Here is a 115,343-nt window from a genome sequence, read left to right on the forward strand (position 1 = left end):
AGCCGAGCAGTCGCGCATTATTTCCTCGCCGCTGTCACCCCGGCTCGTTATTGCCGGCGCTGGTTCGGGCAAAACCGCCACCATGGCCGATCGCGTGGTGTGGCTCGTCGCCAACGGTTGGGTCCGGCCGGAGGAAGTGCTCGGCGTGACCTTCACCCGGAAGGCGGCCGGGGAGCTGGCCACCCGCATCCGCGCGAAGCTGGCCGCGCTCCAGCGCATCGCCGCGGAGGACACGCAGAACCGGGTGTTCCCTCCCGGGCTGCTGAGCACCGACTCGCTGGAACCCAAGGTTTCCACCTACCACTCGTACGCCAGCGGGATCGTGTCCGACTACGGGCTCCGGCTCGGTGTTGAGCGTGACGTCGTGCTGCTCGGCGGCGCCCAGTCCTTCCAGCTCGCCAGCGAGGTCGTGGAAGCCTTCGACGGCGAGTACGAGCACTTCCGTTCCGCCAAATCCACCCTGGTCAAGGCAGTCATCCAGCTCGCCGGCGAGTGCGCTGAGCATCTTCAGGACCCGGCCGGGGTCCGGGGCTGGCTGCTGGACCGGGTGTCCGAGTTCGAGGCGCTGCCCTACCTCGCCACCGCAAAAAAGAACCCCAGCCAGGCCGTGGGCGAGCTCAGCGGGCTGCTGCGCACGCGGGCCAGCGTCGCGGAGATGGTGGGACGCTACACGGACGCCAAGCGGGCCCGCGGCGCCCTCGACTTCGGCGACCTCGTGGCCCTCGCCGCCCGCGTCGCCAACGAGATCCCGGTCGCCGCGGAAACCGAACGCCAGCGCTACAAGGTGGTGCTGCTGGACGAGTTCCAGGACACGTCACACGCCCAGCTGGTGCTCTTTTCCCGGCTGTTCGGCGACGGCCACGCAGTCACCGCGGTGGGGGACCCCAACCAGTCCATCTACGGCTTCCGCGGCGCCTCCGCAGGCCAGCTCTTCCACTTTGTCCGGGAATTCCCGGTGCGGCTGGGGGCCCGCGACGGCGCCGCGGGCGCTGACAACGCTGCCGCCCCTACCGAAACTGCCGGTCCTGCCGGCCCTGATGACACTGCGCGCTTTGCCGTCGCCCCGACGTCGTACCTCACCACGGCGTGGCGCAACGGCCGGAACATCCTCTCCGCCGCCAACGTCATTTCGGCGCCGCTCAGCAAGGCCGCAGCCCAGACCGGCCCGGCCGGCGAGCGGGACACCGCCGGGGGTGTCGAGGTTCCGCCGCTGCAGCCCAGCCCGGCTGCGGTCCAGGGCCGTGTGGTGATGGGCCGTTTTGGCACCGACGAGGACGAGGCCGCGGCCATCGCGGGCGACGTTCTGAAGTTCCGGGTGACCGACTTTGACGGGTCGGCAACGGAGCCTGAGCCTCCCGCCATGGCGGTGCTGTGCCGCCGGCGCGCCCAGATGGAATGCGTCCGCCGGGAATTCGAGGTGCGCGGGATCCCGTACGAGATCGTCGGCCTCGGCGGTCTGCTGGATACCCCCGAGATCGTCGACCTGGTCGCGACCCTCCGGGTGCTGGCGGATCCGGGCCGCTCCGATTCGCTGATGCGGCTGCTCGCCGGTGCCCGCTGGCGGATCGGACCCGCGGACCTGATGGCACTGCGGGACTGGTCCAGCTTCCTCGCCCGGCGCCGCGGACGCTCCGGGACCCCGGACGACGACACCGACGACGGCGCGGAGGCGGCGGTGATCGAGGGCGACCTCACCGACGCCGCCAGCCTGGTCGAAGCCCTCGACTGGCTCCCGCGCGAAGGCTGGACCTCTGCGCACGGCCGCCAGCTCAGCGCCGAGGCGCTGGAGCGGCTCCACCGGCTCTCGACGGAACTCCGGCAGCTGCGTGGCTACATGGGCGATGATCTCACCACCCTGCTCGGCGAGGTGGAGCGGGCCATGCTGCTGGACATCGAGGTCTCGGCACGGCCCGGGATCAGCATTCATCAGGCCCGCCGCAACCTGGATGCCTTCCAGGACGCCGCCGCCGGGTTCCTGCACACCTCGCACCGGGTCGACGTTCTCGCCTTCCTGGCCTGGCTGGAGGCCGCGGCCGCCGAGGAGAACGGCCTGGACGCCGCCGCACCGGAAGTGAACCACGAAGCGGTGCAACTGCTGACCGTGCACGCCTCCAAGGGCCTGGAGTGGGATGTCGTCTTCGTGCCCGGGCTCAACGCCGGGGCCTTCCCCAGCAGCCGGGACTCACGCTGGAGCAGCGGCAGCGCCGCACTGCCCTGGCCGCTGCGCGGGGACCGCGCGGACCTGCCGCAATGGGACCTTGAACATCCCGACCAAAAAGGCTGGCTCGACGCCGAGAAGGAGTTTAAGTCCGCCGTGCAGGTTCACGGCGAGGCCGAAGAGCGGCGGCTGGCCTACGTGGCGTACACCCGCGCGAAACACGTGCTCTGGGTTTCCAGTGCAGCCTGGGTGGGCTCGCGCGCCGGGATGGCGGACATGTCGCCCTTCCTGGCCGGACTCGAGGTGCTGGTGGCGGACGGCGCCGCCACGATCCACCCGCAGTCCGTCAGCGAGGAATCACTGCCGGAGGAGAGCCCGCTGACCTCGGAACTGGAGGTCGCCGGCTGGCCGTATGACCCTCTTGAGGGGCCTCTCGATCCGCGCACCGGGTCCCGGCTGCGGCTGGTTCCCGGCCGGCGCGCGGCCATGCAGTCCGCGGCGGCACGGGTGCTGGCGTCCCTGGACTCCGACGTGCTGCAGGATGCCGCCGCCGGGCCCGGCGGCCCCGGATCGGACAAACGCCGGCCGTTGCGCGGGCCCGCCGGCGGCTGGGCTTACGAGGCCGCGACCCTGCTGGAACGCCGTTCCCGCCGGACCGCGGTCCACGACGTGCACCTGCCGGGCCACATCTCCGCGTCCACCCTGGTGGATCTGGAAGACGACGCAGGCTCCGTCGTCGCCCGGCTCCGCCGCCCGGTCCCGCGGGAACCGGGGATGTCGGCCCGCAAAGGCACCGCCTTCCATGCCTGGGTGGAGGAGTACTTCGGCGCCGCCGGCATGCTGGACCTCGGCGAGGCGGCCGGCTCCGACGACCACATCGACGCAGCGTACGGTCTGGACAGCATGGTGGAGACCTTCCGCCGGTCGGAGTGGGCCAACCGCGCCCCGGCCCACGTTGAGGTACCGGTGGAGACCCGGATTGGTGACGTCGTGGTCCGCGGCCGGATCGACGCCGTCTTCCGCGATGCCGACGGCAGCTGGGACCTGGTGGACTGGAAGACCGGCCGCCGTCCGTCCGCCGCGCAGCTGAAGACCAAGGCGGTCCAGCTGGCCGTGTACCGGCTGGCCTGGGCCCGGCTCAAGGACGTCCCGCTGGACCAGGTCCGGGCGGCGTTCTACTATGTGGCGGACAACCAGGTGGTCCGGCCGCACGATCTGGGCTCAGCGGAACGGCTCGAACAAATCGTGGCCACGGCCCTGGGGACCGGCTAGCGGGACTTCGCCTCGACCACCGTGAGAGCGGTCGTCGAGGTGTCGTCTGCCGGGTTCGCCGGGGCTGCCGCTTCGGCCGGGACCACGGTCTCGGTCCGGGCCTGCGCCCCTTCCTGGGCATCTGCCGGGATGACGGCGATCGACTGGGTTGAGGTGTCTTCCTCGGAGGATTCCTGGCCGGCCGGCGCGTCGTCGGGTATCGCGGTCACGGAGACACCGGAAACCTGTTTGGGCGCCGGCTCAGAGCCTTCGCCGGCTCTGTTGCGGTCAGCCGCGCTGCCATCCCCGGCCGCGCTGTCAGCCCGAGGCGCACTGTCATCTCCGGCCGCGCTGCCACCCCCGGCCACTTCGAGCGGGATGGGGGTCACGTGGACGGCAGGCATCGCGGTGCTGGAGGGAACGGCGGCAAGGCCGGAGACCGGGTCCGGGGCCAGCAGGGTCACCTTGCTCACGGCAGGCACCGGCGCATTGCCCGCAGCTGACGGCTGCGGCGCCTGGCCTGATGCGGCGCCGGGAGCAGGGGTGGACTGGGGGAGCGGTTCAACGCTGATCGGCTGCCCGCCGTGCTCAGCGACGTCCTCGGCTAGTGCGGTGAGCATGGACTCGGCCTCGTCGATCATGTCCTGGTTCCCGGTCGCGATGCCCTTGACGAGGTACTGCGCCAGGGCGAATTCGGCTGAGAGCGCCGCACGCCGCAGCAGATGGGCGTCCGGAACGTCGCGCCGGGACGAGGTGTAGTGCGCCAGGACGGCATCCACGAAGTCCTGGTCGTTGGACGCGACCAGCCAGGCCATGTCGTCGGCCGGGTCGCCGATCCGGAGATCGGTCCAACCCGTCACAGCCGTCACGCGGTCGCCGTCGACCAGCAGGTTGTCCTCATGAAGGTCCCCATGGACCACGCAGGGGTTGAAGCGCCAGAGGGAGACGTCCTCGAGGGCGTGTTCCCAGCGGCGAAGCAACAAGGGCGGAATCTTGCCGGTGGTGGCGGCCTGGTCCAGTTCGTTGAGGCGGCGCTGGCGGAACTCGTTGGGCGTATAGCTGGGCAAATCGGCATTGCTGACCAGCGAGTGGGGCAAGTCATGGATGGCTGCGAGGGCCGCGCCGATTTCGCGGGCCACAGCCGGCGATGCGGCGCCAAGCTCCTCCACCGAGCGGGTCGAGCCTGCCAGATGCGAGTAAACGAAAGTGCTGAGCGCGCCCTGACGCACGGTGCCGGCCACGGTGGGCATCAGGAAGGGCAGCTCTGCGCGGATGCCCGGGAGGAAGGCGCGCAGCACCAGGAATTCCGTTTCCAGCCGTGCGCTGGCCTCGGCGTGGCGCGGCGAGCGGACGCGCCAGCGCTTTCCCTCGGAGTCCAGGAGGAGGGCCGAGTCGAAGTCCGCCGGATCGTCGGGCGCTGAGCTGACGGCGGTCGGGGTCAGTCCGGGGACCGCCGCGGTTGCCACAGCTGCCAGTTCGATTGGTTTTCTTCTCACGCTTCCACGGTAGATTGAGCGGCGCCCAAGACGGCGATGCACCACGGCGAGTCTGAAAGTTCGGGAATAAATTGCCCACGGGGCTCCGTTCCTGCGCCGGACCCTGCCGCCACCGCAGGGCACGTGCGGATGCCCACATACGCGCGGGAGAAATGTCATTTGTCAGCGGGAGTCAGTACGGTGGGTACATGAGTCTTGCGGAGTCACCGGCGCCCAATAGCCAAGCCCAGGCGGGCACGCCAATCTCCCCGCACAACGGACTGGCCGCCAACCATCTCCTGGACACTGTCCTCCCGGTGCGTCCGGCGCTGATAGACCGGGGATCCGCCGCGCGGCTGAAGCCCGGGATGCTTGAGGAACTTATGGACTCCGGCGCTGCACGGGCCATGGTGCTGTCCGGCCGGCAGGCCCTCATCAACGGCAGCAGCCTGGTCCTGCTGGACGCCGTCGAACTCGCCCGGCACCTGCAGGACACGGCCTACGCCCCGGACCAGCTGATCTATCTGGGCTCCGCCCTGCCCGGCTCGGACCTTGTGGCGGGAACCGAACTGGTCCTCTTCATCCTGCCCCAGCAGTTCGAGGTCCAGGCCGAGGAATTCGAAGCCCACATTGCCGGCATCCCCGAGGGCGCGCAGTGGGCGGGGTTCCGTGACGTCGCGGCCTCGCTGAACCCCACGGACACCGCAATTTTCATCGAGGCCAGCGCCATCGCCAACTGGCACGCCACGCACACGCACTGCCCCCGCTGCGGCACCGCCACCGCGCCGGAAGCCGGAGGCTGGGTCCGCCGTTGCCCCGCGGACGGCTCCGAGCACTACCCGCGAACCGATCCGGCCATCATCGTTACGGTGGTGGGAGCGGACGGCCGTTTGCTGCTCGGCGGCGGCGGCCCCCTTGATGCGCGGAACTACTCCACCCTCGCCGGGTTCGTCGAACCGGGGGAGTCGCTGGAACAAGCAGTGGTCCGGGAGATCGGCGAGGAAGTCGGCGTGCGGGTCACCGCCTGCCAGTACCTCGGGTCCCAGCCATGGCCGTTCCCGGCCTCGCTGATGCTCGGTTTCACCGCCACAACCGCCGACACCGAAGCCACGCCCGACGGCGTCGAGGTCACGCGGGCGCGCTGGTTCAGCCGGAGCGACCTGCAGGAGGCAGTCCTTAGCGGTGAGATTGTCATCTCCAGCAGGCTGTCCATCGCCCGGGCCCTGATCGAGCACTGGTATGGCGGGGTCATCCGGGACCGCGCAGACAGCCCTTAACGTGCTCGTGACAACCCGCAGCGGCAACCCCGCGCCGCGGACCGGCCACCGCCGCGCATCCACCGCACACCCTCGAACGACTGAGCAGCAGACGTGAACACAGATATTTTCCAGTCCAGCGCATTTCCGACCGGCCCGTCCGACGAGGTTGCGCCGGACGCCGGCGCCGCGGCGCCGGACAACCGCTCCCTTGAGGAGCGCATCCTCGGTGGCCTCGACGCCGAACAGCGTGAAGTTGCCAGCACCCTGCAGGGCCCCATGTGTGTCCTCGCCGGCGCCGGCACCGGCAAGACCCGCGCCATCACGCACCGGATCGCCTACGGGGTGCACTCCGGCGTGTACAACCCGCAACGGCTCCTGGCCGTCACCTTCACGTCGCGGGCGGCGGCTGAAATGCGCAGCCGGCTCCGCGACCTCGGCGTCGGCAACGTCCAGGCCCGCACCTTCCACGCCGCAGCCCTGCGCCAGCTCCAGTTCTTCTGGCCCCAGGCCGTCGGCGGCGTCCTGCCCAACCTGCTGGACCACAAGGCCCAGATGATTGCCGAGGCGGCCCGGCGGCTGCGCCTCAGCACCGACCGGGCATCGATCCGCGATCTGGCCTCCGAAATCGAGTGGGCCAAAGTGTCCATGCTGACTCCGGCCAACTATCTGGAAAAAGCCCAGGGCCGCGGCGCCCCGGGTGGCTTTGACCTCACCGCCGTCGCCCGCGTTTTCCAGTCCTACGAGGACGTCAAGACGGACCGGAACGTGATCGACTTCGAGGACGTCCTGCTGATCACCGTGGGCATCCTGCAGGAGGACCCGAAGGTCGCCGCCACCGTCCGCGAGCAGTACCGCCACTTCGTCGTCGACGAATACCAGGACGTTTCGCCGCTGCAGCAGCGGCTGCTGGAACTGTGGCTCGGCGGACGCGATGAGCTCTGCGTCGTCGGAGACGCCAGCCAGACCATCTACTCCTTCACGGGAGCCTCGCCGAAGCACCTGCTCGGCTTCAAGGCCCAGTACCCCGAGGCCACAGTCGTCAAGCTGATCCGCGACTACCGCTCCACCCCGCAGGTGGTGAGGCTGGCCAATGAACTGCTGGCCGGACGCCGCAGCGGTGGCCCCGTCGCCGACGCCGCCTGGGCCACGCCGCTGCAGCTCGTGGCACAGCGCCCGCCCGGTCCGGTGCCGCAATTCACCGAATGCTCCGACGACGAGGCCGAGGCCGCCACCGTGGCGGTCAAGGTGCGTGAGCTCCTCGACGCCGGCACGCCGGCCAGCCAGGTCGCCGTGCTGTTCCGCACCAACGGACAATCCGAGGCCTATGAGCAGGCCCTGGCCTCGGCGGGGATCGGCTACCAGCTGCGCGGCGGGGAACGGTTCTTCGCCCGCAAAGAAGTCCGGGACTCCATCCTGCAGTTGCGGGCCGCCACCCGGGCCGTCGCCGAAACCGCCAGCCCCGAACCGCTGGGCCAGCTGGTCCGTGACATCGTCGCCTCGCTGGGCTACACCGACGCCGCCCCGCACAGCGGCGGCGCGCTCCGGGAACGCTGGGAATCCCTCGCCGCGCTCGTCGCACTGGCCGACGAACTCGTGATCAGCCGCGGCGCGCAGTTCACCCTCGCGGACTTCGTCAACGAACTTCAGGAACGCTCCCTGGCCCAGCACGCCCCGACCGTCCAGGGAGTCACCCTGGCCTCGCTGCACGCCGCCAAGGGCCTCGAATGGGACGCCGTGTTCCTCGTCGGGCTCAGCGAGGGCCTGATGCCGATCTCCTTCGCCGACAGCCCCGAGTCCGTGGACGAGGAACGCCGTCTGCTGTACGTGGGGATCACCCGGGCCAGGGAACACCTGTTCCTGTCCTGGTCCACCGCACGGACGCCGGGCGGGCGCGCCAACCGTAAGCCCTCGCGCTTCCTGGATGGGCTGCGCCCGGACTCCGTGGCCAGCTCCTCGGTCCGGGGCAAGGGTGCAGCCCCGCGCCGCAAAGCCGCTGTGCCGGCCACCTGCCGGGTCTGCAGCACCATGCTCACCTCCGGCGCCGAACGCAAGGTGGGCCGCTGCAACCAGTGCCCGCCCAGCTACGAGGAGCAGACCTTCGACGCGCTCCGGCAGTGGCGCAAGGACACTGCTCTGGAAGCCGACGTCCCCGCCTTCGTGGTCTTCACCGATGCCACCCTGACCGCGATTGCCGAAGCCCGGCCCGAATCCCTCGAACAGCTCGCCAAACTTCCCGGGGTGGGGCCGTCCAAACTGGAGAAATACGGCGAAGCAGTGCTGGCAGTGCTGGTCGAAAGCACCACCCTCTGATGGCCGGCCGTCCCACAGCTGCCGCAGCCACGCCGCTGACCACCGCCGACGGCGCCCCGGTGGAAGTGCGGCGCTCCGCCCGGCGCCGCCGGACCGTGGCGGCGTTCTGGGAGAACGGCACCGCCGTCGTCGCCATTCCTGCCTCCTTCAGCCGGGCCCAGGAACGCGAGTGGGTGCACCGGATGCTCGAGAAGCTGCGGCTCCAGGGGGAGCGGGGAACCCGCGGCGCCGGCCGGCACCGTCCGCGCAGCGATGCCGCCCTCGCGGCGCACGCCGCCGAGCTCTCCGCGAAGTACCTCGGTGGCCGGGCAGTCCCGACCTCGGTCCGCTGGGTGGGCAACCAGAACTCCCGCTGGGGTTCCGCTACGCCGTCGGAGGGGACCATCCGGCTGTCGGAGAAGCTGCAGCCCATGCCGCAGTGGGTCATCGACTACGTGCTGCTGCACGAGCTGGCGCACCTGCTGGTGGCTGGCCACAACGCCGCGTTCTGGCGGCTGCTCGAGGCCTACCCGGACACCGCCCGGGCCAAAGCCTTCCTTGAGGGAGTCTCCTTCGCCACGTCCCGAGGCCTCACCCCGGGCGCCGGGGACGATGACGTGGACGGCGTCGATGCGGACCCACTGACCGTCTGACGTTCCCACCTGCGCGTGAGGCCTACGACCGACCTTTCCGGCCGGCGCAGCCGCCCGCGACGCGCCGGCGCGGGTGGCCGTGGCATAGAGAAGCCCCGGCCGGAACCGAAGTTCCAGCCGGGGCCGGTGAGCAATCAGCTAGGACTTGGGATTCTCACCATTGTCCGGGGCGTCGCCAGTTCCGGTCCCGCCGGTGTCTTCGCCGTTTTCTTCCACGGCTTCACCCGTGTCGCCGTCGGCCGCCGGGGCGTCCTCCTGCTCGTCGAATCCGCCGCTGAGCAGCTTCTGCAGGGCGTCGTCAACCTCGGAGTCGCTGGCCTCGGCCAGCTTCCGGCGTTCGCTGAAGCCTTTCGGGTCTTCCAGGTCTTCGGCGGTGGGCAACAGATCGGGGTGCTGCCAGATCGCGTCGCGGCCGTCGACTCCGCGTTCGTCCTTCAGCGCGGCCCAGAGGGCGGCGGCTTCACGGAGCCGGCGCGGCCGCAGTTCCAGTCCCACGAGGGAGGAGAACGCGTGTTCGGCCGGCCCGCCGGTGGCGCGGCGGCGCCGCACCGTCTCACGCAGCGCCGCGGCCGAGGGCAACAGCTTCTCCGTGGCCGCCCAGCTCAGCTCATCGACCCAGCCCTCCACGAGAGCGAGGGCCGTCTCCAGCTTCTCCAGCGCCTGATCCTGCGCGGGCGTGCGCTGCGGCATAAAGACCCCTTGGGACAGGGCGTCCTGGATGCCCTCCGGGTTGCCCGGATCGAGTTCACGGGCGAGTTCCTCGATCTTTGAGGTGTCGATGTGGATGCCGCGGGCGTACGCCTCGATGGCGCCCAGGAGGTGCCCACGCAACCAGGGGACCTGCACGAACAGCCGGGCGTGGGCTGCTTCGCGGACGGCCAGGAACAGCCGGATATCGTTCTCCGGCAGACTGAGGCCCTCGCCGAACTTCGCCACATTGGAGGGCAGCAGCGCCATCTCGAGGTCGGCGAGCGGGACGCCGATGTCCGTGGAGCTGACCACCTCGGCCGACAGGGCGCCGATTGCCTGGCCCAGTTGCATGCCGAAGATCGCCCCGCCCATGTTCTGCAGCATTGAGGACGCGCCGCCCATCATGGACTTCATTTCCTCCGGCATCTGCTCGGTCATCGCGGTGGACAGTGCATTCGCGATGCTGTTGGCGACCGGTTCGGTCAGTCGCTTCCAGGTGCCAAGCGTTTCCTCGACCCACTCGGCCCGTGACCAGGCGCGGCCGATCAGGCCCGTGGCCGGCAGGCCGGTGACCTGGTCCAGCCACAGTTCGGCGAGCCGGAGGGCTTCATCGACTTCGCGGGACTGCTGCGCCGTGACGGACGGGTCGGAGCCGCTGGCGGCCACGCGCCGCGCGTTTTCGTGCGCCAACTGCCAGTTCACGGGGCCTTCCGAGGAGGCACTCATCATGGCCTGGACCTGGGAGAACATCTGGGCGAGGAGGTTCGGGTCATCCGGGAGGCCGGCGGCCTTTGCCAGTTCCGCAGGGTCGATGTTCCCCATACCCTGGCCGCCCATCAGGTTCTTCAGCATCTCTGCCAGCGGATCCTTGGGTTCCTCGTCGCCATTGGACGGATTTAGTGGATTGGAGGTCATGATCCCGCCGATCGTCGGTGTGGCTGCTTCTGAAGTTCACGCTACCCCGCAGCCAGCGGGCTGTCTGCTGAAACCCCGCCACGTTCGCTCTAGGCAAAGAGCCCAGCCAGCAGCTGAGCGCGTAGTGTTAGAAACTGGAATATTGGCAGGCAGCAGCCGCGGCTCAGGACGCGGGCGCGGTGGGCTGACCAGGGGGTCCGCAGGGTCCCCGGGCGCCGGCACGGAGAGGTCCTTCATTGACGATTACGCAGGGTGAGCAGCCCGCCGGCGAGCCGGCGGCCGGCCAGTCCCGGGGCCGCAGGGCCCTCGTCCCCGGATCACGATCCGGTCAGAAGCGGGACAACCGCTCATCAGCCATGCTCGTCTCGGGACTGCTGGCCCTGGCGCTGGGCGTCACGGCCATGAGCCTGCCTGTCCCGTATGTCGTGGAATCACCGGGTCCGACCTTCAACACCCTGGGCAATGACAACGGCAATCCGGTCATCAGCGTCACAGGCCGGGAGACCTTTCCCGCCAAGGGCAACCTGGACCTGACCACGGTCTACGTCGACGGCGGCCCCAACGGGCCGGTGACCGTCTTCGAGGCGTTCTCGGCCTGGCTCAGCGGCGCGAAAGCCGTCTATCCGGAGGAACTCGTCTTCCCCACCGGCGTGACCAAGGAACAGTCCCAGCAGGAAAGCGCCGTCGCGATGACCACGTCGCAGGAGAACGCCGTTGCCTCAGCCCTCCGGGAACTGGGGATCGCGTTCGAGCAGAAAATGCAGATCGCGGGCATCCCGGAGGGGTCCGCCTCCGCGGGCAAGCTCCAGGAAAACGACGTGCTGCTGTCCATCAACGGCAAGACGGCGACCGCGCTGAGCGTCGTCCAGGCTGAGCTGGCCGCCGGCAACGGCGCCCCGGTGGAGGTCGTCGTCGACCGTGATGGCAGCAACGTGAGCACCAGTATCACGCCAGCCAGGACCGAGGCCGGGCGGTTCATCCTCGGCGTCCTGCTGCAGTACCAGTTCAAATTCCCCTTCGACGTCAAGATCTCACTGGAGAAGGTCGGCGGCCCCAGTGCCGGGATGATGTTCGCCCTGGGCATCGTGGACACCGTCACCCCCGGCGACCTGACGGGCGGCAAGCATGTCGCGGGCACCGGAACCATCACCCCCGAGGGCCTTGTTGGGCCGATTGGCGGCATCAGCCAGAAGATGCACGGTGCGCGCTCCGGCGGGGCCACCCTGTTCCTGGCCCCGGCCGCAAACTGTGACGACGTCGTCGGTCATATTCCGGACGGTCTGCAGGTGGTTCGGGTCGAGAATCTGGCCGAGGCACGGAAAGCGGTCGAACTGGCCGGGTCCGGGGCCGACATATCCGGGCTTCCGGTTTGCTCCAGCAACTAGACTGGCGGCGGAACTAAGATCCGCCGCCACTCGTGGCACTTACGACGGCTTCGCCGCCCTGTTGGGGCGGTGCCGGCGGTCGCTGCGATGCAGCACTCCGTGTTCCTGCATCCAAGCACCGCACAGATAACTAAAAACCAGTAACTGACTACCAGCTATGAGGTACCGAGTTTGTCCCGTCCCGCCAGCACAGTCCCGCCCGGACGACCCCAGCAACAACGAAGCGCATTGACGCCGACGTTGATTGTTGTGGCCTTGATCGTCGTGGGCTTCATCTTCTTCGCCAATGTCTGGACGGACGTCCTTTGGTACCAGCAGTTGGGCTTCTTCGAAGTCTTCCTGACCGAGAACCTGGCACGGATCGCCATCTTCCTGGCCGGCTTCGCCCTGATGTTCGCCGCCGTCTTTTTCGCCATCCGGATTGCCTACCACGCCCGCCCCGTGTACGCCCCGGACTCGGACATCCGGGATAACCTGAACCGCTATCAGGTCCAGCTGGAACCGGTCCGCCGCGTCGTTATGATCGGCCTGCCCGTCCTCTTCGGCCTGTTCGCCGGCAGCGCCGCGGCCAGCCAGTGGCAGAAGGTACTCCTGTTCCTGAACCAGGAATCCTTTGGCCAGGACGACCCGCTGTTCGGACTCGACATCAGTTTCTACCTGATGACCCTTCCCTTTCTGGGTTTCGTCACCGGCTTCCTGATCAGCGTGACCATCATCGCCGGCATCGCCGGCATCCTCACGCATTACCTCTACGGCAGCATCCGGATCATGGAACGCGGGATCTTCACCAGCCGTGCGGCGCAGATCCACCTTGCCGTCTCCGGTGCAGCCTTCCTGCTGCTGATGGGCGCCAATTTCTGGCTGGACCGCTACGCCGCCGTGCAGAACAACGGCGGCCGCTGGGCCGGTGCGCTGTACACGGACGTCAACGCGGTCATCCCCACCAAAGCCATCCTGGCCGTGGCCGCGGTCCTCGTCGCCGTTCTGTTCGTCATCGCTGCCGTGATCGGCAAGTGGCGGCTGCCCGTTATCGGTCTGGCGATGCTTGTTATCACCTCCATCCTGGCCGGCGGTGTCTACCCCTGGGTGATCCAGCAGTTCCAGGTCCGGCCCTCGGAGCAGACGCTGGAGAAGCAGTTCATCGAACGCAACATCAACATGACCCGCTCGGCGTACGGCCTGGACAAGATCCAGGAGACCCGGTACAACGCCACCACCAACCCCACCACGGGCGCCCTGGCCCCCGACGCGCAGACCACGGCCAACATCCGGCTGCTGGACCCCAACCTGATCTCGGACGCGTTCTCCCAGCTTGAGCAGTACCGGCCCTACTACCAGTTCCCGCGTGCCCTGAATGTGGACCGCTACGAGATTGACGGGAAGATCCAGGACACCGTCATCGCGGTCCGCGAACTCAACCCGGACGGGCTGAGCGCCAACCAGCAGTCCTGGCTGAACCGCCACGTCGTCTACACCCACGGCTACGGCGTCGTCGCTGCCAAGGGCAACAAGTTCACCGTCGACGGCAAACCGGAGTTCCTGCAGGCCGGAATCCCGTCCACCGGCGTGCTCGGCGATGACTCCACTTACCAGCCGCGGATCTACTTCGGCGAGAACTCGGCAGACTACTCGGTCGTTGGCGCCCCCGAAGGCGCCCCGAACCGCGAGCAGGACCGGCCCGCCGCCAAGGAGGGTGACGGCGAAACGCAGTACACCTTCACCGGCGACGGCGGCCCGAACGTGGGCAGCTTCTTCAACAAGGTCCTCTACGCGATCAAGTTCCAGTCCTCGGACCTACTGCTCTCTGACGGTGTGAACCCCGAGTCCCAGATCCTTTACGACCGCAACCCCCGGGAGCGGGTCGAAAAGGTTGCCCCGTACCTCACTGTGGACGGCAACGCCTACCCGGCCGTCGTCGACGGCAGGGTGAAATGGATCGTGGACGGCTACACCACCAGCCCGTACTACCCGTACTCCCAGCAGGAACAGCTCTCCGCGGCCACCGCCGACTCGCAGACCACTGCGGGGCGGACGGCCTCCCTGCCGAACACCTCCGTCAACTACATCCGCAACTCGGTCAAGGCCACGGTGGACGCCTACGACGGAAAGGTGACGCTCTACGCCTGGGACGACCAGGACCCGGTGCTGAAGTCCTGGCAGAACATTTTCCCGACCTCGCTGAAGCCGTTCTCGGAAATGTCCGGAGCGCTCATGAGCCACGTCCGCTACCCGGAGGACCTGTTCAAGGTCCAGCGGGAACTCCTGGGCCGCTACCACGTCACCCAGCCGGACAACTTCTACACCAACAACGATGCCTGGAGCGTCCCGAACGATCCGACCGTGCAGGACGACGTGAAGCAGCCGCCGTACTACATGTCCCTGAAAATGCCTGACCAGGACAAGCCGGCCTTCCAGCTGACCTCCTCGTTCATCCCGCAGGTCGTCAACGGAAACGCCCGCAACGTGCTCTACGGCTTCCTGGCCGCGGACTCCGACGCCGGCAGTGAGAAGGGCGTGAAGGCCGAGAGCTACGGCCAACTCAGGCTCCTGCAGATTCCGCCGGAGTCCAACATCCCCGGCCCGGGCCAGGCGCAAAACAAGTTCAACTCGGACCCGACCGTCTCGCAGGCACTGAACCTGCTGCGCCAGGGTGCGTCGGCGGTGCTCAACGGCAACCTGCTGACGCTGCCGGTTGGCGGCGGCATGGCCTACGTCCAGCCCGTCTACCTGCGGTCCACTGGCGAGACGTCCTACCCGACGCTGCAGCGTGTCCTCGTGGCGTTTGGCGACAAGATCGGTTTCGCTCCGACCCTGGATGAGGCATTGAACCAGTTGTTCGGCGGTGAGTCGGGAGCCAGTGCCGGCGACTCGGCCAACAACGGGCAGACGCCCGGTACGCCCACGGCACCGGGCGAGACGCCGTCCGCTCCGGGCAGCACGGACGCCAAGGCAGAGCTGAAGGCGGCCCTGGATGCGGCGAATGCTGCCATCAAGGCCGGCCAGGAGGCCCTCGCGAGGGGCGACTTCGCTGCCTATGGCGAGGAGCAGAGGAAGCTCACCGCAGCCCTGCAGCGGGCCATCGACGCCGAGGCCAAGATCGCGGCGGAAACTCCGGTTCCCGCACCGGCGGCCACCCCGGCGCCGGATGCCACCACGCCGGAAGCCACCCCGGCCCCGACGCCGAGCAGCTGACACCGAGCAGCTGACGCCCGGCCCACCGAGGCGCGGCTGAAGGCCGGGTCCCCGCTCCACCGGAGCGGGGACCCGGCCTTTCCGTTTCCCTCCGGGCGTGGAAAGACCCGGGCGCCGGGCCGGGAGACGCACATCACGCCGTCTGGATTTGGCCTCAAGTTCACCGGCAGGTAGAGTTGATCTTGCGACGCGGGGTGGAGCAGTTCGGTAGCTCGCTGGGCTCATAACCCAGAGGTCACAGGTTCAAATCCTGTCCCCGCAACTGAAGGGAAGGTCCGGAACACTGGAAACAGTGTTCCGGACCTTCTGCTTTAAGCCGGCAATGTGGCTCGCGGGCCGCCGGCAGGACGGTGGTCCGGACGGTGGTCCGGGCGGCGCCAAAAGTAGGGTAGTGTTGATCAAGCGACGCGGGGTGGAGCAGTTCGGTAGCTCGCTGGGCTCATAACCCAGAGGTCACAGGTTCAAATCCTGTCCCCGCAACTGGAGAAGAAAAGAAAGGCCCGGATCAGCTGATCCGGGCCTTTCTTGTTGACCCGGGTTTCCGGTCATCCAGGTCCCTGCGGCCCGGGCAGGCCGCGGCCCGCCTAGCCGTCCTTGAGACGCTGGTAGGTCTCCAACGCGCGGGCACGGGACTCCGGCAGCCCGACGATCGGTCCAGGGTAGCCCGCAGCAGCACCTTCGGCCTTCCACGGTTCGTGGATCGCCTTGTCGTCCAGGCCGGACAGCTCCGGGAGATACTCGCGCAGGTAGCGGGCGCCGGCGTCGAATTTCTTGCTCTGGGTGACCGGGTTGAAGATCCGGAAGTACGGGGAGGCGTCGGCGCCGGATCCGGCCACCCACTGCCAGTTCGCCGGGTTGCTCGCGGCGTCGGCGTCCACCAAGGTGTCCCAGAACCAGGCCTCGCCGAGTCTCCAGTCGGCCAGCAGGTTCTTGACCAGGAAACTCGCGGCGGCCATCCGGACGCGGTTGTGCATCCAGCCGGTCTGCCACAGCTGGCGCATCCCGGCGTCGACCAGGGGATAGCCGGTGCGGCCCTGTTGCCAGGCTGCGAGTTCGGCGTCGGACGGTGTCTGCCAGGCGAAGTGGTCAAACTCGGGCCGGTAGTTCCGGGCGGCCAGTTGCGGGTTCTCGTAGAGCAGTTGCCAGCAAAACTCCCGCCAGCCGAGTTCAGAGCGGAAGATCCCGACGTCGGCCGGCGCAGCGTGCCCAAAGTGTTCGCGCAGTGCATGCCAGATGCGGAAGGGGCTGATCTCGCCGAACCGCAGATGCGCGGAGAGCCGGCTGGTGCCCTCGACTCCGGGGATGTCCCGGCCGGTGCCGTAGTCCTCTGCCGGGCCGTCGAGGAAGTCCTCAAGCCGCTGGTGGGCCCCGGCTTCCCCGGGCTGCCAGGTGCTGGCGAGGCCGGCACTCCAGTCCGGACGGCGGGGGAGCAGCCCCCAGCTGTCGAGCGGCTCGCCGGCCGGAAGCTTTCCCTCCGCGTCCACGGCCGGGGCAGGGAGGCGCTCCGGGGCGTCCAGGGGGAGCCGGGGCTCCGGAGCGTCGAGGCAGGCCCGCCAGAACGGCGTGAAGACCTTGTACGGCCCGCCCGCGCCGGTCCGCACCGTCCACGGCTCAAACATCAGGTTCGCCTGGAAGCTGGCAGCGGTGAGGCCCTGCTCCGCGGCCCAGGCCTTGACGCCTGCGTCCACTTGGCGTTCGGGGCCGCCGTAGCGGCGGTTCCAGAGCACTGTGCCGGCGCCGGTTTCCCGGGCGAGGTCCCGGATAACCTCCGCGGCCGGGCCGCGGCGCAGCAGCAGGCGCGATCCCGTGGCTTCAAGCCCGGCGGAGAGATCCGCCAGCGAATGGTGCAGCCACCATTTTGTGGCGCCGCCGAGGGGCCGCACGCCGGGGGAGGACTCGTCGAGGACATAGACCACGGTCAGTGGCTGTCCCAGTGACGCCGCTTCGCTCAGGGCCGGGTTGTCGTCCAGCCGGAGGTCGTCGCGGAGCCAGACAAGGGTCGAAGAAAGGGTTCCCGAAGACATGGGTCAACGGTACACGCGGGGCCCATTGCAGCCGCACCATTCGCCGCGCCACAGCCGCGCCACCGGGCATTGTCCGGGACAACGGAGGCCGGGCCCCGTGACCGTCGGTGAACGGTCCGGGCCCGGCCTCAGCAGATCCGGTGTCAGATTTTTCCGGCGGAAAACGCGCCGGGGGTGTGCCTACAGCTTGTCGAAGTCCGCCTCTTCGACGGTCGAACCGGAGGCACGGGTTTCGCCGGCGCCAATGGCGGCGGGGGAGCCGCCGGACTTCAGCGCGGCGAGCCGGGCCTCGATCTCGGTCTGCTCGCCGAGGTCCTCCAGCGAGTTGAACTGTGCGTCCAGGCTGGAAGCGGCGAGTTCCTGCTGGCCCCGTACCTTGGCTTCTTCGCGGCGGATCTTCTCTTCGAAGCGGCCCACCTCGGACGTGGGGTCCATGAAGTCGATGCTCTTCATGGCATCGTGCACCTGGGTCTGGGCCGCGGCGGTCTTCGAGCGGGCCACCAGCTCGTTGCGCTTGCTGGTGAGCTCGTTGAGCTTGCCCTTCATCTGCCCCAGGCCATGCTTGAGCTTGTCCACGACCTCGGTCTGGGATGCGATGCTCGGCTCGGCGGACTTTGCCTCGTTTTCGGCGGACATCTGGCGCTGCAGGGCCACCTTGGCGAGGTTGTCGAACTTCTCGGCGTCAACGGTGTCGCCCTTGGCCCGGTACTCGTCAGCTTTGCGGGACGCGGCGAGGGCCTTTTTGCCCCAGTCCTGGGCGTTCTTGATGTCCTCGTTGTAATCGTCCTGGAGCATACGCAGGTTGCCGATGGTCTGGGCGACGGCGGACTCCGCCTCGGCGATGTTGTTGGTGTAGTCCCGGACCATCTGGTCCAGCATCTTCTGCGGATCCTCGGCCTGGTCCAGCAGGGAGTTGATGTTGGCCTTCGCCAGCTGCGCCATGCGGCCGAAAATGGACTGCTTCATGGTGTTACCTTTCGTCCTGCTCAGTGGTTCCCACTGAATTTCGGTGAACAGTGAAATGTACCGCTTCTATCCGCCGGCGGGAGCGTGCCCGCCGGCGCCTAGTCTGTGTGTGCCCGGGATGCCGGCCATGATTTGGCCGAGGGCGCCTGCCTAGAAGTCGCCGCCGCCGCCGAAGTCGCCGCCCCAGCCTCCGCCGGAGTCGCCGCCGCCGCCCCAGCCGCCGCCGGAATCGCCGCCGCCGCCCCAGCCGCCGCCGCCACCGCCGCCGTGCAGGATGGAGTTGATCAGGATGCCGCCGAGGATGGCGCCGCCCAGGCCGCCGCCGCCGCCTCCGCCGAACATCCCGCCGCGGCCGTAACCCTGGTAGGCGTATCCGCCGAAGTGGTCAACGTCGGACTGGGCCTGCTGCGCCGCCTGCGCGGCCAGTGCGTGCGCCTGCTGGGCGTACTGAAGGGCGGTAACAGGGTCGGTGCGCGAGATGGACAGTGCGTAGTCGAGGTTCCGCTGGGCTTCGGCCAGGCGGGTCCGGGCCTCGGTGCCGACGCCGCCGCGGCGGGCGGTGATGTAGTCCGAGGTCGCGCTGATCTGCGCCTGCGCGGACATGATGCTTTGCTGCAGCGAGGCCTGCGCGCGGCGGGTTTGCTCCTGCTGGTCGCGGATGCCCGAGAGGGCCCCGTCCAGCGACTGGTGCGCCGTCTCAACCCGCTCCAGGGTGGCGATCGGATCGATCTTGCCGCCCTGGATTTCGGCCTTGACCTGCGCCAGTGCGGCTTCCACCGCGGCAACCGGCCCGGCAAGCTCGGGGTGCGCCCCGGACTGGATCAGGGCCCTGGCCTGGGCCAGGTCCTGGGAGGTGTCCACGACGGCGGACTCCAGGCCGCTGCGGGCGTCGTCAAGGTTCCCGGCGACCTTCGTGATGGCGCCGATCAGCACGTTCGTCTGGTGCAGGCTCTCTTCGGCCGCCCGGACGGCGACGGCGGCCAGGCTGCCTTCGCCGGCATTGAGCTTCTCCTGGGCAGTGACGGAGGCGTTCTGCACAAAGGCGAGCCGCTCCTTGGCCTGGTTGATGTTGTCGCCAACCTGGACCAGGGCACTCTCGGCGTATTTGGCGCGCAGCCCGGCGAGGGACCGCTCGGCGCTCGCGATTTTAGCTTCCGCCTCACTTGCGCCGGCGCTGACCGCGGCCAGGGCCTGCGGGGCATTCTTTTCAAGCTCGCGCAGTGAATCGAAATCGGCCTTCTGCTCCTGCAGCGAGGCCAGTGCGGCCTCGGAACGGCGGATGATCTCACCGAGCCAGGTCCGCTGCTGCTCTTCGGTATCAGGGATGTGGTCATCAAGCTGCTGCTGCAGTTTGAAGGACTCGGACATGTGGCCCTTGGCGTCCTGCAGGGCCTTCGTGAAGTTCCCGACGGCGGCGTCGCCGTACTGTGCCTGTGCGAAACCCAGCTCCTGCTCGCTGGACTTGATGGCGTCGTCGGCCTCGATCAGGAGAGATCCGCTCTTGCGGCGCAGTTCCTCGACGGTGAGTCCGGCCAGTGGATCCAGTTCGGCGCCCTGGGGGCCCATGCCTGCTCCCGCTTGCGCGGCAGCCTTTTTCCGGCGGTTGCGGAGGTACAGGTACGCGCCCGCGCCGCCGGCTGCAACGACGCCCACGCCTACGAGGACGCCACTGCCTGCGCCACCCTCGGACGGGACTGTGCCCTTGCCGCCCCCGGCGGCATCGCCGATGGCTGCGGCGCTGTCGATGGAGGCCTGGGCGTAGTCGCCGTTGCGCAGGTTCGGGTCAACCGCGCTGGACACGATGGTGTCGCGCTGGGCGTCCGTGATCTTGCTGTTGGACGGCTTGCTCAACTGGTACTGGCGGGTGTCCGTGGCAACCGTCAACATCATGGCGTTGGCGCCAAGGCTTGCCTTTTCCGCCACCTCGGTGGCCCAGGCAACACGGTCGGTGGGGTTCTCGAACTTCTTCACGTAGACGACGTGGTACGTCATCGCGTGGTCAGTGCCCAGCTGCTTGATGGCCTGTTCGACTTCGCCCCTCCGGTCGCCCAGGACCCCGGCGGAGTCAACGACCTTCGTGACGGGGTCGAGCGTTACCGGATCTTCGGCGAGGGCCGGAGCGGCGGGGAGCGCCAGCAGTCCGACGACGCCAAGAACGGCGAGGAGACGTTTATAGGTAGACCGCATGTGCAACCCTTCAGCACTTCTGCGACCAGTTCGGGCCGAACCGGTCGTCACAGAATGCAACAGCGCCCCCACGCAGATGCAAAGCCGCAGGTCGCTGTGGCGATTCCATTTGATTCTATGGTGCACCCAAAGGGCCGTCCACCGGCGGGAATATGCCACCAGCGAAAAGCGCTGAACCGGTCACGGCAACCCGGCCGCGGTGCTTCCGGCGTTCAGCAATCTCCCAGCAAACGTGCGCTCTAGTATCAGTGAAATCGTCCATAGTTAATACAGACGAGGATGAAAGGAAGTCTTATGACTGAGAACCCAGCGCAGGGCGCGTCACCAGAGAACCGGGAGCCGGCCACGCCTACTGAGGGCGCTTCCGGGTCCCCGCAGGCTGCCCCCGCGCCGGACTCAGCACACGAGAACCCGACCCTCCGGCTGGACCGGGCCGCGGACAACACCCCGCAGCCGGTCTACCCGCAGCACCAGCCCTCCTACGGCCGTCCGCCGGCACCGCAGACGCAGCAGTTCGGTGCCTCCCAGGAACACGCGCAGCAGAGCCACGCCCCAGGGCAGCCCAACCCTGGCCCCGGGTACGGCCAGCCGTCCGGCAACTCCGCCTTCGGCCAGTCCCGGCAGACGCGCGACGAGCACGGCTACGGTCAGCAAGGCCAGGGACCCTACGGCCAGCCCCAGTACGGCGGCTATGGGGGCAACCAGCCCGGGTCGCCGTATGCGTCCAACCCGGCCCACGCCCCGAAACGCAAGGCAGCCTTCGGTGTCCCCACCCTCGTGGCCAGCATCCTCGCTGCAGGCCTGGTGGGCGGCGGTGTGGTCGCAGGGACCACCCAATTGATGGGTGACCGGGCCATCACGTCCACGGGATCCGGCAGCAGCAGCCAGGCCGGCCCCGTCATCGTGAACAACAGGGAAGACGTCAACGCCATCACCGCCGCCGCTGTGAAGGCCACCCCCAGTGTCGTGACCATCAAGGCCTCGAGCGGCAGCGAAGGCGGCACGGGTTCCGGCATCATCCTCGACGGCGAAGGCCATGTCCTCACCAACACCCACGTCGTTACGCTTGACGGCACGGCGGCGAACGCCGCGATCGAAGTGCGTATGAGCGACGGCAAGGTCTACAGCGCCAAGATCGTCGGAACGGATCCGCTGTCCGACCTCGCCGTGGTGAAGATCCAGAATGGCTCCGGGCTGGTCCCGGCCGTCCTGGGCGACTCCAGCAAGCTGAACGTCGGCGATACCGCCGTCGCGATCGGCTCGCCCCTGGGCCTCACGGGAACCGTGACTGACGGGATCGTGTCGACCCTGAACCGCACCATCAGTGTGGCCTCCTCGGCCGCGCCCAAGGAAGGCGCGGATGACTCACAGGGCGGAGACCAGGGCTTCCAGTTCGCCCCGCCGGACGGTGGGCAGGGCCAGAGCACCGCCAACCAGGGAAGCATCTCGATCAACGTGATCCAGACCGACGCAGCCATCAACCCGGGCAACTCCGGCGGCGCCCTGGTCAACACCAAGGGTGAGATCATCGGCGTGAATGTCGCGATCGCCTCCGCCGGCGGGGACTCCGCAGGCAGCGGAAACATCGGTGTTGGCTTCAGCATCCCGATCAACCACGCCAAGCGCGTCGCCCAGGAGATCATCAGCACGGGCCAGGCCACCCACGGCCAGTTCGGCGTGAGCGTGAAGCAGAAGACCGCGAGTTCCGCGGCTTCCGGTTTCTCCATCGGGGCAGAGGTCGCCACGGTGGAACCCGGCTCCGCCGCAGACAAGGCCGGCGTCAAGGTCGGCGACGTCGTGACGAAGTTCCAGGAGCTCGCGATCAGCGACCCGAACCAGCTGACTGCCGCCGTGCGCGAGCAGCCCGCCGGGGCCTCGGTGAAGGTCACCGTCCTCCGCGGCGGCAAGGAACAACAGCTGGACGTGACCCTCGGCGCGGCCGCCGAGCAATAGGGGCTTTGCCCATCGTTCCAGCTGAGGACGGGCAGCACCACCGGGTGCTGTCCGGCCTTCGCTGTGCCGTCCCCGGCCCGGTCACAGGCCTTAACCCAGCAGTGCCCGCGCTCCCCGATATGGTTAGCTAGGAGCAACCCGGCACCCCGGGCGCTCCGTGGCCACGACCCCACCCGGCTGGCTGTCCACCCGCATGGAAGGCTGCTGTACACACAGTGGAAGAGACATTGAAGATCATCGTGCTGGTCAAGCACGTCCCTGACGCCCAGTTTGACAGACACCTCACCGGCGAGGGCAACACGACGGACCGCGCCGAGAGCATCCTGTCCGAACTGGATGAGTACGCCCTCGAAGCTGCACTCCAGCTGATCGAGGCCCGCGGCGGGGAAGCGGCCGGCAATAAAGTCATTGCCCTGAGCATGGGTCCTGCCGGTGCGGTCAACGCGGTGAAGAAGTCCCTGCAGATTGGCGCCACCGAGGGCGTCCACCTCAGCGACGACGCGCTGGCCGGGTCCGACGCTGCCGCCACCTCGCTGGCACTGGCCGCAGCCATCCGCCACCTCGGCGCTGACACCCCCGCAGACCTCATCATCACCGGGATGGCCTCCACCGACGGCGAAACGTCCCTGGTCCCTGCCCAGCTCGCGGAGCGACTCGACCTTCCGCAGGTCACCTTCGCGTCCTCCCTGGTGCTCGACGGCGGCAAACTCACCGCCCGCCGCGACGGCGACTCGCACGCGGACACTGTCGAGGCCCCGCTGCCCGCGCTCGTCTCGGTCACGGACCAGATCAACGACCCCCGCTACCCGAACTTCAAGGGCATCATGGCGGCGAAGAAGCGGACCATCACCACGTTGAGCCTTGCGGACATCGGCGTCGACCCCGTGCAGGTCGGACGGTCCGGATCCTGGACCGTCGTCGAATCCGCCGAGGCACGCCCGGCGCGCACCGCCGGCACCATCATCACCGACGAGGGCGACGCCGGCATCAAGCTGGTTGAGTTCCTGGCCGCCCAGAAGCTGCTCTAAGGGGATTCCCAGACATGGCAAAAGTGCTTGTATTCATTGACAACCCCGGCCAGGCCCTGAAGAAGGCCAGCCTGGAGCTGCTCACCATTGCCCGGTCCCTGGGCGAGCCGGCCGTCGCCTTCAACGGCGAGCTGCACGACGACGTCGCGTCGACGCTGGCGGCCTACGGCGCCCAGGCGCTCTACCGGCCCTCCGCAGCGGACCTCGACGACTACCTCGTCGGCCCCAAGGCCTCCTACCTGGCCGCCGCAGTGCAGACCGCCGGCGCCACGGTTGTGCTGACCGAGAACTCGGCGGAGGCCAGGGAAATCGCGGCGCGACTGGGCATCAAGCTCGGCGCCGGCGTCATCACCGACGTCGTTGCCGTGGACCCGGACGGAACCGCGCACAAGTCCGTGCTGGCCGGTTCGTACACCACCACGGCGAAGGCTTCAACGCCCGTCGCGGTCCTGACCGTTAAATCCAACAGCATCACCCCCGAACCCGCCGTCACCGGCACGGCGCCGGGAACCGTCACCGTGGAGGTGCCGGAGACCGCCACCGCGGCGTCGGCCAGGATCACGGCCCGCAGCGAGAAGGCCGCCAGTGGCCGTCCGGACCTTGCCGAGGCGCGGATTGTGGTGGCCGGCGGACGCGGGGTTGACGGCAACTTCGGCCCGGTGGAAGACCTGGCCGATGCCCTCGGTGCCGCCATCGGCGCCTCCCGCGCCGCAACGGACGCCGGCTGGATCGGCCACGACGCGCAGATCGGCCAGACCGGCAAGACGGTCTCGCCCCAGCTGTACATCTCGGCGGGTATCTCCGGGGCGATCCAGCAGAAAGCCGGCATGCAGACCGCCAAGGTGATTGTGGCCGTGAACAAGGATGCGGAGTCGCCTGTCTTCGAGATCGCCGACTTCGGCATCGTCGGGGACCTCTTCCAGGTCCTGCCGCAGGCAACCGCAGAAATCCAGAAGCGCAAGGGCTGATTCCTTGGACACCTCCGCCACCCAGGCGCGCAGCCCGTTCGATCCGGCACAGCACCGGGTCGAGCGGGTGCTTTGTTTCACCGCGCACCCCGACGACATCGACTTCGGCGCCGCCGGCACAATCGCGGCCTGGACCGCCGCCGGGGTGCAGGTCAGCTACTGCATCATGACCGACGGGGACGCCGGCGGCTTTGACCCGGGGCAACGGGATGAGATCGTCCGGCTGCGGAACGAGGAACAACGCCGGGCCGCCGCACTCGTCGGAGTGACCGACATCCATTACCTGCACGAGCGCGACGGCTACCTCGAGCCCTCGCACGGTGTGATCCGCGAAGTGGTGCGGCTGATCCGGCGGCTCCGCCCCGACGTCGTACTCTCGATGCATCCGGAACGGAACTGGAACCGCATCCAGAAGAGCCACCCCGACCATCTGGCCGTGGGGGAGGCTGTGACCCGGGCCGTGTATCCGGCGCTGGAGAACCCGTTCGCGTATCCCGAGTTGGCCGAGGCAGGGCTGGAGGCCTACAAACTGCCGTGGCTGTGGCTCTTCGCCGGGCCGGAGGAACGCGAAAACCACGTCGTCGACGTCACCGACCACGTCGAGGCCAAACTCGAGGCGGTCCATATCCACGTCAGCCAGCACCCCGACATCGAGGCCATGGACCGCACCGTCCGCGGGCTGATGCTCCGGACTGCGGACCGGGGCGGTCTTCCGGCCGGACGCAGCGCGGAGGCGTTCCACGTCGTCTCAGTCAACGGGGCAGGGACCATCGCCGGGTTCTAGTGTTGCCCCCGCGCGTACTCTCCCCTAAGCTGGCCTCTGTTTAAATCATATTTATTGAGGAAGGCAGGCTTTAATGGCGAAGACTGCGCAGCACCCTGTGCTCGTGATCATGGGAGTCTCGGGCTCGGGAAAGTCGACGGTGGCCGGCCTGCTGGCCAGCCGGCTGGGCTGGGACTTCGCGGAGGGCGATGATCTGCACCCCGAGGCGAACGTGGCGAAGATGCAGGCCGGGCAGCCCCTGACCGATGCGGACCGCGGGCCCTGGCTGGAAAGCATCGCCGGATGGATCCGGCAACACACAGAATCCGGCATTCCCGGTGTCGTCACCTGCTCGGCGCTCAAAAAGCGCTACCGGGATGTCCTGCGCGGCGACGGCGTAGTGTTCGTGTTCCTCGACGGGAGCAAGGACCGGATTTCGGACCGGCTGGCATCCCGGCACGGGCACTTCATGCCGCCGTCCCTGCTGGAGTCACAGTTCGAGGCGCTCGAAGCCCCCACCGGGGAGGAAAACTTCATCACCCTGAGCGTCAGTTCGGCGCCTGCGGACGAAGCGCAGGAAATCATCGACCGGCTCGACCTCCGTGTCGGCGAGGTCCGCGACTCGGACCGGCTGTAGCCGACCCGGCACAAAGCAGGGCAGGCCGTGAACCTTCAGTAGGTTCACGGCCTGCCCTGCATTATCGTGCGCTTAGTGGTGGAGGTCCCGACGCTAAACTCCCAGCGGGGCGGCGGCCACGGTCGGCATGGTCGGCGACGTCGACCCACCGGTCGGTTCCACCGTGATGCCGAGAGCTGCCGCAGTGCCGATGCCCTTGACCACGGCCGGCTTGGACAACGCCTCCGCGTCCATCAGGCCCTGCGAGACCGGGGCCGAGCCGTCCTTGGGAATCAGCCACATCTGGTAGACCTTGCCCGCCGGCGGAGCCGGGACGTCGTTCATCTTCACGACAACCGCGTCCTTCGACGTCGAGACGGACACGGTCGCCGTGCCGCCGCCGGCGACGTTGACGGTCGCCTGCCGCACATCGCCGGCCTGCAGGACCTGGTTCAGCGGGTCGTTCTGGTTCGCCACGTAAGCGCCGATGCCCACTCCGCCCAGGGCGATGATGGCTGCGGCCGCGACGCCGACGAGCCAGTTGCGCATTCCCTGCGGCCGGCGTCGTTCCTCCCGGCGCTTGCGGGCGGCGCCGAGTTCGTCGGTGGCCGACAGCCCGGAGGGCTCCCGGACGGGGTGGGCGATGACCGGCGGGACCGCTGACGGCGCCTGGGAGGGGTGGGCGTGCGGCGCGGCAATGGCGTCCTGGCCGGGCAGGGATGCCATGATCCGGTCCAGCAGGCCGGCCGGAGGTTCTTCCTCGGCGGCAAAGCTGGTCGCGAGCGTCTCCCGGGCCTGGCGGACGCGCTGGTCGAAGGCGGCGCGTTCGGCCTGCGGAGCCGAGAGGAGGTGACCCTCGATGGCGGCACGCTCGGCGTCGTCCACGGCGTTCAGGGCATACACCTCCGCGAGGTCTGCCGCGCGTCCCGAGGCGAGGTCCGTGGCGATCTCGGCGGCAAAGCCGCCGGAGGCGCGGCCGTCGTTCTGTGAGTTTATGTCGGTCATCTCAACTCACCCCCAGACAGGTCTTCAGTCGGATCAGTCCGTCGCGGATGCGGGACTTGATGGTGGGTACCGCAGCGTTGAGCTTCTCTGCAACTTCCCGGTAGGTAAGGCCGCCGTAGTAGGCAAGCCGCACGGACTCCTGTTGGGTGTCGGTCAACGTCCCGAGGCAGCGGACGACAGCCTCGGCCTCGAGCCGGCTGCCGACCTCGTCGGAGACCGAATCATGGTCGATGTCCTGGCTGCTGGCGCCGTATTTCGCTTCCCGGTCCGTGGAGGACTGGGAGGAACGGACCTTGTCCACGGCCCTGCGGTGCGAGATGGTCATGAGCCAGGCGAGCGGGCTTCCGGCCTCGGGGTTGAACTTGGAGGCGTTCTGCCAGACCTGGAGGAAGACCTCCTGCGTGGTGTCCTCACTGAGTTCCACATCGATCAGTACCCGCCGGGCCATGCCGAAGACGCGCCGGGACGTGAGTTCGTAGAACTCGGCGAAGGCTGCCTGGTCGCCGGCGGCAATCTGCTCCAGCAGTGCGCCGAGCCGGCGGTTCACATCGGCCGGCGTGCCGGGGGGAGCGGAAGCCGCGGGAATCGGGGCGTTGGGAGTGTCCATCACCTTCAAGCATAAGGTGCCCGCCGCCGATCGCGGGTCAGGATGGGCTGCTGCCGGGGCGTGGCCGCCCGCAACACGCCGGGCGGGACGTCTATCCACCTGCATAGTTGTCACCTGCGGCTCCTCGCTCCTTTCCTCGCTCCCTGCGTCCGTTGGTGGCACTGGGCTTCAGAAGTGATTCGGGACGGCCGGGCAATCGGATGGGCGGGCCGCTGGAAAAGTTGCGGTGCCTACAGCCTGGCGCCGGCGAATCCGTTCTGGCGCCACGCCTCATAGACTGCGATCGAGGCTGCGTTCGCAAGGTTCAGTGAGCGCAGCGCGGGGAGCATCGGCAGCCGGACGCGGGACGTGACATGGGGGTCGTGTTTGAGTTCCTCGGACAGGCCTACGGATTCCCGGCCGAACAGCAGCACGTCCCCGGGCCGGTAACTGATGTCCGTGTAGGAGGTCTCGCCGTCCGAGGTGAATGCGAAGACGCGCTCCGGGGCCAGGGCGGCCCAGGCGGCGTCGATGTCCGGGTGGACGGTCACGACGGCGAGGTCATGGTAGTCAAGGCCGGCCCGGCGCAGCTTTGCGTCGGAGAAGTCGAAGCCCAGGGGCTCGACCAGGTGCAGCTCGGCTCCGGTGATGGCGGCCAGCCGGATGGCGTTGCCTGTATTGCCGGGAATTTCTGGGGCGTGGAAGAGGATGCGGAACACGGTCCCATCCTAGCGAGCCTGCTAGTGCATCCCGCGCAGCAGCCGGGCGAGCACCGGAACGATCACGGTGTTGGGGGCCGGGCCGGAACTCAGGAACTGCTTGAGGCCCCGGGCCAGCCCGGCGGCATTGACCACCTGCACGGTCTCATGCGCCCCCGGGCGGCGGTGCCGGTCGATCACCGGTTCGTGCAGGTTGCCGTCAGTGCTGTGGACGACGGTCCAGCCGGTGACGTTGAGTTCCGGGAAGATGTCCTGCATGCGGCGCACCACGTGGGCCAGCTGGGGCGGCGCGATGGACCGGCCGCCGTGGGTCAGGGCGCTGCCGTTCCAGGCATAGGCTCCGGGCGGCAGCAGCATCGAGCCGATGATTGCCATGCGGTAGCCGGAAAGCACCACATGGTCGATGTGGCTGTTGTCCGCCGGGGACTGCAGCCCGTTAATGAGTCGTGCGGCCGGGATGGCAGGGAGGATCTGCCGGCTGATGAGCTGCACCGTCCGCATTTCCCGCTGGATCCGGGCCTCGGCCCCGAAGATCCCGCGTTTGCGGGGGAGACCGTGGACCTGTTGGCGGGCCAGGCTCTCCGGGATCAGCGGCACCTCGCCGGTCCCGGCGTACTGCTCGAAGGGAGGGATGTAGACCGGGGCGTCAGAGGCCGTGTTCCGTGGTGTGTTGGGGCGCCGGACATTGGCCGAGGCGCGGCTCCCGGCGGCCGGGGCGTCAAAGTGTGCCCCTTCGTCAGGGGCCGGTCCGGCGAAAGCGCCGCGGCCGGCGCCGTAGGACCGGTCGTAGTCGGCCCGGCTCTTGGCATCGATCAGCGTCTCGTAGGCGAGCGTGACGCGCCGGAACGCGGCCGGGTCGCCCCCGTGATCGGGGTGCGCGGTGCGGGCGGCCTTGCGGTAGGCCACTTTGATTTCCTTTTCCGTCGCCGTCACGGGGATCCGGAGGACCTGGTAATGCGAGCTGTTGCCCTGCGTCAAGCAAGAATCCTTTGCATCGATGGTGCCAGCCCATCCTGGACGTCCGGCCTGGCCAGTTTAACCGGCAAGTGGAAGAACGAGCGTACCGGCACGGAAGGTTCCCGGCGGCTGGCATAATTCAGCGCATGCTTATCGCCGTCGCCGTCAACCCGCGGGCATCCTTTGGCCGCGGGCGGCACGCCGGCGAGGAGGCCGCCGGGTTCTTCCGGGCCGCCGGGGCCGCGGTCCTGCTCCTTTGCGAGGACTCCTATGACGCGCTGGCACGGGCCGTGGACAGGGCCCTGGCCTCCGGAGCTGACGCCCTCGTGGTGGTGGGCGGCGACGGAATGGTCCACCTCGGCGTCAACGCGCTCGCCGGATCGGGGCTGCCCTACGGCACGGTCCCGCTGGGGATTGTCCCGACCGGCACCGGAAACGACGTGGCGCGGGCGCTCGGCGTCCCGACGCACGATGTCCCCGGTGCGTGCGCGGCGGTGCTCGCGGCCGTGGGCTCCGGGGGGCGGCTGATCGATGCCGGACGCCTCTCGTCGTCCGGGACGTCCCGCTGGTTTGCCGGGGTGCTGTCCGCGGGGTTCGACGCAGCCGTCAACGAACGGGCCAACGCCTGGCGCTGGCCCCGCGGCAAGGCCCGCTACCCCCTGGCCATGCTCCGCGAGCTCGCCTCGTTCCGGGCGATCAACTACACCGTGACGGCCGACGGCGAGCGCTGGCGGCAGGGCGCGATGCTGGTTTCGGTCGCCAACGGCCAGTCGATCGGCGGCGGCATGAAGGTCACCCCTGACGCCGTGCTCGACGACGGTTATCTGGACCTCTTTATTGTCAGCCCGCTGTCCCGGCTGGGCTTGCTGAAGGTCTTTCCGAAGGTCTTTTCCGGCGGCCACCTCGGGCATCCGGCCGTGCACATCCGCCGGGTCCGCAGGGTCGAGCTGTCCGCGGAGTCGGTGGTGGCCTATGCGGACGGGGAGCGGATCGGTCCGTTGCCCCTCACCATCGAGGTGGTTCCCGGGGCCGTGCGGGTCCTGGCCTAGCTTCCACTCCCTCAGTCCGGCCGCCCCGGCGCTCACCCCGGCCGTCTCCGGCGGATGGGCGGGGGCAACCCACGGCGGGGCCCCAACGGGGGGAGTCTAGAATCGTGCGGAGGCCCGGGCGGAAAGTGAACGGGGACAGCGAAATTGGGGCGGAGCATGGGAAGCACACGGAAATACGGGACCACGCCGGCGGCGGGCCTGTGCCCCCGTCCCCGCCGCGCGCCCCGTGGGTCCCTTCGGCCCCGGGGGAGGCGGGGGCGCGTCGCGTTCCTGGCGCTCGCCGTCGCGGCCACGCTGGCCGGCTGCAGCGTCGGCGTTCCGGACCCCTCTGCAGCCAAGGCGGCGCCGGCGGCCCCGACCCTCGCCACCCCCACCATCACCCCCGGCCACGACGCCGCCGCCGTCGCGGCGAAGGACATGCCTTTTGCCGCCGGGGACACCATGGCCGCCGGGGTGCCCGTCCAGCTTTCCGACGGGCTGCGTGACGTGCCGGGCTGGAAGCCCCGCACGGAGAACGTGGCCGGCACCAGTGAGTACCTCAAGGAGGACGGCTGTGTGGTCTCGGCAAGGGTGCGGACCAACCAGTGGGCCCTCGCCGTTTCCGGGGACGACCGGGCGTCCACCGAGTCGCTTTTCCACTACCTGGACGCCAGCATCCTTCCGGACTATCTGAAGTCCGGGACGCTGCGCTGGGGCGGAGAGCCCGGCGGGCCTGCTCCGCGAGTCGAGGTTCTGGTGTTCGCGGGCGGAGAGCGGGCCGGAGCCAGGGCGACCGCCATCTACGCCCGGCTGTTCGGCACGTCGGGCTCCTCCGTGTACCTGTCCGTATCCTGCCCCGATGCCGCAACTCTGGCGGCGGCACGGAGTGAGGCGGAAGCGCGGATCGCCGTCGTTCCTCCGTCCGGCTGACTCCGCAATCCGGGCGGGCAGTTAAGCAGCGGATCTTGTTTTTAGAGTTACCCTGATCCCATGACCCGGGCCCCCTGGAACCGCAGGATTGCGGCCGTCGCGTCCCTGCGGGACGAGAACCGCCGGAAGCTGTTCGATTTCGTCGCCTCGGCGGGGTGCGCCGTCAGCCGCGACGATGCCGCCGGCGCCCTCGGGCTGCCCAGAAGCACGGCGTCCTTCCAGCTGGACCGGCTGGTGCACGACGGGCTCCTGGCCGTGGAGTTCCGGAAACTGGGCGGCAGGGGAGGGCCCGGTTCGGGCCGCCCGGCCAAGCTGTATCTGGCAGCTCTCCGGGAGGTCGCGGCCTCAGTGCCGGACCGGAACTACGATCTGGCCGCCGAGCTGCTCGTCTCGGCCATCGAGGAGTCAACGGCCGGCGGCGGCAGCGCGCGCGACGCGCTGGTGCGCGTGGCCTACGCGCGGGGGGAAGCCGCCGCCCGGGCCGCGGGCGGGGCGGCGGGGCCGGCGGACCCCGGGGCACCAGCCGGGGGAACCGCGTTCGCCGGGTTCCTGGCCGCTGGGGGCTACCGTCCCGAGGACGACGACGCGGGCGGCCTGGTGTTGCTCAACTGTCCCTTCCACCGGATCGCCGAGGGCCACACCGACGTGGTCTGCGCCATGAACGGCGCTTTCCTGGCCGGGGCCGCGGCTGGGTGCGGGATTGACCCGGACCGGGTCCAGGCTCTTGCCATCAAAGACCTCCGCGCGCGGGGAACCGCGCAGCCGGCGCAGTGCTGCGCCCGGATCAGGCCCCAGGAGCCCGGACCCTAGACGGCACGGCTCGAGGTGGCACGGCTCGAGGTGGCGGCCGCCGCGGGCTTTGGCTGACCGTTCCGCCCGGTCAGCAGCACGCCGGCGATTACCAGGAGGCCGCCCACGATCTGGACGGGGGTGAGCGGCGTCCCCAGTGCCAGCGTGATCACCGCCGTAAACACCACAATCAGGTTGAGGTAGTTCCCCGCCGTCCCCGGCGGGGTGGTCTTCAGGGCGATGTTCCAGAACAGGTAGGCGCCCAGGGACGGGAAAACGACGATGTACGCCAGCGACCAGGCCTCGGACGGCGTCTCCGGAAGCCGCGCATCCAGGGCAAGGGCGAAGGGCGCCAAGGTGACGGCCGCCATCGCCACCTGCACGGCGGTGGCCGTGATGGCCGGGACACCCAGCCGGCGGGCGATGATCGTGTAGAGGCCCCAGACAATGATCGCGCCGATCATCATGACTTCACCGAGGTTGACGGAAAAACTCAACGCACGCTGCAGCTCGCCCCGGGTCAGCACCAGCAGCACGCCGAGCAGGCCGAGGCAGATGCCGAGCCAGCCCAGGCGCGTGGTCCTCTCGCCGAGCAGGACGATTGCCATCACAACGATCAGGGCCGGGTTGGCCGCCGTGATCAGGGCGGCGTTCACAGCGGAAGTGTGGCCGAGCGCCCCGTACAGCAGGAGGGTGTAAGCGCTCATGCCGAGCACGCTCAGGAGCAGGAGCACCGGCCAGCGGCGCAGTACCGCGTGCCAGTCTGGTTTCTCCACGAAGTGGGCCAGGAGCAGCAGCGGCACGGCGGCCAGCGTCCAGCGCCAGTACGTCAGGTCCAGTGCGGTCATCGAGGCGACAGCGGCCTGGCCGACGATGAAATTCCCGGACCAGAACAGGGTGGCCAGGACCAGGCAGAGGGACGCTTTCACCGCTCGAATCTACACCAGTGCCGTGCCCGGCCCGCAGGTAGAATTGCCCTGTGCCCGTCTACCTTGATCATGCTGCCACCACCACCCTCGCTCCGGAGGCCCTGGCTGCGCTGACCCGCGAACTGGCCCGGACCGGCAACCCGTCCTCGCTGCACGGATCGGGCCGCCGCGCCCGGCGTGCCGTCGAGGACGCCCGCGAGGTGCTGGCGGCCACGGCCGGGGCGCATCCCTCTGAAGTCATCTTCACCTCGGGCGGGACCGAAGCCGACAACCTTGCCGTCAAGGGACTGTACTGGGCCCGGCACTCCCAGGACCCCGCCCGCACCCGCATCCTGTGCTCCGCCGTCGAGCACCACGCCGTGCTGGACACGGTCGAATGGCTTGAGCGGCACGAGGGTGCCGAGGTCTGCTGGCTGCCGGTGGATGCAGACGGCGTCGTGGACCTGGCCGTGCTGGAGGCAGAGCTCTCCCGGGACCCGGCGTCGATTGCCCTGGCCACGGTGATGTGGGCCAACAACGAAGTCGGCACCATCCAGCCCGTGGCGGAGATCGTCGAACTGGCGCACCGGGCCGGCGTCCCGGTCCACTCCGATGCGGTGCAGGCGTTCGGTTCGGTGCCGGTGGATTTCCGTGCCAGCGGACTCGACGCCATGTCCCTCTCCGGGCACAAGATTGGCGGTCCGGTCGGCGTCGGGGCGCTGATGCTTGGCCGCGCAGTGAAACTGACGCCGGTCCAGCACGGCGGGGGACAGGAACGGGACGTCCGCTCCGGGACCCTCGACACCGCCTCCATCGCCGCGTTCGCCGCGGCGGCCGAAGCCGTCACGGCCAAACGTCCGGAGGAAGCGGCGCGCCTCGCCGCGCTCCGGGACCGGCTGATCGACGGCGTCCTGGCCGCGGTGCCCGACGCCGTGCTGCGCGGCGCTCCCGGCGCGGGACGGCTGCCGGGCAATGCCCACTTCACCTTCCCCGGCTGCGAAGGTGATTCGCTGCTTTTCCTGCTGGATCTGGCCGGGGTGGAATCCTCCACGGGGTCGGCCTGCACCGCGGGGGTTCCCCGGCCGTCCCATGTGCTGCTGGCGATGGGACTGGACGAGGACACCGCCCGGGGCGCCCAGCGCTTCAGCCTGGGGCATTCCTCCACCGAGGCCGACGTCGATGCGCTGCTGGCTGCCCTGCCCGGCGCCTTCGCCCGCGCGCGCCAGGCCGGCATGGCGGGACACGAGTCCAGCATCCAGACCGCCGGAACCGTCGCCCGGCAAACCGCCCGGCAAACCGCCCGGCAAACCGCGGAATCGGGCTAGGCACCATCTAGGCGTCGGGCAGGAGCCGGTCCAATGGGACGCCGGGGTCAGCGAGGACATCGGGGCTGACGGCGGTTTTCGCGGAAATGAGCTGCTTGATGGTTTTTTGGGGCTTGGCGGACCGGGGCCAGTTCACGCTCATTCCCGCGACGACCCGGCCGTCGCGCTGCCAGAAGGCGAGGAACTCCTTGTCCTCGAGCGAACCGCGGATCGTGGGCGGGCCCGCGATGAGTGTCGGGAAGCCGGAGTACTCCATGCTGACGTCGAACTGGTCGGTGTAGAAGTAGGGGACCGTGTCCAGCGCGGCGTCCAGGCCGAGCATTGCCCTTGCCGCGACCTTGCCGCCGTTGAGCGCATTGGACCAGTGCTCGCTGCGGTGGTGCCCGCCGGTGAAGGGGTGCAGGGCGTTGGCGACGTCCCCGGCCGCAAAGACTCCGGGCGCGGAGGTCCGCAGTGAAGGGTCCGTGAGGATGCCGTTCCGCACCGCGATGCCCGCCGCTTCGGCCAGCGATACCTCGGGGACCACGCCCACGGCGATCACCACCAGGTCCGCGGGCAGGGCCTCCCCGGCATCTGTGACCACTCCGGTGACCCGCCCCGACGTTCCCGTGATCCCGGCGGCCGAGGCGGGGAGCCGGAACCGGACGCCGTTCGCCTCGTGCAGCGACCGGAAGAAGCCGCCCAGTTCGGGCCCGATTGCCGCGCCCAGCGGCACGTCCTCCAGCCCCAGCAGGGTAACGGTGTTTCCGTAAGTGCTCGCCGCCGCGGCCAGTTCCATGCCGATCCAGCCCGAGCCGATCATCACCACGTTCCGGCCGCCGCCAGCCAGGCCGGCGCGCAGGTGATGGCTGTCATCGATTGTCCGGAACGTCCCGACTCCCGCCAGGTCGCTCCCGGGCAGCGGAAGGCGCCGGGGACGTGCCCCGGTGGCCAGCAGCAATGAGCCGTAGTCCAGCGTCTGACCGTTCCCGACGCTCACGGTGCGGGCGGCCGGATTGATCCCCGTGACGGGGGCGCCCAGCCGTAGTTCGACCCCGTTCTCCGCGTACCATCCGGCCGGAACCACGGGCAGGGCGTCGCCGTCGGCCTTGCCCAGCAGGTATTCCTTGGATAGGGGCGGGCGCAGGTACGGCCGGTGCCGCTCCTCTGCCAGCAGGATCACGGGCCCGCCATGCCCTTCGGCGCGGAGGGTCTTGGCGGCGGTGGCACCGGCCAGCCCTCCGCCGACGATCACGATGCTCTCGGTGGACATGATGCGCCTGGTTCCTGGAGCCGCCGGCACAACCGGGGCGCCGTGGTCCTCGTACTTAATCTAAAACCATTATTTTTGACTTTAGAAGCGGCGGGCCGGGCCGTCAAGGTCTTTTGGGTGAGAATTCGGCGTGGCGATAGACTGGTGCGGCGGGCACTGTGTTATTTCTGCCTCCAGCAGCAGCCGGTGCCGGCACCTACCCCCTGAACCCCAAAGAAAGTCAGTATGCGAGTTCTTGCAGCCATGAGCGGCGGCGTCGATTCCGCCGTCGCCGCAGCCCGCGCCGTTGAGGCGGGACACGACGTCGTCGGCGTCCACCTCGCGCTGTCCCGGATGCCGGGGACCCTGCGTACCGGCAGCCGCGGCTGCTGCACCATCGAGGACTCCCGCGACGCCTGGCGGGCCTGCGACGTGCTCGGTATTCCCTATTACGTCTGGGACTTCTCGGAGCGCTTCAAGGAGGATGTGGTCCAGGACTTCATCGACGAATACGCCGCGGGACGCACCCCCAACCCCTGCATGCGCTGCAATGAGCGGATCAAGTTCGCCGCGCTGCTGGAGAAGGCGATCGCCCTGGGGTTCGACGCCGTCTGCACCGGCCACTACGCCAAGGTGATCAACGACGCCGCGGGCAATCCCGAACTGCACCGTGCCGCGGACTGGGCCAAGGACCAGAGTTACGTGCTCGGCGTGCTCACGCACGAACAGCTCAAGCACTCCATGTTCCCGCTTGCGGACACGCCGTCCAAGGCCGAGGTGCGGGCCGAAGCGGAACGCCGCGGGCTGTCGGTGGCCAACAAGCCGGACAGCCACGACATCTGCTTCATCCCGGACGGCGACACCGCCGGCTGGCTGGCCGAGAAGATCGAGATGACCACCGGCGACATCGTGGACGAGTCCGGTGCGAAGGTCGGCGAGCACCCTGGCGCCAACGCGTTCACGGTCGGCCAGCGCCGCGGGCTGAAGCTGGGCACCCCGGCAGCTGACGGCAAGCCCCGCTTCGTCCTGGAAATCCGGCCGAAGGAGAACAGGGTCGTCGTGGGCCCGGAGGCACTCCTGGCCATCGATGAGATCCGTGGCATCAAGGTCTCGTGGGCGGGGCTGCCGATCGACGAAGTGGCCACCGGCGAAGAATTCGACTGCTATGCGCAGGTCCGCGCCCACGGCGACCCCGTGCCGGCCACCGCCCGGATGGGACGCCTGCCTGCGGACGTCGGGGTTCCGGCCGAAGGTCCGGACGCCGTGCCCGCCGACGCCGGTGCCGGCGGGCACGGCAGCCTCGTGGTCACACTGAAGGAGCCGCTGCGCGGTGTGGCGCCCGGCCAGACCGTGGTGCTGTACCAGGGCAGTCGTGTGCTGGGCCAGGCCACCATCGACGCCGCCCGATCGCTGCAGCGGGCCGCACTCTAGGCCACCCGGCAGCAGGGACGGCCGGCCGGTACCGGGTCAACCCGGGCCGGCGGCCGTTCCGGCCACCGGAAAGCCGCACACCGCTGGTGTGCGGCTTTTTTTGCCCTCATTTCACGGGGTCCGCCACTCCGGGCCTTCGCTCCGGCCGCCCTCCGATGTCGCGCCGGCCGCCCGCGCCCGCATCCTGCCGAAATTCAGCCGGGATTCCTGAAGATAATGACGAGTTCTGCCCGTTCGTGTAAATTTTGTGTCTCAACTCACAAGATGTAACGATTCACCTGTTGGTCGTCTGATTGAATCAGAGCATCAGGACAGTGTGCTGCCCCGGGGCGTGACCGACGTCCATTCCGGGCAACGCACTAGTACTCATCGAACAGAAAGTTCACAGATGGCAATGAACAAAAAGGCCCTGCAGAGCGCCATCGCGCTCGCCGGGGTATCAGCCTTCGCACTGACCGCCTGCACCGGCCCCTCCGGCGGCGGAACTGCGACCGGCAGCGCGGCCGGCGGAAGCACCATTACGTACGGCACGACCGACAAGGTCGTCACCCTGGACCCGGCCGGCTCCTACGACGCCGGCTCCTTCATGGTGATGAACCAGATTTACCCGTTCCTGCTCAACTCGAAGCCGGGAACCGCTGACTCCACACCCGACATTGCCGAGTCTGCCTCCTTCACCAGCCCCACCGAGTACACCGTCAAGCTCAAGCCCGGCCTGAAGTTCGCCAACGGCCACGCGCTGACGTCCTCCGACGTGAAGTTCTCGATCGACCGCGTCGTCAGCATCGCCGACGACAACGGCCCGGCGTCCCTCCTCGGCAACCTCGATTCGGTCACCGTCCAGGACGACACCACCGTGGTCTTCACGCTCAAGGCCGGCAACGACCAGGTCTTCCCGGGCGTCCTCGCCGCCAACGCGGGCCCGATCATCGACGAAGAGGTCTTCCCGGCGGACAAGCTGATGACCGACGACGAAATCGTCAAGGGCAAGCCGTTCGCCGGTCCCTACACGATCGAGAGCTACAAGAAGAACGAGCTCGTCAGCCTCAAGGCCAACCCGGACTATCAGGGCCTGCTGGGCAAGCCGGCCAACGGCGGCGCCACGATCAAGTACTACGCCGATTCGAACAACCTCAAGCTGGATGTCCAGCAGGGCAACATCGACGTCGCCGGCCGCAGCCTGACGGCGACCGACGCCGCTGACCTGGAAAAGGATTCCAAGGTTAAGGTCCACAAGGGCCCGGGTGGCGAGCTGCGCTACATCGTCTTCAACTTCGACACGATGCCTTTCGGGGCCAAGGCCGCCGATGCCGATCCCGCGAAGGCCCTTGCCGTCCGCCAGGCCATGGCCCACGTCGTCGACCGCGACGCGATCGCCAGCCAGGTCTACAAGGACACCTACCTGCCGGCCTACTCCGTCGTTCCCGACGGCTTCGTCGGCGCCATCCAGCCGCTGAAGGAAATGTACGGCGACGGCAGCGGCAAACCGAGCCTCGACAAGGCCAAGAAGGCTTTCGAGGACGCCGGCGTCACCGCACCGGTCACCATCAAGCTTCAGTACAACCCGGACCACTACGGCAAGTCCTCAGGCGACGAATACGCCATGATCAAGGAACAGCTCGAGAAATCCGGCCTGTTCACGGTTGAGCTGCAGTCCACCGAGTGGGTCACCTACTCCAAGGACCGCACCGCAGATGCCTACCCGGTCTACCAGCTCGGCTGGTTCCCGGACTACTCCGACGCCGACAACTACCTCACGCCGTTCTTCGTCCCCGGCAACTTCCTGAAGAACCACTACGAGAACCCCGCCGTCACGGAGCTGATCAGCAAGCAGCTGACGACTGTTGACAAGGCGGAACGCGAAAAGGTCATCGGTGAGGCCCAGACCGCCGTCGCCGAGGACCTGTCCACGCTGCCGCTGCTGCAGGGCGCCCAGCTTATGGTCGCCGGCAAGGACGTCAAGGGTGTCGACCAGACCCTGGACGCCTCCTTCAAGACCCGCCTTGGTGTTATTTCCAAGTAGGTCACTTTCCCCATCCGGTTCTAACCAGCCAACGAGGCGGGGCGCCCACACGGCGTCCCGCCTCTGGTGCTGATACGGGACAACCGATTCCGCAGCTCACGAGGCTCCCGGAACACACATTTAGGTACCAATGACAACACTTATCGAGGCGCCGCCGACCGACGGCGAAGGCCTTCTGCCGATAAAGAAAAAAACGTCCGGTGGGGGACTGGGCCGATACATCCTGATCAGGTTCTTCCTGATCTTCCCGACGATCCTCATCCTGGTCACCATGGTGTTTTTCCTCATGCGGACCACGGGCGATCCCATCACGGCCGCCCTGGGAGGCCGGCTTCCGCCGGAACAGCTCCAGGAGCGGATCACCGCCGCCGGCTACGACCGGCCCATCTTTGTGCAGTACTTCGAGTACCTGGCCCAGCTCATCACGGGCAACTTCGGCACCACCCTGTCCGACAACCGCCCGGTCGCGGAGATGCTCGCCACCTACGGGGCAGCCACCCTGGAGCTGACCATCAACGCCCTGCTGGTCGCCCTGATCGTGGGCATTCCGCTGGGGCTGATCGCCGCTCACCGGCGCGACAAGGGCCCGGACGCCGGGCTGCGCGTCTTCGCGATCCTCTGCTACGCCACGCCGGTCTTCTTCTCCGGGCTGCTCTTCAAGCTGACCTTCTCCGTCTGGCTGGGCTGGCTCCCGGTCGCAGGACGAGCGACGCCCGGCAATGAGCTTGCCCTGACCGCGCTCGAGGCGCCGACGGGCATTTATTGGCTGGACGCCATCCGCAGCGGCAATATGGCCGCCCTGGCTGACGTGATGGCTCACGCCGTCCTGCCCGCCCTGGCCCTTGGCCTGCTGACCGCCGGCATCTTCCTGCGCCTGGTCCGGACCAACGTGATCGGCACACTGGGCAAGGACTACGTCGAGGCCGGCCGCTCACGCGGTGTCAGCGAATACCGCCTCGTCACCAAGCACGCCTACAAGCCGGCCCTCATTCCCATCATCACCGTGATGGGCCTCCAGATCGCCGTGCTGCTGGGCGGCGCGGTCCTGACCGAAACCACCTTCGAGTGGAAGGGCCTCGGCTTCCAGCTCGCGACCTACCTGACGGCCCGCGACTTCGTGGCTGTCCAGGGCATCGTGGTCCTCCTCGCAGTGATCGTGGCCGTGACCAACTTCTTCGTGGACATTATCGCCGCGCTGATCGACCCCCGCGTGAGGTACTGATATGAGCACCACTGCCGCTATTGAACCCATCAAAGACCCGCGGGGACCGTGGTTCCGGCGCCTGCCGGTCATATCGCACTTCAACAAGTCCGTCGGCCTGCAGCGCGGCATGCTCGTGGCGGGGCTCGTCCTCACCGCGGCTTTCCTGCTGACCGCGATATTCGCGCCCCTGATCGCGCCCTTCGGCTTCTCCCAGATTTCCGACGCCGACGGCGGCTTCCCGGCGCAGCAAGCGCCCGGCGGAAAGCACCTGATGGGAACCACCGTCGGTGGCTACGACGTTTTCTCCCGCGTCGTCTGGGGAGCACAGACCGCCGTCCTGGTGATCATTGTTGCCGTGATCATGTCGATCTTCATCGGCGTGATCCTGGGCCTGCTCAGCGGTTACATCGGCGGCTGGCTGGACCGGACCCTCGTCGTGATTGCCGACGCCATCTACGCCTTCCCGCCGCTGCTCGTGGCCATCGTCATGGCGATCGCCATCAGCGGCGGCCGGTCCAGCCTCTGGGGCGGCATCCTCGCGGCGGCGATTTCCATTACCGTCGTCTTTATCCCGCAGTACTTCCGCGTCATCCGGGCCGAGACCATCCGGCTCAAGGCGGAACCGTTCGTGGAGTCCGCGAAGGTGGTGGGCGCCTCCAACATCCGGATTATGCGCCTGCACGTTTTCAAGAACGCCACGCGCACGCTGCCCCTGATCTTCACCCTCAACGCCTCCGAGGCCATCCTGACCCTCGCCGGCCTGGGCTTCCTGGGCTTCGGCATTGAGCCGACGTCGGCCGCCGAGTGGGGCTTCGACCTCAACAAGGCACTGGCGGACACCACCTCCGGTATCTGGTGGACGGGCGTGTACCCGGGCCTGGCGATCGTGCTCACCGTCCTGGGCCTGACGCTGGTCGGCGAGAGTATCAACGACCTCAACGACCCCCGCCTGCGGGGCCGCAAAAAGGCGGCCTCCGGCAAGGGCGGCCCGGATTCCACCACCGGCGGCCAGGCTGCACCCGAAGCAGAAGTGAGAAGTTCATGACCATCAACATCGACAAGCGCGACACGGCCGCCGGCCCGGTCCTCGACATCGACCACCTCAAGGTCACCTTCGCCACCGACGCCGGCGACGTGTACGCCGTCAAGGACGTCAGCCTTCAGGTCAACCCCGGGGAGGTCGTGGCGATCGTGGGCGAATCGGGCTCCGGCAAGACCGTCACCGCGAAGACCATCCTTGGCCTGCTGCCGGAGACCGCCATCAGCTCCGGGGCGGTGCTGATCAACGGCAACAACGTCATCAGCGTCGGCCCGGCGAAGCTGCGGGAGATCCGGGGCCGCGACGTGGCCATGGTCTTCCAGGAACCGTCCACCGCCCTTAACCCGGTCTTTACGGTCGGCTGGCAGATTGCCGAAGGCATCCGCTCCCATGCCGGCCACGGGGGAGGCGGACGGGTCAGCGCCAAGGAAGCCAAAACCCGCGCCATTGAGGCGCTCCGCAAGGTGGGCATCCCGGACCCGGAAACACGGGTCAACTACTACCCGCACCAGTTCTCCGGCGGACAGAAACAGCGCGTGGTCATCGCCGCCGCGCTGGCCCTGAACCCGGGGCTCATCGTCGCCGACGAGCCCACCACCGCGCTCGACGTCACCGTGCAGGCGGAAATCCTCGAGCTCCTGCGGGACCTCCGGGACCAGTACGGCACCTCGATCGTGCTCATCACCCACAACATGGGGGTGGTGGCGGACCTCGCCGACCGCGTCGTTGTGATGTACCAGGGCGACGTCGTCGAGGAGGCGCCCGCGCGGGTGCTCTTTGCCGAGCCGAAACAGGACTACACCAAGAAGCTCCTCGCCGCGGTACCGCACCTGGGCAGGAACTCCGCCTCCGAAGGCATGACGCAGCGGGCGCACCAGGGCGGCAAGGTGCTCGTCGAGGCCAGGAACCTGACGATCGAGTACCCCGGCCGGCTGGGAAGCCCCGCCTTCAAGGCGGTGGACGGGGTCAATTTCACCCTGTCCGAGGGCGAGGTCTTCGGCCTCGTGGGGGAGTCCGGGTCCGGCAAGACGACGATCGGGCGGGCCATAGCGGGCCTGAACCGCACCACCGGCGGCAGCCTGAAGGTGCTGGGCTACGAAATGCTCAACCTGAAGGAGCGCACCTTCAAGCCGTTGCGCAAGGAGATCGGGTTCGTGTTCCAGGACCCCGCCGCGTCCTTCAATCCACAGCTGACCATCGGGGACTGCATCGCCGAACCCCTGATCATCCACACCAAGCCGACCCCGGCCCAGGCCAGGCAACGGACCCGGGAGCTGCTGGAAGCCGTGCAGCTGCCGGCGGCCTACGCCGACCGGTTCCCGCATGAGCTCTCCGGCGGCCAGCGGCAGCGTGCCTCGCTGGCGAGGGCGCTGATCCTGAACCCGAAGCTGCTCATCGCCGACGAGCCGACGTCGGCCCTGGACGTGTCGGTGCAGGCCGTGGTGCTGGAACTGTTCAAGGACATCCAGGCCGAATTCGGCTTTGCCGCCCTGTTCATCAGCCACGACCTTGCCGTGGTGGACATCCTGTCCCACTGGGTGGGTGTGCTCTACAAGGGCAAAATGGTGGAGCAGGGGCTCGGGAACCAGGTCATGGGCAATCCGCAGCACGCCTACACGAAGAAGCTGATTGCCTCCCTGCCGGTCCCGGATCCGGATGAGCAGGCCCGGCGCCGGGAGGAATTCCGCGCCGTGCTTCACGGCTGAGCCGCACCGGCTCCAGCACCGAAGGGACATGCCCACCGTTCGCAGCGAACGGTGGGCATGTCCCTTCGTGCACCCGCGGACGATGCCTTCGACGGCGCACAGGAGGCCCGGGAGCAGGCCGTGCCGCCGGCGCTTAACAGCAGAAGTGATTAGCGCCGGTGCCCCTAATGGGGGTGTACCCGTAGGTCCTTTCGGGGGCATGCTGGGTATCCGAGCCGCTGGTGGGTGAGCACTTGACGCCCCCTGGTCACCCGGGCATCCGGGACCAAGCGCAGCGTGCTGGCCCGGCATGCCCGAAACCGGCGCCTGGCCGATGCCTTGGACCTGCAGGCCTTCGCCGCGCTCAGCGTCTCGCCCGGCGCACGCGCCTACTACGACGCCCGCCGCTCACGCGGCGCCACTCACCACCAGGCCCTCCGGGCCCTGGCCAACCGGCTCGTCGGGGTCCTCCACGGCTGCCTCCGCCACCACACCACCTACAACGAGGACACCGCGTGGCACACCACTACCCAAAACGTTGAACTCCGCGCCGCTTGACGGCTTAGCACCGTGGGGTATCTAGACTGGGTCAATGACCGAGCAGAACCAGACTCATCCCGACGCCGATTCCTATGACCCCGGGGCCAGCTCGCTGGCCGGTCAGGTGGATCCTGCGGTGATGGCGGAGCTGTTGTCGATCCGCTCCAGCATCGACAACATCGATGCCACCCTCGTCTACCTTCTCGCCGAGCGTTTTAAGGCCACGCAAAAGGTCGGATTCCTGAAGGCAACCCACAAGCTTCCCGCCGGAGACCCCGGCCGGGAGACGGCGCAGATCGCGCGGCTGCGGCGGCTCGCTGCGGAGGCCCACCTGGACCCGGCGTTCGCCGAGAAGTTCCTCAACTTCATCATCGGCGAGGTCATCCGGCACCACGAAGCCATTGCCGAAGACCACGAAGCCTCACTGGCGGCCGATGACCGGGCCGCTGATGCCGCGCGCTCCCGGTCCGCCGGCCAACTCCCCGGCGCCGCCGGCCCGGCCGTCTCCGCCACCGCTTAGCCGTGGCCACACCACTGGCTGCGGAGCCGGAACAGGTCACCGCCACCGCCCTGGGCACCTGGCCTGGCGAGGACCCGGTCGAGGCCGCGCGGATTATCCGCGGCGAGCTCGGCAGCCCGCACCTGCCTTTCCTGGCCGAGCTTCCCGATCGCGGCGTCGGCTCCGATGCGCTGGGCCGGACAGCCTCCTTGCTGGTGGACCTCTCCGTGGACGTCCAGCCCTACGGCTGGCGGATCGTGGACCGGCCCGGCAAAGACTTCAGGCGGGCGCGGTCCGCCCTGTCCACCGACATCAACATCCTCGCCGACGTGATCGGCGCCGAGGACACCCCGGCGCAGGACATCAAGGTTCAGCTGCGCGGCCCGCTCAGCCTCGCCGCGGGCCTGCACCTGCACAACGGGGAACGTGCCCTCATTGACCACGGCGCCCGGCGGGACCTCTCGGCCTCACTGGCGGCCGGTGCCGGCAGCTACCTCAGCCGGGTGGCTGCGGCGGCCCCGGGGGCGCGGATCGTGGTCCAGATCGACGAGCCGGAGATCGCCTCGGTGCTGGCCGGAACCATTCCCACCTCCAGCGGCTACCGGACGCTGCGCTCCGTGCCGGGCCGGGAAGCCACCGACGCCTGGCAGCTGCTTATCGATGCCCTGCGGGCGGCCGGCGCCGTCGAGGTCGTGGTCTGCGTCCCGGAAGTCGAGGCGCCTTTCGACCGGATCCTGGCCGCCGGGGCCGACGGGATTGCCGTGCCGTTGCGGGCCCTGACGTCCCGCCAGTGGGAACAGCTGGCCGGCGCCGTGGAGGCGGACAAACGGCTGTGGGCCGGCGCCCTTGACGTCTCCAACCCTGCCGCAGCGCTGCCCCGCGTCGCCGACGTCGTCGAAACCGTCTGGCGGCCGTGGCGCCAGCTGGGCCTCCCCGCCTCGACCCTCGGCGCCATTCGGGTCACGCCGTCGGAGGGCCTGGCCGGGCATTCGCCGTCGTCCGCGACGGGCGTGTTGACGCGGCTGACCCAAGTGGCCGACGGCCTTAACCAGCTCGCGCTCGGCTAGCGCCGGGACGCAGCACCGTCAGCTGCGGCCCTCCCAGCGGTCCGGCCTGGCATGGTCCGGAAGATAGCCCGGGGCCGCCACCCCGCCGGGGTACGGTTCCAGCCGGTAGTCGAAATGTCCGGCGTAGACCAGGACGAGCCCGAGCTGCGGCTGGATCACCTTCACCTGGATCCGGTGCTTCCCGGCCGGACCCTCCTCCGGAGCCCACCACTGTTGGGCGTATGCCTTGGCATCGAGGGCGGCGGGCAGGGGAATCCGCAGCGGTCCGAGGAACAGCCGTGATGCCTCCGAAACCCCGCGCAGCCGGCCCCCGGCGGTGACGCTGAGGTTGAGGTCCGTGACGAGCCGCCGGTACCGCCCGACGTAATCCACCAGCCCGTGCCGGCCGCCGGAATCATCGAAGCTTGTGGTGTCGTGGAACACGCGGGTGGTGCCGGGGAAAAAGATCTCGCGCCGGGCGGTGAGGCTGGAACGGCCGAACGGGTCCAGGTGGGCGTGGTTCTCGATCCGGAACCGGATGCCCTCCCCGTATTCAGGGAAAAACGATTCCTCTCCGCTGGCGAGGCGCAGCATGGGGCGGAGCCACTTCTGCCGGCAGCCGACCACCTCGAACACGCCGTCGCCGACGCCGTAGTGGCCGGAGCCGGGGGCGAGTGAGAAGTACTCCTGCAGCTCCGGCTGCAGCCGGGCAAAGTCGGTGCCGAGGGCGAGCCGGTAGATCGGGGTGCTCACAGAATCCTCCTGGGGGTTCCTGGCCGGTTGATGTGTTCCTGTCCACAGCATGCGGGACGGACCGGGGTTTGTCACAGTCGACCTGCCGCCGCCGGCCGCCCGGCTGCGGCGTGGATGTGCGGCCCGGGTGGCCGCGGCGCCATGCCGGGGCGCCGCCGAATACGACAAAGCCATTTCAATAGGGGAATATGTACATATGAAGGCACGCATTCTGGTAGTGGACGATGACGAGGCGCTGGCCGAGATGATCGGTATTGTGCTGCGCAATGACGGGTTCGAGCCCGTCTTCTGCGCTGACGGCGGGCAGGCGCTGGAGGTTTTCCGCTCCGCCAAGCCGGACCTCGTGCTGCTGGACCTCATGCTTCCGGGCATTGACGGCATTGAAGTCTGCCGCCAGATCCGGGCCGAGTCCGACGTGCCGATCGTGATGCTCACCGCCAAGGCCGACACCTCGGACGTGGTCCGCGGCCTGGAGTCCGGGGCCGACGACTACGTTCCGAAGCCCTTCAAGCCGGCCGAACTCGTCGCCCGTGTCCGGGCCCGGCTCCGGCCCGGCGACCAGAAGGCGCCCGAGACGCTGCGCATCGCCGATGTCACGATCGACGTGGCGGGACACCTCGTCAGCCGCGGCACCGAGCGCATCTCGCTGACGCCCCTGGAATTCGACCTGCTGGTCGCGCTGGCACGCAAGCCCTGGCAGGTCTTCACCCGGGAACTCCTCCTGGAACAGGTCTGGGGCTACCGGCACGCGGCCGACACGCGGCTGGTCAATGTCCACGTCCAGCGGCTGAGGTCCAAGATCGAACGCGATCCGGAAGCCCCCGAAGTTGTATTGACGGTCCGTGGTGTCGGCTACAAAGCAGGTTCCTGAACCGTCGGACGGCCGCCCAGCAGCCGGTCCGGTCAGCGCCCCGCGGGAACGGGGCGCTCGGGAAAACGTCGCCCGCACCTCAGTTGACCTCCACGAACCAGGTTTGACGGCGCCCGCTTCCGGCGGCCAGGAAGCAGGCACGCCCGCGGCCGGCCCGGCCGAGCCGGGCGACGTCGGACCCGGCACCGCCGCACCCCCTGCGGAGCCGGACGTCCGGCACCCCGCCGGACTGTCCGACGGTTGGCACGCCATACGCTTCCGCACCAGGATCTGGGTGAAGCGCGCCCGGATCGTGGGCGTGCGGGTGGCACGGCTGGTGAGCATCGGCGCTTCGCGCCTGCTTCCGGGCATCCGTTACCTGTTGCGCTCACTGCACCGCAAGTGGCGGCGGTCGCTGCAGTTCCGGACCGTCCTGACGACCCTCATGCTTGCGATCGCGTCCTTTGCCGTCGTCGGCGCGTACCTGTCCAACCAGATCGCCAACAACCTCTTCCAGGAACGGCTCGTCCAGGCCGAGTCCGAGACGCGCTACAACGTCAAGCAGGTACAGGACACGTTCGACGGCGCCCAGGTCACCGACCAGTCCAGCGTCATTACCCTGGTCTATGACACCCTGAACGCGGTCGAGGGCCGCGGCTCCGTGATCCAGCGGCGGTACGTCTTTGAAGCGATGCCCGAACAAACCAAGCCCCGCAACCGCTGGGTCGAATCGCGGGCGTCGGACCAGCTCACCATCAGCGTCATTCCGACCGAACTGCGCACGGCCGTGCAGGATTCCGGCAAGGAGCAGTTCTGGGCCTCCACGGAGTTCCCGGTGGGCACCGAGGACCGCCCCGGAATTGCCGTCGGCAACAAGGTCACCTTCAACGGCACGGTCTACGAGCTGTACCTGATCTATGACCTCAATACGGCGCAAAAGACCCTCGACGAGATCCAGAACGTGCTCCTGGCCGGCGGCGCGGTGCTGGCGCTGCTCATTGGTGCCGTGGCCTGGTACGTGACCCGCAACGTCGTCAGCCCGGTCAGCCACGCAGCGCTGGTCTCCGAGAAGCTCGCCGCGGGACAGCTGCAGGAACGCATGGTGGTCAAGGGCGAGGACGAGGTGGCCCGGCTCGGAGCTTCCTTCAACCACATGGCCGCCAGCCTCCAGGAGCAGATCACCCAGCTCGCCACCCTGTCCCAGATGCAGCAGCGGTTCGTTTCCGACGTCTCGCACGAACTGCGCACCCCGCTCACAACCGTGCGGATGGCCGCCGAGGTGCTGTACGACGCGCGCGGGGACTTCGACCCCATCAACAAACGCTCCGCGGAGCTGCTCTACAACCAGGTGGAGCGCTTCCAGTCCCTGCTGGCCGACCTGCTCGAGATCTCCCGCTTCGACGCCGGTGTGGCCACGCTCGACGCCGAACCGGGAGACATCGTGCAACTTGTTTCGCATGTGATGGAGGGCGTGGCCCCGGTGGCCGCCGAGTACGGTTCCGAGGTCACCCTCAACGCGCCCGCGGGCAGCATCATCGTGGACATGGATGACCGCCGGATCGACCGGATCCTGCGCAACCTCGTCCTGAATGCCCTGGAACACGGCGAGGGCCGCCCGGTGAACATCTCCGTGGCCGCCAACGACAACGCCGTCGCCGTCGCCGTCCGCGACCACGGCATCGGCATGACCCCCACGGAAGCGGCCCGCGTGTTCGACCGCTTCTGGCGTGCCGACCCGGCCAGGGCACGCACCACGGGAGGCAGCGGCCTCGGACTGTCCATCGCGGCCGAGGACGCGAAACTCCACAACGGCTGGCTCCACGCCTGGGGGAGGAAAGGCGGCGGCGCGAACTTCCGCCTCACCCTCGCGCTGCGCCAGGGCGAAACGATCACGAAGTCCCCCCTCCAGCTGGAGCCGGTCGACGTCGGACTCCAGGGTCCGGGCAGCGAACGGACCATGCTGCTGCTGGATCATTCGCCGGCGCCGCGCGACGACAGCGGGAACCAGGCCGCCGACGAATCCGACGGCGGGACGCGTGATGCCCGCACTCCCGATACCCGAGCCACAGTCCCCGGAACAGCGAAAACCGGACCAGCGGAAACCGGAACGAAGGACGGGTCATGAAAGGTTCAGCCCGGAATGCCACCCGCGCGGCAGCGGCGCTGCTGGCGATACTGCTGTTCCTGCTGACGTCGTGCGCCCAGATCCCCCGCTCGGGCCCGGTGGGGAAGAGCACCGACGAGAGCGCCGGGAACCCCAATAATGCGCCGGTTTTCTTTCCGTCCGCGCCCCGCGGGGGGGCCGGACCGGAAGCCGTGATCGAGGACTTCTACTTCGCCGGCAGCGGCTACGAGGACGACTACGCGGTGGCACGCCAATACCTGACCCAGGCGTCGTCGGTCACCTGGAAGCCGGATCAGCGGGTGCTGGTCTTCCGCGCCGCGCGCGTCGTGCCGACCGGCGTCGAAAACGTCTTCAACTACGAACTGGATGTGTCCTACTCCGTCGACGCGGACGGGGTGGCGACCCAGATGCCGGAGGGCACCATAGAGAACATCCCCGCCACCCTGACCCAGGTGGACGGTGAATGGCGGATCGCCGAACTCCCGGACGGCACGGCGATCCCCGAAGAAACATTCAAGGTGATCTACGGCGCCTATCCGATCTATTTCTATGACCCCACGTTCACCTACGCGGTGCCCGACGTCCGGTGGTTCATTAAGAAGAAGACGGTCAAGGCTATGACCAGCGCCCTTCTCGGCGGCCCGGCCCCGTACCTCAAGGGGGCCGTTGTCAGCGCCTTCCCCTCCGGCATCAAGCTGGCCCGCGAGTCGGTCCCGGTCGTGTCCGGCGCCGCGCAGGTGGACCTCACGGCGAAGGACCTCGTGGAGGCGTCCAACGAGGACCGGCTGCGGATGCAGACCCAGCTGGCCCTGACCTTCCGCAGCCAGCCCGATGTCATCAACGTTGAGCTCCGGGCCAACCAGGATCTGGTGCGGGTGGAGGACAACGGTTCGGTTCTCCCGCCGATCCGGGACAAGAACGTCCCGGCCCGTCAGATCGCCGTCAGCGACAACGATCTGGTCCGGTATGAGAACAACCGGATCTCGCCGCTTCCGGACATCCAGCCTGTCTCGGCCCTGGGGCCACGGGTCCCGGCGGAGTCTCCCGTCTCGCAGTCCGCGGCCTTCCTCAACACCGGCCGCGGCACGCTCTACTCCGTGGTGCCGGGGCAGCCCGCCAGGGCGTTGACCACCCGCTCCACCCTGTCCCGCCCGTCCTTCGACCGGTACGACTGGGTCTGGACGGCGGGGCCGGGTGCCAACGGTGCCACGGAAATCATTGCGCACCGGCCCGTCGGCGTGGCGGAAGGCTCAAGTGTCCCGGCGGTGTCGCTGTCCCCGGCCTGGCTCGCCGGACGGGCCGTCAAGGAGTTCCGGGTCTCCCGTGAGGGCACCCGTGCCCTCATCCTCACGGAGCAGAACGGCAAGACCAAGGTACAGATCGCGGGCATTGTCCGAGCCGCGGACGGCACGCCCAAAGACCTCACCGTGCCGATGACGCTGCTGGCGACGAACAATCCGGACCAGGGCGTGTGGGTGGATGACACTACAGTCGCCGTCATGAAGGGCTCACCGAGCGAGTCCGTCACTCCGGAACTGCTGTCCCTCGCATCGTCACAGCCGCTGCAGCTTGCGCCCTGGCCGGGACTGACCGCGCTCAGCGCCGGGAACGGCGGGGAGGAGATCTACGCCCAGTCCGCGGAAGGGATATTCCAGCGGCTTGGCAACGGCTGGTCGCCGCAGCTCAAGGGACCGATTGATCCGTCCTATCCGGGCTAGCGGTCAACGGCCGCCGGGATCCGGTGCGCTCGGATTCAACAACTCCGGCCGGGGAATATCCTGCCGGCGACGTGGCCGGTCCTGACCCGTGGCCGGTCCTGTCCCCGTGGCCGGGGCAGGTCCGGTTTCCGACGGAGACGGCGACTTTTCCACATGGCGTGCCACGGCACTGCTGTTACCTGCCGAGCGGGCGGAACCTAGTTCTGTGGGGACCCCCAGAGAACTCCGTGACCGCGACCGCCGTGCCAGTGCTGCCGCTGCCGGCGCAGACCCAGACGCAGACCCAGACGCCGCAGAAGCAGTCGCCGCCGGGGCTGCAGATACAGACGCCGCCGCCGCAGGCAGAGACGCCGCCGGGGCGAACGTCGACGCGGCCGCCCCCGGAGCAGGAGCAAACGGCGCGCTCGGGCGCAGCCTCGTCTGCATCCGCGCGGCACGGCGAACCCGGCGGCCGTTGGACCCTGACCTGGCTCCGGCGGCGACGGCCACGGCGAGACACCGCGGGGACTACCGCCGGTTACTGGCGCGGCTGGCGGACGGGGCCGCGGATGCAGCGGCCGAAGTGCTGGCCCTCGCCGCCCCAGTGGACTGCGTCTGCTGTGGCGCCGAGGATCTGGCGCTTTGCGCGGGCTGCGAACGGCAGATCCGGCTGCTGATGCGCTGTCCGTTCCGGGCAGAGGCCCAGGCACCCGCGCTGATGGACGTGGACGGCTCCGTGCTGCTTCCGGTTGTGGCCGCAGGGGCGTACCGCGCCGAGTTGGCACAGGCGGTCCTGTCCTTCAAGAGCCACGGCCAGGGACAGCTTGCGGAGGTGCTGTCGCAAGGCCTGGCCCGGGCCATTCGGGCTGCTGCCGGGGAAACCCCTGGGCTCCTGCTCGTCCCCATACCCACCAGCAGCAATGCGTACCGGAAACGGGGATTCAGCCCGGTCCACGTGCTGCTGGGCAGGGCACGGCGGATCCGGACCCCGGGGGGAGGGCCGCATTCCGGGTTCGCAACCGTCCGTGCCCTCCGGAAGACCGGGCCGAGGGCCGCTGTCACGATGACCGGGCAGAGCGCAGGGGAGCCGGTGCCCGGCCCGAATCAGGTGGCGTCCAACCAGGTGGCGTCCAACCAGGTGGCGTCCGGCCGCGGGCTGCCGGGCAGGGTGTCCCGGGCGTGGCCCGGGGCCGCGTACCGCCTCCCGGGAGTCCGGGGAGCACCCGGCGGACAAAAAGGGCTGGGCCGCGGGGACCGCGCCCAGCGCGTGCGGGGATCCATGCGGGTCCGCCGCGGGCTGTTCGCTCCGGAAGTGCACGGCCGGCCGTGCATCATCGTGGACGACGTACTCACAACCGGGGCCACCGTGGCCGAGGCGGCCCGGGCATTGCGGGCGGCCGGCGCCGTGGTGAGGGGCGCCGTCGTCGTCGCTGCGACACGCCCGCCCGTCACAATCGACTTCGGCGACGCGGGCCGCGCGTTGGCAGGGGAACCGGCCGTTAAGGAAAAAAATAAACCAAAAAAGGATGAATAAGAGGGGGCTATGAACTAACGTCGGAGATGGGTACCAAGAATAGATGTACCTGTCGATAGCGGCTCGGAAAGGGGCTCGACTGTCAGTCAGATCAGCCCCAGGAAGTGCCGCCGTCGTGTCACCGAAGTCATTTGGAGGGCACCATGGAGTTCATGATCAGCGGACGTAATTTGACGGTCTCCGACCGGTTCCGCGAGTACGCCGACGAGAAAATCTCGAAGATCGCGTCGCTGGGGGACAAGGTCCAGAGGGTGGACGCGAAGGTTTCCAAGGAGACCAAGGCCCGGCAGACCGACGAGATGCTCACGGTTGAGTTGACCGTCCTGGGACGGGGTCCCGTGATTCGTGCCGAAGCCAGCGCCGCGGACAAGTTTGCCGCGTTCGACCTCGCCTACAACAAGCTTCTTGAACGCCTGCGCCGGGCGAAGGACCGCAAGAAGGTCCACCACGGCAGGCACACCCCCAAGTCCGTCACCGAGGCGACGGCAACCCTGCCGCCGGCGAGCACCAGCGAGCCCATCTACGAAGAAGCAAACCACTGGCAGGAGCCCAAAGAAGCTCCCGCCGATAAATCGCCGTATGAGGTCGAGAACGATATCCCGGCCGGAGACTCGCCGGTGCTCATCCGCCGGAAGGTTTTCCCCGCAGCGTCCCTCACGCTCGACGACGCAGTCGACAACATGGAACTCGTGGGTCACGACTTCTACCTCTTCGTGGACAAGGAGACCAAGGCGCCGTCGGTCGTGTACCGCCGCGACGGGTGGACCTACGGAGTGATCTCCCTCAACCAGACCTGCGAGCCCGGTGAGGCCCCGCTGGAAGAGAAGATCATCGCTTACCGTTCCGAGGATGAGCCGGCCAGCGCCTAAGCTGGTGATGACCATCCAACGAAGGGACTGACGTGCAGGAATCGCTGAGCCTCCAGCAGGCCCGGCGGATCGCACTGGCAGCCCAGGGATTGGACAAAGTACGGCCCGCCGGACCCGTGACAGCACGGGCGGTGGGCCGTACGTTTGCCCGCCTCCAGCTGGTCCAGATCGACTCCGTCAACGTGTTGTCCCGGAGCCACTACCTGCCGTTCTTTTCCCGCCTCGGGAACTACGACCGTGCCATCCTGCAACGAATGGCGGGGCACCACCCGCGCCGCATGATGGAGTACTGGGCCCACGAGGCCAGCTTTATCCGGCCCGACCACTTCCAGGACCTGCTCCTGTGGCAGAGCCGGAAATGGGTGGGGGCCCACTCCATGGACCCTGAACTGCGCAACGGCGTCGCGGCCCGGGTACTTGAGGAGCTCGCCGCCGGCCGCCCGATGACCGCCGCGGAACTCACCGCCCGGCTGGGCCACGTGGAGGACCGGAACCAGGACAACTGGGGCTGGAACTGGAACGTCGTGAAGCGGGTCCTGGAGCACCTCTTCGAAGCGGGCCTCATTTCGGCCGCCTCCCGCACGGACTCTTTTGAACGGCGCTACACGCTCACCGCCCGGGTCCTGCCCGGCCGGCCGGGGGCGTCTGCCTCGGACACCGGGCCGGACCAGGAGGCTGCACTGGTCCGCCTGATCGAGGCCGCCGCCCGGGCCCACGGGATCGGCACGCTGCGGTGCTTTGCTGATTACTTCCGGACGCCCATGCGTGCCGCCGCCGCCGCCCTTGAACAACTCGTCGAAGCCGGCACGCTGCTGCCCGTCACCGTGCCCGGCTGGAACCTGTCTGTCTACCGTCACGTCGAGGCGAAACTGCCCCGCACGGCCACCGGCCGCGCGCTGCTGAGCCCTTTCGACTCACTGGTCTTTGAACGGCGGCGCCTTGAAGCCCTGTTCGGTTTCCACTACCGCATCGAGATCTACACCCCGGAGCCGAAGCGCCGCTATGGCTATTACGTGCTGCCATTCCTGCTGCGCGACGGGATCGTGGCCCGCGTCGACCTCAAAGCCGACCGGGCCAAAGGCCTCCTGCTGGCGAGGGCTGCCCATGCGGAGCCCGGCGCCCCCGCCGACACCGCCGTCGAACTCGCCGCGGAACTGCAGCTCATGGCAGAGTGGTTGGAACTGGACCGGGTGGTTGTCTCCCCGAAAGGGGACCTGGCGCCGGCGCTCGCGGACGCTGTGTCCGGGGCAGGGAGCGGTCTATCCGCTCAGAGGGAACAGGCGTAACCGGCCTGCGTCTCTCCCGTAGACTAAACACGCCAGAATTCGGCAGCTTGAGACTGGGAGCAACTTCACGTGGCATCACTTATCGAAAAACTTCTCCGCACGGGTGACAAAAAAACCCTGAGGCAACTGCGGAACTATGCCGATTCCATTAACGCCCTTGAAAGCTCCTTCCAGACCTTCACCGACGCCGAGCTGCGCGAGGAGACCGACCGTCTCCGTGCCCGCCACGTGGACGGCGAGAAGCTCGATGACCTCCTGCCCGAGGCGTTCGCCGCCGTCCGCGAAGCCTCCTCCCGCACGCTCGGCATGCGGCACTTCGACGTCCAGCTGATGGGCGGTGCCGCCCTGCACCTGGGCAATATCGCCGAAATGAAGACCGGTGAAGGAAAGACCCTCGTGGCGACCGCCCCGGCGTACCTCAACGCCCTTGCCGGCGGAGGTGTGCACGTGATCACCGTGAACGACTACCTCGCTGAATACCAGTCGGACCTCATGGGCCGTGTGTACCGGTTCCTTGGCCTGAGCAGCGGCTGCATCCTGTCCAACCAGGACCCCGCCGTGCGCCGCGAGCAGTATGCCGCGGATATCACCTACGGCACCAACAACGAATTCGGCTTCGACTACCTGCGCGACAACATGGCATGGGACAAGTCCGAGCTCGTCCAGCGCGGCCACCACTTCGCCATCGTCGATGAAGTTGACTCCATCCTGATCGATGAGGCACGGACCCCGCTTATCATCTCCGGCCCTGCGCAGGGCGACACCAACCGGTGGTACAGCGAGTTCGCCAAGGTCGTCACCCGGCTCAAACCGGAGGAGGACTATGAGGTCGACGAAAAGAAGCGCACGGTCGGTGTGCTCGAGGCCGGCATCGAAAAGGTCGAGGACTACCTCGGCATCCACAATCTCTACGAGTCCGCCAACACCCCGCTGATCGGCTTCCTGAACAACGCCATCAAGGCCAAGGAACTCTTCAAACGGGACAAGGACTATGTCATCCTCGACGGCGAGGTGCTGATCGTCGACGAGCACACCGGCCGTATCCTCGCGGGCCGGCGCTACAACGAAGGCATGCACCAGGCGATCGAGGCCAAGGAAGGCGTCGAGATCAAGGCAGAGAACCAGACGCTCGCCACGGTCACGCTGCAGAACTACTTCCGCATGTACGACAAGCTCGCTGGCATGACCGGTACCGCCGAGACCGAAGCCGCTGAGTTCATGAGCACCTACAAGCTCGGCGTCGTCGCGATCCCCACCAACCGAGACATGACGCGCATCGACCAGGCCGACCTCGTCTACAAGAACGAGGCCGTCAAGTTCGACGCCGTTGTCCAGGACATCGCCGAACGGCACGAAAAGGGCCAGCCGATCCTGGTTGGCACCACCAGCGTCGAGAAGAGCGAATACCTCTCCAGGCTGCTGGCCAAGGAAGGCGTACGGCACGAGGTCCTGAACGCGAAGAACCACGCCCGTGAGGCTGCGATCGTGGCCCAGGCCGGCCGGAAGGCTGCCGTGACCGTCGCGACCAACATGGCGGGCCGCGGCACCGACATCATGCTCGGCGGCAACGCCGAGTTCACCGCCGTCGCCGAACTCGAAAAGCGCGGCCTGGACCCGGAAGAAAACTCCGAAGAATACGAAGCGGCCTGGCCCGCAGCCTTCGAAGCGGCCAAGCAGTCGGTCAAGGACGAGCACGAGGAGGTCCTCAGCCTCGGCGGCCTCTACGTGCTGGGCACCGAACGGCACGAATCACGCCGGATCGACAACCAGCTGCGCGGACGCTCCGGACGCCAGGGCGACCCCGGTGAGTCCCGGTTCTACCTGTCGCTCACCGACGACCTGATGCGCCTGTTCAACTCGGGCGCGGCAGAACGGCTGATGAACAGCTCGGTGCCCGACGACGTCGCACTCGAATCCAAGCTCGTCTCGCGTGCCATCGCCTCGGCCCAGGGCCAGGTCGAAGGACGCAACGCCGAACAGCGGAAAAACGTCCTGAAGTACGACGACGTCCTGAACCGCCAGCGCGAGGCCATCTACGGCGACCGCCGCCGCATCCTCGAGGGCGGTGACCTTCATGAGAAGGTCCAGTTCTTCCTGGAAGACACGATCAACTCGTTCATCGAGGAAGCCACCGCGGAGGGCACCGGCGACGACTGGGACTTCAACCTGCTCTGGTCCAACCTCAAAACCCTCTACCCGGTGAGCGTCACCCCGCGCGACCTCATCGACGAGGCCGGCGGAAAGTCGCGGATCACGGTGGACTTCCTCAGGGAGGAGATTCTTTCCGACGCGCGGCTGGTCTACCAGGCACGCGAGGAAGCCATCGGCCATGAGAGCATGCGCGAACTCGAGCGCCGCGTTGTCCTGTCCGTGATCGGCCGCAAGTGGCAGGAACACCTCTATGAGATGGACTACCTGAAGGAAGGCATCGGCCTGCGTGCGATGGCCCAGCGCGATCCCCTGGTGGAATACCAGCGCGAGGGCTTCATGATGTTCCAGGCCATGATGGAGGCCATCCGGGAGGAAAGCGTCGGCTTCCTGTTCAACCTCGAGGTCGAGGTGACCCCCGCCGAGGACGTCGTCGTGGCGGACGCCGCGGGCCAGCACACTGAACACCACGAACCGCAGATCCGGGCAGCCGGGCTCGAGGCTCCCGAAAAGCCGGCCCAGCTGCAGTACACGGCACCCGGCGAGGACGGTTCGGCCCAGACGCGCGTCGAGGCCAAGACCTCCGGCCGCTCCGGCAACCCGGCCAAGGCTGCGCAGGACTCCCCGCGCCGCGCGAACAAGAAGAAGCGGCGCTAGCCGGCTGCCGGCTGAGCCTTAGCTGCCAGGCCGAACGGCGCAGGAACGACAAGAGGACCGGAGTACGCTCCGGTCCTCTTTCGTTGCTGCCTCCTCCTTTCCTCGGTTCCGTTAGCCGGCCCCCCCGCGTGTTTCGCAGACCAGGTGTGTCGGCTGTCAACCGATTTCCAGCACGGTGACCCGCCAGGCAAGCCTGCTCCGCTCGAGCCTCAGGGCAACCGCCCGGACCCGCAACTCCTCGACCACGACGGCGCTGGCCTCATACACGTCAGCGGAGACCCGGCAGGCCCGGACCGAGCGGACCGAGGGGTTGCGGTGCATCCGGCCGGCGGTCGGTGACGCTCCGCAGGGCACCCTCCGGGTCAGCGCGGCCCGGTGCTGCAGCGCCGCAAGGCAGCGCTCGTCGAGCCGCCGGGCGAGCTGCTGCGCCGGCCGGGTGCCGGCCAGGACCTCGATGGCGGCCTGAACCGTGCTGCGGCAGATCGCACAGATCTCCCGGTCCTCATCGGCCACACGGAGCGGTGGTGACGGACGGAGCGACGGTGCCGGAACGCCAGGACCGGACGGGATGGCGCCAGGTGCGCCTCCCGGGACCAGACGCAGTGGCGTGGCAGTGGAGGTGGGGGTTCCTGCGGCGGCGCGGGGGCCGGGCATGGCGCTCATGATGTTTCCTTTGCAGTTGGGCTGGCGGTTCGCGGATGGCTGGGCGATCGTTGTGCTGCTGGTGCTTGTTGACGGAACTGGGTGCGGCATACCGGGGCGGCCTCGGCGATTCGGCGCCTGCGGCTTCAGTGTGCGGGCGGAAGCTGGAGCACCTGGCCCGGCCGCAGGAGGTTGGGGTTCCCGCCGATAATGTCCCTGTTGGCCTGGTAGATCAGGGGCCAGTCCACCGCGATGTCGACGTCGGAGGCGTAGGGTCCCAGGCGGGCCGCCGACAGGCTCCACAATGAATCTCCGGGGCGGACGGTCACCTCCGTGGACGGGCCTCCGGGCTGGGGCGCACGCAGCCGGCCCCGCGCCAGCGGGCCGGGTTCGACAACCGGGCTGAGCGGCCGCCATTGCGGGTCGGCGATGGCCTGGGCGCCGGGCTGCGGCACCGGACCGGGCGTTGCGATCCCGGCGGGCGGCAGGGTCCCAGTCATCGCCGGGCCCGCCGTCGGCGTCCACGCGGCGGATGCTGCCGAGGTGGCTCCCGGGTATCCAGGGAGGGCCGGGGGCGGAGACGCTGTGGCCAAAGGTGCGGTGATCAGCTGGAGCCCGACCAGGGCCAGGGCGAGGCGGCGCATGAAGGCGGGGGTGAACTTTCCGGTCGCCGACGCGGCACGGATGTTCCCGCAGCGATCGAGGAGGGCCGCCGCGACAGCAATGACAAAAGACAGGGCCCACCACATGACCACGATCAGGCCGGCCATGTTGGCCGCAACGCCAAGCTGGTCTTCGAACCCGGGGGACGGCCGCCCTGCCGGGGAGGGCCAGCGCTGGACGATGCCGCCGCCGGTGGCGGCGAGGAGGAGCCCGAGCAGCAAAATGGCGGCGGTCATGGCCGCGTCGGCGTGGAGCCCGCGCCGGTGCCTCGAATCCGGGAAGTCTGCTGCCTTCATGTTCTGACCGCCTCTCGTGGAGTGACCGGCACTTGATGCCGTTTAGTGTTGTTTGATGTGTTTAGACACAGTTTGATCCTTGATCAAGGCATTTGTCTAGAGCTGATTCAAGAAGGCGTTGTTGACCGTTGCGGCATGGCGCGCCTACGCTGGCGCCATGCGCTGGGATGCCCTGTTTGAGGACCTGGAGACACAAATGGCCGCCAGTGAACGGCTGGATCTCGACGCGGAAATCGCGGAGCGGACCCGGGCGGAGGCGGCGGCGGTGGAACTCGCGGACCGATTGCGCGGCTCGCTGGGGATGCTGATTGTGGTTGAACTTGCGTCCGGATCGATGTTCGAAGGGACCCTGAGCCACGCCGGAAGCCAGGCGCTTGTGCTGGATGAACCCTTGCACCAGGTGCTGGTTCCCTACGCCTCGGCGGTACGTTACCTCGGGCTCTCGCGGCTCGCCGTCCCCGAGCCGTCCAAAGTCCGGCAGAGGCTGGGCCTGGCCAGCGCCCTGCGCGGGCTGGCACGGGACAGAACCGCCCTGGCCGTCCTGAGTTCGGGTGGCTCAACGGGTGAAAGGACGCTCCACGGGGTGATCGACAGGGTCGGCCGGGACTACCTTGACTTGGCGGTCACCGGCGACGGCGAGGACCGGCGAGCGGCCAACGTCCGGCAGCTGGCGACCATCCCCTTTGCCGCGCTGGCCGGGATCAGGTCGGCCCGGGCCCCGGGACACCAGGCAGGATAACGGGCCGGGCGCTGCTGCGCTCCCGGGACACCGGGCTCAGCGGGACTTGGACTTTGCCTCTTCGATCATCCGGCTTGCCTCCGCGTAACGCTCCTCGATGTACTGCTCAAGCATCTTCTCCTCGACCCGCCACTGGCCCCTTCCGCCCACCTGGATGGCCTTAAGCTCACCGCTGCGCACGAGCGCGTAGGCAGCCGGGGCATTGATCTGGAGCTGCTCTGCGACGTCGGCAAGGGTCAGGAATCGGGGCATGACTCCATTTTGCCACCAATGGCTTCGTCTGATGCCGATATCCACAGTTTGCCCTTCTTTGTTCCGGCATCTTCCGGTCAGGGCGCGAAGACGTAACAATGATGGTGCCCGGCCAGTGCCGGGGGGCGACTACGGGGGGAGCAGGCGCATGAGTGGGAGCACGGTAGCCGGCGGGGCGCGGCTGAAGAAACCATCCTGGAAAGATCCCAGGCTCCTCATCGGCATCCTTCTCGTCCTGGCCTCCGTCGCGGGGGTGATCTCCCTGGTGGGGGCTGCGGACCAGACAGCCGAGGCCTACACCGCCCGGGAGTCGATCGCCGTCGGCGAAAAACTGACCGTGGACAACCTGAACCGCGTCAAGGTCCGCCTGGGCGATGTCGAGCAGCACTATCTGACACCCGCGGGCGGCGTGCCGGACGGGCTCGTCGCCGTCCAGAGAATCGGCAAGGACGAACTGGTGCCGCGCGCGAGCTTCGGGCAGGTCGACAGCCTGGACCGGAAACCGGTCGCAGTCACTATTGATGAGGCCCTGCCGCCACAGGCGGTCGCCGGGTCACGGGTGGATGTCTGGGTTGCGCTGCCCGATGCCCGGAACGGGTTCACTGCGCCGACCCTGCTGCTGCCGGGAGCCGAAATCGCCCAGATCACCCAGGGCAGCACCGCGCTCGGGTCCGCGCGGTCCACCATTGTGATGGTGCTGGTGACGGACGAGCAGATGCCCAATCTGCTGGGCGCGCAGGCCAACAAGGCAAAGATCTCCGTGGTCTGGAACCCGCGTGGTGCAAACCGATGAGCATCCCGGTCGTCACTGTCGGGGACTCGCGCGAAGACCTGGTCGGCAGGCTGGAACGGCTTCATGGGCCGGTGTCCGTTGTCCGGCGGTGCAACGAACTGGCGGAACTGCTGGCGGCCTGCCAGGGTGGCCTGGCCCGGGCCGCCGTCGTGGCGCAGGGCAGCGAGGAGTTGACGGCGTCGCTGGTCGACCGGCTGTCCGCCGTCGGTGTGGCCGTCGTGGCCCTGACCGACAGCCCGGAGGAAAAGGCCCGGCTGCAGGGGATCGGCGTGGACGCCGAACTTACCGGGGTTGACGCCGCGGCCCTCTCCAGCAGCATCACGGGGGCTGTGGCACGCCTGTCCGGACCTGACCGGAGGCTTCGGCCGGGCGACGGCCCCGGACTTGCCGACGCCGGCCCGGTGCCCGGCCTCCCCGGTGCTGCCGCGAAGGGCCCGGAAGGATCCGGCACCGGAGAGATCATTGCGGTGTGGGGCCCGGCCGGTTCGCCGGGCCGGACCCTGCTCGCAGCGAACATGGCGGCGGAACTCGCTGCCGAGGGAAAATCGGTGTTGCTGGTGGATGCCGACAGCTACGGTGCCAGCGTCGCAGCGATGCTGGGACTCCTGGACGAATCCGCAGGGCTCGCGCAGGCCTGCCGTCTTGCGGACCAGGGTCTCCTCGATGCCGATGCGCTGCTCCGGATCGCCGCGCCGGTGGTGACCAGGGCGGGATCTTTCCGTGTGCTGACCGGAATCACCCGGGCGGACCGCTGGACTGAACTCCGCGCCGCCGCGCTGTCCCTCGTGCTGGCGCGCGCCCGGCAGGTCGCGGACGTCACCGTTGTCGACACGGGTTTCTGCCTTGAAAGCGACGAAGAGCTGAGTTTCGACACGATGGCGCCGCGCCGGAACGCCGCGACGCTGAGGAGCCTTGAACTGGCCGACACCGTGTTCGCCGTCGGGGCCGCTGATTCGATCGGCGTCCCGCGGCTGGTCCGGGGACTGGCCGAACTTGAATCAGCCGTCCCGCAGGCATCGCCGCGCGTGGTGCTGAACAAGGTCCGCCAGTCCGCGGTGGGACGCTCTCCGGAGCGGCAATTGCGCGACGCCTGGGATCGGTACGGTCCCGCCGCCCCGCTGGGGGCATTCCTGCCGGCGGATCCGGTCTCGAGTGACGCTGCCCTCCTTTCGGGGTCGCTGCTGCTCGAAGCGGCGCCCGATTCTCCGCTCCGGAAATCCATCGCCGCGCTCGTTTGTGCACCCGTCCAGCAAAACCGCCGATCCTCTGTATTTTCTTCCACAGCGAAGCGCCGGCTAAAGAGTTAGGCTCGCCATGAGGGCCGCAACGAAGCGGCCATGAACTTTCTTGATGGAGGCGTTTGTCGATGTCGTCTGGGTCCAGCGTGGAGGATCAACCCGTTTCGATCGGTGCCGGAGAAGGCTACCTGAGGGACTACTACGAGCACCTCGCCGGGGAAGACGCCCGGGCATATCCCGGGGAACTGCTCGCTGCACGGGCGCAGACGCACCGCCAGACGGCGGCGCGCAGAGTTCCGGGCAACGCCAACATCACCATCGCCGACGAAGCCGACCGCAGTGTCGTTTTCATCGTCACCGACGACATGCCTTTCCTTGTTGACTCGGTCAACGCCGAACTGGTCCGGCAGAACGCCCCCATCCACCTGGTGATGCATCCGCTGTTCGTCGTGACCCGCAACCGTGAGAGCGGTGAGCTGGTCCGGGTCGCACGGGTCCCCTCGCACCTGGGCATCTCCAGCGGCGACACGGCGGCAATGCCGAACCTGTCGCACCTGATCGCCCAGGGCGACAACGCCTCCCACATGGAGTCCTGGATCGCCGTCGAAATCGACCGCGTCGACGACGTGAAGCGCGCGGCGCTGACCGAGGGCATCGGACGGGTGCTCGACGATGTGCGTGCCGCCGTGGAGGACTGGCCGAAGATGCGGAACCGGGCCATCCAAATTGCCGGGGACCTGGACAAGCTCGCCAATCCGGCGCAGATCGCCGAACTCCGACAGGCCCAGGACCTGCTCCGCTGGCTGGACGACGGGAACTTCACCTTCCTCGGCTACCGCGAATATGACCTCAAGAACGAATCCGGCGAGGATGTCCTGGAACCCCGGGACGAGAGCGGCCTCGGGCTGTTGCGCGGCGGGGCCGACACCCCGCACCAGATCCAGCACCTCACCGAGACTGGCCGGAAGAAGGCCCGCGAAAAGCGTGCGCTCGTTATCACCAAGGCCAACTCCCGCTCCACCGTCCACCGCTCTGCGTACCTGGACTACATCGGAGTCAAGAGCTTCGATGCAGCCGGCAACGTCAACGGCGAACGCCGCTTCATCGGACTCTTCGCCACCACGGCCTATGCCGGATCCGTGCGCGAAATCCCGGTGGTCCGCGAGAAAGTCGCCGCGGTCCTGAGCGAGGCCGGCTTCCCGCCGGATTCCCACTCGGGCAAGGACCTCCTGGGCATCCTCGAAACCTACCCCCGCGACGAGCTCTTCCAGATCGAAATCCCCGATCTGGCCGCCATTGCGACCGGCATCCAGCGGCTGCAGGAACGGCGCCGGACCCGGCTGTTCCTCCGACCGGACATCTACGGGCGCTTTATGTCCGCCCTCGTCTACCTTCCTCGCGACCGGTACACCACGAACGTGCGCCTGCGCATCGAGCAGGAACTCCGTGAGACCTTCGACGCCGTGTCCATCGACTATGAAGCGCGGATGACCGAATCCGCCCTGGCCCGGCTCTTCTTCCGGATCAGGCTTCCGAAAAACGCCGATGTCAGCAACGTCAACAGCGACGATGTCGAGAAACGGCTGGTCCGCGCGGCCCGCTCGTGGAGCGAAGGCATCGCCGAGGTCCTGCGCGCCCGCGCCGATGGCCCCGGCGGCGCCAAGGACGACGGCGCCAAGGGACGTGCCGTGGTATGGGCCGAGGCCTTCCCCGCGGGCTACCGCGTCGATTACGAGGTGGAGGATGCCCTGGAGGACATCGCCCGCTTCGAGAAGTACGGTGCCGCGCCGGCGGCCGAAGCGGCCCAGGAACATCCCGGCGTCCATGTCTACCTCCCCGACGGCGCCGGCGCGACGCTTGAAGAGGACGCCCGCGTCAAGCTCTACATGCTCGAGCCCAAGAGCCTCAGCCAGATTCTGCCCTACTTCCACAACCTGGGCCTGGAAGTCCTGGACGAGCGCCCGTTCGAGATCGAAACCGCGGACCACCGTGACTTCTTCCTCTACGACCTGGGCCTGAAGTACCCGGCCGGGGTGGACCCGCTCAAGACCGGGCAGCTGCTCGCGGACTCCTTCGGTGCCGCGGTGTCCGGCGCGGTGGAATCGGACAGCTTCGACCGGCTGGTGCTGCGCGAGGGAATGCACTGGCGCCAGGTGGTCGTGCTGCGTGCTTACGCCAAGTACATGCGGCAGATGGGCAATACCAACTCCTACGGATTCCTGGCCGACACCCTGCTGGCCAACCCTGATGTCAACCGCGGACTCAGCGCCCTGTTCGAGGCCCGCTTCGACCCCTCGCTGGACGAGGAAGCACGCCGGCTCCGGCAGGACGAGGTCCTCACCGGACTGGACGCTGCGATCGAAAAGGTCGCGACCCTGGACGCCGACCGGGTGCTGCGGACCTTCAAGAACCTGATCCTGGCGACGCTGCGCACCAACTACTACCAGAACAAACCGCACCTCAGCTTCAAGCTGAACCCCTCCGCCATCGAGGGCCTGCCGTTCCCGCGGCCGATGTTCGAGATCTGGGTCTACTCGCCCCGGGTCGAGGGGGTGCACCTGCGCTTCGGCAAGGTCGCCCGCGGCGGGCTGCGCTGGTCGGACCGGCGCGAGGATTTCCGCACGGAGATCCTTGGCCTGGTCAAGGCCCAGACGGTCAAAAACGCAGTAATTGTGCCCACCGGTGCCAAGGGTGGGTTCTACGCCAAGCAACTCCCGGACCCGGCGGCGGACCGCACCGCCTGGATGGCGGAGGGCGTCGAAAGCTACAAGACGTTCATCCGCGGTCTCCTGGACGTCACGGACAACCTCGTCACGACGACGGAGGGTGAGCAGCTGGTGCCGCCGGCCGACGTCGTACGGCACGATGACGCCGATTCCTACCTTGTCGTCGCGGCTGACAAGGGAACGGCCTCCTTCTCCGACATCGCCAACGGCCTGGCCGCGGAATACGGTTTCTGGCTCGGTGACGCCTTCGCCTCCGGCGGCTCCGTCGGCTACGACCACAAGGCCATGGGCATCACCGCCCGCGGCGCCTGGGAATCGGTCAAGCGCCACTTCAGCGAGCTGGACCTGGACACGCAGTCCGAACCGTTCACGGTCGTCGGCGTCGGCGACATGTCCGGTGATGTGTTCGGCAACGGCATGCTGCTCTCCAAGCACATCCGGTTGCTTGCAGCCTTCGATCACCGGCATATCTTCCTCGATCCCACCCCGGATGAGGCTGTCTCCTTCGCCGAGCGCCAGCGGCTCTTCGAGCTGCCCCGTTCCTCCTGGGACGACTACAACAAGTCACTGATCAGCGAGGGCGGCGGTGTCTTTGCCCGCCAGGCCAAGTCCATCCCGGTCTCGGAGCAGGTCAGGTCCGCGCTCGGACTGCCCGACGGGACCACCCAGCTCAGCCCGCCCGAACTGCTGCGCGCGATCCTGCTCGCCCCGGCCGACCTGCTCTACAACGGCGGAATCGGCACCTACGTCAAGGCCAGCACCGAAACCAACGCCGAGGTGGGCGACAAAGCCAATGACTCCATCCGGGTCGACGGCCGCGACCTGCGCGTGAAGGTGGTCGGTGAAGGCGGAAACCTGGGCATGACCCAGCGTGGCCGAATTGAGGCGGCCCTCCAGGGAGTCATCCTGAACTCGGACGCGATCGACAACTCCGCCGGCGTGGACTGCTCCGACCACGAGGTCAACATCAAGATCTTCGTGGACCGGATGGTTGCCGCGGGGAAGCTGGATCCTGCGGAGCGTTCGGAGTTCCTGGCATCGATGACCGACGAGGTCGGCCGGCTCGTGCTGGAGGACAATATCGACCAGAACATCCTGCTGCTCAACGACCGGATGCGGGTTTCCGAATGGAGCCCCAGCTACGAGCGGCTGATGGACTGGCTGGAAAAGTCCGCCGATCTGAAGCGCGATCTGGAGGCGCTCCCGACCACGGAGACACTGCGCGAGCGGCTGGAACAGGGCCAGGGGCTGACCTCGCCCGAGCTGTCGGTGCTGGCGGCCTACGCCAAGATCGAACTTGCCTCGGCACTCCGGGACAGCGACCTGTCCGAGGACCCGTGGTTCCGGCAGACGCTGCGGGCCTACTTCCCGCAGCAGCTGCGCGACAGGTTCGACGCCGAGCTCGACACCCATCCGCTGCGGCGCGAAATCATCGCCACGGTGGTGGCGAACGACATGATCAACATGGGCGGCATCACCTTCGCATTCCGCGCCATGGAGGAGACCTCGGCCACCGAGGCCGCCGTCGCCAAGGCCTTCGTGGCGCTGCGCGAGGTCTACGAACTGGACATCATGGTCGGGGAACTCAACGAGCTGCCCGCGTCCTTCCCGACTGAGCACTGGAGCACCGTGCACCTGGACATCCGCCGGCTGCTGGACCGGGCCGTGCGGTGGGTCCTGAGCCAGGGCAACGCTTCCCGTCCCATTGCCGAGATCGTTGGCGAGTTCAAGCCGCTGATGGATCCGATGCGGGCACGCCTGCTGGACTACCTGCGCGGCGAAGACCGCGCCCGGGTGGCCGAATGGCTCGAGAAGGCGCGCGGCTGGGAACTGCCCGAGGACCTGGCGCACCGCTGGGCGGAACTGTTCGAGAGCTTCGTGCTGCTGGACATCGCCAAGATCGTCCACGCCAGCCCGGAACCCGTCGAGAACATCGCCCATGTCTACTACACGGTGTTCAACCGCTTCCACGCCGACTCGCTGCTCGAACGCATCACGAAACTGCCGCGGAGGGACCGCTGGCAGGCGCTGGCCCGGGCCGCCCTCCGTGACGACCTCTACTCGACCGTTTCAGACATGACGACGGCGGTGCTGGAGGCAACGTCTCCGGAAATGCCGGCGGAGGAGCGGCTGGAAGCCTGGGAGGGCCAGAATGTGGAGCAGCTGGACCGGGCGAGGAGCATGTTCGATGAGGTGAACGCCCTCGAGGCCGATGACATGGCCTCGCTGTCGGTAGCATTGAGGCTCTTGAGGTCAATCGTTCGACGCTAGGCAGCCGACACTGCCGGCGTCGCAAATGGAGGTGCTGTGGCAATCTTTACGGACCCTATCAGGGAGCATGCTGATTTCGGGCCGGGGGATGCTGAGTGGCTGCACCTCCTTGTCGGCGACTGGCAGATGGTCGCGGACCTGGCGTTCGCGGACCTGGCGCTGTGGTTTCCGCACCCTGAGTTCGGCTATGTGGCGCTGGCCCACGTCCGCCCCTCCACCACGCATACGGTGTTCCACGCCGACTTCGTGGGGGAGGGGATCAGGTCGGATCTGCAGCCGCTGGTCGACAAGGCCTGGGAGAGCCGCACCATCGAGCGCTCCAACGAGACCAACTGGAGCAGCGACATGGCCCTGCGGGTCGAGGCCGTGCCGATGGTCCGCAACGGCCGGACGCTGGCGATTGTCACGACCCACATGGACCTTTCCAGCTCCCGGATGCCGTCGCGGCTGGAGCTGACCTACCGGCAATGCGCCTACGATCTGCTGCGGATGGGGACGCTGGGACTGTGGCCGGACTTTGCCTCGCCCACCGGGTCCCGCCGCGGCGCCCCCCGCGTCGGTGACGGCCTGATCAGGCTCGACGCCGAAGGCATCGTCCAGTACGCGAGCCCCAACGGGGTCTCGGCGTTCCGCCGGCTCGGCGACGGCGAGTCCCTCGAGGGCAGGAGCCTGGCCGAGGTGACCGCGGGCCTGCTGAAGGACCGCCGCCTGGTGGACGAGACCCTCCCGCTGGTCGTCACCGGACGCATGCCGTGGCGCAGTGAAATCGAGTCCCGCGGGGTCAGCCTGTCGCTGCGGGCGATTCCCCTGCGCGACGAGCAGCAGCGCTTTGGTGCGCTGGTGCTCTGCCGCGACGTCTCCGAGTTGCGGCGGCGGGAGATGGAACTCGTGACGAAGGACGCCACGATCCGCGAGATCCACCACCGGGTAAAGAACAACCTGCAGACCGTGGCTGCGCTGTTGCGGATGCAGTCGCGGCGCATGGTCAGCGACGAGGCCAAACAGGGACTCGAGCAGGCGATGCGACGCGTGGCCACGATTGCGCTGGTGCATGAGACGCTCTCGCAGGGCCTGACCCAGAGCGTCGACTTCGATGAGCTCATTGGCCGCCAGTTCCGGCTCTCGGCAGAGGTGGCCTCCCCGTCCCAGCAAGTGAAGACGGAACGCTCCGGACTCTTCGGCGAGCTGCCGAGCGACTCTGCCACGCCGCTTGCCCTGGTGATCAACGAACTGGTGACGAACGCCGTCGAACACGGCCTGGAGGGCCGGACCGGCACCGTCTGGCTGATCGCGGACCGTTCCGAAAGCGAGGACGGCGAGGAGCTGCTCACCGTGACGGTCGCGGACGACGGGGTCGGCATCCCCGCCACCCCCTACGTGGAGGGACTCGGCCTGCAGATCGTGCGCACCCTGGTGACGAGCGAATTGGGCGGCAGCATCCAGTGGAAGGCGAGGGAGGGCGGCGGAACGGCTGTCCAGATTGTCCTGAGCCTGGCCAAAAGGTAGCCCCCCGGCCAGCGACGGTGACCCCACCCTGCGGCTCACCGGCCGGCCCGCCGGCCGTCAAATGGTCTGCTTAACGGGCAATGGCCGCAGACGGAGGTCTGCGGCCATTGCTGTCCTGTCGCTCACAGCGGATCGCCGGCGGGCCGGCTTCAGGACCCTGGTGTCAGGAGGCGCGGCGGGCGCGGGCCGCGCGGCGCTTCAGGGCGCGGCGCTCGTCCTCGCTCATGCCGCCCCAAACGCCGGCGTCCTGCCCGGACTCGAGGGCCCACTGCAGGCAGGTGTCGACGACAGGGCATCGCCGGCAAACACTTTTGGCTTCCTCGATCTGCAGGAGGGCGGGGCCGGTGTTTCCTACGGGGAAGAAAAGCTCCGGGTCCTTGTCAAGGCACGCTGCGCGGTTACGCCAATCCATGCTGATCAGTCACTCCATTTCCTGGTCACACATTAAAGGCCTTTGTGAAATTATTCACTAGAGGCTTCATAAGAAAGGGGCCCTCTGGGGCCCCCTCGGTCATCTGGATTAAGCGTGTCATGTTAATGCTGCGTAAACAAGGGGTACCTGGCTGCAAAATACCCCGGGATCGTGAGCGATGCATCACATTGGCTGGCGGTGTCCGCCCATCTGGCCGACTATGTCCGGTACTGTGCCAGTGTGTCAAGAGCCCCTGAAGACCCCTCCGAATCAGCCGACAGCCGCGACGCCGACCCCGCCGGGATACCGGCAGGTGGCGCCGGGACCGGCGCACCGGCACGGCCCGCAGGAATCATGGTGATCGCGGTCATCGTGGCCCTGGAGGCGACCGCGCTGCTGTTGACAGCCATCTGGTACGGCAGCCAACTGCTGACCGGCGCCCCGGTGCTCTCCTTCTGGGGGGCAGTCTTCACATTGGGGCTCCTGCTGGCCTTCTCCGCCTGGCTCTACGCGGTGTGCACTTTCCTGTTCCGCGGCTACCGGTGGCCGCGCGCGGGCGCCCTCGTGGCGCAGCTCTTCACGCTGACGATCGGCTTTCCAACAATGACGGGCGGGTACCCGCTGGCGGGCCTGGCCATGCTGGTGCCGGCGGTGCTCGCCATCGTTCTGCTGTTCGACAAGCGTGTCATCGCGTTCGCTTCAAGGGCCGGCGGGGCACCGCCGGCCCTGTAGCCCGGCCCTGTGGCCCGGGCCTATGGCCGGTGCTTACGGCACCCGGCCCCCGCACTGTGCCGCCGGATCGAACGCCAGCTGCACCGCCCGCGCCCGCCCGTCCGAAATCAGGACGGCGCGGCCCGGGGGAGGGTTCTGCTCCAGTTCGAACCTGACTCCGAACACGTCTCCGTCCATTAAGGCCCGCGGGGCGATCAGTACGCCCCGCCCGAGGCCCACCGCGTTCTGCATCAGCGGTACCCGTAGCCGAAGGTGCGGGCTGAAGCCGGCCGTCAGCACCACCCTCCAGCCCAGGGCGTTGAGCAGGATCAGCCGGTTGTTGGTTTCGGGCGACTGCAGATCGAGGTCGTCCACCAGGAGTATCTCGGCCGGGTCCAGGGCGCCGGCGAGCGCTGCCTCGTGGGTCCCGGTCCACCAGCGCTCCGGTTCCGTTGCCGCCGGGCCCCGCAGCCAGCTCGCGCCGGGATTGAGGCCCGGCAGGGCCGACAGCAGCGCGGTCTTCCCGGCAGCCTGGCCGCCGAGTACGGCCAGGACAGCGGCGGGAGGCAGCGGGACGTACGCCGGAAGAAGTTCATCGCCGCCGACTCCGAGGCACAGATGCCCTGGCGGCGGAGCAAGCCCAGGTGGGGTGCCGGCGGCGGACAGCGCGGCGCCTCCGCCGCGGGCCGCGCCGTGCCCGGCGCGGGACCGGACGTCAGCGACTGTCACCTGCCCGGGAAGTGGCTCGACGCGGAAAGGCCGGGACCGGGCGGCCAGTCCGGTCCCGCCCGGGGCTGCAGGCGCGCCTGGCCCGAGGGGCCCGAAGAGCTGCCCCACGTGACCGGACGGGGAGGATGCGACGCAGATCGGCCCAAATACCACCACCCGTCCGGCAGCCGCCCCGATGACCGGCAGCCGGGGCCAGGCAAGGCGCCCCTCTTCCGTGGAACCGGCGGGCAGGAAGATCCGGTTCGGTATGGCCGCAAAGAACCGTGACGTGACGAGTTCGCGTTCGCCCGAAACCAGCACGGTGATCCCCGCCCGTGCGCCGTCGCGGACAATGTCCTGGACCAGGTCTTCGGCCCACGCCAGCGGGCCGGCTCGAAACGCCGACACCCAGGATCCCCAGCCGCACAGAGCAAGGACGAGGGCAGGCCGGCCGGCCGTGCGGCCGTCGCCCAGCCGCCGGGTCATCTCTTCGGAGACGCGCTGCAACACCCGCGCGGACCGGCGGAGGTCGTCCAGTCCCACGACCGCCCCGGCCCTGGGGTGGGAGGCCGCTGCGCTGAAAGTACCGGCGGCATCCAAAAAATACACGTGCGATTCTTCATCGCAGTCGAGGAGCTGGCCCATAATGAGCCCCAGGGCTGTGTCGGCACCACCGGCGAGCCCCGAGACGAACCCCAGGTGGCTGTGCGTGCCCGGATCCCAGCCGAACTCGGCCACACGCTGTTCCTCGGGAAGATCCAGCAGCCCGAGCCTGATCCGGCTGCGGTTCCCGTCTACGGGGAACGGCACATGCCGGGGGAGGGGCGGTGCGACCGGACGCCGCGGTGGCGGACTGCCGGCTGCCGCCCAGGCTGCGGTCACCGCCTCCGCCAACTGGTCCGCCGCCGCCGTCGACGTCGGCGCGGCGCCGCCGCCCGCCCGGCCGGGGGACCGGACGGCTGCTGGACGCCCGAGGAGCTCCATCGCCTCCATCACGGTCGGGCTGCGGCGCGCCTCCGGAACGGGTGGCGTGAGGGTGGCCGACTGGAACTCCTCCGGCGCTGCGTTTCCGCGGACAAGATAAGCGCGGCCCGGACTCGTGACCGGGATGGCGGCCGCCAGCCGGGAATTGATGATGTCGAAGGATTCCAGCTCGGATTGAACCCGCAAGGCGATGCAGCTGGTCACGTTCGCGCGGATATCCGCGGAAACGGCCCCCTGCGGACGCTGGGTTGCCATGATGAGGTGTATGCCCAGTGAGCGGCCGATGGCAGCGATCCGCATCAGCTCGGCCAGCGCGTCCGGCGCCTCGTCAACCAGCATCCGGAATTCGTCAATGATGAGGACAAGATGGGGCAGCGGCGGTCCGTGCGGATCAAGTGCCTCGTACGCCGTGAGATCGGCGGCCTGATGCGAGGCGAGGAGCACCTCCCTGCGGCGGACTTCGGCACCCAGGGACACGAGTGCGCGCGCCACCTCATGAAGGTCGAGATCCGTGAGGAGACCGACGCAGTGGGCCAGGCCGGCCAGCGGCCGCAGAGCGGATCCGCCCTTGAAATCGATGAACAGCAGATTGACGCGGTCAGGGGGATGCGCGGCCGCCAACGCCGCTGCGAGGGTCCGGAGGAACTCCGATTTGCCGGATCCGGTGGTGCCCGCCACCAGGAAGTGGGGACCGTCGGCCTGGAGATCCAGCCGCACGGGGCCGGAGCTTCCGAGCCCGACCAGGACGGGAAGGCCGCCCGAGCCGGGGGACGCGGCCCAACGCGAGGACACGTCCTCCGCGGAGACCCGAAGCAGCCCGCCCAGGGAACAGGCCTCGGGGATGCCCGTCCGGGGAGCCGACACGGGGGCCCGTGCCCCCAGCTGGCGGCAGTTGCGGTCGAAAACACCGGAGGGAACCAGATCCGGAGTGAACTCCAGCGAGGAGCCGGCGGATGAAAGCCACGCAGAGCGCTCAGTGAGAACCAGGGACGCACCTGCAGCCGGGGCCGGATCGCCGGCGCAGTCGATCACCTGCCAGCCGCAGCTGACCGCCACTCCGCGCAGTCCGGCCGTTCGAGGGGCAGCGACGATGAGGAGCACCCCGCGCTCATAGTCCCGGCCCGGGCCAGCGGCCAGGGTCTCCAGCGTGGAAGCCTCATGAACGGAGAGAATCGCGGCCGGCAGGAAGCGGGCGGCAAGAAGCGGCGGGGTCGGACCGTGAATGAGGATCCTGGTCCGCCGGGCCGCGGGATAGCCGGCAAGCTGCAACACGAAGGATCTGACCAGCCCGGCCACAGCGGGTTCCGGGCCACGAAGGGCCGTCACCGCCGTCGAAGGATCAAGCGTCACCGGCATCCTGCCGAGGAACGGTGGCCGAAATCCGGGATCAGGCAGTTCCAACCGGATATTCGCACTCTGCGGAGCCTGGCCGAGCCGCAACCAGACCGGGCCCGTGCCGGCAGAAACCTTCAGGCGGCCGGGTTCCGCGGACGAAACTCCCAGGGACAGCTCCCCTAGGGACGGCGCGGCCCGCCGACGTCTTTCCTCGTCCTTGTGTGCTGCCGCGGTGACGGCAGCCCGGAGTTCGCGGCGCTGCCGTCTGCCCGCGACGACGGGCACGATCACCGATACGGCTGACACCGCCGTGAATGCCAGGAAAATCCACATTCCGGTCAGGACGGCCAGGCCAACTCCGATGGCCACAGGCAGCGCGGCAGCCACCAGCAGCGCCGCTCTGTTGCTGTTCGCCGCAGGGTTGCTGACCACTAATGGTGCCGTGACGTCGGACCCGGCAGAGGCCCGGCTGGCCGGATCCAGGGTGCCGCCAAAGACCAGGGACATCGACGAACCGCCGCAGCGGATCAAGGAATCCGTGGAGACGACCGCCCCGCGGACCCTCCTCCCGTCGACCCTGACACCGTTGACACTGCCGAGATCGGACAGGGTAACGGCGGAATCGGTCACATCCAGCCGCGCATGTTCGCGGGACAACTCGGCATCCGGAATGACGACCTCGGTTCCGCTCCGGCCGATCCGGAACCGCCCGCGCCGCAATGCAAAGACCAGGCCGGCGCCCGGCCCGCTGTGCACAACCAGGGCGAGCGGTGCCATCGTCCGGGCGGCGGCCGGGGCAGCGCCGTCCACCAGAACGGCACCATGGAGCAGGGGGCCCTCGCCGACAGTCAAGGCGGCCACCGGCACCCGGCCCACCGACAGTGCCCCGGTGCCGTAGCGCCGGGAGATCGCCGCCTGGAGATCAGCGCCGGGGCACCCGGCGGGCAGCTCGATGGCCAGTTCCACCGGCCCGGAGCGGAGGGCGGACCCGGGAGCCGCAACCAGGGTGCAGTGCAGCATCATCGAGGAAGAGTCCTTTCCCGCCGCGTCGTTTGGATCCCACGGTAGGCGCGGTTTCGCTGACGCGTGGCGGGGGATTCTGCCTATGTGGACGACGGCGTGCGTGGCCGATTCCGTTGGGCGCTCGGGTAGGCTAGAGCAGCAGACAATGCGCAACATTGCGCTGCCCGCATTCGAATCAGGAGAGTTTGTGACCGCTGACCTCGTCATCGTAGGGTCGGGCTTCTTCGGCCTGACAATCGCAGAACAGGCCGCCACGGAGCTGGGCTTGAAGGTCGTTGTCATCGACCGCCGCCATCACATCGGCGGCAACGCCTACAGCGAAAAGGAAGAGCAGACCGGCATCGAGGTGCACCGCTACGGTGCCCATCTTTTCCACACCTCCAATGAGCGCGTCTGGGAGTACGTGAACCGTTTTACGACGTTTAGCAACTACGTGCACAAGGTCTACGGCGTCCACAAGGGTGAGGTCTACTCCCTGCCGATCAACCTCGCCACCATCAACCAGTTCTTCCGCGCGAACCTGACGCCGGGGCAGGCGAAGGAACTGATCAAGGAGCAGGCCGGTGAGCTCGCCGGCACCGATCCGCAGAACCTGAACGACAAGGGCATCCAGCTCATCGGCCGCCCGCTGTACGAGGCGTTCATCAAGCACTACACCGGCAAGCAGTGGCAAACCGATCCGAAAGACCTGCCCGCGGGCATCATCTCCCGCCTCCCGGTGCGCTACAACTACGACAACCGGTATTTCAACGACACGTACGAGGGCCTGCCGACGAACGGCTACACCGCGTGGATCGAGAAGATGGCGGAACACCCGAACATCGAGGTCCGCCTCAACACCGACTTCTTTGACGAATCGCAGGAGTACAGCAAGAACAAGGTCGTCGGGAAGATCCCCGTGATCTACACCGGACCGGTTGACCGGTACTTCGACTTCGCCGAGGGCGATCTCTCCTGGCGCACCATCGACTTTGAGGAAGAAGTGCTCGACGTCGGCGATTTCCAGGGGACGTCGGTGGTCAACTACAACGACGCCGACGTTGCCTACACCCGGATCATCGAGCCCCGCCACTTCCACCCGGAGCGCGACTACCAGACGGAAAAGACCGTCATCATGCGCGAATTCTCCCGGGCTGCCGAAAAGGGCGACGAGCCCTACTACCCGATCAACACCGCCGCGGACCGTGAGCGCCTGCTCAAATACCGCGACCTGGCGGCGGCCGAGAAGGACGTCCTGTTCGGCGGACGGCTCGGCACCTACAAGTACCTTGACATGCACATGGCCATCGGCTCTGCCCTGACCATGTTCGATAACAAGATCCGGCCGCATTTCGAAGCCGGTGCCACGATTGAAAGCGGAGGAGTGGACGCATGAGCGCCGCCGAAGGAACCACAGCCTGGGCCACGATCCAGCGCGTCATCCTGCCCTCGACGGACCAGCCGGACACGGTTTCCCTGTATGCGGACGCGGGGACGGCCAGCGGCATCCGGCTGCGCGAGAACGATGAGCTGGCACGGACACCCAAGCTTCCCGAAGACAAACTGCAGATGTTCAGCTCCGGCAGCCAGCAGGCCCACTTCGAAGACCTCCTCACCCGGCATTCGATGCGTGTCCGGTCCGGTGAACAGATTTCTTTCGGCACCTACTTCAACGCGTTCGCGGCGAGCTACTGGCGGCGTTGGACGTCCGTCCGGGACATCCGGCTGGTCGTCCGGACGAGCGGCACAGGCACGGTCACCGTGTACAAGTCGAACGCCCGGGGCTCCGTCCAGCGCGTGGACGGTGTCCACGTCGACGGCGACACCACCTCGGCGTTCGAGCTTTCGCTGAAGCCGTTTGGCGACGGCGGGTGGTACTGGTTCGACCTCGCCGCCAGCGCGGACGGGCTGGTGCTCGAGAGCGCCCAGTGGGAGACCGCGGCAACCGACGGCCCCAAGGGGCAGGTGACCCTCGAAATCACGACCATGAACAAGCCTGATTTCTGCCTGAACAACGCCCGCATCCTGGCGGATAACCCGGACGTCCTGGAGAACGTCAAGGAAATCCTGATCGTGGACCAGGGCACGCAGAAAGTCGAGGACCAGGAGGGCTTCGCCGCTGTCCGGGATGCCCTCGGCGGCAAGCTCCGGATCATCAACCAGGCAAACCTTGGCGGATCCGGAGGCTTCGCGCGCGGCATGTTCGAGGCCGTCGAAAACGGCAGTGACTACGCCCTGCTGCTCGACGACGACATCGTCGTCGAACCCGAAAGCATCGCACGGCTCCTCACCTTCGCCGATCACTGCCGCAAGCCGACGATCGTCGGCGGCCACATGTTCGACCTCTACAACCGCAGCGTCCTGCACACGTTCGGTGAGGTCGTGGACCCCTTCCGGATCGTCCCTGCCCTGCCCCACGCCGACATGGAAACGCGGCACGATTTCAGCGTCGCGAACCTTCGCCAGACCCCATGGCTGCACCGCCGCGTGGACGTGGACTACAACGGCTGGTGGATGTGCCTGATCCCCACCAAGGTGATCCAGGAAATCGGGCTGTCGCTGCCGCTTTTCATCAAGTGGGACGACGCTGAGTACGGACTGCGCGCAAGGGAAGCCGGCTTCGCCACAGTCTCGATGCCCGGCGCTGCCGTCTGGCACGTGTCCTGGATCGACAAGGACGACCTGGTCGGCTGGCAGGCCTACTTCCATGCGCGCAACCGGCTGATCACTACCCTGATCCACAGCCCGTACCCCAAGGGCGGCCGGGTGCTGCGCGAATCTTTCCAGTCCGACGTCAAGCACCTCGTGTCGATGCAGTACTTCACCGAACATGGGCACATCGAAGCGCTGCGCGACCTCCTGAAGGGCCCCGACGACCTGCACCAGGTGCTCGGCACCAAACTGCCGGAAATCAACGCCCTGAAGGCCGACTACCCTGACGCCCAGCTGAAGGAGGACGTCGATGACTTCCCGGCGCCCAAGATCGGCCGTGGACCGATGGGCGGGACCGTTGTGGGGCTGCCCAGCAAGAAGCAGCTCATCCCGTGGGGCATCAAGACCGTCGCGCGGCAGCTGATCAAAGCACCCGGCCCTGAAAGTGCCGAAAGGCCGCAGGGTTATCTGGCCCACCGGGACAACCGCTGGTACAGGGTGGCCCACTATGACAGTGTCGTGGTGTCCAACGCCGAAGGCACCGGAGCGTCCTGGTACCAGCGGGACCCCAAGAGGCTGAAATCAATGCTGACCGAAACTACGCGGCTGCACCTGCAGCTCTTCCGCGACTGGGACAAGCTCGCCCAGCAGTACAGGTCCGCCGTGGCGGAGATCAGCTCCTTCGACGCGTGGAAAAAGACCTTCGAGGCGAACTCCAAGGACGGCGACTAGATGGCGGGTCAGACCGACCAGCTGGTGAAGCCCGGAAGCGGGCGGGGGCTCCTGGATGTCTACGGGGACCGTTTTCTCCTGAAGCTGCTGGTACGCAAGGAAATCAAGGTGCGGTACCGCGGCTCGGTCCTGGGGCTGCTGTGGTCGTACGTCAAGCCCCTTGTGCAGTTCCTGATTTACTTCGTGGCGCTGGGCGTCTTCCTGGACCTCCAGCGGGGCACGCCCAACTATGCGATCTATCTCTTCGCCGGCATCGTCCTGGTCAACTTCTTCACGGAATGCCTCTCCAACGCCACACGGTCGATCGTCGACAACCGGGATCTGATCCGGAAGATCTACCTGCCGCGGGAGCTCTTCCCGGTGGCCACGGTCTGGGTGTCCGCGGCGCACTTCCTGCCGCAACTCCTGGTGCTGGTCGGGGCCTGCCTCGTGGTGGGATGGACGCCGTCGATCCTCCAGGTGGCCGCCGCGGTCCTGATCTTCCTTATGGTTGCCGTGCTCGCCACCGGCCTGGGCCTGATCTTCGGTGCCATCAACGTCTACTTCCGCGATTCCGAAAATATCGTGGACATGATCGTCATGGTGGTGACGTGGGCGTCACCCGTCCTCTACGTGTGGACGATGGTCGAGAACGTTATGGGCTCCTGGTTCTGGGTTTACCAGCTCAACCCCATGACAGTCGCCGTCCAGGTCTTCCACTGGGTCTTCTGGGAACCGACGCTCAGCGCCGAACAATTGGTGATTGAAACCATTCCGCCGGGCCTGCTCACGGTCTGGCTTCCGATCGCAATGCTGATCTCCCTCGGCCTGCTGTTCCTCGGACAGCTGACGTTCCGCCGGCTCGCCGTCCACTTCGCACAGGAGCTCTGACATGACCTCGCATGGCCAGGTAGCCATTAGCTGCATCGACCTCCGGAAGCAGTTCGTCCTGCGCCACACCCGTTCCCTCAAAGAGGCCCTGGTCTGGCTGGTCAAGGGCCGGAAGGGGGACCTGTCGAAGAAATTCCTGGCACTCAACCACGTTTCGCTGGAGGTCAAACAGGGCGAAACCGTCGCGCTCATGGGCCTCAACGGCTCCGGAAAATCAACCCTCCTCAAGCTCATCTCCGGGGTCCTGCAGCCTGACGGCGGGACGGTACGCACGCGCGGCCGCGTGGCAGGCCTCATCGAAGTCGGCGCAGGCTTCCACCATGACCTCAGCGGGCGGGACAACGTCTACCTCAACGGCGCCATCCTCGGCATGACCGAGAAGCAGATCGATGAGAAGTTCGACTCGATTGTGGAATTCTCCGAAATCGGCGAGTTCATCGACACCGAGGTGAAGTTCTATTCCTCCGGCATGTACCTGCGGCTGGCGTTTTCCATCGCGGTGCACACGGATCCGGAGGTCTTCCTGATCGACGAAATTCTCGCCGTGGGGGATGAGCCCTTCCAGCGCAAGTGCATCGCGAAGATCAAGGAACTCTCGGAAATGGGGAAGACCCTGTTTGTGGTGAGCCATGACCTGGACCTGGTCGCCACCGTCTGTGAGCGCGGCGTCCTGCTCGAACACGGCAAGGTGGTCATGGACGGGGAAGTGCACGCCGTCGTGGCAGAGCTGCGGCGGCGTTCGGCGCACGCGGAGTCCGAGGACAGTTTGTGACCCACTTGCGCAAGCGCAGCGATCTCACCTGGCTGACGGCAACGGTGGTCGCTGCCTTCCTCGGTTCATTGATTCCGCTCATTACCAATAACAGGTTCTACTACTACGACGATACCCAGGCCGGGGCGTTCGGCATCTGGTTCGAAATTGGAACCAAACTCAGTGCAGGGGAGTGGCCGCTCTTCAGTGACAGCGCATGGGGGGCCGGCAACTATGCCGCCGAAGGGCAGTGGGGGATCTGGAACCCGCTCATCCTCCTCATCGGCTGGGTGGCAAGCCGCTCGGACAACATTGTCGTCTTCTCGACAATCCTTAAGATCAGTTTCCTTTGCGTGCTGGCTGCCGGCACGTTTCTGCTGGCCAGGAGCTACAAGGCCGGACCGGAATGGTCAGCCATCGCCGGGGTCGCCGTCACCCTGACCGGATTCACCGTGTACATCGACGCGGCATCGTGGGTCACCGGACTGATGGTGTTCAGCCTGCTGCCCCTCACCTGGTATGGACTGCGCCGGATGGCCTTCGACGACGGCAATCCGTTCTTCGCGCTGGCCCCGGCTTACGTGCTAATCACCGTCGGCTATGTGCACGGGACGCTGATGCTCGTCATCGTCTTCGCGGGCCTGCTGCTGGAGGGTTGGCTGCACGGGGGCCGCAGGGTTGCCCTCCGCCTGCTCCTCGCCGGGCTGGTGTGCGGATTGATAGCGACGGCGGTGTACCTCCCTGGTGTTCTTACCGCGCCCGTGACGGCACGCTCCGGCGGGATCGCGAACAGCGGATTCCTGACGCCCGACCTGACCGGGCTGTTCACTGCCTGGGTGCCGGGCAGCCTGCCTCAGGTCACCGGATGGTGGGGCGGGTTTGCGACGGTGCCACTGCTGTACGTGGCATGGTTCCTCCCGGTCCTCGCGATTGTGGACTACTCCAGGGTGAAGGCAGCCAGCAGGGAACTGGCAGCGCTCTGGGTTGTCGGGCTGGTGTCCTTGGCCCTCACGTTGGCGCCCAGCGACCTGGGGCCGCTCCGCTTCCCCATCCGGATCATGCCGTATGTCTCCCTGGCTGTCCTGCTGGCGCTGTCGGTTTTGGTCTCACGTTTCAGGGTGCCCGTCCTTAGCCGCGGACGCCTGATCGTCACGGCGGCGACGGTGCTCTCCGGACTGTATCTTGCCTGGAGCCAGTTCCCGTCCTTCCGCGTGGCGGCGCTCTTCGGGGTCCTGGCGGTCGCGGGAATCGCGGCACTCCTCTTCTTCCTGTATTCCCCCCGCCTGCCGTCCGCCTTCAAGGGGCCGGTGGTTTTGGCCGGCGGGGTGGTGCTCATGAGCATGGTCGTTGCCGCCGGACAGCACGTGGCCTTCAAGTCCTCGCCGTTGCCTGACTACCGGATGCCTGATGACCCGGGCAGTTACTCCCGCCAGCTTCCCGACGCCAAAGGCGGCACCTTCATCGTCGGCGATCCCACCAAGCTGGGACCGGAGATCTGGAACGAGACGCTGGCATCGAACGCCTGGTATTTGAATGCGGCCGAAGTCCAGAACCTGTATTCGCCCATCATGTTTGCCAAATACGCTGAAGACCTGTGCATCGCGAGCCACGGATGGACCTGCGCAGCGGCAGCCGGGAAGCTCTTCGAGACTGACACTACGACGGGCAAGGTTCTGGCGGATCTCCTGTCCATCGACACCGTCCAGCTCCTCCGCGATCCGGACCCCGGGTCCAACGGGGTGTTTAATGGCGCCCCTCCGAGCGGGTGGCACGAAGCCAGCAGGTCCGCGGACTCGGTCGTGTGGGTCCGGGACCAACCCCTGCTGAACACCGGGCAGCTCGTGTGGACTTCCGAGGGAACAGGGCTTTCACTGGTCTCGGAAAACAGCCAGGAGGTTGTGATCCGTGTGGACCGGATGGGCGATGCAACGGGCAAGGCCGTGCTCAGCCGGCTGGCGTGGCCCGGCTACGACGCCGACGCGGCAGCTGTCGCGGCGCCGCTCCGCGGTTACCTCCTCGCACTGGACATCCCCGCCGGTTCTGAAGGAACAACGATCACCGTGCGTTTCGATCCGCCCGGTTGGCCGGCTGTTGTCGCCTGCATCGTTCTGGCCGTGGGGGTGACCGCGGCGTGGAGTGTCGCAGAACTGGTTCTGCGTCGCCGGCGGAGGCGTTCCGCGCCCGCCGTGGGAGCCGGGAGCGCCGTGGCAGCAGAGAGTGTGGCCACCTAGACCGTCACCCCGGTGCGGCGCAAACCCCTGCCGGAGCAAAAAGCACTCCGGGGTGAATCACATCGTGATACGCCCCGGAGTGCTTTTTAGTGCGCTGCCGGCGTGGGTGGCAGGTGCCGGCCTAGACCGTGCTCTGCACGGCGTGCTGATGGCCCATACGCCGGTTCAGCCGGACATACGCGAGCCGGCGGGCGTACGACATGGCAATGGCCTTGGCATTGCCAATCGTGACGTCGACCCAGCTCAACAGCGACGGATCGTCCTTCCGGAGCTGGTTATGGAACGCAATCGCCTGATCGGACTGCTGGCGGGCCAGCCGGACACTCCACTGGCTTGCACTGATCCTGAAGGAGGCCAGGGTCTCCCGGAGGGCAACGAAGTCGCCGTGGCGGCAGATGCGCACCAGGGTCGCCTCATCAATGAGATAGGGGTGGGAGTTGTCCCACCACCCCTCCTTGGCCAGCAGCTCACGCTTGAACAGCGAGCAGGCGGGCTCACCAAAGATGTTGGACCCGGCGCGGACCGTCGCCCGAATGGCCTGGCGTCCGGTGACCCGCCCCTTGACGCCCTGCAGGCCGCGGCCCTTCAGGAACAGCCCGCCGTCGGCGTCGACGAGATCGCGGCGGGACGAAACCAGAACGGCGCCCGGGTTGTCATCAAGTGCCTTGACCTGCAGCTCCAGCGCATCGGGCGTGATCAGGTCATCGCCGCAGACCAGCTTGAGGTAGTCACCGGCAGCCGCCTGGCTGACGCGGTTCCAGTTCGCCTGGGCGCCGCCGCCGGTCGGCGTCGGCGTCAGGACACGAACCTTGGGGTTGTCCGCAAACCGGGCAATCACGTCTGCCGTGCCGTCGATCGACGAATGGTCGGCAATCACCACCTCGTAATCGTCGAAGGTCTGGTTCAACACCGAGTGGAGGGTCTCTTCGATGTACTGGACATTGTTGTACGCCGGAATGACGATCGAGACTTTGGGGCTCATGGTGTGCTTTCCTCGGTGGCTTTCTTGGGGGACACGGGTTCAGGGCTCCGCCGGAAGGAGAAGTATTTGTGGCCGAAATAGTTAATGATGACCGTCACGCAGGTAATGGCGATCTGGGCCGGAATCTTGGGGTATCCGAGTACCTCGTGGGCCACCAGCAGCAACGCCATGTTGGTGAAGAACATCGTGAGGTTGACCAGGGTGAACCTGCCCAGATCCAGCCAGAAGTGCCCTTTAACCCGGAAGACCAGCTTCCGGTAGACGAAGAATACGGCGACGAGGGAAATGACGAAGGCGATACTCAGAACCACCGGCGAGGGCAGGTCCGGATAGAACCACGCAACAGCGATGAAGAGGCCTGTACTGAAGGCGGTGTTGGCGCCGCCCACCAGCACAAACGCCACGCGCTGGTCCTTGATGAGCCTGAGCAGGGGACCGGGGGGACCGCCATGGATACCCTTAACAGCCTCCTCGGGGACAGCCTCCCCGGGCGTTTCGGGCTGCTTCATGGTACGCACCTATTCCTTGGACTCTTGGGGCCGATAACCGGCAAAGACACACTCTAGACTACCGAAGAGCGGCAACGCCGTGCCAACAGGGCGGTCTGGCCGGGCGTGGGGAAGACGTTTCGGGCGGGCTCAGAGTTGCCCCGAGAGGGCCAGCCGCTGGACCTCCTGCACCGTGGTGTTGATCCCCACCGCAAGCGGCGTCACGGGGTGCGCGTCGAGCTCAGGCCAGACGACGGATCTCAGGCGAAGGTCGTGCGCCTGGGCCTTCGCGAACGGGGAGGCACCCAGAATGATCAGCGGCCGGCGCTTGAAGATCGCACGGCAGGCACCGATGAGGTTGCCGATGGTGTCGGCCCGCTGGGAGGCCAGGATCTTCACGACCGTCTCACCCGGGTGGACGTCGGGGAGGACCAGGCGGTCCAGCCCGTCCGCGACCAGCCGGCTCGCATCGTCGACGAACAGATAGTCCCGCAGGGTGTCCAATGACACGTAGACCGAAACCGGCGCGCCCGTGAGGTGTGCCTTGGCGAACACCGAGATGAGACCCTGCGGCTTCTGCAGGTTTTGACCGGGGCCGTACAGGTTGCTGACCCTGCCGACGAGGGTCCGGACCCCGGTACGCCGCGCGAAGTCAGCTACCGTCGCTTCGGCCCGGAGTTTGGCGAAGCCGTAGGGCGCCAGGGGCTGAACAGGGCTGTGCTCTGTGAACGGGGGTGTGCTGGCGCCGGCGTAGACTCCGCCGGCGGAGGACGCCAGGAACATTGCCCCGTTTTCCCCGCCAGCGTCGCAGAGTATTTCTTCGAACACCCCAAGTGCCCGGGCGAACAGGGAGAGTTCTGCTTCGAGGGCCTCGAGCGACGTTCCGGTGACGCCTGCGCCTGCGCACCATGCGATCGTCCATGGCCCTGAACCCGCAGCTTCACGGAGACTTTCGGCACCCTCCCGGAACGCTGTGAGCGCAGACTCCGGATCGGACCATGGGATCGTGCTGGTCAGGACAGCGCCGCCGCGGGACTGGAGTTCTCTGACGACGGCTTTGCCGAGGAGTCCGCCGGCGCCGATCACCCAAGTGGGCCTAGCCTGCATCGGCCACCGGGCCGGAGGGCAACGTCGCCGGCGCTGCGTGCACGGTCTTGCCGAGCGGGCCTAACGCCGGATCGCTCACAATCAGGTAGGCAGGCTTCCCCATGGCCATATTAACGTTCACGCCCACGTATTCCGCGATGACCCCCAAAGCAAACAGGATGGCCCCGGTGCTGACGAGTAGGACCACCATGGTCGACGTCCAGCCCTGCTGTCCGGCTCCGTGGCCGGTCAGGTACGCGATCACGAAGTAGATGGCGAGTCCGATGCCCGCCAGCGCGAAGACGGCACCGATGAAACTCACCAGGCGAAGTCCACGTGTCCCGCTGGAGATCACCATGCGCCAGAAATGGGAGAGCAACGAGCGCAGGCGGTACCCGGAGCGGCGGTCGCCTTCCTCGCGCAGCATCACCGGGCAGGTCGCCGTCTTATCGGCAATCCAGCCCATAGCAACGTCGAGGTAGACCCCGTGGCCGGCGTAGGCGGCAACCGAGCGTGCGACTTCGCCGGTGACCAGACGGAAGCTCTGGTAGCTTGTGGCGTCGTCGCTGGAGAGCAGGAATCGGACGGTCCGCTTGGCACTCTTGGACGCCATGTTCCGGAGGAATCCATGCGGGGCGGGGTTGCTGGGCATCGCGTACGTGACAGACGCGTTCTCGGCCATGGCCGTGTCGAGCAGATCCCCGATGGCCGCGGGATCATGCTGCCCGTCCTCATCCATGGTGACCACCCAGTCGCCGCCGGCGGAGGCCATCCCGGCCAGGGTGGCCGCGTGCTGACCGAAGTTCCGGCTCAGCCAGACGCCACGGACGATGTCGATGGAAGTTGTCAGGGACCGGATAACGGCGGCTGAGTTGTCGGGTCCGTGATCGAAGACCAGCAGGACTTCCGAAATTACGTAATCGTGGCCGCCCTTGGTGGTGGACACGTCCCGGTAGGGGAGAAGTTCGTTGACCACTCCGACCAGAGTCTTTTCGCCTTGGTATACGGGTATGACCACTGATATGCGATGGGGCGTCGAGTTGGTCTCTGGTTGAGCGAGTGTCATATCAGGAGATTCTACCGGCTCCCGTCATCACCGGCGTCGCAGGGGCCTTCCGGCGGGGCCGGTCCGCGCCGTGCCGCGGCCGTTGTTTGGAGCCCGGGAAAGTCCACTCGGGTAATATGAACCTGTCCCTCGCGCGCCGTCCTGCGGTGGACGCATGCCCAAACTGAACGGATCGTGAATTGCAGCCTTCCCTATCGTCCTCGTCGAGCACCAGGAAATGGCTATTGTTGACCGCCGGATCAGTGTTGGTACTGAGTCTGATTCCCCTCGTATTCTACGGTCGCTTTTATTTTCAGGACGATACCGAAAATGGTGCTTACGGCGTCTGGTATCACCTCGGCGAAAGCCTGTTCCGGGGGGAAGTGCCGGTACTCAATCCTTCCGTCTGGTCCAGTGGCAATTACATTGCCGAGGGGCAATGGGGCACGTGGAACCCTTTGGTCATGCTTTTCGGCGCGCTCGCGTACCTCAGCCCGAACACGGTGGTCCTGACCACTGTCCTGAAGGTCGCCATGCTGGTGGCTGCCGGCATGGGAACCTTCGTCTTGGCACGGAGCTATTCGCTGTCCCCGGAGTGGGCGTTCATCGCCGGCATTGCCGTGCCGCTGAACGGTTTCACGATGTACTTTGATGCCCCTTCGTGGGTGACGGGCGCGCTGGTATGGGCCATCTTCCCCTTCTTCTGGGCCGAGCTGCGGCAGCTGATGGCCGGCAAGAAGAACCCGTTCTGGGCCTTTATCACCGGCTACCTGATTGTCACCGTGGGCTACGTGGCCGGCACTGTGGCGATCGGTTTCATCCTGCTGGCAGTTGGCATCGAGACGCTGATCCGCCGGGCATGGCGGCCTGCCATCCGCATTGCGGTGACCGGCGTTTCGATGGGGCTCGTGGCGGTTGTCGTGTTCCTGCCCGGCGTGCTGACCGCGGCGGTGACGACGCGCGGAACCACGGGTATCTGGAACGACGATTACATGAGTATCGATTTCAACAGCCTGCTGATGGCACCGATTGCCACCGCGTATCCGCAGCTGCTGTCGTGGTGGTGGGACGGGACTGGCGCCACGAGCCCCGCTGCGTACATCGCGTGGTTCCTGCCGGCTATCGCTTTCGTGAGCTGGAGCCGTTTCAAGAAGCTGACTCCCGAGCTGCGCGACCTCTTCTTTTTCCTGGCCGCGGCCGTCGCCTTCGTCCTGCTGCCGACGACCATCGGGCCCCTGCGGTACCCCGCACGGTTCATGCCGTACGTGGCAACCGGGGCGGTGCTGTTGGTGATCGTGTCACTGGCGCGCGCACGGCGGCCGCATATCGGGCGCCCTTCCCTGTACTTCGCGCTTGGCCTGGTGTTGCTCGGGTCCTACCTTGGCTGGGCTCAGGTCCCCTCGCGCTATTTCACAATTTTTGCCGCGGCCATGGTCGTCGCAGCAGCGCTCGTGGCGCTGTGGTGGCTCCTGAATCACCCTGAAGCGCAAGCTCACCGGTGGAACAAATACGGTCTGAGCGCGCTGTCGCTGATTGCCATCGGGGTGTTGTTGGCGACGGCCGCGACCACCGTGCTGCAGCACCGGACGTCCAACAAGAGTGGCCTCTCCATCGCCAACCAGCCGGCAGATGTCTCCACCTACAAAGGCGTGCTCGAGGGTGTCCAGAACGACGTGCTGGTTGTCGGCGACGCCCTGGACTACCCCCAGGAGAAGGAAACGTGGGAGCAGACGCTCATGGCCAATGCCTGGTACCTGAGCGACGCCAGCGTGATGAACCGATACCAGCTGGTGGGTTTTTCGAAGTTCAACGAGCTCCTGTGTTTGCGCTACCTGGGGGGCACCTGCCCGGAGCTGGCAGAGCGGCTCTTCAACCGCAGGGCAGAGACGGGCCTGATGCTCGTGGATGAGCTGCACATCGACAATGTGCAGATACTCAAGGAGTCCTTCAATAAGCCGCAGAGGGCCAAGGCGTCCAACAACTACGTAACGCGGGATGAAGAACTGGAGATCCCCGCTGTTCCTGCCGGATGGCACGTCGCGGCAGAGAGCGAAGGCACTGTGCTGTGGAGTAGGGACGTGCCGCTTGGCCCGGCCGGGGGCCTGAGCTGGAGCCAGCCCGGCACCCGCGTTACCGAGGTCTCAAGGGACGACACCAAAATCGTCCTGAAGGTCGATGAGGTCCCGGCAGGGGGCGGCCGCGTTGCCCTGAGCCGGCTGCCGTGGCCGGGCTACACCGTGGATGGGGCAGAATTGATGAAGCGTCCCGTGGGCGGGTACCTGCTCGGACTGGAAGTCCCGGCAGATGCCCAGGGCGAGCTCATCACCATCAGCTTTGAGCCGCCCGGCTGGCGGATCGGCATTCCCGTGTGGGCTGTTGCGGTCGCCGGCATGCTGGGCTGGAGCCTGGTGGCCATGCGGCGTTCACGCCGGGATCCGTCAGGGCAGCCGGAAAAAGTACACGAGGGGACGAAGTAGCAACATGACAGAAGTCGGGAGCAAAGTGCGTTTTCCAGCCGCGACCAAGGTCTTGGTGATCATGCCGGCGTGGAACGAACGGGCCTGTATTGGCAACACCGTCCGGGAAGTCATTGACCTCGGACGGAACTACGACGTTCTCGTCGTCGACGACGGCTCGGAAGACGGCACTCCGGAACTGGCCGAGGCTGCCGGGGCGCATGTTCTCCGGCTGCCCTTCAACCTCGGTGTCGGCGGTGCGATGCGGGCAGGGTTCAAATACGCGCACCGGATGGGCTATAACGCCGTCGTCCAGGTGGACGCGGACGGGCAGCACGACCCCAAGGACATTCCGTCGGTCATTGCCGGCCTTGAACACTCGGACATTTCGATCGGTGCCCGGTTCGCGGACAAGGGACAGTACACCGTCAGCGGCCCCAGGAAATGGGCGATGCGGCTGCTGGCGGCCGTGATCTCCCGCATCGCGGGGACAGAGCTGACGGATGTGACGTCAGGGTTCCGCGCCGGCAACGTCCGCGCCATTTCCCAGTACCTGAAGCACTATCCCGCCGAATACCTGGGCGACACCATCGACTCGCTCGTGGTGGCGATCCGCTCAGGGTGCGTGGTTTCGCAGACCGGAGTCGAGATGCGGCCCCGCCAGGGCGGGCAGCCCAGCCACAACCCGGCGAAGTCGGCAATCTACCTGGTCCGGTCGCTGTTGGCACTCCTGTTTGCCATGACCCGGGGCAAGGCCCGCACCTCTCACGAAAGCGACGTCTGACCGTGGAAAGCATTGCAGCCCTGATCTTCTCCCTGCTTGTCCTGGGCAGTGTCGTCTTCCTGCTGCGCGGCAAGGGCCTGCGCGAAAAGTACGCGTTCTTGTGGCTGTTGGTCGGCATCGCATGCCTGGTACTGACGGCCATCCCGGGCATGCTGCGCGGGGTTACTGCCCTGATCGGCGTGCAGGTGCCGTCCAATCTGCTCTTTGCCATGGGCATCATCTTCCTGACCGGCGTCGCCCTGCACCTTTCGTGGGAAGTCTCCGTCCTGGAGGAAGAAGCGCGCACCCTGTCCGAGGAGGCCGCCATTGGGCGTGTCCGGCTGGAAGAGCTCGAGCGTAAGGTTGAGGCTTTGTCGTCCGCGGTCGGCGAGGCCCGACGGGACGCGCCGGACGCGCCGTCGACCACGGCGGAATGGCATTCACAGCGGCCAACTGATTGATCTCCAGGATCCATGGAGGAACTAAGTTGAATACGCGATTTCCCACGCCTGTTGCCGAGGCAGGCCGCAGATTCCACCGTTGGGTTTGTGTCAATGACCGAGCGGCGCGCCTGATTACGGTGCTGGGCTTCGTGGTCCTCGTGCTGTTTGGGATTACGACGTCGAACGTCGGCATTTCCGACCTGCGGCAGGATCCCGCCAACCCGTTGGGCTGGCAGTTCGGCAAGTCCCGGCCGATCCGGTCTGATGAGATCCACGCTTTTTCGGCCATTGTCATCTCCATCCTGGCAACTCACGGCGCCCCGAGCCTCAGTCCGCTCGCCGCGCGGGCCGATCTGGTGCACCGGTTCCCGACCGACGGTTTCTTCGAGCAGTTCGTCTTTTTCGACTCGACCATGCTCCGCGCCGCGGCGGTCATTCCTGAGCACATGCTGTTCGCCGCGCACTGGTGGCTCCCGTCGCTGATCCTGCTGCTCGCCATGCCGACCTGGTTCCACCAGCTCGGTCGCTCCCGCCGGTTCGGCTGGTTCGCTGCGATCCTGATCGTGCTGTCCCCGTCGAGCGCGTGGTGGTCCCTGATGCCGGTGGCGCTGATCGCCTACACGCTCGGCGGCTGCGTCCTGATGATCGCCGCGTTCCAGCGGTTCCAAAGAGGGCAACGGCTCGCACCCGTGGCGATGGCGGTCCTCGGGGGCATCCTGATCGCGGGCCTTCCCAGCTTCTACGCGCCGTGGTCCCTGCTGCTCGGCCTCCCGGTCCTGATTGCCTCGACAGTGTGGATCCTGCTTCGAGGCGGCGGCTGGGCACCCCGGCTGAAGTCCGTCCTTATCACCGGCGGCACCGCCGTGGTCTTTGGCGTTGGAACGCTGCTTGAGAACAGGGAAGGGCTGCAGGCCCTGTTCAACACTGTCTATCCGGGCTCGCGGCGGGTGGAATCTGATCCCCAGCCCCTGGGTCGCCTTCTCGGGGCGCCAGCCCTCGGGCCGCTGCAGTACAGCGAACCTGTTGGCATCAACGCCAGCGAATTATCCTCCTCGTTCACCGTTTTTTTCGTGTGGATCCTCGTCATCCTCCTGGCTGCTCAATGGCGCCTGACCTTCCGGGACAACATCGTCGAATGGACGTTCGGCACCTGGTCCGCCTTGTGGATTGTCTGGATCACCCTGGACCTGGGCCCCATGAGCCAGAAGTTCCCGCTGCTCAACCTCGTCACGCCGCCGCGGGCAGGCCAGGTGGTGGGCGTGCTCGCGGTGATCCTCCTCGGCCTCCTGCTCAGTCGTTGGACCCCGCCTGCCTCGTGGCGCGTGCCGCTCGTGGCCGGTGCCGCGTGCGCCCTTGCCACCGGGTACGCGGCGTCGCTGCTGAAGGCGTCGGATTTGCCATCGCTGACCACAACGCTGATTCTCCTGGTGTCGGCAGCGGTCGGCGTGGCGGTTGCCGCCGTCACGAAGTATCCCCGGCGGCTGTGGCCCCTGGCGTTCTGCGTTGTCCTGGCAGCGCTGCCCGTGGCCCGGGCGAATCCGGTGCTGGCCGGGCTGGGCGATCTGCGGGCGTCGGACACTGCCAGGGCCGTGGCGGCCCAGGCTCCTGCGGCAAGGGCCGAGGGCAAACTCTGGGCGGCGGACACCCCGGCACTGAACACCCTGCTGCTGACCAACGGCATGCCGTCCCTCTCGGGCCTCCAGCGCTCCGGCCCGGATGTGGCGGCGTGGCAGAAGCTGGACCCTGAGTCGGCCTTTGCCAACAAGTGGAACCGCGGGGGCGGTTACATCTTCTTCGCCTGGACCCCCGGCCACCCGACGACCTATGTGACCAACGACTTCGACGCCGTGGGGGTGAGCATTGATCCCTGCACGCTCAAGAGTGCCTGGCAGAATCTGGACAAGATCGTCTCCTCGCTACCGCTCGAAGCAGCATGCCTGACCCTGGATGCTGAACTTCAGTGGGAGGGGAAACCCGCCTACGTCTACGCCGTCCGCTAAGGCCCGGCGGATTCACCGGACCGTCCTCCCCCGGCCGGAAGGCCGGGGGAGGGCCTCAGACCGTCGGCTCGATCGCGCGGCGCTCCGCGCGGACAGCACGGCGCAGCAGCCACAGCGCAACGAGCAGCACCACGGCGAAGCCGGCAAGGCTCAGCAGCGTTCCGCCCGGCGGCTGCCATGACGGTTCAGTGATCATCTCGAACCAGCGGCGGTCCACTGCCCACCCGGTGACATAGCGCCGCAGGGTGTGCGCGAAGGTCCAGAAGTGGAAGGCCGCAACGAGGATCGCCATGGCATTGAGGATCGCCGCGGCCTGCGGCGAGAAACCGCGCGCATCCATGCGGTCCAGGGCGAGGCCGCACACCATCAGCAGCGGGACGAAGACGGCGAGGATGTACCGGCCCTGCCAGACGATCCCGATTGTCCCGACGGCCTGGGCCTGGAGCAGCGGAGGAAGCAGCAGCAGGGCGGCGAGCAGGAAGACCGTTGCGGTCCGGCCGCGGCCCCTGGCCAGCACGACGGCGGCCATCACAAGCGCCGTGCCGAGCCCCAGCCAGAGCACAAACGCGCCCATCGGTGCCGGTACTTCCAGCCAGCCGAACTGTCCCACGTATCCGGTAGCGTAGTCGAACGTCCGGTCCAGCATGATCTCGGCTCCGGTGAGCGGGGAGGACCCTGCTGCCTCGAACGGATTGCTGGAGAGGCTGTCGTGCCGGGTGATCCAATAGAGGGCAAAGGCACAGGACAAGCCAATAGCCGCGGAGCCGGCCCACACCCAGGCGTTCCGGCTCAACGCCTTGATCTGCGGCCAGGTGCCAAGAAGGCCGGCTGTGACGGCCATGAGGGCCAGCCAGAGCAGGGACAAACCCTTGGTGTTGGCCAGCACGCAGGCCGCCGCTGTGATGACGGGGACATACCGCCGGTAGGCTCCCGGTTCAGCGGAGCGCTCCAGCAGCAACACCAGGTTGGCCAGCAGTGCGGCCGAGGTGGCGTACTCCAGGGAATTCGGGTTCACGGCCCCGTTGAGGAACAGAACCATCGGTGTCATGGCCGCGGCCGTGGCGGCCACGGCCCATTTCCGGCGCCGCAGCTGCGAAAGCGCCGAGAAGGCCGAGGCCAGGAACAGGCAGCTGAGCAGGGCGCTGACGAGGCGCATCCCGTACACGGCGGCGGCGCCGTTGTTGAGCAGGGACGGCAGCCCAACAACTGCATAGTAGATGGGATTGTAGTTGCCAGCAGAGGTCCGGGCGTCCACCAGGGCGCTCTGGTCGCCGCTGAAGGGCGGGACGCAGGACGGCGGAGTGTCCTTCTTCTGGGCGAAGCAGCCGAACGTGTCGAAGTAGCCGATGCCGGCCGGCACCGTCACCAGCTGGAACGCGCCGCCGTCGGGCATTTCACGGCCGGTCAATTCTCCGCGGACCACGGCGGCAGCCTTGATGACGTGGGCGGGTTCGTCCGGAACCCCCATCAGGGGCGTGGCGAAGGTCCAGGCGCTGGAAAGACCCATCAGCACCAGGAAAGCCCACCAGAACGTTCGACATCGGCCGGACCCGGTCATACGGTCAGCCGGGCGTTCGTCGCCTGCGCTGTCAAAGTCCTGTCGTCGACGCACCGGCGCCTGGATCAACGACCGTTTTCCAGCAGACCGAGGAGGTAGCTGCCGTACCCGCTCTTCATCAGCGGTTCGGCGCGCTGGCGGAGCTCATCGTCGCTGAGGAAGCCCAGGCGCCAGGAAATCTCTTCAGGGGCGCCGATCTTCAGTCCCTGCCGGTTTTCCGTGGTCCGGACGAAGTTGGATGCGTCGTTCAAGTCGTTGAACGTTCCGGTATCGAGCCAGGCCGTGCCGCGGGGAAGGATCTCAACGTGGAGCTTCTCGCGTTCGAGATAGGTTCGGTTGACGTCCGTGATCTCCAGCTCGCCGCGCGCGGAGGGCTTGAGGTTCCGGGCAATCTCGACGACGTCGTTGTCGTAGAAGTAGAGGCCGGGCACGGCGTAGTGGCTCTTGGGCTTCGCCGGCTTCTCCTCGAGGGAGATGGCCTTGCCGCTCGAATCGAACTCGACCACACCGTACGACTTGGGGTCCGACACCCAGTAGCCGAAGACGGCGCCGCCGTCGATGTTCTCGAAACGGCGCAGCTGGGTGCCCATCCCGGGGCCGTAGAAGATATTGTCACCAAGAACCAGCGCAACGGGTTCGTTGCCGATGTGCTCGGCTCCGAGCACGAAGGCCTGCGCGAGGCCGTCCGGGGAGGGCTGCTGCAGGTAACTGAGATTCACACCGAACTGCGAGCCGTCGCCCAGGAGGCGCTGGAATTGCTCGGCGTCGTGAGGGGTGGTGATGATCAGGATGTCCCGGATGCCAGCCAGGATCAGGGTGGAGAGCGGGTAGTAGATCATCGGCTTGTCGAAGACCGGCATCAGCTGCTTGCTGACGCCGAGTGTAATCGGATGGAGCCTAGAGCCGGTACCGCCGGCCAAAATGATTCCGCGCATACAGGCCATCTTTCCTGCTCACTCGTGTATCGGCCAAATCCGGTAACCTTTGAAACTATGCAGCGACTACTAGTAACCGGCGGCGCCGGCTTCATCGGCTCCAATTTTGTCCACTACGTCATGTCCACCACGGAGAACTTCGTGACTGTCCTCGACAAGATGACGTACGCGGGCAACCTGGAGTCGCTCAAGCATCTTCCGGCCGACCGGTTCCGGTTCGTCAAGGGGGACATCTGCGACCAGCCGCTGGTCGATGAACTGGTGGCCGCCCACGACGTTGTGGTGCATTACGCCGCGGAATCACACAATGACAACTCGTTGCAGGACCCGCGTCCGTTCCTGGACACCAACATCATCGGCACGTACACCCTCATCGAGGCGGCCCGTAAGCACAATAAGCGCTTCCACCACATCTCGACCGACGAGGTCTACGGGGACCTGGAACTGGACGATCCGGAGCGGTTCACCGAGAACACCCCGTACAACCCCTCCAGCCCTTATTCCTCCACCAAGGCCGGCTCGGACCTGCTGGTGCGGGCCTGGGTGCGGTCCTTCGGGCTGCAGGCGACGATCAGCAACTGCTCGAACAACTACGGCCCCTACCAGCACGTGGAGAAGTTCATTCCGCGCCAGATCACCAACGTGATCGACGGGATCCGCCCGAAGCTGTACGGCAAGGGCGAGAATGTCCGCGACTGGATCCACGCGAATGACCACTCCTCGGCCGTGCTGGCGATCATCGACAAGGGCCTGATCGGGGAAACGTACCTTATCGGCGCTGACGGCGAGAAGAACAACAAGGACGTGGTCGAACTCATCCTGGCGCACATGGGCCAGCCGCGGGACGCGTACGACCACGTGATCGACCGGCCCGGTCACGACCTGCGCTACGCGATCGACTCCACCAAGCTCCGCAGCGAGCTCGGCTGGCAGCCACAGTTCTCGAACTTCGACGCCGGCATTGAGGACACCATTGACTGGTACCGGGCCAACGAGGACTGGTGGCGGCCGCAGAAGGCTGCCACGGAAGCCAAGTACAAGGAGCAGGGCCAGTAGGAATGGAGTTTCAGAAAAAGCTCTCCGTCACGGAGACTCCCATCCCGGGGGTACTCCTCTTCGACCTTCCGGTCCACGGGGACAACCGCGGCTGGTTCAAAGAGAACTGGCAGCGCGAGAGAATGCTGGCCGCCGGTCTGCCCGATTTCGGGCCGGTCCAGAACAACATCTCCTTCAACGACAAGGCCGGAACCACCCGCGGCATCCATGCCGAGCCCTGGGACAAATTCGTCTCGGTGGCCTGCGGACGCATCTTCGGTGCCTGGGTGGACCTGCGGGAAGGCCCGAGCTTCGGGACGGTCTTCACCGCCGAACTGGACGCCAGCAAGGCGATCTACATTCCGCGCGGGGTCGCCAACTCCTACCAGACCCTGGAAGACGACACCTCCTACGTCTACCTGGTCAACGATCACTGGTCCGCGGACGCGGAATACACCTTCCTCAACCTCGCGGACGAGACCGCCGGCATCCCGTGGCCCATTCCCCTGGACCGGGCCGAGCTTTCGGACAAGGACAAGGCCCACCCGCGGCTGAAGGACGTCGTCCCGATGCCGCCCCGGCGCACGCTGGTGCTGGGAGCCGGCGGGCAGCTGGGCAAGGCCCTGCGGGGCGCCTATGCCGGCGACACGAGCGTGGAGTTCGCGGACCGCGGCGACTTCGATGTGGCCGATCCTGCGGCGTTTACCAGCCGTAACTGGCGGCGGTACTCCACCATCATCAACGCGGCTGCGTACACCGCGGTGGATGAGGCGGAAACGGACGAGGGACGGAGCGCGGCGTGGGCACTCAACGTCACAGCCGTCGCCGAACTGTCCAAAATTTCCGCACGCTACGGGCTCGTGCTGGTGCACATTTCCAGCGACTACGTTTTTGACGGTTCCATGAAGAGCCACCGTGAGGACGAGGGGCTGGCTCCGCTGGGGGTTTACGGCCAGACGAAGGCCGCAGGGGACGCCGTCGTCAGCGTTGTGCCCAGCCACTACATTGTCCGCACCAGTTGGGTCATTGGGGACGGCAACAACTTTGTCCGCACCATGGCGGCGCTGGCGGCCAGGGGAGTCACCCCGACGGTCGTCGATGACCAGGTGGGCAGGCTGACGTTTGCCGATGACCTTGCCGCGGGCATCAGGCACCTCCTGGAGGTCAAGGCGCCTTTTGGCACCTACAACCTGACCAACGACGGCGAACCCCAGTCCTGGGCCGACGTCGCCGCTGACGTCTTTGAACTGGCGGGGGCGGCCCGCGGGGATGTCACCGGGGTCTCCACCGAAGACTACTTCCGGGGGAAGGCAGCGGCACCCCGGCCGCTCAACAGCGTCCTGGAGCTGGACAAGATCAAGGCGACCGGGTTTGCCCCGGCCGCCGCCTCGCAGCGGCTGGCGGAATACCTGCGCAACCCCGCCTAGCGCGGCGGCGTCGGAAATGAGGAAGGCCCGGACTGGATCCCAGTCCGGGCCTTCCTCGTTGGGCCGCTGCTGCTACGAGGACTCGGGGCGGATCCGCTCCGGTTCCCCGGCGGACGTCGACTCCGCCGCGTCCGGTGCCAGGGACTGGGTGCCGTCAGCCTCCGCCAGCAGGTGCTTGTGCTCGTGGGCGCCGTGGTGCGCCGGCTTCTTCCCAAACACCCAATGCTGATACAGGAAGAAGTTCCAGACCGTCATGGCGGCCGTGGAGATGACCTTGCCGCCCATGTAGCCCAGGACCGTCGGTGTCAGCAGTTGCACGATGAGCACCGTGGCCAGGGTATTGGCCACCACCAGTATTCCGTAGCGGATCATGCTGACGTGGGTACGGTGCGCGGAGTCGAAGGAGAACTTCCGCTGCACCAGGAAGTTGAAGACGAGGCTGCTGAGGAAGGCCGTTGCGCTGGCGATCCCGACATCCCAGTGGAAAACCTCGCGCAGGAGAACGAGGAGGCCAAAATCGACGGCGAACGAGAGCCCGCCCACGATCAGGTAGCGGACGGCGCTGTGGCCGAAGAATTTCGCCAGCAGCCCCCGGGGCTTTTTCGCCGCCGTCGCGTCCGCGGGCGTCGCCCGGCTCACGGCTTGCCCAGCTTAACCGGCGCACGGTGTTCCCGCTCGCCGGCGGGGGACGCCGGGCCGGGGGACGCCGGGGCCGGGGCGTCGGGCAGGGTCGAGTCCGTGGCCGGAATGGTCGGGTCCGCCAGGACGGCGTCCGGGGTGGAACCCGCCGCCGCCACCGAGTTGGAGCGGACATGGCGCAGCATCAGGAACGCGCCGAGAAGCGTGCCGGCCGCAAAGATCGTCACGACGCCCAGGGTCCCCAGCGGCGGCTGCCACTGCGGGTTGCGGATCATTTCAACCCACCGGATGTCCATGGCGAGGCCGGTGACGTAGCGCCGCAGGACCCAGGTGAAGGTCAGGACGTGGCACACCGCGAGCAGGACAACGAGGGTGTTGAGTGCGGGCACGGCGCGAGCGCGCCACGGCCGGGGATTCGCGTGGTCCAGCGCGACGCCCGCGATCATGAGGCAGGGAACGAAAATCGCCAGGATGTACCGGCCCTGCCACACCATTCCCTGGTCCGTGATAATGACGGCCTGCAGCAAAATGGGGAGCAAGAGCAGGGCCGCGGAGACGAAAATGGTCGAGATGCGGTAGCGGCCCCTGCCGTAGATGATTCCCGCGAGGGCGGCTGAGAAGAAGACCGCAGTCCACAACGCCATGACGCCGGTGGGGGCGTCCAGCTCGAGCCAGCCGAACTGGCCGATGTAGCCGTGCATAAAGAGGAATGTCTTATCGACCATGATTTCAGCCCCGGCATCAAAACCCAGCCCGGCGCCGTCGAACGGCTTGCTGGCGAGACTGTTGTGGCTGGCGACCCACCAGAGCGCGTAGGCGCACGACGCCCCGATAACCGCGGCGCCGGCCCACACCGCTGGCCGGCGCAGCAGGGCCTTGAGCTCGGCCGCGGTGCCGAGGATAAGGACAGCGACCACGACGACGAGCAGCCAGAGCAGGGAGAGCGCCTTGGTATTGGCGAGCAGCGCTGCCGCGACCGTCGTGGCGACCACCGGCACCACGAGGGCCCGGCCCTGCAGGGACCCCTTCAGCAGGAGCAGCAGATTCGCCGCGATGGCTGCTGTGGTCCCGTATTCCAGGCTGTTCGGGTTGACGGAGCCGCTCAGGAAGAGAGTCATGGGGGTGACGGCGGCGGCCAGGGCAGTGATGGCCCACTTGTTCCGTGGCAGGCGGGACAATGCTGAAAACGCGAGCGCCAGGAAGATGCTGGTGAGGAGGGCGCTCACGAGCCGCATGCCGTAGACGGCCTTGAAGCCGCTGGCCAGCAGCGAGGGCCAGCCGACGGCGGCGTAGTAGACGGGGTTGTACAGGCCGGCGGTCGTCAGTCCCGACACCATTTCGGTAGGGTCGCCGGGGATTGGCGGGGAGCACTGCGGGGTGGCCGTGAGGTCCCTCACAAAGCACGTGATCTGGTTCGTGTGCTCAATAAAGCGGGGGACCTGGACCGCCAGGAGCGGACCGCCCTCACCTGCCTGGGTGCCGACCAGTTCGCCGCGGACCACCGCAGCAGCCTTGACGATGTGGGCCGGTTCGTCGGGGATGGATGAGACCGGCGACGCCAACGCCCATCCGGAGCTCATCACGAAGATGACCAGCAGCGGCCACCAGAACCATCGGGCACCGGGGCTGCGGTCCGGTGGACTCATGATGGCGTGCTTCAAGGTGCGGGCTCCTCAGGGAATGGCGGGCATCGTCCGTGCTGCTGACGGCTCTGCCTCAAGTCATGGCTCTATGTAGTCTAAGTCAGAGAACCATGGCCAGAATGCGGGGGAGGTAGCCCTCACTGGGCTTCATGCCCGTTCCTGAGTACGCCCAGAGGGAGCCGTCCGGCCGCCGTGCCACCAGATCCGGGTTCCCGTCGCTGTTGAGGTTCCAGCCGTTGAGAATCCTGTCGTAGACGTTCCAGCCGGTTCCGATCCGGATGGTGGCATCGGGCTTGCCGCTGCCGTCTCCGGGGTAAAGCCACAACGTGCCGTCGGGCCTGCGGGCGAGAAGGTCGTTCCTTCCGTCAGCGTTGAAGTCGCCGGCGCCCCAGAGCTGATCGAAGGCCTCCCAGCCGTAGTCACCGACCCTGACTGCACCCTGGTAGCCGCTGTTTGAGGCATCGACTTTCCCGGTGCCCTTGTAGAGCCACAAAGAGCCGTTGGGCTTGCGGGCGAGGAGGTCGTTCCGGCCGTCGCCATTGAGATCCCCGACCCCGGTGATTGTGTCGAAGACCTCCCAGCCGGCCAGGCCGATCCTGATGGCGCCGGCATAGCCGTTGCTGCCCGCATCCACGCGCCCTGTCCCCGGATACAGCCACAGCGTCCCGTCCGGTTTCCTCGCCACAAGGTCGTTCCTGCCGTCGCCATTGAAGTCCCCCACACCGGCAAAGGCATCGAAGGCGTCCCAGCCGTAGTCGCCGATCTTCTTCGGGGTTCCATAGGCTCCTGTCCCGTTGCCGGGGTAGAACCACAGGGTCCCGTCCGGCTTGCGGGCCAGCAGGTCGCCCTTTGCGTCCCCGTTGAAGTCCTGGACCGCCGTGAGCGCGTTGAAGGCACCCCAGCCGTACTCCCCGATTTTCCGGGCGGCCTGGTAGCCCTGGTCCTTCATGGCGGTTCCTGCGTAGAAGAAGACCGCCCCGGCGGGGTCACTGGCCACGAAGTCCGCCATCCGGTCGCCGTTGCCGTCCCCGGTCCCCACGATCTCGTCGTAGATTCCCCAGCCTGAACCTATCTGGCGTCCGTTGACCATGACGGCGCGGCCGGTGTTGGAGTAGAGCCACAAGGTGCCGTCGGACCGGCGGCCCGCGAGATCGTTGGTGCCGTCGCCGTCGAAGTCCTGGATGGAGATGAGCTGGTCAAAGATCTGCCAGCCGTAGTCGATCTTGCGTGCCGTTCCGGTCTGGCCGGCGCCGGTCCCGGAATAGAGATAGAGGCTGCCGTCCGGAGTACGTGCCGCGAGGTCGGGCTTTCCGTCGCCGTCGAAATCCCGGACGCCGAGGAGGCTGTCAAAGGCGTTCCAGCCGAATTCCCCGATCTTGACGACGGGGCGGTAGCCCTCGTCGGTTCCCGACACCCGTCCGGTGCCCGCGTAGAACCAGAGTGAACCGTCGAGCTTCCTCGCGACCAGGTCGTTCTTTCCGTCGGAGTTGTAGTCACCCACACCAAGGACCCGGTCATAGATTCCCCAGCCGGAGCCGATCCGCCGTCCGGCCAGATACTGTCCGGCGCCGTTGCCGGGGTAGAACCAGAGCTCGCCGTCGGCCCTGCGCTGGATCTTGTCGGCAAGACTGTCGCCGTCGAAATCTCCGGGTGAGACGAGCCGGCGGGTCGGGTCGGTCGGAACCGGCGGGGCGGGCGGGGCGGGCGGGGGCGGCGGGGGAGGCGGGGCACTTCCCGTGGCGAAACGCTGGAGCGAGGTGTAGTCCCCGTTCCAGACGTTGGAGTCGCCGCCGTTGGCAAAGGGGCCGGACTCGCTGTACTGCCAGAAGCTGAAGTTGGCCCAGCTGGAGGGCAGGGCGCCCGGGCTGTCGCTGGGAGAGCTGGGCCAGCGGGCGATCCACAGCGGCCAGTCGCCAAAGCCGGAGGGCGCGCCGACGCAGTAGTTCCACCACGTGGTGGTGGTGTACATGACCGGCAGCCGTCCGGTCAGTGCCAGCATGGTGTTGCCAAAGTCGCGGGCCCAGGACGTCAGCTGGGCGGGGGACATGTCGTAGCAGGTGTTGCCCTGGTAATAGCCGCCAATGGTCTGGCCGGCGTAGGGATTTCCCTCAAAGTCGAGCACGGGAGGCAGGGTATAGCCGTCGGCGCTCCAGCCGCCGCCGTTTCGAACGAAGATCCTGGCCTGGTCGGCGCCCGTGGAGGCCGCGGGGTTGGCGAAATGGTAGGCGCCGCGGATCATGCCAACGGCCCTGGATCCCAGGTACTGGTCGCTGAACGTGGTGCTGGTGTAGTAATTTCCTTCGGTGGCCTTGATGTAGGCGAAGCGGGCGCCCATGTTCCACTCGGTCTGCCAGTTGATTCCGGCCTGGTACTTGCTGACGTCGAGTCCCTGGACGCCGAAGCTGGGCATCCAGGTGCCTTCCGTGGCCAGTGCCTCGGTGGCTGCCGCCTTGTCCCCGTCCGGCGATGCGCCGGCTGCGCGCGTTCCCTGCCCCATCTCGGCCCCGCCGGCCTTGGTGGCCTCGGCCATGGCGCTCCGGTAAGCCTCCGATGATTTGTCAACCGTTACCGAAGTCGCTGTCGTTTCACCGGTTGCGGCAGGGGTTGCCGTAGGTGCCGGCTCGACGGCGGCTGCGGGCGTAGCCAGGCCGGGACCGGCGAGCAGGGAGACGGCCAGCAGCGCGGCCCCGACCCGGCTGCCGAGGTCTATGTTGGGGGGAAGGAAAGTCCGCTTCATTTGTCGCTCCGGAACAACACGCTCATGGCAGTGTCATAGTGATCTCGCGCCCGGTGGAGAGCAGACGAAGCTGCCCGGATGTGAGAATGTCTGACTTGTCGCGCTCACCCTAACACCGCCGGTTAAGCGGAACCAGAGTTCCTGGTGTTACTGGTGTGAAAATTGTTATGAACTCTGCCGTCGGTTTTCCACATGCGCCCCTGCGGGCCCTTGTCCGGCGGCCAGCCCACCCATAGCTTTAACCCAATTGCAGCGCCCGGGGGACAGGGCAAGCAGTCATATTGGGGGCCATTGTGGAGGCTGTACGCATTGTCGAGGACGAAGTCCGCGAGCTGATCCGCCGGCGCGGGCTCGACCCCCTGAGGCAGACCGGTGAAGTCCGCCGCCTCGTTGAGGCAGCGGTGCTGGATTACGACGAGCGGGCCCTGTTGGCGCCCCTCCCGCCGATCGGCCCGCTGGAAACCGCCCGAAGGTTCGTCTTCGACGCCGTGGCCGGATTCGGTGCCCTTCAGCCGCTGCTCGACGATCCGGCCATTGAGGAAATCTGGCTTAATGCTCCCAATGAGATCTATGTGGCACGGAACGGCGAATCCGAACTGACCTCGGTCTCGCTCACGGACCAGCAGGTCCGGGACCTCGTGGAACGGATGCTCAAGAGCTCGGGGCGCCGCCTCGACATGTCCTCCCCGTTCGTGGATGCCGCGCTGCCCGACGGCTCCCGGCTGCATGTTGTCATCCCGGACGTGACGCGGCGTCACTGGGCCATCAATATCCGCAAATTCGTGGTGAAGGCCAGCCGGCTCGAACACCTGGTGGAACTGGGCACGCTGACGCCGCAGGCAGCCCGGTTTCTCGGCGCCGCCGTGGCCAGCGGGCTGAACATCCTGGTCTCCGGTGCCACCCAGGCGGGCAAGACCACCATGCTCAATTGCCTCGCGGCGAGCATCGGAACCCGCGAGCGCGTCATCACCGTTGAGGAGATCTTCGAGCTGCAGTTCCCGCTGCGGGACGTCGTGGGGCTGCAGTGCCGGCAGCCAAACCTGGAGGGTGGAGGCGAAATCCCGATGCGCAGGCTGGTCAAGGAGGCCCTGCGCATGCGCCCCGACCGTTTGGTGGTGGGCGAGGTCCGGGAGGCCGAAAGCCTGGACATGCTGATCGCCCTGAATTCCGGGCTTCCCGGAATGTGCACCGTCCATGCGAATTCGGCCCGCGACGCGGTCACGAAGATCTGCACACTCCCGCTGCTGGCAGGGGAGAACATTTCCAGTGCGGACAATGTCAGGCACCTACCGTTGCACGTACACTCGAGGCATGACCCACGACGCCGCGCCCGCCGCAGCAATCTACGCCCGCATATCCTCAGACAAGACGGGGGCAGGCCTCGGCGTGGCGCGTCAGGAACAGGACTGCAGGGCCCTCGCTGACCGCCTAGGCTGGCGCGTGGCGCGGGTGCTCGTGGACAACGACGTCAGCGCCTACAGTGGGGCCCAGCGCAAAGCCTACGCCGAACTGCTGGAGCTCATGAGATCCGGGAGCATCGCCGGCGTGCTGACCTGGCACACTGACCGGTTGCACCGCTCGCCGCGTGAGTTGGAGACGTACATCGACGTGTCGGAGGCGCACGGCGTCACCACGCAGACAGCCAAGGCAGGGGAGATAGACCTCAGCACCCCGTCCGGCCGCGCCGTGGCCCGCACACTCGGTGCATGGGCCCGGTACGAGTCGGAGCACAAGAGCGAGCGCATCGTCAGGAAGAAGCTGGAGCTGGCCAAGGCGGGGAAGTTCAGCGGCGGGCCTGTGCCCTACGGCTGGCAGATGGTAGACGGGCACCCCGTCATTGTGGAGGTCGACGCCGCAGAGATCCGGAAGGCCACGACGGCGATACTCACCGGCCGCAGCATCGGAAGCGTGGTCGATGACTTGAACCGCCGCGGCATCACCACCAGGCGCGGCCAGGTGTGGACCAGCACTAGCCTCCGGAACGTCGTGTTCCGTGCCCGCAACGCCGGGCTGTCCATCTACAAGGGCGAAGTCATCGGTACCTCGGTGTTTCCGCCGATCATCAGCGAAGACGAGTATTGGGCGGTGAAGTCCCTCATGGAGAACCCGGCACGCCGCACCAACACCTCCAGCCGTGTCCGGCACCTGCTGGCCGGCATCGTGCGGTGCGGCGCGTGCGGCGCCCCCATGAAGTCATCAAGCCGCGGCAGGGGAGGCCGCGACACTGAGACCCGGCACTACTACAAGTGCCCGACGTCGGGGCCCGGCCACGTCTTCCAGACCATGGAGCCCCTCGAGGAACTCGTGGAACAGGTAGTCATCGGCCAGCTCTCCCACCCGGACGCCGGCAGACACTTCACGGTGGGGGCCGACGCGGCCGAGAGCGTGGAGCAGCTGCAGTCCGAATCCGAGGCGCTCAGGGCCCGCCTGGATGAGGCGGCCAACAGCTACGCCGACGGCGCCATCACCGCCCGGCAGCTCGAAACCATCACGGCCCGGGTAGGCGCGTTACTGACGGCGGCAGGGGACCGCCTCGCGGCCTTGCAGCGCTCCAGCCTCGCCGCCCTCCACTCCGGCACGCCGGAGACCGTCAGGGCATGGTGGGACGCCGCGGACATTGAGCAGCGCCGCGCCGTCATCGACTCCATGTTCACGATCTACGTGGACCCGGTAATCGTCAGCGCGCCCCGGCGGTTCGATCCGGAGCGCGTCAGGTTTGAAGCCAAGGGCCAGGACTGACCGGCCGTTCCGATCAACTCATCACCCGGTGCCCGTTTTGGCATTTTGATTGTTGGAAGAGTTCCGGGAATCTGACCGCCCCGGAATTCCGTGGATCTCGCCGCCGGCCGCCGGGCCGCTCTCACGCCGCCATCAAATGACCGTTTATGGGAGCCGCCCGCGACAATGCCGCGACACGCCCAAACCCGCCCCGGTGCGGAGAAAAACTTTTCGCGTTCCGAATGTTCCGCCCGCTGTCGACGCCCCCGGCGCGGAAAGTTACATCCACGGGCAGTCGCCCGCAGTCGGTGTTACAGCCGCCCCCAGTTAGGCGCAGTATCACGCAAAGTTCCGCAGTGTTCCGCGGTGTTCCGGGGCTGTAACGCTCCTCCGAAAACCCGGTTTCTCGCGGTCGAATCGCACCTAGTCTGGGGGCATATCGGCAATAAGAGCACTAGGAGGAAACATGACACAGCAAGAGTACGGAACCGCCCGCCAAGTGGCCGAGCGCTACAACACTTCCGCGTGGGTCATCCGGAAGCGGGTAGCGGAAGGCACGCTGCCGGCGGTGCGCGTTGGGCCCAGGAGCCTGCGCATCAACTGGGCAACCGCCGCCCGCGTGTTTGGAGACCACGCCCATGCATAGAAACCAGATAGCCAGCCCGACAAACAAAGACGGTATGAGCCAACTCGCCAAAGTCACAGCTCATACCGTCCGGAGATCCGCCTACAAGAGAGCAGGAGGAACACTTGAAGTCTACGCAATCAGTGCAGTCCGTTCTAGGTAGCCGCGCAGCACGCATAGCACCGAACCCGGCCATAGCCGCGCACGCCCGCAAGGTCGTGGCAGGACTGCCACCGGTCGCACCGGCTGTCCTGGAGCGCGTGGCCGTCATCCTCCGCCCATCGCACAGGCTCGCAGCATGATCGCCCCGGACAGCCTCGCCGCGGCCATGCTGACGGGCGTTCATGTAGTCGTAGTGGAGACACCAGAGGGCAAGTACCGCCGCCGCGTGTATTTCAACCTGCCAGGCGCACAAAAGGCAGCCGACCGGGCAATCATGGCCGGTCACCACGCATTCGTCGTCCTGTGCCAGCTCGTGCCCGTGAGGCCCAGTGATGCCGAGTGACCGATGACGAAATGGCCCAGTTCATGGCCGATGCGCCCGACGTCCGGACGACGATCCGCCGCGCAATCCAATTCATGGACGTACTCCTGGCACGCGCCGCGCCCGGCTCCTCCTACATTCCGATGGGACGTGGCCGCGCATGATCGGCAAGTTTGCGCCACTCACAGACGCCGAAATGGCCCAAGCAGGCCTAATCCCCGTCGGTGAAGTCGCTTCCGTCAGTCCCGTCGGTTGGTTTACGGACCCCCAAACCGTCGGTTCTGCCGGTTCCGGCGGTCCCGTCGGTTCATTTGAGAGGGTCCTAACCGACGTGCGGGCCTGGCTCGCCCGGTTTGTCTGCGTCATGGATGATCTTGACTTGGATCTGCTCACCTTGTGGGCAGCTCACACTCACGTGGCCTTCGAGACGTACACGACGCCGCGGCTTGTCCTGGACTCCTCCATGCCGGGATCCGGCAAGACGACGGTACTCGAACACCTGTCGCGGCTTTGCCTGAGCCCGATACAGGCCGCCTCGCTCTCATCCCCTGCACTGCTCACACGGATGCTGAACAAGTCCATGCGGACCATCCTCATAGATGAAGTGGACAGGTCACTGGATCCAAAGAAACCCGGCGTGGAAGACCTCATCGCCGTCCTGAACTCCGGATACAAGCGCGGAGCCACCCGCCCCGTGCTCGTGCCCGGCAAGGGCGGGGAATGGGACGTCAGCGAGATGTCCACATTCTCGCCGGTAGCAATGGCCGGCAACGCGCCGAACCTCCCGGACGACACCCGATCACGCTGCATCCGCGTCCTGCTCATGCCCGACCTCGAGGGCCGGGTGGAGTCATCGGACTGGGAAGAGATCGAGGAAGAAGCGCAGGATCTCGGGCGGCGCCTGGCGGAGGCCGCAGAGGAAGCACGGGAGTTTGTCCGAACCGTACGCCCGGAACTCCCGGCCGGATGCATCGGACGCATCAAAGAACGCTGGAACCCCATAAAGCGGGTTGCTGCAGCGGCAGGCGGGCACTGGACCGCGATTGCCGATGAACTCATCAAGCGCGACATAGCGGAGGCGGAAATGGACAAAGAAGACGGCATAACCCACCTGCCCCAGGCCGTGGTCCTACTCAAGGACGTACGGGACGTATGGGAGAGCGGAGACGCCTTCACGCCGTCCGCTGCGCTCATCCAGCGCCTGATTCAGCACAACCCTGCCATGTGGGGGCAGGCCAGCAGTTACGGCAAGGAACTGAACGCCCAGCGGCTCGGCCGGATGCTCGTGACCGCGTTCAAGCTCCACTCCACCAGGCAGGGAGATTCCAAGCGCGGATACTTCCGGGCCAACCTCGAAAACGTGTGGCGTCGGATGGGCATGGCACCCCTAAAAGTAACCGACGGGACTGACGAGACCGCCAAGACCGACGGGCATGCACCCCTGAATCAAACCGACGGGACCGCCGGAACCGGCAGAACCGACGTAGATGCCTGCCAGCTGCACCCAGTGCCCAAGCCGAGCGTTTGCTTCACCTGCAACGCCGCCCAGGACGCAGCATGACCGCCGAATCGTCAGCAGAACCATGCTGCCTCCCCAACGAAATCCTGAGCAACACAGCCGGCATCAGCTGGACCATCGAATCCGCCCACCACGTCGACTGCCCCAACACCCCCACACCCCGTCAGGAGAACAACTGATGCCCCGCCGCACACACCCCGCCACCCGCAGCTTGACCCGCCGCGAAGAACCCGCACCCGAGACCCGCGCCGTCAGCTACGAAAACATGGCCCGCTCCCTCGTGGAACGCGGCCTCGCATCAGCCCTCATCCTGGACCGCCCCGGGCAGCAGCCCATGAACAAGCGGCGGGAGTGGTGACCTCATGGAAGATTCGAGGCGGTGCCGGGGGAAGTCGAAGCAGTCCGGGGAGCGGTGCAAGAAGGCGGCCATCATCGGCGGGACCGTGTGCAGGATCCACGGCGGCGGCAGCCCGGCGGTAAAGGCAGCTGCACAGCGTAACGCTGAGCTTGAGGCCGCACGCGGGCAGCTCGCGGCGCTGGGGGAGCCGGAGAGCGTGGACCCCGCCCAGGCGTTGTTGCGGCTCATCTCGTGGAAGTACGGGGAAGTGCAGTGGTTGCGCGAGCAGGTCCGGAGCCAGCCGGCGGACAGCCTCACATGGGGCCGGGCTCAGACCGACGTCGGCGTAGGCCCGGAAGGACCGATCGACAAGGTTACGGAAAAGGCCGGGCCGTCCGCGTGGTGGACCCTGTTGCGGGCTGCTGAGGATCAGCTCGCGGACTACTCCACCAAGGCGCTGAAGGCCGGTATCGCGGAGCGCCAGGTGCGTCTGGCCGAGGGGCAGGGCCGGTTGGTCGCGGAAGTCGTCGCCCGGATCTACGCCCGCCTGAATCTCACACCGGAACAGATGGCAATGAAGGACGAGATTGCCCGGGAAGAGTTCATGCGCCTGGCGCAGGTACAGGTGAGTGCATGAGCTACCACCCGCCCCGATACGCGCTCCTGGCGGCGCCTGTCTCCGGGCTCAGCGCCAAGGCCTTCATAGCGTTCCTGCCCCGGTCCGTGGTGGAGTCCCGCACGGCAGCACTGCCCCCGGCTGACCGTGCGGAGATCCTGGCCACCTACGACACCATGTCCGCGGCCGCCATGTTGTGGGACAAGGGCCGCGGTGAAGCCGCCGGCAACACTGCACCGATACGGGAAGCCCCGCCCGCACCGGAACCGGCCGCCGGGAAAGGCCTGTCCGTTGCTGAGGCCGCCGACGTCATCGGCTGCACCACGGGCCGTGTCCGCCAGCTACTCCGGGCGGGAACGGTGCAAGGCAGTAAGGCCTTCCGTGACTGCTGGATAGTCGACGCCGATTCCGTGGAGGCTTTCCGGTTCGCCCGCCGGGCCGCCGCCTGATTACCGCGCACCGGTAGCACGGAAGCCCGTAAAGGACCCCGGCCCGGAAACTGGTAACGGACGGTTCCCCATGGAACCTAGCCGGGTTGCAGGAAACGCCCGGCCCGCTCATGGCAAGCGGGCCGGGCGCCACCGGACTCCACAAAGAATTCCAGCCCAGGGAGGGCCACCGTGACCACAGATAAAGACATCATCGCCGCACTGCATGGCATGCCTTCAGCAGCGGACCGCGAGACCACAGCAGCCATCGCCGAGACGTACGGGCGCCCTGCCGCCGCACGGGAAGACGCCGGCCAGCGCCGCGGCGACGCTTTCGAAGCCACCGCACTGTGGGCCGCGAAGGAGGCCACCGCCACCGCCACGGCCGCGCTGGCCCAGGCCCTCATGCGTTCCAACCCGGACACGGGCATCTACGCCGCTGAGGCCGACGCCAAGAAAATCGCGTTCGAGACCTACGAAGAGGTAGCCAAGGGCATCCCCTACGAAATCAACCGGCAGGAGGCCGTGGCCCGCGTCGTCACGAAGCTGGCGGAGCAGTTCGGCCGCCCCGCCGCGAAGCTGGCCCAGCCGGCGGCGAAGCGGGGCCCGCAGAAGGAATCCGCTCGACGGGCACCCGTCAGGGTCACCGAGATAGCCCGCCCCGGCAGCGTCAGAGTCATCAAGTAGACCCCCCCAACTTTCAAGGAGAAACAGCATGGCGCTTTTCAGCAAGAACATGGAGCAGGCAACCGCCGCCGCATCGAAGGCCGCCGACGTCGTGGCCGAGTGGGAAGCGAAGGCAGCCGCCGCACGCGCCGAGGCCGCACGGCTCGACGCCGAGTCCGGCGCCGCCATCCTCGAGGACGAGTCAGCGGCCGAACGCATCACCCTGAATGTCCAGACGTGGGAGCGCAAGGCCCGCGCCTACGACCAGGCCGCCGAAGAGGCCCGGCGTAAGCATGTCAGCGCTTACCGGGAAGCCCTCGAGGTGGAGGCCCGCGAAGAGGACAAGCAGGCCGCCGCCGCCGGTAAGACCGCCGCCGCGCTGACTGCCAAAGTCGCCGCACTCGTGGGGCAGCTCAAGGAGCTCGAAAACGTGGACTTCGCCGCCGTGCCGGTTTACGTGGGCAGCACGGGCAAAAACTACGCACTGCCCAACAGTGAGATCCTGCAGGCCACCACCCGCAGGCATGAAGTGCGGGCCGCGCTGATCCGCTACTACATCCAGACGGGCACCCTCACCAACGACGTACACGACCTGAACCAGCTGCTGGGGACCGCCCTCAAGGACAACGCCATCTCCATCGGCGGGGAGGGCATCGAAATCCCCGGGTCTTTGTTGGCCGCCCGTGACGCCGGCCTGTCCTTTGTGGGAGCGTAGGACCATGGCCGAGACACCGAAGCAACTGCAATGGCAGGAACTCGCCGCCCGCATCTTTGAGACGCCCGGCGCCAGCGAGACCCTGGCCACGGCTGACAGCCTCGACGCCGTCATCAAGTCCATTGACACCGATCCGGCCTACGCCAAGGATCTGAATGTCAGCAAGCACGGCCGGGCATTCCTGCTTGGAGCCTCCGCCGCGTTGCGGGCCGCCGTGTCAGCTCAGATCAACGCCGCAGACTATGCGCCGCCGGGACCGGGGGAGCCCGTCCCCGGCAGCTAAGCTAGGTAGTGAACGCCCGCCGTCATGTCCCCCCTTCATGACGGCGGGCTTTGTCATTCCCGGGCATTCCCAAAAACGAACGATTGCCGGGAGTCGTCGCGGCTTTTCCCGCAACTCACGACTTCATTGTGTTCTAGGCAAAGTTGCTATTCCCAAAACTCATGCCATAAGGTATTCTCAATACCAAGAGCAACGGATGAGTTTCTAGGAACGGGGACACCATGGCCAGCATCATCGGATACGCAAGAGTCAGCACCGCAGACCAGAACACGGAGCTGCAGCTCGACGCACTCGCAAAGGCCGGCGCCGCCAAGGTGTTCACCGATCACGGAGTGAGCGGCGCCAAGACCGAACGCCCCGAACTGGACAAGATGCTGGACTACCTCCGCAAGGGCGACACCCTGCTTGTCTGGCGACTGGACCGCCTCGGCCGCTCCATGCAGCACCTCGTGACCCTCGTGGCCGAACTCAAAGAGCGCGGGATCATCTTCCGCTCCATCCATGAAGGCATCGACACCAGTACCATCAACGGCGAACTCGTGTTCAACATCTTTGCCAGCCTCGCCACCTTCGAACGGGAACTCATCCGGGAACGCACCACCCACGGGCTCGCCGCAGCCAAGGCCCGCGGCCGCCTCGGTGGCCGCCCCAAGAAGTACGACGCCAAGAAGATCGCACTCATCAAGCGGCTGCACGCCGGCGGCGACATGAGCCCCCAGGAGATCGCCGACGCCGCCCAGGTCAGCGTCTCCAGCATGTACCGGCTGCTGAAGATGGAGACGCCAGCCTGAGCCCCAGCCCCCGCCGGTCATCACGGCTCGCGGGAGTCTCCCACGTCCGGGGGAGTGGCTGGCCGCTCACCGGCTCATGCTGGCCCCAGCGGCAGGCCGGGCACATCAAGCCCCCTACCGCGGCGCGGTACTCCGGAAACCTGCCACGTGCGCCGCCGTGCACACTGAAGCCAGCCATAGACGAAAGCAGGACACCATGCCCCAGCCAGGAATGCCATCCGCCCGCGGTGAGGACTACCTCATCCGCCGGCTGCAGGACCTTGAGCGGAAGGTGCAGGAGCTCGCGGCCGCCAACGTCTTCGGACTCACCGGCATCAAACCCCGGGACGGCGGAACCGAGTTCGACGGGTACGTGACGATCAACGGGGCCGCAAAAATCACCGGCACCCTGGATCTCCCCGCCGGGATCATCGGCAACGACGCACTGACCAACCCGGTGCAGATCGGCACCGCAAGCAACGGCCTCAGTAACTACGCGATCACCACATCATCGACGGTTCGGGCATCCGTGACGTTGACGGTCCCGGACGGATTCAGCCAGGCCGTCGTCATGGCGAACCCCACCGCTATGGGCCTGAACAGCACCGGGGCCGCTGACTACCTCTACGTCATGGCCGTGGTCCAAAATATCGGCGGCGGGGAACTCTACACCGCCGCCCCGGCCGCGTTGGGCGTCGGGCTCGCCGCACCATTCCACACGACCCTGACCGGGCTCACCGGTGGGGACCCCATTACCGTCAGCGTCGCCACCCGCACCAACACCAACCCGTGGGCGGCGTCGACCGCCAACCAGGCCAACATCTACGCCACCGCCATCTTCTTCCGCTAAGGATCCACACCATGGAAACCAAATCCGCACTCGTAGGAGCCGCCGGGATGCTCCTGGCCCTGGGCACCGCCTTCGGGCTCATCGCCACGGCCAACGCGCACGACGCGCCCGCCCCAAGACCCGCCACGACGTCCACCAGCCCCGCGCCATCCATAACGCCAAGCCAGGAGCCCACCTTGACCGCAGCAACCCCCGAACCGATCGCCAGCACACCAGCGGTTCAGCCGGCACCCGCACCCGTCGAGGTTCCGGCCCCGGCAATCGCAGCGCCGGCAGTCGCACCGCCGGCAGTCGCACCGCCGCCCGCCGTCGTCGTCCCACGGGCCCCCGCGCCCGTCGTCGTCGCCCCGGAGCCCGCGCAGACATTCCAGGCCCCACCAGCGCCGGGCCCCGGCATTCCCAACCCCATCCCGCGGGGCATCCCGTGGGGCGAGCCCATCACGCCGAGCAAGTAAACCAAAACCACCTGAGAGCAGGACCGATATGAGCACTGAACCGGCAAGCGGCACCGGCCGCGGAACTATCACCCGGGAGGACACGGCGCAAGCCATCGACGCCATTGGGACTTTCATAGGCCACCTGAAAGAGCACCCGGAGCACCAGACCCCTGAAATTCTGGACGCTCTGGAGCACGCCATCGACGTGCAGAAGCGGTGGCTGCAGGAGAACGGCGTGGACACCCCGCCCACGGCCAACGCGCACGACGCGCCCGCCCAAACCCTGACAGGAGCACCATGACCTACCCCCCGGGTGTGCAGCTCGCCACCCTGACCTTCTCCAACCCGTCCACGTTCCTCGGCAACGAGGCGACCCGCACCGAGGTCACGGTCCAGTCGACGGCGGGTGTGGTGTGGGCCGCGACCGGCCAGCCGATCGACGACTTCGAAGAGCTGGTGTCCCCGGCCGCAGGGATGCCTGGGTCACTGACCGTCCCGTTCGTGGATCAGGCAGGCTTCACAGATCAGGCCGGCAACGTCTTCACGATGTGGGCTTACGTGGTCACGCGCAAGACGTTCTTCGGCGGTCGCTCCAAGACGGTCCGGAAAAGCTGGCAGCCCCTCCTCGGCCAGTCCGAGCCCGTCGACTTCGACAACCTGCCCGGGGGTAGCGTCGGTCTGCCGGTGTCCGCTCCCGTCGTCCCCGTCACGTCCGTGGCAGGGCTGACGCTGGCTGTCGGCGCTGAAGACCTTGCCACGGAACTGTCGCCGTTCATGCCCGTGGGCGTGACGCCGGAGGACCTCGAGCTGAAGCAGGACGCGGCGGCCCTGGATGCGGCGACGGCCGCGCTCATCGGCGACCCGGCATCCGACGCGGCGGTGGTACTTTCTGCCACCTTTGTCCCGGCCGCCAAGGGCGCCACAACCCAGCGCCTGACGGACACGGGGCGCGGCGCCGTAGTCCTGACGATGGACGACGGCTACTCCGCAATGCGCACCGTTGCCGGATGGATGAACGCACGCGGGCAAAAGGGAACCTTCTGCATCACGCCCGACCTGATGAACGACGCGACGGGCGTGACCAAGATTCGGGACGCCGACATTTTGGCCCTCGCCGCATCAGGGCACGAAATCGCCGCACACTCCAAGACCCATGCAAACATGACGAGCCTGAGCAGCGCTCAGCGGGCCGTCGAATACGACTACCCGAAGACGTACCTTGAGAACCTGCTCGGTGCGGGCAAGGTCACAACCTGGACCTACCCGTTTGGCACCGGCTCGGGCGGACGTAACCTTGCGTGCGATCAGCAGCTCTATCTCCGCTATGACCGATGGCTGGACACGGCCATGACAACCAACTCAGTTATCTACCCCCGGTACAGCGACGCGCCGCCCATGCTGATCAACCGCACGGCGTGGAACGAAAAGAACCAGCAGCAGATCCTCACTATGGTTCGGCGGGCCGCCTCGTCTGCCATCATCGTGCCGATCTTCTTCCACAACCTGGACACAGTAGTAAACCCGACGACGGCTAACGTCCTCGAAATGCTGGACCTGTGCCAGTCGCTCGGCATTCCGCTCATTACCGTCAGTGAAGCGTTCCCCAACCCGCGCTCACTACTCAACGCCGGATTTGAGGGCGGACTGGACGGCGTCTACCCTGCCGGATGGCACGGCTTCACGGCCACGAACGGCGCGTACAGCGTTGTCACCGACACCCCGGCGTCCGAATACCAGGGCACGAAGGCCCTTGAGCTGTCCACCACGGACAACACCGGATTCGCCTACATCCGCCAGCAAGTGCAGGTGGTCCCCGGCCGGCAGTACACCCTCAGCGGGCAGTGCAAGGCGGTGTCCGGGTCAAATCTGATTGCCGACAAGGCGTTCGTGCGGATCCAATCACTGGACTATGGGCAGGCCACCATCGCCGGGCTGGACGTGAAAATGACACCGGTCCTCGCCGCGGACATCGGCACGGGCTGGAAGAAGTTCACCCTCGACTTCACCGCTGGGCAGTCCACCAAGACGGTGAACGTTGACCTGGGATTGCAGGCCACGGTGGGCGGCGCCGTGATCCGGTTCGATCACGTCTGGTTCGAGCCGAAATACTTGGGCGACCTCGGCTAGTTAGCCCTGGTAGCTGAGCTCGCAGAAGTCGTTCGGGCAGTCCATGACCTTGTCGTCGCCCATCGGGATAAGCCGGGTGCGGCAAATGTCGCACTTCGGCTTGTGCCCGTCCACGAAACGGATGCCAGCCCAAACGCCAGCGGCGGTTGTGACGGCGATGGACGCAAAGACCCCAATAATTCCCATGCCCAGAGTCTAAGGTATGGGACTGCCTAGACCGTCACAAGCGCATAGACGGCGACGCCGAGCGCAACTAGGCCAAGGAGTGCCAGGCCGGCGACCTTGAGCCAAGACGGAACCTGCACGTCACCACTGCGGATCTTCGAAAGCATCCGCCCATCCTACCCGGGCAGATAAATCCGGGAAAGCTCCCCGAGTAAATCGCCCCGTCATCTTCGGATGGCGGGGCGTCTTTGTGATTTCAGCGTGTGAGTACGGGGTGTTCGCTGGCGTAGTCCCGCAACTTCTGGACAAGGGCCCTGTGCCGCCTGCCCCGCACGGTCTTATGGCCGCTGACCGCCATTGCCTGTACCCACTGCACGCCGCGGGCGTCGTTGTTCAGCATGTCCCCGACATACTGGGCCGGGTAGCTCCTGGATGCTGACTGCCCGGGCCCCAGGCTGATGGGCAAATCGGAGTCGAATCTCCAAGGACGGCCAGCCGCGCCGAATGCCTTCTTTTCGCTGGACTGCAGCGCCAGGACCGTTACCTCCGTCGTGGCGCTCCGGCTCCTGTTGGTGACTTCCACGGTAATCCGATCCAGACCGGTGAAAGGCTGCACTCCTGACGTCAGTACGGGCATCCATTCAGCCGTGACGCTGAGGTTCAGCCGGTCAAAGTAGCGGTACACGAGCGTGAGAGCGACGGAGAACAGGGAGATGACGAGCGCGGCCACTGGGATGATTTCCTCCCACCACGCGTTCACCAGCTGCACCTGCACGGTTTCCATGGGGAATGTCATGAGCTGAGATTACCGGCACTAGCATCGGCTGCATGACCATTCAGCAGCCCGTCTAACGCATCACGGAGGCTGGCGGGGCGTACCCACTCTCCGTAAGCCTAGGGAACAATCCGTAGGCAACTCAGGGGAGCTCTGAGGAGCCTCGCCGATGGTGTGGGGAACACCGGACGCGTCGCTGCCCGGCAATGTATGTTCGGCACCATGAGCATACGAACAGCCGGGCGAGAGCCGGACATGACCGTCAGGGCGGTCGCTGAGGCCCTCAACCTCCACCCCGAAACGGTCCGGGTGATGACCCGGTCCGGGGACTTCCCCAACGCCTACAAAACCGGCGCCGGCAAACAGTCCAACCACATCCGGATCCCCTGGTCGGATGTGGAGGACTACCGGACGAAACAGCCCAAGGTCTCCCGCTGAGTCCACAGTCATGATCAGCTCCTGGCCCAGGTGGGTTGTAGGCTTCGACCTGTCAGTCGCGGGCACCTGTCGGGTGCTCCTACAGAATGGGGAACGTATGTCTAATCTGAAGCGCGAGGCAGAGAACGCCGTCAACGCGGTCGGAGCCTTCCACACTTTTCACTCCGGGAAGACCTTCTACGCCGGACAACCGGGGATAGAACCATGGCTGCGAGACACCCTAGTGTCCCTGCAGAACACGCTCAACACCATCGCTTCTACCCAGCTGAAGATCGCAGAACAATTGGACCGGACAACGGAAGTGGTAGATAACGTTGTCAATCACCTGAATCAGCGACAGTAGCGAGTGCCATGCAGGCCCCGCCATGGTGCATCGTGGCGGGGTCAGTCGCCGGCTCCGACGCCCCGGTGTTCACTGGGCGCGATCTCCCGGCAAGCTCCAACTCATTACGGACGCGCAGACCCTCGCCTTCACCCGGGCGGTGGGTGGCGGTGCCGCGACGCGAACCGCATACCGAAGGTGTCGATCTGCAGCGGCGACCTAGGCATTCGCATTCCTGGGTTTTGGGACGAGGCCAGCGGCGCGGGCGCGCCCAATCCACGCACCGGCAGTGCTGCGGGACACCTCGAAAGTCTCTTCGACGGCAATAGTCGGCGGTTTGTCCAACAGCTCGGCCACCTTGTAGATGCGCGCCACCCACTCAAGGGTCTCAGTACTGGGGCCGGCCTTCTTTAGCCGAAGGGCCTCCTCAACTTTGAGCATGCCGAAGCCCTTGCTTGCGTATTCGCCGCCGGAATAAAAGTCCTCTTCGATCTGAATCTGGATCATTTCCCGCACCAGACCCTGAACGGTGATTGAGCGGATGCCTTCGCTGGTTACCGCGGGGCCGCCGGGCCTCCGTTTGATGTCCAGCTCTGAAACTTCGATTCGAAACTGGTCCGTTATCTCAGCGAGCACGCGGATGTCGTATCCACTTTGATCTTCAAACGTCGTGTCATACGTGGTCGAAATTTCCACGCCAGGAGCTACTTCCATGCTTCCGGAGGCGGTTTTGTTAGCCGAGTTGGGCCGAGTTGTCTTTGCCTTTGCCATGGTTACATCCTGCCGGGAACGGAACCAACTAGCAAGTGCTGTTGATAGCCGTTGACAGCGGGTGCCGATTAATGATTATCTAGATGCATAGCCCCTGACAGGGGGTGCCAGCTCGAAGAATGGGAAGCCCGATGAACGCAACGACCGTACAGGCCGGCCCCGCCGCCGCTACAACTCCGGAGCTGGACCGACACCAGTGGCAGGACCTCTCCGGTCTTATCGCTTCCATCCGCCCTGAATGGCCGATCGACCAGATCGCGTTCACCCTCGACCGGTGCCGCAACCTCCAGACGTTTCCCAACCTCGTCACTATCGCCATGCGAGTCGCGGGGTCACCCCGATTCAGCGCACCGAGCTCCATCGGCATGGCAGCCGCCGGCCTTATCGACCTGTAACACCCCCGGCGTCAGGCCCCATCTCGTCACAAAAAAAGGGAGCCAGCGTGAACTGGCTCCCAATAAATCCAACCACCAACACCATGAAGGAAGTAAAGATTATGAGCCCCACGATAGCACCCAACGTAGACAAACTGCCCGCCAAGCCCACCGTCAGCGACTTCCGCCGCCTTGGCGCCATCGTCTCACTGGCCCGCGGCCGCACCCGCCCGGATTCGCCCTGGGCGCCTGACGCTGTCGCCGAGCAGCTCTGGAACAGCAAGGATCTCCTGCCGTTCTCCAGCCTGGCCGTTCACGCCATGGCCGTCGCCAAGGATCCCCGCTATAAGGGTGTCGGAGTCATTCACCTCGCCGCCGCCGGAAGGATTGAGCTGTGAGCGCCCAGCAGCGGGGGGGCGCCGTTCTCACGTAGTGCCCGGACAGTAAACGCAAGTGCCTTTGTGGTTCCGACGGTCGCTTCCTGCATCGACCTCGTCGTCCACTGTGCCCGCCACGCCAGCGGGCGCAGGGAAGTG

95 protein-coding genes, 2 tRNA genes and 4 pseudogenes (2 of these 101 cut by a window edge) are annotated in these 115,343 nt (G+C 67.1%); 72 read left to right on the plus strand and 29 right to left on the minus strand.

Features of this window, described 5'->3' with window-relative positions; translation table 11 throughout:
• Nucleotides 1-3,430, plus strand: partial view of an ATP-dependent helicase gene (locus tag ABIB29_RS02190; RefSeq protein ID WP_354169650.1) — the 3' portion only. Its footprint begins 146 nt before the window's first position; 3,430 of the gene's 3,576 nt are visible here — the last part of the coding sequence; the start codon falls outside the window, past its left edge; the stop codon is at nt 3,428-3,430.
• Nucleotides 3,431-3,960: 530 nt separating this feature from the next.
• Here ABIB29_RS02190 and ABIB29_RS02195 read toward each other — a convergent pair.
• Nucleotides 3,961-4,905 (minus strand): annotated as a pseudogene (locus ABIB29_RS02195) (macrolide 2'-phosphotransferase); the annotation flags it as partial.
• 188 nt (nt 4,906-5,093) lie between these two features.
• Between ABIB29_RS02195 and nudC the strand changes: the two are divergent.
• The 3 genes from nudC (at nt 5,094) to ABIB29_RS02210 (ending at nt 9,085) form a co-directional block, all read left to right on the plus strand.
• Nucleotides 5,094-6,161 carry an NAD(+) diphosphatase gene (gene nudC, locus ABIB29_RS02200; protein WP_354169651.1) on the plus strand — a complete coding sequence of 356 codons (1,068 nt, stop codon included), beginning with the start codon at nt 5,094-5,096 and terminating at the stop codon, nt 6,159-6,161.
• Between the two features lie 201 nt (nt 6,162-6,362).
• Entirely contained in the window at nt 6,363-8,453 is a 2,091-nt protein-coding gene (locus tag ABIB29_RS02205; RefSeq protein WP_354170277.1) for an ATP-dependent DNA helicase UvrD2, read from the plus strand.
• On the plus strand, nt 8,453-9,085 hold the full coding sequence (locus ABIB29_RS02210) for a M48 metallopeptidase family protein (protein WP_354169653.1): 633 nt from the start codon (nt 8,453-8,455) through the stop codon (nt 9,083-9,085). The genes ABIB29_RS02205 and ABIB29_RS02210 overlap by 1 nt, the downstream gene beginning before the upstream one ends.
• Before the next feature lie 138 nt (nt 9,086-9,223).
• Here the strand turns inward: ABIB29_RS02210 and ABIB29_RS02215 are convergent, their stop codons facing one another.
• Nucleotides 9,224-10,690, minus strand: coding sequence for a zinc-dependent metalloprotease (locus ABIB29_RS02215; protein ID WP_354169655.1), 1,467 nt, complete (start codon nt 10,688-10,690; stop codon nt 9,224-9,226).
• 236 nt (nt 10,691-10,926) lie between these two features.
• Between ABIB29_RS02215 and ABIB29_RS02220 the strand changes: the two genes are divergently transcribed.
• From ABIB29_RS02220 to ABIB29_RS02235, 4 genes are all read left to right on the plus strand, one after another.
• Nucleotides 10,927-12,075, plus strand: coding sequence for a YlbL family protein (locus tag ABIB29_RS02220; protein WP_354169657.1), 1,149 nt, complete (start codon nt 10,927-10,929; stop codon nt 12,073-12,075).
• A 171-nt stretch (nt 12,076-12,246) separates the two neighbouring features.
• Nucleotides 12,247-15,267, plus strand: a complete 3,021-nt coding sequence (locus ABIB29_RS02225; RefSeq protein WP_354169659.1) for a UPF0182 family membrane protein — start codon at nt 12,247-12,249, stop codon at nt 15,265-15,267.
• Nucleotides 15,268-15,455: 188 nt separating this feature from the next.
• Nucleotides 15,456-15,529: transfer RNA gene (locus ABIB29_RS02230), tRNA-Met, on the plus strand.
• A gap of 144 nt (nt 15,530-15,673) precedes the next feature.
• Nucleotides 15,674-15,747 (plus strand) — tRNA-Met (locus ABIB29_RS02235).
• A 104-nt stretch (nt 15,748-15,851) separates the two neighbouring features.
• Here the strand turns inward: ABIB29_RS02235 and ABIB29_RS02240 are convergent.
• The 3 genes from ABIB29_RS02240 to ABIB29_RS02250 form a co-directional block, all read right to left on the minus strand.
• Nucleotides 15,852-17,291, minus strand: a complete 1,440-nt coding sequence (locus tag ABIB29_RS02240) for a cryptochrome/photolyase family protein (protein WP_354169661.1) — start codon at nt 17,289-17,291, stop codon at nt 15,852-15,854.
• A 180-nt stretch (nt 17,292-17,471) separates the two neighbouring features.
• On the minus strand, nt 17,472-18,257 hold the full coding sequence (locus ABIB29_RS02245) for a PspA/IM30 family protein (protein ID WP_354169662.1): 786 nt from the start codon (nt 18,255-18,257) through the stop codon (nt 17,472-17,474).
• Between the two features lie 150 nt (nt 18,258-18,407).
• A complete protein-coding gene (locus tag ABIB29_RS02250; protein WP_354169664.1) occupies nt 18,408-20,444 on the minus strand; it encodes a TPM domain-containing protein in 2,037 nt (678 codons plus the stop codon).
• Nucleotides 20,445-20,738: 294 nt separating this feature from the next.
• Here ABIB29_RS02250 and ABIB29_RS02255 point away from each other — a divergent pair, with 294 nt between their 5' ends.
• The 5 genes from ABIB29_RS02255 to ABIB29_RS02275 all read left to right on the plus strand — a co-directional run bounded on the left by ABIB29_RS02255 (nt 20,739) and on the right by ABIB29_RS02275 (nt 25,793).
• Nucleotides 20,739-22,397, plus strand: coding sequence for a S1C family serine protease (locus ABIB29_RS02255; protein ID WP_354169666.1), 1,659 nt, complete (start codon nt 20,739-20,741; stop codon nt 22,395-22,397).
• A 227-nt stretch (nt 22,398-22,624) separates the two neighbouring features.
• Nucleotides 22,625-23,425 (plus strand): electron transfer flavoprotein subunit beta/FixA family protein, encoded by an 801-nt coding sequence (locus ABIB29_RS02260; protein WP_354170279.1) that lies wholly within the window; start codon nt 22,625-22,627, stop codon nt 23,423-23,425.
• A gap of 14 nt (nt 23,426-23,439) precedes the next feature.
• Nucleotides 23,440-24,393 carry an electron transfer flavoprotein subunit alpha/FixB family protein gene (locus tag ABIB29_RS02265; protein WP_354169668.1) on the plus strand — a complete coding sequence of 318 codons (954 nt, stop codon included), beginning with the start codon at nt 23,440-23,442 and terminating at the stop codon, nt 24,391-24,393.
• A gap of 4 nt (nt 24,394-24,397) precedes the next feature.
• Nucleotides 24,398-25,177 carry a PIG-L deacetylase family protein gene (locus ABIB29_RS02270; RefSeq protein WP_354169670.1) on the plus strand — a complete coding sequence of 260 codons (780 nt, stop codon included), beginning with the start codon at nt 24,398-24,400 and terminating at the stop codon, nt 25,175-25,177.
• Between the two features lie 73 nt (nt 25,178-25,250).
• Entirely contained in the window at nt 25,251-25,793 is a 543-nt protein-coding gene (locus tag ABIB29_RS02275) for a gluconokinase (RefSeq protein WP_354169672.1), read from the plus strand.
• A gap of 93 nt (nt 25,794-25,886) precedes the next feature.
• On the opposite strand, the gene ABIB29_RS02280 is transcribed toward ABIB29_RS02275, so the two are convergent.
• From ABIB29_RS02280 to ABIB29_RS02295, 4 genes are all read right to left on the minus strand, one after another.
• Nucleotides 25,887-26,777: an anti-sigma factor gene (locus tag ABIB29_RS02280; RefSeq protein WP_354169673.1), complete on the minus strand. Its 891-nt coding sequence runs from the start codon at nt 26,775-26,777 to the stop codon at nt 25,887-25,889.
• A 1-nt stretch (nt 26,778) separates the two neighbouring features.
• Nucleotides 26,779-27,384 carry an ECF RNA polymerase sigma factor SigK gene (gene sigK / locus ABIB29_RS02285; protein WP_354169675.1) on the minus strand — a complete coding sequence of 202 codons (606 nt, stop codon included), beginning with the start codon at nt 27,382-27,384 and terminating at the stop codon, nt 26,779-26,781.
• A gap of 230 nt (nt 27,385-27,614) precedes the next feature.
• Nucleotides 27,615-28,082: a tRNA (cytidine(34)-2'-O)-methyltransferase gene (locus ABIB29_RS02290; protein ID WP_354169677.1), complete on the minus strand. Its 468-nt coding sequence runs from the start codon at nt 28,080-28,082 to the stop codon at nt 27,615-27,617.
• A 21-nt stretch (nt 28,083-28,103) separates the two neighbouring features.
• Nucleotides 28,104-29,060, minus strand: coding sequence for a J domain-containing protein (locus ABIB29_RS02295; protein WP_354169678.1), 957 nt, complete (start codon nt 29,058-29,060; stop codon nt 28,104-28,106).
• Between the two features lie 125 nt (nt 29,061-29,185).
• On the opposite strand from ABIB29_RS02295, the gene ABIB29_RS02300 reads away from it, so the two are divergent.
• The 3 genes from ABIB29_RS02300 to ABIB29_RS02310 all read left to right on the plus strand — a co-directional run bounded on the left by ABIB29_RS02300 (nt 29,186) and on the right by ABIB29_RS02310 (nt 31,807).
• Entirely contained in the window at nt 29,186-30,088 is a 903-nt protein-coding gene (locus ABIB29_RS02300; protein ID WP_354169680.1) for a diacylglycerol/lipid kinase family protein, read from the plus strand.
• 156 nt (nt 30,089-30,244) lie between these two features.
• Nucleotides 30,245-30,997 carry a hypothetical protein gene (locus ABIB29_RS02305; protein WP_354169682.1) on the plus strand — a complete coding sequence of 251 codons (753 nt, stop codon included), beginning with the start codon at nt 30,245-30,247 and terminating at the stop codon, nt 30,995-30,997.
• A 60-nt stretch (nt 30,998-31,057) separates the two neighbouring features.
• Complete coding sequence (locus tag ABIB29_RS02310) at nt 31,058-31,807, plus strand: helix-turn-helix domain-containing protein (protein WP_354169683.1); 750 nt, start codon at nt 31,058-31,060, stop codon at nt 31,805-31,807.
• On the opposite strand, the gene ABIB29_RS02315 is transcribed toward ABIB29_RS02310, so the two are convergent.
• Nucleotides 31,804-32,715, minus strand: a complete 912-nt coding sequence (locus tag ABIB29_RS02315) for a DMT family transporter (RefSeq protein WP_354169685.1) — start codon at nt 32,713-32,715, stop codon at nt 31,804-31,806. The genes ABIB29_RS02310 and ABIB29_RS02315 overlap by 4 nt on opposite strands.
• Before the next feature lie 50 nt (nt 32,716-32,765).
• Between ABIB29_RS02315 and ABIB29_RS02320 the strand changes: the two genes are divergently transcribed.
• Nucleotides 32,766-34,019, plus strand: a complete 1,254-nt coding sequence (locus ABIB29_RS02320; RefSeq protein WP_354169687.1) for a cysteine desulfurase family protein — start codon at nt 32,766-32,768, stop codon at nt 34,017-34,019.
• A gap of 7 nt (nt 34,020-34,026) precedes the next feature.
• Here the strand turns inward: ABIB29_RS02320 and ABIB29_RS02325 are convergent, their stop codons facing one another.
• Nucleotides 34,027-35,271 (minus strand): NAD(P)/FAD-dependent oxidoreductase, encoded by a 1,245-nt coding sequence (locus ABIB29_RS02325; protein WP_354169689.1) that lies wholly within the window; start codon nt 35,269-35,271, stop codon nt 34,027-34,029.
• 225 nt (nt 35,272-35,496) lie between these two features.
• Between ABIB29_RS02325 and mnmA the strand changes: the two genes are divergently transcribed.
• The 8 genes and pseudogenes from mnmA to ABIB29_RS02365 all read left to right on the plus strand — a co-directional run bounded on the left by mnmA (nt 35,497) and on the right by ABIB29_RS02365 (nt 44,738).
• On the plus strand, nt 35,497-36,681 hold the full coding sequence (gene mnmA / locus ABIB29_RS02330) for a tRNA 2-thiouridine(34) synthase MnmA (protein ID WP_354169691.1): 1,185 nt from the start codon (nt 35,497-35,499) through the stop codon (nt 36,679-36,681).
• Between the two features lie 388 nt (nt 36,682-37,069).
• Entirely contained in the window at nt 37,070-38,704 is a 1,635-nt protein-coding gene (locus ABIB29_RS02335) for an ABC transporter substrate-binding protein (RefSeq protein WP_354169693.1), read from the plus strand.
• Between the two features lie 130 nt (nt 38,705-38,834).
• Nucleotides 38,835-39,926: an ABC transporter permease gene (locus tag ABIB29_RS02340; RefSeq protein ID WP_354169695.1), complete on the plus strand. Its 1,092-nt coding sequence runs from the start codon at nt 38,835-38,837 to the stop codon at nt 39,924-39,926.
• Nucleotide 39,927: 1 nt separating this feature from the next.
• Nucleotides 39,928-40,953: an ABC transporter permease gene (locus ABIB29_RS02345; RefSeq protein WP_354169697.1), complete on the plus strand. Its 1,026-nt coding sequence runs from the start codon at nt 39,928-39,930 to the stop codon at nt 40,951-40,953.
• On the plus strand, nt 40,950-42,653 hold the full coding sequence (locus tag ABIB29_RS02350; protein WP_354169698.1) for an ABC transporter ATP-binding protein: 1,704 nt from the start codon (nt 40,950-40,952) through the stop codon (nt 42,651-42,653). The genes ABIB29_RS02345 and ABIB29_RS02350 overlap by 4 nt, the downstream gene beginning before the upstream one ends.
• A gap of 246 nt (nt 42,654-42,899) precedes the next feature.
• Nucleotides 42,900-43,190: pseudogene (locus tag ABIB29_RS02355) on the plus strand (IS110 family transposase); the annotation flags it as partial.
• A 34-nt stretch (nt 43,191-43,224) separates the two neighbouring features.
• Nucleotides 43,225-43,692, plus strand: coding sequence for a chorismate mutase (locus tag ABIB29_RS02360; RefSeq protein WP_354169700.1), 468 nt, complete (start codon nt 43,225-43,227; stop codon nt 43,690-43,692).
• 2 nt (nt 43,693-43,694) lie between these two features.
• Complete coding sequence (locus tag ABIB29_RS02365) at nt 43,695-44,738, plus strand: uroporphyrinogen decarboxylase/cobalamine-independent methonine synthase family protein (protein ID WP_354169701.1); 1,044 nt, start codon at nt 43,695-43,697, stop codon at nt 44,736-44,738.
• A gap of 18 nt (nt 44,739-44,756) precedes the next feature.
• Here the strand turns inward: ABIB29_RS02365 and ABIB29_RS02370 are convergent, their stop codons facing one another.
• Entirely contained in the window at nt 44,757-45,470 is a 714-nt protein-coding gene (locus ABIB29_RS02370; protein ID WP_354169703.1) for a DUF4166 domain-containing protein, read from the minus strand.
• 196 nt (nt 45,471-45,666) lie between these two features.
• On the opposite strand from ABIB29_RS02370, the gene mtrA reads away from it, so the two are divergent.
• The 7 genes from mtrA to secA all read left to right on the plus strand — a co-directional run bounded on the left by mtrA (nt 45,667) and on the right by secA (nt 56,636).
• Entirely contained in the window at nt 45,667-46,341 is a 675-nt protein-coding gene (mtrA, locus tag ABIB29_RS02375; RefSeq protein ID WP_024365603.1) for an MtrAB system response regulator MtrA, read from the plus strand.
• A 250-nt stretch (nt 46,342-46,591) separates the two neighbouring features.
• The gene (mtrB, locus tag ABIB29_RS02380; protein ID WP_354170280.1) at nt 46,592-48,445 is read left to right on the plus strand and encodes an MtrAB system histidine kinase MtrB; all 1,854 of its coding nucleotides are present in this window, start codon (nt 46,592-46,594) and stop codon (nt 48,443-48,445) included.
• On the plus strand, nt 48,442-50,163 hold the full coding sequence (locus ABIB29_RS02385) for an LpqB family beta-propeller domain-containing protein (protein WP_354169705.1): 1,722 nt from the start codon (nt 48,442-48,444) through the stop codon (nt 50,161-50,163). The genes mtrB and ABIB29_RS02385 overlap by 4 nt, the downstream gene beginning before the upstream one ends.
• Before the next feature lie 697 nt (nt 50,164-50,860).
• Nucleotides 50,861-51,676, plus strand: a complete 816-nt coding sequence (locus tag ABIB29_RS02390; protein WP_354170281.1) for a ComF family protein — start codon at nt 50,861-50,863, stop codon at nt 51,674-51,676.
• A gap of 143 nt (nt 51,677-51,819) precedes the next feature.
• Nucleotides 51,820-52,545: a ribosome hibernation-promoting factor, HPF/YfiA family gene (gene hpf / locus ABIB29_RS02395; RefSeq protein ID WP_354169707.1), complete on the plus strand. Its 726-nt coding sequence runs from the start codon at nt 51,820-51,822 to the stop codon at nt 52,543-52,545.
• A 32-nt stretch (nt 52,546-52,577) separates the two neighbouring features.
• Nucleotides 52,578-53,831: a winged helix-turn-helix domain-containing protein gene (locus ABIB29_RS02400; protein WP_354169709.1), complete on the plus strand. Its 1,254-nt coding sequence runs from the start codon at nt 52,578-52,580 to the stop codon at nt 53,829-53,831.
• 69 nt (nt 53,832-53,900) lie between these two features.
• Complete coding sequence (secA, locus tag ABIB29_RS02405; RefSeq protein WP_354169711.1) at nt 53,901-56,636, plus strand: preprotein translocase subunit SecA; 2,736 nt, start codon at nt 53,901-53,903, stop codon at nt 56,634-56,636.
• Between the two features lie 156 nt (nt 56,637-56,792).
• Here secA and ABIB29_RS02410 read toward each other — a convergent pair whose 3' ends face one another.
• Entirely contained in the window at nt 56,793-57,299 is a 507-nt protein-coding gene (locus tag ABIB29_RS02410) for an Rv3235 family protein (protein ID WP_354169713.1), read from the minus strand.
• A gap of 125 nt (nt 57,300-57,424) precedes the next feature.
• On the minus strand, nt 57,425-58,237 hold the full coding sequence (locus ABIB29_RS02415; protein ID WP_354169715.1) for a LysM peptidoglycan-binding domain-containing protein: 813 nt from the start codon (nt 58,235-58,237) through the stop codon (nt 57,425-57,427).
• A 121-nt stretch (nt 58,238-58,358) separates the two neighbouring features.
• Here ABIB29_RS02415 and ABIB29_RS02420 point away from each other — a divergent pair, with 121 nt between their 5' ends.
• Complete coding sequence (locus ABIB29_RS02420) at nt 58,359-58,976, plus strand: hypothetical protein (protein WP_354169716.1); 618 nt, start codon at nt 58,359-58,361, stop codon at nt 58,974-58,976.
• A 36-nt stretch (nt 58,977-59,012) separates the two neighbouring features.
• Here the strand turns inward: ABIB29_RS02420 and ABIB29_RS02425 are convergent, their stop codons facing one another.
• Nucleotides 59,013-59,228: a helix-turn-helix domain-containing protein gene (locus ABIB29_RS02425; RefSeq protein ID WP_224047050.1), complete on the minus strand. Its 216-nt coding sequence runs from the start codon at nt 59,226-59,228 to the stop codon at nt 59,013-59,015.
• A 148-nt stretch (nt 59,229-59,376) separates the two neighbouring features.
• On the opposite strand from ABIB29_RS02425, the gene ABIB29_RS02430 reads away from it, so the two are divergent.
• Genes ABIB29_RS02430 through ABIB29_RS02445 form a run of 4 tightly spaced genes read left to right on the plus strand, consistent with a single transcriptional unit; the run spans nt 59,377 to nt 67,762 of the window.
• Nucleotides 59,377-60,021, plus strand: coding sequence for a CpaB family protein (locus ABIB29_RS02430; protein WP_354169718.1), 645 nt, complete (start codon nt 59,377-59,379; stop codon nt 60,019-60,021).
• A complete protein-coding gene (locus tag ABIB29_RS02435; protein ID WP_354169720.1) occupies nt 60,018-61,328 on the plus strand; it encodes a CpaE/TadZ family protein in 1,311 nt (436 codons plus the stop codon). Before ABIB29_RS02430 ends, ABIB29_RS02435 begins: the two co-directional genes overlap by 4 nt.
• Before the next feature lie 59 nt (nt 61,329-61,387).
• Nucleotides 61,388-66,256, plus strand: a complete 4,869-nt coding sequence (locus ABIB29_RS02440) for an NAD-glutamate dehydrogenase (protein WP_354169722.1) — start codon at nt 61,388-61,390, stop codon at nt 66,254-66,256.
• Between the two features lie 36 nt (nt 66,257-66,292).
• On the plus strand, nt 66,293-67,762 hold the full coding sequence (locus tag ABIB29_RS02445; RefSeq protein WP_354169724.1) for a sensor histidine kinase: 1,470 nt from the start codon (nt 66,293-66,295) through the stop codon (nt 67,760-67,762).
• Between the two features lie 163 nt (nt 67,763-67,925).
• On the opposite strand, the gene ABIB29_RS02450 is transcribed toward ABIB29_RS02445, so the two are convergent.
• Nucleotides 67,926-68,174, minus strand: coding sequence for a WhiB family transcriptional regulator (locus tag ABIB29_RS02450; RefSeq protein WP_003804966.1), 249 nt, complete (start codon nt 68,172-68,174; stop codon nt 67,926-67,928).
• A 240-nt stretch (nt 68,175-68,414) separates the two neighbouring features.
• Between ABIB29_RS02450 and ABIB29_RS02455 the strand changes: the two genes are divergently transcribed.
• Entirely contained in the window at nt 68,415-68,906 is a 492-nt protein-coding gene (locus ABIB29_RS02455; RefSeq protein ID WP_502915541.1) for a hypothetical protein, read from the plus strand.
• Nucleotides 68,907-68,939: 33 nt separating this feature from the next.
• On the opposite strand, the gene ABIB29_RS02460 is transcribed toward ABIB29_RS02455, so the two are convergent.
• A complete protein-coding gene (locus ABIB29_RS02460; RefSeq protein ID WP_354169726.1) occupies nt 68,940-72,935 on the minus strand; it encodes an FtsK/SpoIIIE domain-containing protein in 3,996 nt (1,331 codons plus the stop codon).
• Nucleotides 72,936-73,122: 187 nt separating this feature from the next.
• Between ABIB29_RS02460 and glf the strand changes: the two genes are divergently transcribed.
• The 5 genes from glf to ABIB29_RS02485 are packed head-to-tail and all read left to right on the plus strand — an operon-like array spanning nt 73,123 to nt 80,150.
• Nucleotides 73,123-74,310 (plus strand): UDP-galactopyranose mutase, encoded by a 1,188-nt coding sequence (gene glf, locus ABIB29_RS02465; RefSeq protein WP_354169728.1) that lies wholly within the window; start codon nt 73,123-73,125, stop codon nt 74,308-74,310.
• Nucleotides 74,307-76,298 carry a glycosyltransferase gene (locus ABIB29_RS02470; protein ID WP_354169729.1) on the plus strand — a complete coding sequence of 664 codons (1,992 nt, stop codon included), beginning with the start codon at nt 74,307-74,309 and terminating at the stop codon, nt 76,296-76,298. The genes glf and ABIB29_RS02470 overlap by 4 nt, the downstream gene beginning before the upstream one ends.
• A complete protein-coding gene (locus ABIB29_RS02475; protein ID WP_354169731.1) occupies nt 76,299-77,168 on the plus strand; it encodes an ABC transporter permease in 870 nt (289 codons plus the stop codon). It abuts the gene before it with no gap.
• Between the two features lies 1 nt (nt 77,169).
• A complete protein-coding gene (locus tag ABIB29_RS02480) occupies nt 77,170-77,940 on the plus strand; it encodes an ABC transporter ATP-binding protein (RefSeq protein WP_354169733.1) in 771 nt (256 codons plus the stop codon).
• Nucleotides 77,937-80,150 (plus strand): glycosyltransferase family protein, encoded by a 2,214-nt coding sequence (locus ABIB29_RS02485; RefSeq protein WP_354169734.1) that lies wholly within the window; start codon nt 77,937-77,939, stop codon nt 80,148-80,150. Before ABIB29_RS02480 ends, ABIB29_RS02485 begins: the two co-directional genes overlap by 4 nt.
• A 121-nt stretch (nt 80,151-80,271) precedes the next feature.
• On the opposite strand, the gene ABIB29_RS02490 is transcribed toward ABIB29_RS02485, so the two are convergent.
• The 4 genes from ABIB29_RS02490 to ABIB29_RS02505 form a co-directional block, all read right to left on the minus strand.
• Complete coding sequence (locus tag ABIB29_RS02490) at nt 80,272-81,132, minus strand: glycosyltransferase family 2 protein (protein WP_354169736.1); 861 nt, start codon at nt 81,130-81,132, stop codon at nt 80,272-80,274.
• Nucleotides 81,129-81,641, minus strand: coding sequence for a GtrA family protein (locus tag ABIB29_RS02495; protein WP_354169738.1), 513 nt, complete (start codon nt 81,639-81,641; stop codon nt 81,129-81,131). Before ABIB29_RS02495 ends, ABIB29_RS02490 begins: the two co-directional genes overlap by 4 nt.
• 129 nt (nt 81,642-81,770) lie before the next feature.
• Nucleotides 81,771-82,706 (minus strand): NAD-dependent epimerase/dehydratase family protein, encoded by a 936-nt coding sequence (locus tag ABIB29_RS02500; protein ID WP_354169740.1) that lies wholly within the window; start codon nt 82,704-82,706, stop codon nt 81,771-81,773.
• A 10-nt stretch (nt 82,707-82,716) separates the two neighbouring features.
• The gene (locus ABIB29_RS02505) at nt 82,717-83,772 is read right to left on the minus strand and encodes a glycosyltransferase (protein ID WP_354169742.1); all 1,056 of its coding nucleotides are present in this window, start codon (nt 83,770-83,772) and stop codon (nt 82,717-82,719) included.
• A 227-nt stretch (nt 83,773-83,999) separates the two neighbouring features.
• Here ABIB29_RS02505 and ABIB29_RS02510 point away from each other — a divergent pair, with 227 nt between their 5' ends.
• From ABIB29_RS02510 to ABIB29_RS02525, 4 genes are all read left to right on the plus strand, one after another.
• Nucleotides 84,000-86,228 carry a glycosyltransferase family protein gene (locus tag ABIB29_RS02510; protein ID WP_354169743.1) on the plus strand — a complete coding sequence of 743 codons (2,229 nt, stop codon included), beginning with the start codon at nt 84,000-84,002 and terminating at the stop codon, nt 86,226-86,228.
• Between the two features lie 61 nt (nt 86,229-86,289).
• Nucleotides 86,290-86,991, plus strand: a complete 702-nt coding sequence (locus ABIB29_RS02515; protein ID WP_354170285.1) for a glycosyltransferase family 2 protein — start codon at nt 86,290-86,292, stop codon at nt 86,989-86,991.
• Nucleotides 86,992-86,993: 2 nt separating this feature from the next.
• On the plus strand, nt 86,994-87,431 hold the full coding sequence (locus tag ABIB29_RS02520) for a DUF2304 domain-containing protein (RefSeq protein WP_354169744.1): 438 nt from the start codon (nt 86,994-86,996) through the stop codon (nt 87,429-87,431).
• A 26-nt stretch (nt 87,432-87,457) separates the two neighbouring features.
• Nucleotides 87,458-89,413 (plus strand): DUF7657 domain-containing protein, encoded by a 1,956-nt coding sequence (locus ABIB29_RS02525; protein WP_354169746.1) that lies wholly within the window; start codon nt 87,458-87,460, stop codon nt 89,411-89,413.
• A gap of 55 nt (nt 89,414-89,468) precedes the next feature.
• On the opposite strand, the gene ABIB29_RS02530 is transcribed toward ABIB29_RS02525, so the two are convergent.
• The gene (locus ABIB29_RS02530) at nt 89,469-90,971 is read right to left on the minus strand and encodes a DUF2142 domain-containing protein (protein ID WP_354169748.1); all 1,503 of its coding nucleotides are present in this window, start codon (nt 90,969-90,971) and stop codon (nt 89,469-89,471) included.
• Nucleotides 90,972-91,036: 65 nt separating this feature from the next.
• Nucleotides 91,037-91,906: a glucose-1-phosphate thymidylyltransferase RfbA gene (rfbA, locus tag ABIB29_RS02535; protein WP_354169749.1), complete on the minus strand. Its 870-nt coding sequence runs from the start codon at nt 91,904-91,906 to the stop codon at nt 91,037-91,039.
• Nucleotides 91,907-91,963: 57 nt separating this feature from the next.
• On the opposite strand from rfbA, the gene rfbB reads away from it, so the two are divergent.
• Both rfbB and ABIB29_RS02545 read left to right on the plus strand, forming a co-directional pair.
• Nucleotides 91,964-92,962, plus strand: a complete 999-nt coding sequence (rfbB, locus tag ABIB29_RS02540) for a dTDP-glucose 4,6-dehydratase (RefSeq protein ID WP_354169751.1) — start codon at nt 91,964-91,966, stop codon at nt 92,960-92,962.
• 2 nt (nt 92,963-92,964) lie between these two features.
• On the plus strand, nt 92,965-94,368 hold the full coding sequence (locus tag ABIB29_RS02545; RefSeq protein ID WP_354169753.1) for a sugar nucleotide-binding protein: 1,404 nt from the start codon (nt 92,965-92,967) through the stop codon (nt 94,366-94,368).
• 72 nt (nt 94,369-94,440) lie between these two features.
• Here ABIB29_RS02545 and ABIB29_RS02550 read toward each other — a convergent pair whose 3' ends face one another.
• The 3 genes from ABIB29_RS02550 to ABIB29_RS02560 form a co-directional block, all read right to left on the minus strand.
• Complete coding sequence (locus ABIB29_RS02550) at nt 94,441-95,007, minus strand: GtrA family protein (RefSeq protein ID WP_354169755.1); 567 nt, start codon at nt 95,005-95,007, stop codon at nt 94,441-94,443.
• Nucleotides 95,004-96,653 carry a DUF2142 domain-containing protein gene (locus ABIB29_RS02555; protein WP_354169756.1) on the minus strand — a complete coding sequence of 550 codons (1,650 nt, stop codon included), beginning with the start codon at nt 96,651-96,653 and terminating at the stop codon, nt 95,004-95,006. The genes ABIB29_RS02550 and ABIB29_RS02555 overlap by 4 nt, the downstream gene beginning before the upstream one ends.
• Before the next feature lie 97 nt (nt 96,654-96,750).
• Nucleotides 96,751-99,387, minus strand: coding sequence for a GH25 family lysozyme (locus tag ABIB29_RS02560; protein ID WP_354169757.1), 2,637 nt, complete (start codon nt 99,385-99,387; stop codon nt 96,751-96,753).
• Nucleotides 99,388-99,680: 293 nt separating this feature from the next.
• On the opposite strand from ABIB29_RS02560, the pseudogene ABIB29_RS02565 reads away from it, so the two are divergent.
• The 18 genes and pseudogenes from ABIB29_RS02565 to ABIB29_RS02650 all read left to right on the plus strand — a co-directional run.
• A pseudogene (locus ABIB29_RS02565) lies at nt 99,681-100,715 on the plus strand (TadA family conjugal transfer-associated ATPase); the annotation flags it as partial.
• Nucleotides 100,699-102,126 (plus strand): recombinase family protein, encoded by a 1,428-nt coding sequence (locus ABIB29_RS02570; RefSeq protein ID WP_354169758.1) that lies wholly within the window; start codon nt 100,699-100,701, stop codon nt 102,124-102,126. The pseudogene ABIB29_RS02565 and the gene ABIB29_RS02570, both read left to right, overlap by 17 nt.
• A 445-nt stretch (nt 102,127-102,571) precedes the next feature.
• Nucleotides 102,572-102,751, plus strand: coding sequence for a hypothetical protein (locus ABIB29_RS02575; protein WP_354169759.1), 180 nt, complete (start codon nt 102,572-102,574; stop codon nt 102,749-102,751).
• Nucleotides 102,752-103,028: 277 nt separating this feature from the next.
• Complete coding sequence (locus ABIB29_RS02580) at nt 103,029-103,235, plus strand: hypothetical protein (protein ID WP_354169762.1); 207 nt, start codon at nt 103,029-103,031, stop codon at nt 103,233-103,235.
• Complete coding sequence (locus ABIB29_RS02585; RefSeq protein WP_354169764.1) at nt 103,232-103,378, plus strand: hypothetical protein; 147 nt, start codon at nt 103,232-103,234, stop codon at nt 103,376-103,378. Before ABIB29_RS02580 ends, ABIB29_RS02585 begins: the two co-directional genes overlap by 4 nt.
• 215 nt (nt 103,379-103,593) lie before the next feature.
• On the plus strand, nt 103,594-104,775 hold the full coding sequence (locus tag ABIB29_RS02590) for a DUF3631 domain-containing protein (RefSeq protein ID WP_354169766.1): 1,182 nt from the start codon (nt 103,594-103,596) through the stop codon (nt 104,773-104,775).
• Complete coding sequence (locus ABIB29_RS02595; protein WP_354169768.1) at nt 104,772-104,912, plus strand: hypothetical protein; 141 nt, start codon at nt 104,772-104,774, stop codon at nt 104,910-104,912. Before ABIB29_RS02590 ends, ABIB29_RS02595 begins: the two co-directional genes overlap by 4 nt.
• Nucleotides 104,912-105,091: a hypothetical protein gene (locus tag ABIB29_RS02600; protein ID WP_354169770.1), complete on the plus strand. Its 180-nt coding sequence runs from the start codon at nt 104,912-104,914 to the stop codon at nt 105,089-105,091. The genes ABIB29_RS02595 and ABIB29_RS02600 overlap by 1 nt, the downstream gene beginning before the upstream one ends.
• A gap of 4 nt (nt 105,092-105,095) precedes the next feature.
• Nucleotides 105,096-105,707: a hypothetical protein gene (locus ABIB29_RS02605; protein WP_354169772.1), complete on the plus strand. Its 612-nt coding sequence runs from the start codon at nt 105,096-105,098 to the stop codon at nt 105,705-105,707.
• Complete coding sequence (locus tag ABIB29_RS02610; protein WP_354169773.1) at nt 105,704-106,135, plus strand: hypothetical protein; 432 nt, start codon at nt 105,704-105,706, stop codon at nt 106,133-106,135. Before ABIB29_RS02605 ends, ABIB29_RS02610 begins: the two co-directional genes overlap by 4 nt.
• 171 nt (nt 106,136-106,306) lie before the next feature.
• On the plus strand, nt 106,307-106,801 hold the full coding sequence (locus ABIB29_RS02615; protein ID WP_354169775.1) for a hypothetical protein: 495 nt from the start codon (nt 106,307-106,309) through the stop codon (nt 106,799-106,801).
• Between the two features lie 28 nt (nt 106,802-106,829).
• A complete protein-coding gene (locus ABIB29_RS02620; protein ID WP_354169777.1) occupies nt 106,830-107,495 on the plus strand; it encodes a hypothetical protein in 666 nt (221 codons plus the stop codon).
• A gap of 4 nt (nt 107,496-107,499) precedes the next feature.
• Nucleotides 107,500-107,778 carry a hypothetical protein gene (locus tag ABIB29_RS02625; protein ID WP_354169778.1) on the plus strand — a complete coding sequence of 93 codons (279 nt, stop codon included), beginning with the start codon at nt 107,500-107,502 and terminating at the stop codon, nt 107,776-107,778.
• Nucleotides 107,779-107,999: 221 nt separating this feature from the next.
• The gene (locus ABIB29_RS02630) at nt 108,000-108,569 is read left to right on the plus strand and encodes a recombinase family protein (protein WP_354169780.1); all 570 of its coding nucleotides are present in this window, start codon (nt 108,000-108,002) and stop codon (nt 108,567-108,569) included.
• Between the two features lie 196 nt (nt 108,570-108,765).
• The gene (locus ABIB29_RS02635) at nt 108,766-109,398 is read left to right on the plus strand and encodes a hypothetical protein (RefSeq protein ID WP_354169782.1); all 633 of its coding nucleotides are present in this window, start codon (nt 108,766-108,768) and stop codon (nt 109,396-109,398) included.
• 11 nt (nt 109,399-109,409) lie between these two features.
• The gene (locus ABIB29_RS02640; protein WP_354169784.1) at nt 109,410-109,853 is read left to right on the plus strand and encodes a hypothetical protein; all 444 of its coding nucleotides are present in this window, start codon (nt 109,410-109,412) and stop codon (nt 109,851-109,853) included.
• A 28-nt stretch (nt 109,854-109,881) separates the two neighbouring features.
• A complete protein-coding gene (locus ABIB29_RS02645) occupies nt 109,882-110,136 on the plus strand; it encodes a hypothetical protein (RefSeq protein WP_354169786.1) in 255 nt (84 codons plus the stop codon).
• Nucleotides 110,133-111,962, plus strand: a complete 1,830-nt coding sequence (locus tag ABIB29_RS02650; protein WP_354169788.1) for a polysaccharide deacetylase family protein — start codon at nt 110,133-110,135, stop codon at nt 111,960-111,962. Before ABIB29_RS02645 ends, ABIB29_RS02650 begins: the two co-directional genes overlap by 4 nt.
• Here ABIB29_RS02650 and ABIB29_RS02655 read toward each other — a convergent pair whose 3' ends face one another.
• Both ABIB29_RS02655 and ABIB29_RS02660 read right to left on the minus strand, forming a co-directional pair.
• Nucleotides 111,963-112,148, minus strand: a complete 186-nt coding sequence (locus ABIB29_RS02655) for a hypothetical protein (RefSeq protein WP_354169790.1) — start codon at nt 112,146-112,148, stop codon at nt 111,963-111,965.
• Between the two features lie 235 nt (nt 112,149-112,383).
• Nucleotides 112,384-112,923, minus strand: a complete 540-nt coding sequence (locus ABIB29_RS02660; protein WP_354169792.1) for a hypothetical protein — start codon at nt 112,921-112,923, stop codon at nt 112,384-112,386.
• A 201-nt stretch (nt 112,924-113,124) separates the two neighbouring features.
• Here ABIB29_RS02660 and ABIB29_RS02665 point away from each other — a divergent pair, with 201 nt between their 5' ends.
• Both ABIB29_RS02665 and ABIB29_RS02670 read left to right on the plus strand, forming a co-directional pair.
• Nucleotides 113,125-113,340: a helix-turn-helix domain-containing protein gene (locus ABIB29_RS02665; RefSeq protein ID WP_354169793.1), complete on the plus strand. Its 216-nt coding sequence runs from the start codon at nt 113,125-113,127 to the stop codon at nt 113,338-113,340.
• Nucleotides 113,341-113,437: 97 nt separating this feature from the next.
• Nucleotides 113,438-113,683, plus strand: coding sequence for a hypothetical protein (locus tag ABIB29_RS02670; RefSeq protein WP_354169794.1), 246 nt, complete (start codon nt 113,438-113,440; stop codon nt 113,681-113,683).
• 198 nt (nt 113,684-113,881) lie between these two features.
• On the opposite strand, the gene ABIB29_RS02675 is transcribed toward ABIB29_RS02670, so the two are convergent.
• Nucleotides 113,882-114,433 (minus strand): hypothetical protein, encoded by a 552-nt coding sequence (locus ABIB29_RS02675; protein WP_354169796.1) that lies wholly within the window; start codon nt 114,431-114,433, stop codon nt 113,882-113,884.
• A gap of 131 nt (nt 114,434-114,564) precedes the next feature.
• Between ABIB29_RS02675 and ABIB29_RS02680 the strand changes: the two genes are divergently transcribed.
• The 3 genes and pseudogenes from ABIB29_RS02680 to ABIB29_RS02690 all read left to right on the plus strand — a co-directional run.
• The gene (locus ABIB29_RS02680; RefSeq protein ID WP_354169797.1) at nt 114,565-114,828 is read left to right on the plus strand and encodes a hypothetical protein; all 264 of its coding nucleotides are present in this window, start codon (nt 114,565-114,567) and stop codon (nt 114,826-114,828) included.
• 101 nt (nt 114,829-114,929) lie between these two features.
• Nucleotides 114,930-115,205, plus strand: a complete 276-nt coding sequence (locus ABIB29_RS02685) for a hypothetical protein (RefSeq protein WP_354169799.1) — start codon at nt 114,930-114,932, stop codon at nt 115,203-115,205.
• A 51-nt stretch (nt 115,206-115,256) separates the two neighbouring features.
• Nucleotides 115,257-115,343: pseudogene (locus ABIB29_RS02690) on the plus strand (CpaF family protein); its annotated part runs 168 nt beyond the window's last position; the annotation flags it as partial.

This window comes from Arthrobacter sp. UYEF36 (assembly GCF_040547025.1).
Taxonomy (GTDB): domain Bacteria; phylum Actinomycetota; class Actinomycetes; order Actinomycetales; family Micrococcaceae; genus Arthrobacter.

Excerpts from the sequence above, each read along its gene's own strand:
- nudC (WP_354169651.1), top strand. The coding sequence starts at position 5,094 with ATGAGTCTTGCGGAGTCACCGGCGCCCAATAGCCAAGCCCAGGCGGGC.
- ABIB29_RS02210 (WP_354169653.1), top strand. The coding sequence starts at position 8,453 with ATGGCCGGCCGTCCCACAGCTGCCGCAGCCACGCCGCTGACCACCGCC.
- ABIB29_RS02215 (WP_354169655.1), bottom strand. The coding sequence starts at position 10,690 with ATGACCTCCAATCCACTAAATCCGTCCAATGGCGACGAGGAACCCAAG.
- ABIB29_RS02240 (WP_354169661.1), bottom strand. The coding sequence starts at position 17,291 with ATGTCTTCGGGAACCCTTTCTTCGACCCTTGTCTGGCTCCGCGACGAC.
- ABIB29_RS02245 (WP_354169662.1), bottom strand. The coding sequence starts at position 18,257 with ATGAAGCAGTCCATTTTCGGCCGCATGGCGCAGCTGGCGAAGGCCAAC.
- ABIB29_RS02250 (WP_354169664.1), bottom strand. The coding sequence starts at position 20,444 with ATGCGGTCTACCTATAAACGTCTCCTCGCCGTTCTTGGCGTCGTCGGA.
- ABIB29_RS02255 (WP_354169666.1), top strand. The coding sequence starts at position 20,739 with ATGACTGAGAACCCAGCGCAGGGCGCGTCACCAGAGAACCGGGAGCCG.
- ABIB29_RS02265 (WP_354169668.1), top strand. The coding sequence starts at position 23,440 with ATGGCAAAAGTGCTTGTATTCATTGACAACCCCGGCCAGGCCCTGAAG.
- ABIB29_RS02275 (WP_354169672.1), top strand. The coding sequence starts at position 25,251 with ATGGCGAAGACTGCGCAGCACCCTGTGCTCGTGATCATGGGAGTCTCG.
- ABIB29_RS02280 (WP_354169673.1), bottom strand. The coding sequence starts at position 26,777 with ATGACCGACATAAACTCACAGAACGACGGCCGCGCCTCCGGCGGCTTT.
- sigK (WP_354169675.1), bottom strand. The coding sequence starts at position 27,384 with ATGGACACTCCCAACGCCCCGATTCCCGCGGCTTCCGCTCCCCCCGGC.
- ABIB29_RS02300 (WP_354169680.1), top strand. The coding sequence starts at position 29,186 with ATGCTTATCGCCGTCGCCGTCAACCCGCGGGCATCCTTTGGCCGCGGG.
- ABIB29_RS02305 (WP_354169682.1), top strand. The coding sequence starts at position 30,245 with ATGGGAAGCACACGGAAATACGGGACCACGCCGGCGGCGGGCCTGTGC.
- ABIB29_RS02310 (WP_354169683.1), top strand. The coding sequence starts at position 31,058 with ATGACCCGGGCCCCCTGGAACCGCAGGATTGCGGCCGTCGCGTCCCTG.
- ABIB29_RS02325 (WP_354169689.1), bottom strand. The coding sequence starts at position 35,271 with ATGTCCACCGAGAGCATCGTGATCGTCGGCGGAGGGCTGGCCGGTGCC.
- mnmA (WP_354169691.1), top strand. The coding sequence starts at position 35,497 with ATGCGAGTTCTTGCAGCCATGAGCGGCGGCGTCGATTCCGCCGTCGCC.
- ABIB29_RS02335 (WP_354169693.1), top strand. The coding sequence starts at position 37,070 with ATGGCAATGAACAAAAAGGCCCTGCAGAGCGCCATCGCGCTCGCCGGG.
- ABIB29_RS02340 (WP_354169695.1), top strand. The coding sequence starts at position 38,835 with ATGACAACACTTATCGAGGCGCCGCCGACCGACGGCGAAGGCCTTCTG.
- ABIB29_RS02345 (WP_354169697.1), top strand. The coding sequence starts at position 39,928 with ATGAGCACCACTGCCGCTATTGAACCCATCAAAGACCCGCGGGGACCG.
- ABIB29_RS02350 (WP_354169698.1), top strand. The coding sequence starts at position 40,950 with ATGACCATCAACATCGACAAGCGCGACACGGCCGCCGGCCCGGTCCTC.
- ABIB29_RS02360 (WP_354169700.1), top strand. The coding sequence starts at position 43,225 with ATGACCGAGCAGAACCAGACTCATCCCGACGCCGATTCCTATGACCCC.
- mtrA (WP_024365603.1), top strand. The coding sequence starts at position 45,667 with ATGAAGGCACGCATTCTGGTAGTGGACGATGACGAGGCGCTGGCCGAG.
- ABIB29_RS02385 (WP_354169705.1), top strand. The coding sequence starts at position 48,442 with ATGAAAGGTTCAGCCCGGAATGCCACCCGCGCGGCAGCGGCGCTGCTG.
- ABIB29_RS02390 (WP_354170281.1), top strand. The coding sequence starts at position 50,861 with ATGGACGTGGACGGCTCCGTGCTGCTTCCGGTTGTGGCCGCAGGGGCG.
- hpf (WP_354169707.1), top strand. The coding sequence starts at position 51,820 with ATGGAGTTCATGATCAGCGGACGTAATTTGACGGTCTCCGACCGGTTC.
- ABIB29_RS02410 (WP_354169713.1), bottom strand. The coding sequence starts at position 57,299 with ATGAGCGCCATGCCCGGCCCCCGCGCCGCCGCAGGAACCCCCACCTCC.
- ABIB29_RS02415 (WP_354169715.1), bottom strand. The coding sequence starts at position 58,237 with ATGAAGGCAGCAGACTTCCCGGATTCGAGGCACCGGCGCGGGCTCCAC.
- ABIB29_RS02425 (WP_224047050.1), bottom strand. The coding sequence starts at position 59,228 with ATGCCCCGATTCCTGACCCTTGCCGACGTCGCAGAGCAGCTCCAGATC.
- ABIB29_RS02430 (WP_354169718.1), top strand. The coding sequence starts at position 59,377 with ATGAGTGGGAGCACGGTAGCCGGCGGGGCGCGGCTGAAGAAACCATCC.
- ABIB29_RS02435 (WP_354169720.1), top strand. The coding sequence starts at position 60,018 with ATGAGCATCCCGGTCGTCACTGTCGGGGACTCGCGCGAAGACCTGGTC.
- ABIB29_RS02440 (WP_354169722.1), top strand. The coding sequence starts at position 61,388 with ATGTCGTCTGGGTCCAGCGTGGAGGATCAACCCGTTTCGATCGGTGCC.
- ABIB29_RS02450 (WP_003804966.1), bottom strand. The coding sequence starts at position 68,174 with ATGGATTGGCGTAACCGCGCAGCGTGCCTTGACAAGGACCCGGAGCTT.
- ABIB29_RS02460 (WP_354169726.1), bottom strand. The coding sequence starts at position 72,935 with ATGATGCTGCACTGCACCCTGGTTGCGGCTCCCGGGTCCGCCCTCCGC.
- ABIB29_RS02470 (WP_354169729.1), top strand. The coding sequence starts at position 74,307 with ATGAGCGCCGCCGAAGGAACCACAGCCTGGGCCACGATCCAGCGCGTC.
- ABIB29_RS02475 (WP_354169731.1), top strand. The coding sequence starts at position 76,299 with ATGGCGGGTCAGACCGACCAGCTGGTGAAGCCCGGAAGCGGGCGGGGG.
- ABIB29_RS02480 (WP_354169733.1), top strand. The coding sequence starts at position 77,170 with ATGACCTCGCATGGCCAGGTAGCCATTAGCTGCATCGACCTCCGGAAG.
- ABIB29_RS02490 (WP_354169736.1), bottom strand. The coding sequence starts at position 81,132 with ATGAGCCCCAAAGTCTCGATCGTCATTCCGGCGTACAACAATGTCCAG.
- ABIB29_RS02495 (WP_354169738.1), bottom strand. The coding sequence starts at position 81,641 with ATGAAGCAGCCCGAAACGCCCGGGGAGGCTGTCCCCGAGGAGGCTGTT.
- ABIB29_RS02505 (WP_354169742.1), bottom strand. The coding sequence starts at position 83,772 with ATGACACTCGCTCAACCAGAGACCAACTCGACGCCCCATCGCATATCA.
- ABIB29_RS02515 (WP_354170285.1), top strand. The coding sequence starts at position 86,290 with ATGCCGGCGTGGAACGAACGGGCCTGTATTGGCAACACCGTCCGGGAA.
- ABIB29_RS02530 (WP_354169748.1), bottom strand. The coding sequence starts at position 90,971 with ATGACCGGGTCCGGCCGATGTCGAACGTTCTGGTGGGCTTTCCTGGTG.
- rfbA (WP_354169749.1), bottom strand. The coding sequence starts at position 91,906 with ATGCGCGGAATCATTTTGGCCGGCGGTACCGGCTCTAGGCTCCATCCG.
- rfbB (WP_354169751.1), top strand. The coding sequence starts at position 91,964 with ATGCAGCGACTACTAGTAACCGGCGGCGCCGGCTTCATCGGCTCCAAT.
- ABIB29_RS02545 (WP_354169753.1), top strand. The coding sequence starts at position 92,965 with ATGGAGTTTCAGAAAAAGCTCTCCGTCACGGAGACTCCCATCCCGGGG.
- ABIB29_RS02555 (WP_354169756.1), bottom strand. The coding sequence starts at position 96,653 with ATGAGTCCACCGGACCGCAGCCCCGGTGCCCGATGGTTCTGGTGGCCG.
- ABIB29_RS02560 (WP_354169757.1), bottom strand. The coding sequence starts at position 99,387 with ATGAAGCGGACTTTCCTTCCCCCCAACATAGACCTCGGCAGCCGGGTC.
- ABIB29_RS02570 (WP_354169758.1), top strand. The coding sequence starts at position 100,699 with ATGACCCACGACGCCGCGCCCGCCGCAGCAATCTACGCCCGCATATCC.
- ABIB29_RS02575 (WP_354169759.1), top strand. The coding sequence starts at position 102,572 with ATGACACAGCAAGAGTACGGAACCGCCCGCCAAGTGGCCGAGCGCTAC.
- ABIB29_RS02580 (WP_354169762.1), top strand. The coding sequence starts at position 103,029 with ATGATCGCCCCGGACAGCCTCGCCGCGGCCATGCTGACGGGCGTTCAT.
- ABIB29_RS02595 (WP_354169768.1), top strand. The coding sequence starts at position 104,772 with ATGACCGCCGAATCGTCAGCAGAACCATGCTGCCTCCCCAACGAAATC.
- ABIB29_RS02600 (WP_354169770.1), top strand. The coding sequence starts at position 104,912 with ATGCCCCGCCGCACACACCCCGCCACCCGCAGCTTGACCCGCCGCGAA.
- ABIB29_RS02605 (WP_354169772.1), top strand. The coding sequence starts at position 105,096 with ATGGAAGATTCGAGGCGGTGCCGGGGGAAGTCGAAGCAGTCCGGGGAG.
- ABIB29_RS02610 (WP_354169773.1), top strand. The coding sequence starts at position 105,704 with ATGAGCTACCACCCGCCCCGATACGCGCTCCTGGCGGCGCCTGTCTCC.
- ABIB29_RS02620 (WP_354169777.1), top strand. The coding sequence starts at position 106,830 with ATGGCGCTTTTCAGCAAGAACATGGAGCAGGCAACCGCCGCCGCATCG.
- ABIB29_RS02625 (WP_354169778.1), top strand. The coding sequence starts at position 107,500 with ATGGCCGAGACACCGAAGCAACTGCAATGGCAGGAACTCGCCGCCCGC.
- ABIB29_RS02630 (WP_354169780.1), top strand. The coding sequence starts at position 108,000 with ATGGCCAGCATCATCGGATACGCAAGAGTCAGCACCGCAGACCAGAAC.
- ABIB29_RS02635 (WP_354169782.1), top strand. The coding sequence starts at position 108,766 with ATGCCCCAGCCAGGAATGCCATCCGCCCGCGGTGAGGACTACCTCATC.
- ABIB29_RS02640 (WP_354169784.1), top strand. The coding sequence starts at position 109,410 with ATGGAAACCAAATCCGCACTCGTAGGAGCCGCCGGGATGCTCCTGGCC.
- ABIB29_RS02645 (WP_354169786.1), top strand. The coding sequence starts at position 109,882 with ATGAGCACTGAACCGGCAAGCGGCACCGGCCGCGGAACTATCACCCGG.
- ABIB29_RS02650 (WP_354169788.1), top strand. The coding sequence starts at position 110,133 with ATGACCTACCCCCCGGGTGTGCAGCTCGCCACCCTGACCTTCTCCAAC.
- ABIB29_RS02655 (WP_354169790.1), bottom strand. The coding sequence starts at position 112,148 with ATGGGAATTATTGGGGTCTTTGCGTCCATCGCCGTCACAACCGCCGCT.
- ABIB29_RS02660 (WP_354169792.1), bottom strand. The coding sequence starts at position 112,923 with ATGACATTCCCCATGGAAACCGTGCAGGTGCAGCTGGTGAACGCGTGG.
- ABIB29_RS02665 (WP_354169793.1), top strand. The coding sequence starts at position 113,125 with ATGAGCATACGAACAGCCGGGCGAGAGCCGGACATGACCGTCAGGGCG.
- ABIB29_RS02670 (WP_354169794.1), top strand. The coding sequence starts at position 113,438 with ATGTCTAATCTGAAGCGCGAGGCAGAGAACGCCGTCAACGCGGTCGGA.
- ABIB29_RS02675 (WP_354169796.1), bottom strand. The coding sequence starts at position 114,433 with ATGGCAAAGGCAAAGACAACTCGGCCCAACTCGGCTAACAAAACCGCC.
- ABIB29_RS02680 (WP_354169797.1), top strand. The coding sequence starts at position 114,565 with ATGAACGCAACGACCGTACAGGCCGGCCCCGCCGCCGCTACAACTCCG.
- ABIB29_RS02685 (WP_354169799.1), top strand. The coding sequence starts at position 114,930 with ATGAGCCCCACGATAGCACCCAACGTAGACAAACTGCCCGCCAAGCCC.